The organism is Plantactinospora sp. KLBMP9567 (genome assembly GCF_033446045.1).
In the GTDB taxonomy this organism is placed as follows: Bacteria; Actinomycetota; Actinomycetes; order Mycobacteriales; family Micromonosporaceae; genus Plantactinospora.
In genome coordinates this window covers 56,420-171,762 of the sequence record NZ_JAWQRR010000040.1, presented here as the reverse complement: position 1 = coordinate 171,762, position 115,343 = coordinate 56,420, and the positions used below count along the sequence as shown (strand labels likewise).

General features: G+C 71.7%; 92 protein-coding genes and 1 pseudogene (2 of these 93 running past the window's edge). 41 read left to right on the top strand and 52 right to left on the bottom strand.

Annotated elements, in window-relative coordinates; all coding sequences use genetic code 11:
- Both R6Y94_RS30140 and R6Y94_RS30135 read right to left on the bottom strand, forming a co-directional pair.
- Nucleotides 1-736: the 5' portion of an aminoglycoside phosphotransferase family protein gene (locus tag R6Y94_RS30140; protein WP_318399235.1), read on the bottom strand. 293 nt of this gene lie to the left of the window's left edge; the window shows 736 of its 1,029 coding nt (coding positions 1-736); its start codon is at nucleotides 734-736; its stop codon lies beyond the left edge, outside the window.
- A 145-nt stretch (nucleotides 737-881) separates the two neighbouring features.
- Entirely contained in the window at nucleotides 882-2,378 is a 1,497-nt protein-coding gene (locus R6Y94_RS30135) for a GH1 family beta-glucosidase (RefSeq protein WP_318399234.1), read from the bottom strand.
- Nucleotides 2,379-3,448: 1,070 nt separating this feature from the next.
- Here R6Y94_RS30135 and R6Y94_RS30130 point away from each other — a divergent pair.
- Entirely contained in the window at nucleotides 3,449-6,358 is a 2,910-nt protein-coding gene (locus R6Y94_RS30130) for a glycoside hydrolase family 48 protein (protein WP_318399233.1), read from the top strand.
- A gap of 430 nt (nucleotides 6,359-6,788) precedes the next feature.
- Nucleotides 6,789-7,703 (top strand): phosphatase PAP2 family protein, encoded by a 915-nt coding sequence (locus R6Y94_RS30125; protein ID WP_412102916.1) that lies wholly within the window; start codon nucleotides 6,789-6,791, stop codon nucleotides 7,701-7,703.
- A gap of 77 nt (nucleotides 7,704-7,780) precedes the next feature.
- Here R6Y94_RS30125 and R6Y94_RS30120 read toward each other — a convergent pair whose 3' ends face one another.
- Nucleotides 7,781-8,020 carry a hypothetical protein gene (locus R6Y94_RS30120; protein WP_318399232.1) on the bottom strand — a complete coding sequence of 80 codons (240 nt, stop codon included), beginning with the start codon at nucleotides 8,018-8,020 and terminating at the stop codon, nucleotides 7,781-7,783.
- A 197-nt stretch (nucleotides 8,021-8,217) separates the two neighbouring features.
- Between R6Y94_RS30120 and R6Y94_RS30115 the strand changes: the two genes are divergently transcribed.
- The gene (locus tag R6Y94_RS30115) at nucleotides 8,218-9,138 is read left to right on the top strand and encodes a serine hydrolase (RefSeq protein ID WP_318399231.1); all 921 of its coding nucleotides are present in this window, start codon (nucleotides 8,218-8,220) and stop codon (nucleotides 9,136-9,138) included.
- Between the two features lie 5 nt (nucleotides 9,139-9,143).
- Entirely contained in the window at nucleotides 9,144-11,333 is a 2,190-nt protein-coding gene (locus tag R6Y94_RS30110; protein ID WP_318399267.1) for a transglycosylase domain-containing protein, read from the top strand.
- Between the two features lie 114 nt (nucleotides 11,334-11,447).
- On the opposite strand, the gene R6Y94_RS30105 is transcribed toward R6Y94_RS30110, so the two are convergent.
- Nucleotides 11,448-12,281 (bottom strand): DUF1028 domain-containing protein, encoded by an 834-nt coding sequence (locus R6Y94_RS30105; protein WP_318399230.1) that lies wholly within the window; start codon nucleotides 12,279-12,281, stop codon nucleotides 11,448-11,450.
- An 84-nt stretch (nucleotides 12,282-12,365) separates the two neighbouring features.
- Here R6Y94_RS30105 and R6Y94_RS30100 point away from each other — a divergent pair, with 84 nt between their 5' ends.
- Nucleotides 12,366-13,346: an LLM class F420-dependent oxidoreductase gene (locus R6Y94_RS30100; RefSeq protein WP_318399266.1), complete on the top strand. Its 981-nt coding sequence runs from the start codon at nucleotides 12,366-12,368 to the stop codon at nucleotides 13,344-13,346.
- 47 nt (nucleotides 13,347-13,393) lie between these two features.
- On the opposite strand, the gene R6Y94_RS30095 is transcribed toward R6Y94_RS30100, so the two are convergent.
- The 9 genes from R6Y94_RS30095 to R6Y94_RS30055 form a co-directional block, all read right to left on the bottom strand.
- Nucleotides 13,394-15,709, bottom strand: coding sequence for a DUF3488 and transglutaminase-like domain-containing protein (locus tag R6Y94_RS30095; RefSeq protein ID WP_318399265.1), 2,316 nt, complete (start codon nucleotides 15,707-15,709; stop codon nucleotides 13,394-13,396).
- Nucleotides 15,710-15,750: 41 nt separating this feature from the next.
- Nucleotides 15,751-16,905 carry a DUF58 domain-containing protein gene (locus R6Y94_RS30090; RefSeq protein WP_318399229.1) on the bottom strand — a complete coding sequence of 385 codons (1,155 nt, stop codon included), beginning with the start codon at nucleotides 16,903-16,905 and terminating at the stop codon, nucleotides 15,751-15,753.
- A 42-nt stretch (nucleotides 16,906-16,947) separates the two neighbouring features.
- Nucleotides 16,948-17,943 carry a MoxR family ATPase gene (locus R6Y94_RS30085; RefSeq protein WP_318399228.1) on the bottom strand — a complete coding sequence of 332 codons (996 nt, stop codon included), beginning with the start codon at nucleotides 17,941-17,943 and terminating at the stop codon, nucleotides 16,948-16,950.
- A 52-nt stretch (nucleotides 17,944-17,995) separates the two neighbouring features.
- A complete protein-coding gene (locus tag R6Y94_RS30080; protein WP_318399264.1) occupies nucleotides 17,996-20,602 on the bottom strand; it encodes a fibronectin type III domain-containing protein in 2,607 nt (868 codons plus the stop codon).
- Nucleotides 20,603-20,878: 276 nt separating this feature from the next.
- A complete protein-coding gene (locus R6Y94_RS30075) occupies nucleotides 20,879-22,150 on the bottom strand; it encodes a fibronectin type III domain-containing protein (RefSeq protein WP_318399227.1) in 1,272 nt (423 codons plus the stop codon).
- A gap of 385 nt (nucleotides 22,151-22,535) precedes the next feature.
- A complete protein-coding gene (locus tag R6Y94_RS30070; RefSeq protein WP_318399226.1) occupies nucleotides 22,536-23,114 on the bottom strand; it encodes a hypothetical protein in 579 nt (192 codons plus the stop codon).
- Between the two features lie 116 nt (nucleotides 23,115-23,230).
- Nucleotides 23,231-25,234 (bottom strand): Crp/Fnr family transcriptional regulator, encoded by a 2,004-nt coding sequence (locus R6Y94_RS30065; RefSeq protein WP_318399225.1) that lies wholly within the window; start codon nucleotides 25,232-25,234, stop codon nucleotides 23,231-23,233.
- Complete coding sequence (locus R6Y94_RS30060; protein ID WP_318399224.1) at nucleotides 25,231-26,100, bottom strand: hypothetical protein; 870 nt, start codon at nucleotides 26,098-26,100, stop codon at nucleotides 25,231-25,233. The genes R6Y94_RS30065 and R6Y94_RS30060 overlap by 4 nt, the downstream gene beginning before the upstream one ends.
- 113 nt (nucleotides 26,101-26,213) lie before the next feature.
- Complete coding sequence (locus R6Y94_RS30055; RefSeq protein ID WP_318399223.1) at nucleotides 26,214-26,420, bottom strand: hypothetical protein; 207 nt, start codon at nucleotides 26,418-26,420, stop codon at nucleotides 26,214-26,216.
- 461 nt (nucleotides 26,421-26,881) lie between these two features.
- On the opposite strand from R6Y94_RS30055, the gene R6Y94_RS30050 reads away from it, so the two are divergent.
- On the top strand, nucleotides 26,882-27,940 hold the full coding sequence (locus R6Y94_RS30050) for a hypothetical protein (RefSeq protein WP_318399222.1): 1,059 nt from the start codon (nucleotides 26,882-26,884) through the stop codon (nucleotides 27,938-27,940).
- Between the two features lie 11 nt (nucleotides 27,941-27,951).
- Nucleotides 27,952-28,584, top strand: a complete 633-nt coding sequence (locus tag R6Y94_RS30045; RefSeq protein ID WP_318399221.1) for a hypothetical protein — start codon at nucleotides 27,952-27,954, stop codon at nucleotides 28,582-28,584.
- 120 nt (nucleotides 28,585-28,704) lie between these two features.
- On the opposite strand, the gene R6Y94_RS30040 is transcribed toward R6Y94_RS30045, so the two are convergent.
- On the bottom strand, nucleotides 28,705-28,848 hold the full coding sequence (locus R6Y94_RS30040; protein WP_318399220.1) for a hypothetical protein: 144 nt from the start codon (nucleotides 28,846-28,848) through the stop codon (nucleotides 28,705-28,707).
- A complete protein-coding gene (locus tag R6Y94_RS30035; RefSeq protein WP_318399219.1) occupies nucleotides 28,848-30,074 on the bottom strand; it encodes an Hsp70 family protein in 1,227 nt (408 codons plus the stop codon). The genes R6Y94_RS30040 and R6Y94_RS30035 overlap by 1 nt, the downstream gene beginning before the upstream one ends.
- A 532-nt stretch (nucleotides 30,075-30,606) precedes the next feature.
- On the opposite strand from R6Y94_RS30035, the gene R6Y94_RS30030 reads away from it, so the two are divergent.
- The 3 genes from R6Y94_RS30030 to R6Y94_RS30020 all read left to right on the top strand — a co-directional run bounded on the left by R6Y94_RS30030 (nucleotide 30,607) and on the right by R6Y94_RS30020 (nucleotide 35,877).
- Complete coding sequence (locus R6Y94_RS30030; RefSeq protein ID WP_318399218.1) at nucleotides 30,607-31,695, top strand: toll/interleukin-1 receptor domain-containing protein; 1,089 nt, start codon at nucleotides 30,607-30,609, stop codon at nucleotides 31,693-31,695.
- Between the two features lie 68 nt (nucleotides 31,696-31,763).
- On the top strand, nucleotides 31,764-32,531 hold the full coding sequence (locus tag R6Y94_RS30025; protein ID WP_318399217.1) for a hypothetical protein: 768 nt from the start codon (nucleotides 31,764-31,766) through the stop codon (nucleotides 32,529-32,531).
- 436 nt (nucleotides 32,532-32,967) lie between these two features.
- A complete protein-coding gene (locus R6Y94_RS30020; RefSeq protein WP_318399216.1) occupies nucleotides 32,968-35,877 on the top strand; it encodes a helix-turn-helix transcriptional regulator in 2,910 nt (969 codons plus the stop codon).
- Nucleotides 35,878-36,788: 911 nt separating this feature from the next.
- On the opposite strand, the gene R6Y94_RS30015 is transcribed toward R6Y94_RS30020, so the two are convergent.
- Nucleotides 36,789-38,282 (bottom strand): alpha/beta hydrolase, encoded by a 1,494-nt coding sequence (locus R6Y94_RS30015; RefSeq protein ID WP_318399215.1) that lies wholly within the window; start codon nucleotides 38,280-38,282, stop codon nucleotides 36,789-36,791.
- Nucleotides 38,283-38,642: 360 nt separating this feature from the next.
- On the opposite strand from R6Y94_RS30015, the gene R6Y94_RS30010 reads away from it, so the two are divergent.
- Together R6Y94_RS30010 and R6Y94_RS30005 are read left to right on the top strand one after the other, a co-directional pair.
- Nucleotides 38,643-39,290, top strand: coding sequence for a response regulator transcription factor (locus R6Y94_RS30010; protein ID WP_318399214.1), 648 nt, complete (start codon nucleotides 38,643-38,645; stop codon nucleotides 39,288-39,290).
- Between the two features lie 772 nt (nucleotides 39,291-40,062).
- Nucleotides 40,063-40,512, top strand: coding sequence for a hypothetical protein (locus tag R6Y94_RS30005; RefSeq protein WP_318399213.1), 450 nt, complete (start codon nucleotides 40,063-40,065; stop codon nucleotides 40,510-40,512).
- A gap of 199 nt (nucleotides 40,513-40,711) precedes the next feature.
- Here the strand turns inward: R6Y94_RS30005 and R6Y94_RS30000 are convergent, their stop codons facing one another.
- Both R6Y94_RS30000 and R6Y94_RS29995 read right to left on the bottom strand, forming a co-directional pair.
- Nucleotides 40,712-41,452 carry a GNAT family N-acetyltransferase gene (locus tag R6Y94_RS30000; RefSeq protein ID WP_318399212.1) on the bottom strand — a complete coding sequence of 247 codons (741 nt, stop codon included), beginning with the start codon at nucleotides 41,450-41,452 and terminating at the stop codon, nucleotides 40,712-40,714.
- Nucleotides 41,453-42,001: 549 nt separating this feature from the next.
- A complete protein-coding gene (locus R6Y94_RS29995; RefSeq protein ID WP_318399211.1) occupies nucleotides 42,002-42,598 on the bottom strand; it encodes a TetR/AcrR family transcriptional regulator in 597 nt (198 codons plus the stop codon).
- 69 nt (nucleotides 42,599-42,667) lie between these two features.
- Between R6Y94_RS29995 and R6Y94_RS29990 the strand changes: the two genes are divergently transcribed.
- Nucleotides 42,668-43,042, top strand: coding sequence for a nuclear transport factor 2 family protein (locus tag R6Y94_RS29990; protein WP_318399210.1), 375 nt, complete (start codon nucleotides 42,668-42,670; stop codon nucleotides 43,040-43,042).
- A 77-nt stretch (nucleotides 43,043-43,119) separates the two neighbouring features.
- On the opposite strand, the gene R6Y94_RS29985 is transcribed toward R6Y94_RS29990, so the two are convergent.
- Entirely contained in the window at nucleotides 43,120-43,557 is a 438-nt protein-coding gene (locus tag R6Y94_RS29985; protein WP_318399209.1) for a hypothetical protein, read from the bottom strand.
- A gap of 215 nt (nucleotides 43,558-43,772) precedes the next feature.
- Between R6Y94_RS29985 and R6Y94_RS29980 the strand changes: the two genes are divergently transcribed.
- A complete protein-coding gene (locus R6Y94_RS29980; RefSeq protein WP_318399208.1) occupies nucleotides 43,773-44,588 on the top strand; it encodes an AraC family transcriptional regulator in 816 nt (271 codons plus the stop codon).
- 25 nt (nucleotides 44,589-44,613) lie between these two features.
- On the opposite strand, the gene R6Y94_RS29975 is transcribed toward R6Y94_RS29980, so the two are convergent.
- The 5 genes and pseudogenes from R6Y94_RS29975 to R6Y94_RS29955 all read right to left on the bottom strand — a co-directional run bounded on the left by R6Y94_RS29975 (nucleotide 44,614) and on the right by R6Y94_RS29955 (nucleotide 49,034).
- Nucleotides 44,614-45,321 carry a MerR family transcriptional regulator gene (locus R6Y94_RS29975; RefSeq protein ID WP_318399207.1) on the bottom strand — a complete coding sequence of 236 codons (708 nt, stop codon included), beginning with the start codon at nucleotides 45,319-45,321 and terminating at the stop codon, nucleotides 44,614-44,616.
- 70 nt (nucleotides 45,322-45,391) lie between these two features.
- Nucleotides 45,392-45,619 (bottom strand): annotated as a pseudogene (locus tag R6Y94_RS29970) (hypothetical protein); the annotation flags it as partial.
- Nucleotides 45,620-45,785: 166 nt separating this feature from the next.
- The gene (locus R6Y94_RS29965; protein WP_318399206.1) at nucleotides 45,786-46,022 is read right to left on the bottom strand and encodes a hypothetical protein; all 237 of its coding nucleotides are present in this window, start codon (nucleotides 46,020-46,022) and stop codon (nucleotides 45,786-45,788) included.
- A 151-nt stretch (nucleotides 46,023-46,173) separates the two neighbouring features.
- Nucleotides 46,174-48,552 (bottom strand): ATP-binding protein, encoded by a 2,379-nt coding sequence (locus R6Y94_RS29960; RefSeq protein ID WP_318399205.1) that lies wholly within the window; start codon nucleotides 48,550-48,552, stop codon nucleotides 46,174-46,176.
- 359 nt (nucleotides 48,553-48,911) lie between these two features.
- The gene (locus R6Y94_RS29955) at nucleotides 48,912-49,034 is read right to left on the bottom strand and encodes a 50S ribosomal protein L36 (RefSeq protein WP_030490864.1); all 123 of its coding nucleotides are present in this window, start codon (nucleotides 49,032-49,034) and stop codon (nucleotides 48,912-48,914) included.
- Nucleotides 49,035-49,282: 248 nt separating this feature from the next.
- On the opposite strand from R6Y94_RS29955, the gene nhaA reads away from it, so the two are divergent.
- Together nhaA and R6Y94_RS29945 are read left to right on the top strand one after the other, a co-directional pair.
- Complete coding sequence (gene nhaA, locus R6Y94_RS29950) at nucleotides 49,283-51,172, top strand: Na+/H+ antiporter NhaA (RefSeq protein WP_318399204.1); 1,890 nt, start codon at nucleotides 49,283-49,285, stop codon at nucleotides 51,170-51,172.
- A gap of 134 nt (nucleotides 51,173-51,306) precedes the next feature.
- Nucleotides 51,307-53,262: a discoidin domain-containing protein gene (locus R6Y94_RS29945; protein WP_318399203.1), complete on the top strand. Its 1,956-nt coding sequence runs from the start codon at nucleotides 51,307-51,309 to the stop codon at nucleotides 53,260-53,262.
- A gap of 10 nt (nucleotides 53,263-53,272) precedes the next feature.
- Here R6Y94_RS29945 and R6Y94_RS29940 read toward each other — a convergent pair whose 3' ends face one another.
- The gene (locus R6Y94_RS29940) at nucleotides 53,273-53,848 is read right to left on the bottom strand and encodes a DNA starvation/stationary phase protection protein (RefSeq protein ID WP_318399202.1); all 576 of its coding nucleotides are present in this window, start codon (nucleotides 53,846-53,848) and stop codon (nucleotides 53,273-53,275) included.
- 162 nt (nucleotides 53,849-54,010) lie between these two features.
- On the opposite strand from R6Y94_RS29940, the gene R6Y94_RS29935 reads away from it, so the two are divergent.
- The 9 genes from R6Y94_RS29935 to R6Y94_RS29895 all read left to right on the top strand — a co-directional run bounded on the left by R6Y94_RS29935 (nucleotide 54,011) and on the right by R6Y94_RS29895 (nucleotide 62,731).
- Entirely contained in the window at nucleotides 54,011-54,166 is a 156-nt protein-coding gene (locus R6Y94_RS29935) for a hypothetical protein (protein ID WP_318399201.1), read from the top strand.
- Nucleotides 54,163-55,122 carry a sensor histidine kinase gene (locus tag R6Y94_RS29930; RefSeq protein WP_318399200.1) on the top strand — a complete coding sequence of 320 codons (960 nt, stop codon included), beginning with the start codon at nucleotides 54,163-54,165 and terminating at the stop codon, nucleotides 55,120-55,122. The genes R6Y94_RS29935 and R6Y94_RS29930 overlap by 4 nt, the downstream gene beginning before the upstream one ends.
- A 49-nt stretch (nucleotides 55,123-55,171) precedes the next feature.
- A complete protein-coding gene (locus R6Y94_RS29925) occupies nucleotides 55,172-55,513 on the top strand; it encodes a metalloregulator ArsR/SmtB family transcription factor (protein WP_318399199.1) in 342 nt (113 codons plus the stop codon).
- Entirely contained in the window at nucleotides 55,507-55,998 is a 492-nt protein-coding gene (locus tag R6Y94_RS29920) for a GNAT family N-acetyltransferase (RefSeq protein ID WP_318399198.1), read from the top strand. Before R6Y94_RS29925 ends, R6Y94_RS29920 begins: the two co-directional genes overlap by 7 nt.
- Before the next feature lie 9 nt (nucleotides 55,999-56,007).
- Entirely contained in the window at nucleotides 56,008-57,363 is a 1,356-nt protein-coding gene (locus R6Y94_RS29915) for an MFS transporter (RefSeq protein WP_318399197.1), read from the top strand.
- Nucleotides 57,364-57,561: 198 nt separating this feature from the next.
- Nucleotides 57,562-58,038 (top strand): formate dehydrogenase subunit gamma, encoded by a 477-nt coding sequence (locus R6Y94_RS29910; protein ID WP_318399196.1) that lies wholly within the window; start codon nucleotides 57,562-57,564, stop codon nucleotides 58,036-58,038.
- The gene (locus tag R6Y94_RS29905) at nucleotides 58,035-59,618 is read left to right on the top strand and encodes an NADH-quinone oxidoreductase subunit NuoF (RefSeq protein WP_318399195.1); all 1,584 of its coding nucleotides are present in this window, start codon (nucleotides 58,035-58,037) and stop codon (nucleotides 59,616-59,618) included. Before R6Y94_RS29910 ends, R6Y94_RS29905 begins: the two co-directional genes overlap by 4 nt.
- 76 nt (nucleotides 59,619-59,694) lie before the next feature.
- The gene (fdhF, locus tag R6Y94_RS29900; protein ID WP_318399194.1) at nucleotides 59,695-62,508 is read left to right on the top strand and encodes a formate dehydrogenase subunit alpha; all 2,814 of its coding nucleotides are present in this window, start codon (nucleotides 59,695-59,697) and stop codon (nucleotides 62,506-62,508) included.
- 1 nt (nucleotide 62,509) lies between these two features.
- On the top strand, nucleotides 62,510-62,731 hold the full coding sequence (locus tag R6Y94_RS29895) for a formate dehydrogenase subunit delta (RefSeq protein ID WP_318399193.1): 222 nt from the start codon (nucleotides 62,510-62,512) through the stop codon (nucleotides 62,729-62,731).
- Nucleotides 62,732-62,796: 65 nt separating this feature from the next.
- Here the strand turns inward: R6Y94_RS29895 and R6Y94_RS29890 are convergent, their stop codons facing one another.
- On the bottom strand, nucleotides 62,797-63,129 hold the full coding sequence (locus R6Y94_RS29890) for a response regulator transcription factor (RefSeq protein WP_318399192.1): 333 nt from the start codon (nucleotides 63,127-63,129) through the stop codon (nucleotides 62,797-62,799).
- Nucleotides 63,130-63,188: 59 nt separating this feature from the next.
- Here R6Y94_RS29890 and R6Y94_RS29885 point away from each other — a divergent pair, with 59 nt between their 5' ends.
- From R6Y94_RS29885 to R6Y94_RS29875, 3 genes are read left to right on the top strand one after another with little or no spacing between them, the layout of a single operon-like run.
- Nucleotides 63,189-64,040: a hydroxypyruvate isomerase family protein gene (locus R6Y94_RS29885; RefSeq protein WP_318399191.1), complete on the top strand. Its 852-nt coding sequence runs from the start codon at nucleotides 63,189-63,191 to the stop codon at nucleotides 64,038-64,040.
- A 1-nt stretch (nucleotide 64,041) separates the two neighbouring features.
- Nucleotides 64,042-64,926 (top strand): 2-hydroxy-3-oxopropionate reductase, encoded by an 885-nt coding sequence (locus R6Y94_RS29880; RefSeq protein WP_318399190.1) that lies wholly within the window; start codon nucleotides 64,042-64,044, stop codon nucleotides 64,924-64,926.
- A gap of 21 nt (nucleotides 64,927-64,947) precedes the next feature.
- Complete coding sequence (locus R6Y94_RS29875) at nucleotides 64,948-66,144, top strand: glycerate kinase (RefSeq protein ID WP_318399189.1); 1,197 nt, start codon at nucleotides 64,948-64,950, stop codon at nucleotides 66,142-66,144.
- A gap of 121 nt (nucleotides 66,145-66,265) precedes the next feature.
- Here R6Y94_RS29875 and R6Y94_RS29870 read toward each other — a convergent pair whose 3' ends face one another.
- The 3 genes from R6Y94_RS29870 to R6Y94_RS29860 all read right to left on the bottom strand — a co-directional run bounded on the left by R6Y94_RS29870 (nucleotide 66,266) and on the right by R6Y94_RS29860 (nucleotide 69,096).
- Nucleotides 66,266-67,498, bottom strand: a complete 1,233-nt coding sequence (locus R6Y94_RS29870; RefSeq protein WP_318399188.1) for a sialidase family protein — start codon at nucleotides 67,496-67,498, stop codon at nucleotides 66,266-66,268.
- A gap of 93 nt (nucleotides 67,499-67,591) precedes the next feature.
- Entirely contained in the window at nucleotides 67,592-68,854 is a 1,263-nt protein-coding gene (locus tag R6Y94_RS29865; protein ID WP_318399187.1) for a molybdopterin molybdotransferase MoeA, read from the bottom strand.
- Nucleotides 68,851-69,096 carry a DUF6457 domain-containing protein gene (locus R6Y94_RS29860; RefSeq protein WP_318399186.1) on the bottom strand — a complete coding sequence of 82 codons (246 nt, stop codon included), beginning with the start codon at nucleotides 69,094-69,096 and terminating at the stop codon, nucleotides 68,851-68,853. The genes R6Y94_RS29865 and R6Y94_RS29860 overlap by 4 nt, the downstream gene beginning before the upstream one ends.
- A gap of 151 nt (nucleotides 69,097-69,247) precedes the next feature.
- Here R6Y94_RS29860 and R6Y94_RS29855 point away from each other — a divergent pair, with 151 nt between their 5' ends.
- Together R6Y94_RS29855 and fdhD are read left to right on the top strand one after the other, a co-directional pair.
- Nucleotides 69,248-70,621, top strand: coding sequence for an OFA family MFS transporter (locus R6Y94_RS29855; RefSeq protein WP_318399185.1), 1,374 nt, complete (start codon nucleotides 69,248-69,250; stop codon nucleotides 70,619-70,621).
- An 82-nt stretch (nucleotides 70,622-70,703) separates the two neighbouring features.
- Nucleotides 70,704-71,552 (top strand): formate dehydrogenase accessory sulfurtransferase FdhD, encoded by an 849-nt coding sequence (fdhD, locus tag R6Y94_RS29850; protein ID WP_318399184.1) that lies wholly within the window; start codon nucleotides 70,704-70,706, stop codon nucleotides 71,550-71,552.
- Nucleotides 71,553-71,868: 316 nt separating this feature from the next.
- Here fdhD and sucD read toward each other — a convergent pair whose 3' ends face one another.
- Nucleotides 71,869-72,744, bottom strand: coding sequence for a succinate--CoA ligase subunit alpha (gene sucD / locus R6Y94_RS29845; protein ID WP_318399263.1), 876 nt, complete (start codon nucleotides 72,742-72,744; stop codon nucleotides 71,869-71,871).
- A gap of 5 nt (nucleotides 72,745-72,749) precedes the next feature.
- On the bottom strand, nucleotides 72,750-73,928 hold the full coding sequence (gene sucC / locus R6Y94_RS29840; RefSeq protein WP_318399183.1) for an ADP-forming succinate--CoA ligase subunit beta: 1,179 nt from the start codon (nucleotides 73,926-73,928) through the stop codon (nucleotides 72,750-72,752).
- Nucleotides 73,929-74,315: 387 nt separating this feature from the next.
- Between sucC and frc the strand changes: the two genes are divergently transcribed.
- The 5 genes from frc to R6Y94_RS29815 all read left to right on the top strand — a co-directional run bounded on the left by frc (nucleotide 74,316) and on the right by R6Y94_RS29815 (nucleotide 81,189).
- Nucleotides 74,316-75,545 (top strand): formyl-CoA transferase, encoded by a 1,230-nt coding sequence (gene frc, locus R6Y94_RS29835; RefSeq protein ID WP_318399182.1) that lies wholly within the window; start codon nucleotides 74,316-74,318, stop codon nucleotides 75,543-75,545.
- A 126-nt stretch (nucleotides 75,546-75,671) separates the two neighbouring features.
- Nucleotides 75,672-77,837, top strand: a complete 2,166-nt coding sequence (locus R6Y94_RS29830; RefSeq protein WP_318399181.1) for an acetate--CoA ligase family protein — start codon at nucleotides 75,672-75,674, stop codon at nucleotides 77,835-77,837.
- 152 nt (nucleotides 77,838-77,989) lie between these two features.
- On the top strand, nucleotides 77,990-79,543 hold the full coding sequence (locus tag R6Y94_RS29825; protein ID WP_318399180.1) for an Nramp family divalent metal transporter: 1,554 nt from the start codon (nucleotides 77,990-77,992) through the stop codon (nucleotides 79,541-79,543).
- A gap of 45 nt (nucleotides 79,544-79,588) precedes the next feature.
- Nucleotides 79,589-80,167 (top strand): hypothetical protein, encoded by a 579-nt coding sequence (locus R6Y94_RS29820; RefSeq protein ID WP_318399179.1) that lies wholly within the window; start codon nucleotides 79,589-79,591, stop codon nucleotides 80,165-80,167.
- Nucleotides 80,164-81,189, top strand: a complete 1,026-nt coding sequence (locus R6Y94_RS29815; RefSeq protein ID WP_318399178.1) for a TerC family protein — start codon at nucleotides 80,164-80,166, stop codon at nucleotides 81,187-81,189. The genes R6Y94_RS29820 and R6Y94_RS29815 overlap by 4 nt, the downstream gene beginning before the upstream one ends.
- 6 nt (nucleotides 81,190-81,195) lie before the next feature.
- On the opposite strand, the gene R6Y94_RS29810 is transcribed toward R6Y94_RS29815, so the two are convergent.
- Complete coding sequence (locus tag R6Y94_RS29810; protein ID WP_318399177.1) at nucleotides 81,196-81,408, bottom strand: hypothetical protein; 213 nt, start codon at nucleotides 81,406-81,408, stop codon at nucleotides 81,196-81,198.
- Between the two features lie 714 nt (nucleotides 81,409-82,122).
- Here R6Y94_RS29810 and oxc point away from each other — a divergent pair.
- Nucleotides 82,123-83,856, top strand: coding sequence for an oxalyl-CoA decarboxylase (gene oxc, locus R6Y94_RS29805; protein ID WP_318399176.1), 1,734 nt, complete (start codon nucleotides 82,123-82,125; stop codon nucleotides 83,854-83,856).
- Between the two features lie 398 nt (nucleotides 83,857-84,254).
- Nucleotides 84,255-85,616, top strand: coding sequence for an NAD-dependent succinate-semialdehyde dehydrogenase (locus R6Y94_RS29800; RefSeq protein ID WP_318399175.1), 1,362 nt, complete (start codon nucleotides 84,255-84,257; stop codon nucleotides 85,614-85,616).
- A 169-nt stretch (nucleotides 85,617-85,785) separates the two neighbouring features.
- On the opposite strand, the gene R6Y94_RS29795 is transcribed toward R6Y94_RS29800, so the two are convergent.
- The 10 genes from R6Y94_RS29795 to R6Y94_RS29750 form a co-directional block, all read right to left on the bottom strand.
- Nucleotides 85,786-87,018 (bottom strand): hypothetical protein, encoded by a 1,233-nt coding sequence (locus tag R6Y94_RS29795; RefSeq protein ID WP_318399174.1) that lies wholly within the window; start codon nucleotides 87,016-87,018, stop codon nucleotides 85,786-85,788.
- Between the two features lie 317 nt (nucleotides 87,019-87,335).
- Nucleotides 87,336-88,097, bottom strand: coding sequence for a GntR family transcriptional regulator (locus tag R6Y94_RS29790; protein WP_318399173.1), 762 nt, complete (start codon nucleotides 88,095-88,097; stop codon nucleotides 87,336-87,338).
- 204 nt (nucleotides 88,098-88,301) lie between these two features.
- Nucleotides 88,302-90,026, bottom strand: a complete 1,725-nt coding sequence (gene gcl, locus R6Y94_RS29785; RefSeq protein WP_318399172.1) for a glyoxylate carboligase — start codon at nucleotides 90,024-90,026, stop codon at nucleotides 88,302-88,304.
- 4 nt (nucleotides 90,027-90,030) lie between these two features.
- Nucleotides 90,031-91,572, bottom strand: a complete 1,542-nt coding sequence (locus tag R6Y94_RS29780; protein ID WP_318399171.1) for an aldehyde dehydrogenase family protein — start codon at nucleotides 91,570-91,572, stop codon at nucleotides 90,031-90,033.
- Nucleotides 91,573-91,791: 219 nt separating this feature from the next.
- A complete protein-coding gene (locus R6Y94_RS29775) occupies nucleotides 91,792-92,793 on the bottom strand; it encodes a 2-dehydropantoate 2-reductase (protein ID WP_318399170.1) in 1,002 nt (333 codons plus the stop codon).
- A 345-nt stretch (nucleotides 92,794-93,138) separates the two neighbouring features.
- Nucleotides 93,139-94,380, bottom strand: a complete 1,242-nt coding sequence (locus R6Y94_RS29770; RefSeq protein WP_318399169.1) for a hypothetical protein — start codon at nucleotides 94,378-94,380, stop codon at nucleotides 93,139-93,141.
- The gene (locus tag R6Y94_RS29765) at nucleotides 94,377-95,348 is read right to left on the bottom strand and encodes a carbohydrate ABC transporter permease (RefSeq protein ID WP_318399168.1); all 972 of its coding nucleotides are present in this window, start codon (nucleotides 95,346-95,348) and stop codon (nucleotides 94,377-94,379) included. Before R6Y94_RS29765 ends, R6Y94_RS29770 begins: the two co-directional genes overlap by 4 nt.
- Nucleotides 95,349-95,371: 23 nt before the next feature.
- Nucleotides 95,372-96,265 (bottom strand): sugar ABC transporter permease, encoded by an 894-nt coding sequence (locus R6Y94_RS29760; protein WP_318399167.1) that lies wholly within the window; start codon nucleotides 96,263-96,265, stop codon nucleotides 95,372-95,374.
- Nucleotides 96,262-97,578, bottom strand: a complete 1,317-nt coding sequence (locus tag R6Y94_RS29755) for an ABC transporter substrate-binding protein (protein WP_318399166.1) — start codon at nucleotides 97,576-97,578, stop codon at nucleotides 96,262-96,264. Before R6Y94_RS29755 ends, R6Y94_RS29760 begins: the two co-directional genes overlap by 4 nt.
- A gap of 168 nt (nucleotides 97,579-97,746) precedes the next feature.
- Nucleotides 97,747-98,652, bottom strand: coding sequence for an AraC family transcriptional regulator (locus tag R6Y94_RS29750; protein ID WP_318399165.1), 906 nt, complete (start codon nucleotides 98,650-98,652; stop codon nucleotides 97,747-97,749).
- 87 nt (nucleotides 98,653-98,739) lie between these two features.
- Between R6Y94_RS29750 and R6Y94_RS29745 the strand changes: the two genes are divergently transcribed.
- Entirely contained in the window at nucleotides 98,740-99,777 is a 1,038-nt protein-coding gene (locus R6Y94_RS29745; protein WP_318399164.1) for a LacI family DNA-binding transcriptional regulator, read from the top strand.
- Nucleotides 99,778-99,796: 19 nt separating this feature from the next.
- Here the strand turns inward: R6Y94_RS29745 and R6Y94_RS29740 are convergent, their stop codons facing one another.
- The 5 genes from R6Y94_RS29740 to R6Y94_RS29720 form a co-directional block, all read right to left on the bottom strand.
- Complete coding sequence (locus tag R6Y94_RS29740; protein ID WP_318399163.1) at nucleotides 99,797-100,744, bottom strand: zinc-binding dehydrogenase; 948 nt, start codon at nucleotides 100,742-100,744, stop codon at nucleotides 99,797-99,799.
- Nucleotides 100,745-100,760: 16 nt separating this feature from the next.
- Nucleotides 100,761-102,878: a hypothetical protein gene (locus R6Y94_RS29735; protein WP_318399162.1), complete on the bottom strand. Its 2,118-nt coding sequence runs from the start codon at nucleotides 102,876-102,878 to the stop codon at nucleotides 100,761-100,763.
- A gap of 58 nt (nucleotides 102,879-102,936) precedes the next feature.
- Complete coding sequence (locus R6Y94_RS29730; protein WP_318399161.1) at nucleotides 102,937-103,857, bottom strand: sugar phosphate isomerase/epimerase; 921 nt, start codon at nucleotides 103,855-103,857, stop codon at nucleotides 102,937-102,939.
- Entirely contained in the window at nucleotides 103,854-104,591 is a 738-nt protein-coding gene (locus tag R6Y94_RS29725) for a phytanoyl-CoA dioxygenase family protein (protein ID WP_318399160.1), read from the bottom strand. The genes R6Y94_RS29730 and R6Y94_RS29725 overlap by 4 nt, the downstream gene beginning before the upstream one ends.
- A 156-nt stretch (nucleotides 104,592-104,747) precedes the next feature.
- Nucleotides 104,748-105,836, bottom strand: a complete 1,089-nt coding sequence (locus R6Y94_RS29720; RefSeq protein ID WP_318399159.1) for a Gfo/Idh/MocA family oxidoreductase — start codon at nucleotides 105,834-105,836, stop codon at nucleotides 104,748-104,750.
- 192 nt (nucleotides 105,837-106,028) lie between these two features.
- Between R6Y94_RS29720 and R6Y94_RS29715 the strand changes: the two genes are divergently transcribed.
- Complete coding sequence (locus tag R6Y94_RS29715) at nucleotides 106,029-107,207, top strand: endo-1,4-beta-xylanase (RefSeq protein ID WP_318399158.1); 1,179 nt, start codon at nucleotides 106,029-106,031, stop codon at nucleotides 107,205-107,207.
- 144 nt (nucleotides 107,208-107,351) lie between these two features.
- On the opposite strand, the gene R6Y94_RS29710 is transcribed toward R6Y94_RS29715, so the two are convergent.
- The 5 genes from R6Y94_RS29710 to R6Y94_RS29690 all read right to left on the bottom strand — a co-directional run bounded on the left by R6Y94_RS29710 (nucleotide 107,352) and on the right by R6Y94_RS29690 (nucleotide 112,880).
- The gene (locus R6Y94_RS29710) at nucleotides 107,352-108,254 is read right to left on the bottom strand and encodes a nucleoside hydrolase (RefSeq protein ID WP_318399157.1); all 903 of its coding nucleotides are present in this window, start codon (nucleotides 108,252-108,254) and stop codon (nucleotides 107,352-107,354) included.
- A 7-nt stretch (nucleotides 108,255-108,261) separates the two neighbouring features.
- Entirely contained in the window at nucleotides 108,262-109,074 is an 813-nt protein-coding gene (locus R6Y94_RS29705; RefSeq protein WP_318399156.1) for an SAM-dependent methyltransferase, read from the bottom strand.
- A 168-nt stretch (nucleotides 109,075-109,242) separates the two neighbouring features.
- A complete protein-coding gene (locus tag R6Y94_RS29700) occupies nucleotides 109,243-110,250 on the bottom strand; it encodes an ROK family protein (protein WP_318399262.1) in 1,008 nt (335 codons plus the stop codon).
- Entirely contained in the window at nucleotides 110,250-111,719 is a 1,470-nt protein-coding gene (locus tag R6Y94_RS29695) for a M81 family metallopeptidase (protein ID WP_318399155.1), read from the bottom strand. The genes R6Y94_RS29700 and R6Y94_RS29695 overlap by 1 nt, the downstream gene beginning before the upstream one ends.
- Nucleotides 111,720-111,731: 12 nt before the next feature.
- Nucleotides 111,732-112,880, bottom strand: coding sequence for an ROK family transcriptional regulator (locus tag R6Y94_RS29690; RefSeq protein WP_318399154.1), 1,149 nt, complete (start codon nucleotides 112,878-112,880; stop codon nucleotides 111,732-111,734).
- 271 nt (nucleotides 112,881-113,151) lie between these two features.
- On the opposite strand from R6Y94_RS29690, the gene R6Y94_RS29685 reads away from it, so the two are divergent.
- Together R6Y94_RS29685 and R6Y94_RS29680 are read left to right on the top strand one after the other, a co-directional pair.
- Nucleotides 113,152-114,957 carry a peptide ABC transporter substrate-binding protein gene (locus tag R6Y94_RS29685; RefSeq protein WP_318399153.1) on the top strand — a complete coding sequence of 602 codons (1,806 nt, stop codon included), beginning with the start codon at nucleotides 113,152-113,154 and terminating at the stop codon, nucleotides 114,955-114,957.
- An 81-nt stretch (nucleotides 114,958-115,038) separates the two neighbouring features.
- Nucleotides 115,039-115,343: the start of an ABC transporter permease gene (locus R6Y94_RS29680; protein WP_318399152.1), read on the top strand. It continues 655 nt past the right edge of the window; the window shows 305 of its 960 coding nt (coding positions 1-305); its start codon is at nucleotides 115,039-115,041; the stop codon falls past the right edge of the window.

Genomic DNA, 115,343 nt, shown 5'->3' with positions numbered 1-115,343 from the left:
GTTCACCGTCGATCAGGCCGGTCACCCGGACTGTGCCGGCAGGATCGGCGGCGACGAAGACGTTGCCGTCCCAGAGGTCGAAGTGCACCAGGGCAGGGCGGCGTACCTCGTCGAGGACGTCGGCGTGCCGGCGCAGCAGGTCGCCGATCCGGTCCGGCGGGGCGGGTAGCGCACTGCCCAGCCGGAGAGCGTCGGCGAGGATGTCGTCGACCATCGCACCGAAGGCGGCCCGCCAGGACGGTTGCCAGCTACGGCTGCCGCGCAGCGGATAGCCGTACGCCGGACCGGTGACGGTGTGCAGCCGGGCCGCGTGCGCGGCGATCTCACCGCGTACGGTGGCGAGCTGCGCCGGGGTCAGCTGGTCCCGGGTCTGGTGCAGGTCCGTTCCGGCCACCCGGCTGAGGAAGACGAAGTCGGTGCCGATCAGGTCCCGGTTGAAGTCGGCGTAGACGACCTCGGGCACCACGGTCACCACCGGGGCGGCCCGGCGGTAGAAGTCGACCTCGGTACGCATCAGGTCGACCTCGTGACTGAGCAGCTTCAGCTCGGGTGGCGGGGCGACCTTGAGTACCAGTTCGGTGCTCTCGCCGAGGGTGACGGCGTAGGCCGCGTTGTAGGTGCCGCCGGTCAGTTCCCGCCAGTCGGTGATCCCGGTCCGGTCGCCGAAGCCGCGCCGGACCAGCGACCCGAGTTCGGTCTCGGTGACGTGCCTCCTGGTCGAGCTCCGGTTCTCCATGCGACCCTCTCGGCGGTACGGTCGGGCGGCGGTGCCTACCCGGGTGAACCTCGTGGACCTGGACCGCGCGGCGCCCCGCACCCGCGGCTCCGCCGGACAGCGAGGGTCGCCGAGAGTTCGGTGCTGGCCGGTCGGTCGGCTCGGGTCAGACGGTGTTGTCGGCGATCACCCGTCGGTACCAGTGCGCGCTGCGCTTGGGGATCCGGCGTTGGGTGGGAAAGTCAATATAGATCAATCCCCATCGCTGTTCATAGCCTTCGTTCCACTCGAAGTTGTCCATCAGCGACCAGACGTGGTAGCTCTCCAACGGCACGCCGTCGGCGATGGCCCGGTGCGCGGCCGCCAGGTGGTCGCGGAGGAAGGCGATCCGGCCGATGTCGTCCACCGTGCCGTCCCCGGCGAGCAGATCCGGGGTGGGCAGGCCGTTCTCGGTGACGGTGAGCGGCACGTCGCCGTAGTCCCGGGTCACCCGGGTCAGGATGTCGTACATCCCGTCGGGGAAGATCTGCTGCCAGCTCGCCTCGGAGGTCGACCACTTGCGGACCATGCCGCCGTCGGCGGTGACGTAGATCGGCGTGTAGTACTGCACGGCGAGCAGGTCCACCGGCGACGAGATGATCGCCAGGTCGCCGTCCCGGATCCCCCGGACCATCCGACTGGCCGGGCCCAGGTCGGCCAGCACGTCGGCCGGATAGGCGCCCTTGAAGATGGAGTCCAGGTAGAGCCGGTTCTCGTAACCGTCGTAGAGCCGGGTCGCCTCGGCGACCCCGGGGGCGTCGTCGGCGGGGTAGCAGGGGTGCAGGTTCAGCGCGGGGCCGATCCGGCTGTCGCTGCCGGTGGCGCGCAGCGCGCGTACCGCCAGGCCGTGCGCGAGTTGCAGGTGGTGCGCGACCAGGTAGGCCGCGTCCGGCTCGCGCAGCCCGGGGGCGTGGTGACCCTGGAGGTAGCCGTTCTGTACCACCGTCTTGGGCTCGTTGATGGTCAGCCAGACCGGCACGCTGGGGCCGAGCGCCTCGAAGATCGCCTCGGCGTAGTCGGCGAAGCGGTAGGGGACGTCCCGGGACTCCCAGCCGCCGATGTCCTGCAGCGACTGCGGCAGGTCCCAGTGGAAGAGCGTGGCCATCGGGGCGATGCCCCGGTCGTGCAGGCCGTCGACCAGCCGCCGGTAGAAGTCGAGCCCGCGTTGGTTGGGCGCGCCGGTGCCGTCGGCCTGGATGCGTGGCCAGGAGATGGAGAACCGGTACGTCCGCAGCCCGAGATCCTTCATCAGGTCCAGGTCCTCGACGTACCGGTGGTAGTGGTCGGCGGCGACGTCGCCGGTGTCCCCACCCCGGACCCGTCCCGGGGTGTGGCTGAAGGTGTCCCAGACGGACTCGCCCCGCCCGTCGTCCTTGGCCGCCCCCTCGATCTGGTACGCCGAGGTGGCCGCGCCCCACCCGAAGCCGTCCGGAAAGCGGAGTCCGAGCTGCGCGTCCGGCGCCGTACGTCGCTCGTCGTCGGCCTCGGGATCGGCGTCGCAACCGGTCAGCGTCGCGCCGGCGACGGCTGCTGCCGCCGTGCTCGTCGACAGGCGGCCGGCCGGCACGGCACTGGCGGACAACGCGGCGCGGCGCAGCAGATGCCGCCGAGTCAGTACGGACATGCTGTCTCCTCGTGAGTGGGGCCCTCCGCACCACGCCCGGGAGCGCTCCCATACAAGAGCGTAGCGATCTACCGGGCGATTGCGTATGGGATGTTCGGATGGCAATGGCGGGTCTGGGCCTCGTCCATTGCCCGTCCCCACGTGCACCATGACCACGGCGACCGTTCGTCGCGTCGCGACGAGGCCGGTCGCCGTCCGAGGTGCCGATGACGCAGCCGGTCGACCGGTTCGGCGTCGAGACGCTGTACCGATGACCGATTTTCCCGTCGTTGGCGGGGGGTTAGTGTGGGGACGGGGAGGGCAACCCCCGTCCCCAGCGTGAGTTACAAACACGCACGAACGGAATTGGCGTCCAGGTCGTGCGTGCCGCGCGGGAGCCGGGCCACGCGAGTGGCTCTGGTTCCACCTCCTTCCGACGGTGGTGAGCTGGCTGACGGCGGAGTCCGGGCTGGCCCGCCCTCAGCCCTGTGGCTGAGCGGTCGGCGGCTACGTAACATTGCCGTAGCTCGCCCAACGGGGAGCGATCGACCCGGCGGACCGGATCCTCGCAGCCTCCGTGGTGGTGCGATCCAAGCTACTTACATCCTCATCAATGGAAGCGCTCCCATCGACATTGGTTGGACTGTAGCCCGCGTCACGGGTTTGTGAAAGACCCAAAATAAGATCGAAACATCAGGCCAACGTCGATGAAACCCCGTTGTGCTGCCTCGATCGAATCTATGCCCAGGTCAGCGGGCCTAGCCGGCTGTCCGTAGTGGAGCTGCGCCGGACTCCACTTGCTGCGGGAGCGCTCCCATGCAACACTGTCGAACTATCGCGGCAGGGAGCCACAAGCCGACGCGATCATGGGCCGCCAGGGCATCCGAGTCTCTCGGTAACGGCGCCCCTGCACAGCTCGGAGCCGCCACGTCCGGCGTCTCCTCCGGCGTCCGCCGACCCCGGTCCGGGACGGGTTGACCACCACCATTCCGGCGCCTACCCACCCCCACGCGCATCGCCCCCGCACCACGCGCAGGAGGCGCCCCAGCCGCGGCAGCACCGCGGCCCGGTCCGCGAGGAGAAGTCACGACATGAAGTTGAGGTTAGGAAGACGCCGACTGGCGATGGCCGCCGCCGGCATATTGGTGGTCGGAGGTGTTGCCGTCGTCCCCGGCACCGCCTACGCGGCCCCCGGCTGCGACGTCACCTACACCGCCAACAGCTGGGGCTCCGGATTCAGTGCCTCCGTCACGATCCGGAACGTCGGCGACCCGATGACCAGCTGGAGCCTCGGGTTCACCTTCCCGGGCAACCAGCGGATCACCCAGGGCTGGTCGGCCAACTGGACCCAGTCCGGCGCGAACGTGACCGCGACGAACGTGGCTTGGAACGGCAACCTGGGTACCGGTGCCTCGACCAGCATCGGGTTCAACGGCTCCTACTCGGGGACCAACGCCAACCCGACCGCCTTCACCATCAACGGCAACCCCTGCAACGGCGCCCAGAACACCGCGCCGACCGTTGACATCACCAGCCCGGCCAACGGCGCGACCTTCACCGCACCGGCCGACGTCACCGTCTCGGCCGGCGCGAGCGACGCCGAGGGGCCGGTCGAGCGGGTCGAGTTCTACCGCAACGGCCTGCTGGTCGGCACCGACACCAGCGCGCCGTACAGCTACACCAACAGCGCGCTGCCGGCCGGGTCGTACACCGCACAGGCCCGGGCGTACGACAGCGCCGGGCTGAGCGGCATCGACGAGGTGGCCTTCACCGTCGGCGGCACGACCCAGCCGAGCGTGGTGGTCCCGGCGACGCTGTCGGTGCCCGAGGGCGGCAACGCCGCGCTGAACGTCAAGCTCAGCGCCGCGCCGACCAGCAACGTCACCGTCAACCTGGCCAAGACCGGCGACGCGGACGTGACGCTCGGCGCCAGCACCGCGACGATCACCCCGTCGAACTGGAACACCGGCGTCAACGTCCCGGTCAACGCCGCACAGGACGCCGACGACAGCAACGACACGGCGACCGTCACCGCCAGCGCCAGCGGGCGTACCCCCGGCACCACCCAGGTGACCGTCACCGATGACGAGGGCGGGGGACCGGCCGGCGAGTACGGCGAGGAGTTCCTGGAGCTCTACAACAAGATCAAGGCGCCGGCGAGCGGCTACTTCAGCCCCGAGGGCGTGCCGTACCACTCCGTGGAGACGCTGCTGGTCGAGGCCCCGGACCACGGTCACGAGACCACCTCCGAGGCGTTCAGCTACTGGCTCTTCCTGGAGGCCATGTACGGCCGGACCACCGGTGAGTGGGGACCGTTCAACGACGCCTGGGAGGTCATGGACCGGTACATCATCCCGTCCGAGACCCAGTCGAACTACAACGCCAGCGACCCGGCGGACTACGCCCCCGAGGCGAACCGGCCGGACCTCTACCCGCAGCAGGGCGGCAAGCTCGACTCCAGCGTCCAGGTCGGTCAGGACCCGCTCGCCGCCGAGCTCCAGTCCACCTACAACAGTGGCCGGATGTACGGCATGCACTGGCTGCTCGACGTGGACAACGTCTACGGCTACGGCCGCTGCGGCGACGGCACCACCAAGCCGGCGTACATCAACACCTACCAGCGCGGCCCGCAGGAGTCGGTCTTCGAGACCGTTCCGCACCCCTCCTGCGAGACGTTCGAGCACGGCGGCCCGAACGGCTACCTGCCGATCTTCATCGGTGACTCGTCCTACGCCCAGCAGTGGCGCTACACCAACGCTCCGGACGCCGACGCGCGGGCCGTCCAGGCCGCGTACTGGGCGCTGAAGTGGGCCAAGGAGCAGGGTGCCGAGGGTCAGATCTCGGCCACCATCGCCAACGCCGCCAAGATGGGTGACTACCTGCGCTACGCGATGTACGACAAGTACTTCAAGCAGCCCGGGTGCGCCTCGCCGTCCTGCGCGGCCGGCACCGGCAAGAACAGCGCGTCGTACCTGCTCTCCTGGTACTACGCCTGGGGCGGCTCGCAGGGTGGCAGCAGCAGTTGGTCGTGGCGGATCGGTTCCAGCCACAACCACGGCGGCTACCAGAACCCGTTCGCCGCGTACGCCCTCTCCACGGTGTCCGAGCTGAACCCGCGGTCGCCGACCGCCCGGACCGACTGGGCCACCAGCCTCACCCGGCAGATCGACTTCTACACCTGGCTCCAGTCGGCCGACGGTGCCATCGCCGGTGGCGCGACCAACAGCTGGAACGGCGACTACAGCGCCCGCCCGGCCGGCGTGCCGACCTTCTACGGCATGGTGTACGACGTCAAGCCGGTCTACCACGACCCGCCGTCGAACCAGTGGTTCGGCTTCCAGGCGTGGAGCATGGAGCGGGTCGCGGAGTACTACCACGAGAGTGGTGACGCCCGGGCCAAGGCGCTGCTCGACAAGTGGGTCAACTGGGCGCTGGACAACACCACGGTGAACGGTGCGGACTACCAGATCCCGTCGACGCTGAGCTGGAGCGGCCAGCCGGGTGGCAACTGGACCGCCGGCACCACCTCGGTGAACAACAGCAACCTGCGGGTTTCGGTGGTCGACCACACCCAGGACGTCGGCGTCGCGGGTGCCTACGCCCGTACGCTGATCTACTACGGTGCGAAGGCCAACCACACCGAGGCCAAGGAGACGGCGAAGGCCCTGCTCGACGCCGTCCTGCAGCACAAGGACGACAAGGGCGTCGCGGTGCCGGAGACGAAGGCGGACTACAACCGCTTCGACGACACCTACAACTCCAGCACCGGCCAGGGTCTCTACATCCCGTCCGGCTTCACCGGCACCATGCCGAACGGTGACCCGATCAACTCCAACTCCACGTTCCTGAGCATCCGCTCGTTCCTCCAGGACGACCCGGACTGGGACAAGGTGGAGTCGTACCTGAACGGCGGCCCGGTGCCGACATTCACGTACCACCGCTTCTGGGCGCAGATCGACGTGGCGATGGCGCTGCACGACTACGACCGGCTGATCGGCTGATCCCGGTCACCAGACGGGCCTGATTCCCACGGTCAGGCCAACCGTGGCGGGCCCGGCCGGATTGGCCAACGCAGCGATCCGGCCGGCCCGCCACTCCCGTTTCACTTCGGACGGCAACGAGGGCGACCACCACCGCCCTCCGGGCGGGGGGGCCCCACCCGGGCCCCCCCCCCCGGCACCGTGTCCGGCGCCGGGCCGCTCTCCTCCGTCCGTTGCCATGGCGAAGACTTTCGCGCCGGGCCTTGACCAGGGCACTGAGTTTCCAGTCAGTCCGGGGTGTTCGTTACGGCAAGACGGAGTATCCTGACCTGAGTGGGAGGGGCCGCTTCCCCCGTGGCGGCCCCTCCCGCTTCTTGCTCTCCGCCCCCTTGCCACTCGCGGATCGAGTGCGGTGTCGGCTATGCCGGGAGCGTCCGATACGGTGTCCGGCGTGCGTGGCCGAAGCGGCATCCTGACAGCGTCCTGGCTGGTCCTGTTGACCGCACTCCAGATCCTCGCGTTCGTCGTGGTCTGGCGGTTCGCCGTCGGCACCGAACACGGCCAGGTACTGGACACGATCGCACTGACCGGCAACTCGATCGGGCAACACCGGATCGAGGGCATCGTCGGCGGCGTGCTGAACGCGGTCTCCCTGCTGTCGCTGCTGGTCGCCACCGCGGTCATCGGCTTCATCGCGCTGATCCGGGTCCGGATCACCCTGGCGGTGGTGACCGTGCTGCTGATCGTGGGCGCCAACCTCACCACCCAGGCGCTGAAGTTCCTCATCGAGCGGCCCGACTTCGACGTCGACGAGGCCCGGGAGGCGGCCGGCAACAGCCTGCCCAGTGGACACACCGCGGTCGCCGCCTCGGTGGCGATCGCGCTGGTCATGGTGCTGCCGCCCCGGGTCCGGGGCTTGGGTGCGCTGGTCGGGGCCGGCTACGCCGCCGCGGCCGGTGTCGCCACCCTGTCGGCCGGCTGGCACCGGCCCAGCGACGCCGTGGCGGCGCTGCTGGTGGTCGGCGCCTGGGCGTCGGCGGCCGGCCTGGTACTGCTGCTGACCCAGCGCGAGACCGCGCAGGTCGCCGCTGCGGACGGTAACCGGCAGGCCGCCGCCGTGTTGGCCGTGGTCGGCCTGGCCCTGCTGCTGGTCGCCGCGGTCGCCCTCGGCTGGACCGACGGCGTGCGGTCGACGCCGATCTCCGAGTTCGGCCGACGCCAGCTCCTGATCGCGTACGGCGGCAGCGCGGCCGGGATCGCCGGCACCGCCGCCCTGGTGACGGCCCTGGTACTGGTCACCCTGCACCGGGTGGTGCCCCGAGATACCGGCCGAGGCGTCACCGGACCGACCGATGAGAGTTCCTGACAGAACCAGCCATCCACGAAGCGTCCCTCACCCTTGCCGGCGCCATCGTCCGCTGGCGCCGACTCCAGCACCCAGAGTCAGGAGTCCTCCGCACACTCGCTGAGCCGGGACGTGGAGTGCGCGGGTAGCTCCCCGATGACCTCGATCGCGCGGGAACGCCACAGCGCGTACCCCTCGTCGTCGTGCAGCCCGTGGACGAGGGCGACGGCGGCCATCGGCGGCGACAACGTGCCGGTGCGCGGACGGCCGGCCCGCTGCCAACCGTCCCACGCGGTGCCTGCCATGCGCAGCGCCTCGTCGAAGCGCCCGCTGAGCACCAGCGGCCAGCCTCGCGGCCCGGAAAATCTGGCAAGGGACGGCAAATTGCTCGACTCCTCCGGGCAAGGTATTGGATCTGACTGTCGTCCTTATAGGCGTCGGAGCGCCGCTTGGGAGGATGATCATGATTTGTTCGCAGTCGTCCCGCGTTGCGGACCCGCCGGTCGCCCCGGCTGCGGTAGTCGGGGAGTGCTGATTGGACGCCGCGACGAGCGACGGCCGGACGGCCGACGTACCCGATTCCCCGGCACCGGCCCGGCGGCGTAGGCGACGGCGACGGCGGGTGTTACGCCTCGGACTGGTCGCTGTGCTCGTGGCGCTGCTGGGCGCGGCGTCAGTGCTCGGGGTGCATCGGTGGCGGGCCGTGACCGCCGCACCGCCGGTCGAACCCGACCGGGTCGCCTGGGCGCTGCTCGACCTGGGCGCCAGGACGCTGCGAACCTCGGCCGAGGCGACGCAGACCTACACCGCCGAATCGATGATCAAGGTGTGGATAGTCGCCGACGACCTGCGTCGGCTCGCCGAGCGCGACATCCGGCCGCACCCTGACGAGATCACGGCGCTCTCCGCGATGATCCGGGACAGTGACGACCACGCCGCCGAGGTGATCTACCAGCGGAACGGCGAGGACGCCGTCATCGAACGCCTGATCACGATCTGCGGGCTCACCGAGACGACGGTACGGTCCGGCTGGTGGTCGCTCACCCGGATGACGGCCCGGGACGCCGCCCGGATGGGCGGCTGCGTGGCCGACGGCCGCGCCGCTGGTCAGAGGTGGACCAGCTGGGTACTCGACCAGATGCGGCGGGTGCGGGGTGAGGGCTACTTCGGAATCGTCTCGGCCCTGCCACACGCGGAGCGGGCCGGACTGGCCATCAAGAACGGCTGGACGCTGCACGTGAACGAGGGGCAGTGGGCGGTCAACTGTCTGGCCATCTCGGCCGGCTGGGTGCTGGTGGTGCAGACCGGCTATTCGACCGCCCGGGGCGGTCTCGACCACGGCGGCCGGACCTGCACCGAGGTGGCGCGCCAGGTGCTCGCATCGGCCACCGGTCCGATCGGGACGCCGGCCGGGGTGAGCGCCGACGCGCTCGGCCGGCCCGGGAACGCCCGGTGAGGGTGATGGCCGCCCTGGGGCGCGGCCTGCGCGTACTGCTGACCCGGATCGTCGTGCGGCACCGCCGGCGATGGCTGCGCTGGGGGAGCCTCCTCCTCGTCCTGCTGCTGCTCGGCGCCGGCGGACTGGGCTGGTACGTCCGGTCGATCCCGCTGCCGGACGACCCCAGGCCGGTGCAGGCGTCGATCCTCTACTACCGGGACGGGCGGACCATCCTGGCCCGGGTGGGCGTCGCCGACCGTACCGACGTGCCGCTGGCCCAGGTGCCGACGCCGGTCCGCCGGGCCGTGCTGGCTGCCGAGGACCGGGACTTCTACCAGCATTCCGGCGTTTCCCCCCGGGGCGTTGCGCGGGCGATCTGGGCCGGCCTCACCGACGGTGGGACCCAGGGCGCCTCCACCATCACCCAGCAGTACGCCCGCAACGCGTACCTCAGCCAGGAGGTGACCGCCGACCGGAAGGCGAAGGAGGCGGTGCTCGCCGCCAAGCTGGAACGCCGGTACGCCAAGGACGCCATCCTGGAGCGGTACCTGAACACGATCTACTTCGGACGTGGCGCGTACGGGATCCAGGCCGCGGCCGGGGCCTACTTCGGGGTCACCGTCGACCGGCTCAGCCCGCAGCAGGGCGCGGTGCTGGCGGCGCTGATCAAGGATCCGTGGCGGTTCGACCCGGCGGTGGACGCGGCCGCGGCACGGGACCGATGGCTCTGGATCATGCGGGCGATGGAGTCGCTCGGCTGGGCGGAGCCGGGTGCCGCCGCCGTGCCGTATCCGGCGGTGGCCGATCGGTCGCCGACCCGGGACGCCCTGAGCGGCCCGCTGGGGCTGGTCGTCGACGCGGTGGAGAGCGAACTCGCCGAGCGGGGTGTCGGACGCCAGGTGCTGCACACCGGCGGGTTGCGGGTGGTCACCACCCTGGACGCCACCGCGCAGACCGCGGCCGTGCAGAAGGTCACCCGGGCCCTGGCCGAGCAGCCGTTCGGACTCCGGGCGGCGTTGGTGGCGATCGACCCCCGGACCGGCGGGATTGCCGCCTACTACGGTGGCGACCGGGGCAGCGGCTACTTCGACGACGCTTCGGCGCCCCGGCCACCCGCCTCGACGTTCAAGCCACTGGTGCTGGCCGAGGCGCTCAACCAGGGCATCTCCTACCGGTCGCGGTGGGACGGGAGCAGCCCCCGCAAGTTCGCCGACCGGTACGGCGTCCCGCTGGTCAACCGTCGCGACCTGCAATGCGCCGACTGTCCGCTCGACCGGGCAATGGAGCTGTCGCTGAACACGCCGTACTACGCCCTCGCCGAGCGGGTCGGGCCGGACCGGGTACGCCGGCTGGCCCAGGCGATGGGCGTGCCGGCCCGGTACGGTGACCGGCCCACCCTGGTGGACGCCGCCAACGAGCCGGCGCCGGGGCGCACCCGGTCGGACATCGCGCTCGGCCGCTACCCGGTCGCCCCGGCCGATGTCGCGACCGTGTTCGCGTCGCTGGCCAGCCAGGGTGAACGGCGCGAGCGGCACTTCGTCGCGTCCGTCGACGACATCCGCGGCCAACGCCGCTACACCGCGAAGCCGGCGGGGGTCCGGGTGCTCGCTCCGGCGGTCGCCGCCGACGTCGGGGCCGTGCTGCGCGGTGTGCTCGATCACCACGGCGGCGTACCCGGTCGGCCTGCCGCAGGCAAGACCGGCACCCAGCAGTACGGCGACACCGTGGACGTGCAGGATGCCTGGATGGCCGGCTACACGCCGCGGCTCGCCGCCGTGGTCTGGTTGGGACGGAGTACCCCCGGACCGGTTCGGGACGTACGTGAGCGACCGATCAACGGTGAGGACCTACCGCTGGAGCTGTGGCGGGAATTCCTCGTCGCGGCCCTCGCCGGCACGCCCGCCGTACCGTTGCCGGCGCCGGCCCGACTCGGCCGCACGGACGTCGGCGACGTGGCGAAACCCCAGGCGCAGGCACCGGTGCGTACTCCGGAACCGGCGGAACGGGCGTCGAAACCGCCGGCCACGCCCACGCCCACCCCGGACGAAAGCGGCAGGCCCTCCGGCCGGCCGCCCTCGTCGCCGGCCACCGGCGGGCCGCCGAACGGCAAATCCGGCACCACCGACGCCTCGCCCGGCCGCGGGGCCGACGGCAGCCCCCGGCCGCCGGCCCCGGGACGTGGGCCGGACGCCCACTCGGGACTGGGCCGGTAGGTGGGCGACGTGGACCGGACGCTGGCTCAGGACCGGGCGCGCAGGTGGGCGACGTGGACCGGACGCCGGCTCAGGACCGGGCGCGCAGGTGGGCGACGTGGACCGGACGCCGGCTCAGGACCGGGCGCGCAGGTGGGCCAGCACGACGGGGTCGATCCTGGCCGGCACCAGCCGTTCCTCCAGGTTCTCCATGCCGGCCCAGGCGGCGAGCCGCGCCTCCACCGCCGCACCGTCGCCCGGATGACCGACCCCGGCGAGCAGCCGCGACACCTCGTCGGCGAGGTCACCGGTCAGGTCGAGCAGCGTCTCCGGGTCGGGGCGCTCGAAGAGCATCCGGTGCACGTCCAGCAGCCGGGCCAGCTCGGTCACCGGGTCGGGGTGGTCGTCCACCCGCAGGTCCACCACGACGTCGCTGCCGCCGCCGTACCCGCCGCCGCGACCGACGACCAGCAGGGCGGCGCTCTGCCGGCCACGCCGGTCACCGCCGGCCAGGTCGCCGGCCCGCAGTGCCCCGAGCAGCCGGTCCGGGAAGCGCTGGCCGGCACCGCCCAGCCAGGCGTCCCGCATCTCGTCGACGACCTGCGGTCCTACCAGGATGTTGCCCTGGGCCGCCCAGCCGGTGCCGGCCTGCCCTCCCGCCCAGTCGTGGCAGTCGGCGCCGGTGTAGGTGGCGGCCGTACCGCCCGCGTCGACGATCCCGAGCTGCCGGTGGGTACGGGCGGAGTCGGCGGCGACCAGCCCGGCCAGCACGTCGGCCGCGGCCAGTCCGGTACGCAGGAACGCCAGCCCCTGCGGCCGGTAGGCCAGGTTGGCGTGTGCCTGGGTGGCCAGGGCACCCACCTCGGCCTCGGCGGCCGGCACCAGGGCACCGACACCGAGGAACTTGCTCGCGACCGCGACCCCGTGCAGCCGGCCGTCGTCGGATCGCACCACGATCGAGAAGGTCACCGGCAGAGGCTACAAGAACGGGCGCGTTCGGTTGCCTGGGCCTGAGCGAGCGGGCACCATCGACCGGTGACCACACGCTGGGGGATGACCGTGCCGCTGGGCGGCGTACCGCTCGACGGGCACGACGCGATCTACGCCGCGCTCGCCGAGGCGGGTTTCACCGACCTGTGGTCCGCCGAGGTGGCCGGCAGCGACGCGTTCACCCCGCTGGCACTCGCCGCCGCCTGGCAGCCGGCGCTGCGGTTGGGCACCGCGGTCGCGCCGGTCTTCACCCGAGGTCCCGGGCTGCTGGCGATGAGCGCGGCGGCGCTGGCCGAGGCCGCCCCCGGCCGGTTCTCGCTCGGGATCGGCGCCTCGTCACCGGTGCTGGTACAGGACTGGAACGCGACGCGGTTCACCGACCCGTTCCGGCGCAGCCGGGACATGCTGCGTTTCCTGCGGGCGGCGCTGCGGGGCGAGGCGGTCGACGAGGTCTACGACACCTTCACCGTGCGGCGGTTCCGGTTGGAGCGGCCGCCGGCCGTACCGCCGCCGATCCTGTTGGCCGCGCTGCGACCCCGGATGCTGCGGCTGGCCGCTGCCGAAGCGGACGGGACGATCCTCAACTGGCTGGCCGACGACGACGTGCCGAAGGTGCTCGCCGAGCTGGGGGAGCGCCGGCCCGGCTTCGAGGTGGCCGCCCGGATCTTCGTCTGTCCGACCGAGGACGCCGGGTACGCCCGGACCGTCGCCCGCCGCCTGATCGCCACCTACCTGACCGTCCCGGCGTACGCGGAGTTCCACCGCTGGCTCGGAAGGGAACCGGTGATCGCGCCGATGTGGCGGGCCTGGGCGGCAGGTGACCGCCGGGGTGCCGCCGAGCTGATCCCGGACGAACTGGTCGACGCCCTGGTCGTGCACGGCAGCCTCGAGACCTGCCGGGCCCACGTCGAGCGGTACGCGGCGGCCGGCGTCGACGTTCCGGTGCTGGCCCTGCTGCCCACCCCGGAGGTGACGGCCGGTGGCGCCGCCGCGCTTACCACGCTGATCGCGCAGCTCGGCCCGGCGACCCCGCCCTCGGCCTGACCCCGACTCGGACAGCCGGGCGGTGCCGGCCCGCCCCGGAGGGCTGGTCAGCGCCGCCAACGGAGCGGGCCGGGGTGCAGCGACCAGAGCACCCGACGCCACCACGGCCGGTCGGCGCGGAGTTCCGCCGCGTACGCCACGGCCAGCTCGCCGGCCCGCCGGGCCTGGTCGTCGGTGGCGTTGCCGGGCGCGAACGCGGCCAGGTTGACCAGCGCGGCCAGGTCGTCGACCGGCGGCATCGCCGTGCGGAGTGCGCCGGGGTGGCCCGGCTGTTCCGGTCCACCGCCGCCGTCCGGCCCCCGCTCCGCCGCACCGTGCAGTGTGGACCGGGCGTGCTCGGCGACCTCGGTGGCGGCCAGGTGATCCGGCACCGGTCGCCCGGCCAGGCGTAACGCGTCGGTCACCTCCCGCCAGGCTCCAGCGATCCGCTGCGCCGGTGGCCCCTCGGCGAGCCGGCGGCGACGCTGGGACCGGCGCAGCCCGACGACCAGGGTGGCCAGCCCGGCGAGCAGGAGCAGCAGCCCGCCGGTACCGCCGCCGACCAGGACGGGGGTGCCGAGGCCGCCACCCCGGCCCGGGGCCGCCTGCGGATCCGGAGTACCGCTCGGCGTGGCCGCCGGGCTCTGCGTCGCCTCGTCCGGCGGCGGGGTGGGGTCCTCCGGCTCGGGCTTGAAGTCCTGCTCGACCGGCTTGGGGCGGGTGTTCGGCTTCGGCAGCGGGTCGAACGCCACCCAGCCGAGGCCGTCGAAGAGCACCTCCGGCCAGGCGAGGGCGTCCGCGCCGCGTACCGGTCCGGTGCCGGTCGGCGACTGGAAGCCGACCACAACCCTGGTGGGCAACCCGGTCATCCGGCCGAGTACGGCGAACGCGGCGGCGAACTGCTCCGACGTGCCCCGCTGCCCGCCACCGTTGACCGGGCCGAAGAGGAAGAAGTTGAGGTTGGGATAGGCGTGCCCGCTGGGCGCGTCGGCGACCACCCGGTAGTGCTCGGCGAGGAACGTCTCGATCGCGTCGGCCCGGGCGTACGGCGCGCCGTTCTCCTCGGCGAGTTGGGCGGCGAGCTGCTGCATCTGCTCCGGCGCGCCCGGCTCGACCCTGAGGAACCGGGCCACCTCGTCGCCGGCCGGCACGTTCGCCGAGGGCAGCAGGCCGTAGTCGGGACTCTCCTGTCGGGAGGTGACCGAGTAGGTCAGTCCGGTCGTCAGCCCCTCCGGCCGGATCAGCGTCCCGCTGTCCTGGTCGTACGCCACCCGGGCGCCGGTCACCTCGCTCGGAGTGGGTACCGCCGGCAGCAGCCGACCGGTCAGGCTGTCGATGGTGATCTGCTGCACCACCTGCTTCACCCGGACGTCCGGCAGCGGCTCCGGCTGGGGCAGCACCCGGCCCGCGTTCCGGTACGTCGCGCCGACCCGCCAGGTCACCCCGTCGTAGTCGCCGAGTACGGCGAGCCGGATCCGCTGGCCGGGCAGCGGGCCGTCCTCCTCGACGGCCGGCTCCTCGCCGTCACCGCTCGGGCTCGGCGCGGCGGTGCCGGGCGGCGGTGCCCCATCCGCCCCGATGGTCGCCACGTCGAGCAGCTTCTGGTCCGGGTTCAGCGCCCAGCCGGAGATCCGGATCAGCGGATTCTCGTCGAGGCTGTCCACCTGGGGCGGTTGGACGTAGCGGCGCGGGTCGACCGGGGTGGTGCCGACCTGCCGGGCCACCACGGGCGCCACCAGGGCGGCGATCCCGAGCACCACGACCAGGCCCAACGCGGTGCTGGCGAGGGTGCGGGCCCGCAGCGCGGCCCGGACTCCGGGAGCCAGATCGCCGGCCGGGTCGGGACCGCCGCCACGCTCCGGGCGGGCCGGCCGTCCACCGGCGGCCAGCGCCAGCGCACCGGCGGCGGCGAACGCGACCGTCAGCCAGGGCGTCGAATCGGCGTTCGGGCCGACCACGTAGAGCGCGCCGGCGTACAGGGCGGCGGGGGCGGTCAGGCCGAGCAGCACCCGGTCGGCCCGGACGCCGACCTCGGCACCGGCCAGCCCGGCCAGCCAGGCCGCGACCAGCGGCACGATCACGGTGTCCGGCATCGGCTCGACCGGGATCAGCGCGGTGAGCAGCCGGGGAATGCCGTTGCGGGCGGCGTCCGCCGTGATGTCGCCGAGCGACCCGGGCAAGTCGGCCCGGCGCGCGGTGAACCAGAGCGCGGCGGCGGTGTAGCCGAGCAGGGCCAGCACCGAGAGCGGGGCGACCAGCCAGGACGGCAGTCGCCGGGCGGCCAGGCTCACCCCGACCGAGCCGACCGCCGCGCCGAGGACGAGCTGGCCGAGCAGCGGGTCGGCGTACACCCCGCCGAGCACGGCGCCGGCCAGACCGATCATCGCCACCAGAGCCAGCGGCACCGGCAGCGTGCGGAGGAATCTCACCACCGGCGGACCCCGTCCCACTCGGCCGCGAACTCCGCACCGTCGGCCGCGTCGATCACGACCAGTCCGGACGCGCCGGACGGGGTCTGCCCGTTAGCTCCGAACACCCCGGCCACCACTGACGGGTACCCGGGGCGGAGCGCGCCGACGTAACCGAGGTCGGCGGCGGCGCCCGGGCCGGTGAGGAAGACCAGGGTGTCGCCGAGCCGTTCCTGCCGCAGTCGCAGCGTCGTCGTGCGCAGCGGGTCTCCGTCGGTGCCCTGCGGCCCGGGCACCAGGCCGGCGGCGGCGAGCCGGTCCAGGAATTCCCCGGACCCGTCGGAGTCGGCGACCAGCAGCAGCGTCACCGGCAGGTCCTCCCGGCGGGCGGCGACCACCACTGAGGCGGCCGCCTCGCAGGCCGACTCGAACGTCTCGGCGATCCCGTCGACCCGCCCCGGATGGGCACCGGCCCGATTGTCCAGCAGTACGACGATCCGGGGCAGGCTGGTGTCCAACTGCTCCTTGACCATCAGCTCGCCGACCTTGGCGCTGCTCCGCCAGTGCACCCGGCGCAGTTCGTCGCCGACGACGTATTCCCGGAGCGAGTCGAAGGTGATCGACCCCTGCGGTACCTTGTCGATCCGCCCGTCCATGCTCCGGGCGACCCCGGCCGGCACCGCGGCCAGCGGATGGATCCGGGGATGTACCCAGACCTGCGCGGTCTCGCCGTGCGAGCGGGCCACGGTGATCAGCCCCAGCGCGTCCCGTCCGGTGACCCGCAGCGGGCCGACGTCGATCACGCCGCGCCGGGTGGTGGGGACCGGATAGCTGACCGTGGTGTCCCGGCCGGGGCGCAGCCGGAGCAGCGGCACCGGCACCGGGCGGGTGCCGCAGCGGTCCTCGGCGATCAGGTTGGCCGAGCGGAGCCGGGCGCTGTTGCGCACCGTCAGGGTCATGGTGGCCGGCTCGCCCCGGCCCACCCGGTCGGGGTCGGCGACCCGGGTGACGTCGAGCCGGGGCCGCCAGGCGGCGTTGCCGGCGGCGCAGGCCACCGCGACGGCGGCGGTGGTGCCGAGCAGGGCGAGTTCGGGGTAGCCGAACCGGAAACCGGCGACGAGGAGGACGGCGGCACCGACGAGCAGACCGATGCCGCGAGAGGTGATCGTCATGACGCCGGGGTCGTCCGGGACGGGCGGGTCAGGCGACGCACGTCAGGTGCCCGCCGAGGCCAACTGCCCCGAGGGCAGTGGCACCGGCACCGACGCGACCGCCTCGTAGAGCACCTCGGTCGCGGTGACCCCCCGGACCTGGGCGTCGGGGGAGAGCAGGATCCGGTGTGCGAAGACCGGCTCGGCGAGCGTCTTGAGGTCTTCGGGGAGGATCCAGCCGCGCCCGTCGATCAGGGCGTACGCGCAGGCCGCCCGGGTCAGCGCGATCACGCCCCGGGGGCTGACCCCGACCCGGACCTGCGGGTGGTTGCGGGTCGCCGCGGCCAGCCTCACCGCGTACGCGTAGAGCGGGTCGGCGATGTGCACCCGCTGGGCCATCCGGACCATCTCGCCGACGGTGTTGGTGTCGGTGACTGGCTCCAGCGCCTCCGGCGAGCGCATCGGGGCGCCGCGGAGCACCTCGATCTCGACCGCCTCGTCGGGATAGCCGACGGAGAGCTTCACCAGGAACCGGTCGAGTTGCGCCTCGGGCAGCCGGTAGGTGCCGTCCATCTCGACCGGGTTCTGGGTGGCGACCACCAGGAACGGCCGGGGTACCGGATGCCGGACCCCGTCCACCGTGACGTTGCGCTCCTCCATCACCTCCAGCAGCGCCGACTGGGTCTTCGGGGAGGCTCGGTTGATCTCGTCCGCGATGACGATGTTGGCGAAGACCGGGCCGGGGTGGAACTCGAAACCCCGGCTGGCCTGGTTGAAGATAGTCACCCCGGAGACATCGGCGGGGAGCAGGTCCGGGGTGAACTGGATGCGTCGCCACTGGCCGTGCACGGTCGCCGCGATCGCCCGGGCCAGGGTGGTCTTGCCCACCCCGGGTACGTCCTCCAGCAGGACGTGCCCCTGGGCGAAGAGCGCGGTGAGCGCCAGCCGGACCACGTGCGGCTTACCCAGCACCACCGAGTTGATGTTGTCGGCGACCCGGGCGGCCAGGTTGGCGAAGCCCTGCACATGGTGCGGGGTAAGCGGCTCGTGGTTGTTCACGGTCGTGGTGCTCCTTGTTACCGGAGATGCTGCCTGTTACCGGGCGATGCGGTCAGCAGGTCGGCAGGACGTTGATAGTGTCGCCCCCCTCGAGGTTGAACCAGGCGAACGGGATGTAGTTCTTGCCCTCGTACTCCACCCGGACCCACCAGGTGCTGCGCTTGTCGTCGTTGTAGACGAAGGCGTAGACCTCTTCGCCGGACTTCTTGCAGAGCGCCTTCAACCGGCTGCCCGGCTTCGCCCAGCCGACCTGGCGGTCGTCGTCCTGTTGGGTCACCGAGAAGATCTCGTTGCCGTTGCGACCCGGCCGGTCGGAGTTGCAGTACGTCCGCTGCTCGCCGGAGGAACCGTTGTTGCAGGTGGCGATGCCGTAGACGGAAGGGGTGGCCTTGTTGACCTTGTCGCTGCCGTCGCCTGCCGCGTTGCTCGCGGTCACGGTGAAGCTGTAGTTGGTGCCCGGGGTCAGCCCGGTGACCCGGATGTTGGAGCAGTTGCCGTTGACCTTGGCCCGGCCGTTCGGGGTCACCGAACAGGAAGCCTTGCCGCCGCCGTCGCCCACCGTGAAGTTGACCGTGACCGAGGTGGCGTCGGCGGTGGTGCCGGTGATGGTGACCCGGGGCTTCGCGACCGTTTGGGCGGTGTCGGTGGCGGTGGCGCCGGGACCGGCCTCGTTGACCGCCTGCACCCGGACGGTGACGTTCGCTCCGTCGCCCAGTCCTCCCACGGTGGCCTGGGTGTCGGTCACCTCGCTCTTCTTACCGCCCGCCTCGACCACGTATTTCGTGATCGGCCGGCCGTTGTCGGCGGGCGGGTTCCAGGTCATCGAGAGGGTGCCGCGCGAGCCGGCGACCGTCTTCGCCCGCAGGTTGACCGGTTTCGCCGGGGTGGTGAACGGGACCACGCTGTTGCTGGCCGGCGAGGCGGCCGAACCGGCGCCCTTCTCGTTGATCGAGACGACGGTGAAGGCGTACTGGTTGCCGTAGTCGAGCTCGCCGGCCGGAATCACCAGCTCGGTCTTGGTCGACTCGCCGACCGGGGCGTTGGCGCCGGCCGAGATGGCGGTCACCGCGTACTTGTTGATTTTGTAGCCCTGGCCGTTGGCGGCCGGCCACTTGACCAGCACGGTACCGTCCGGCCGCTCCTGCGCGGTGACGCTGGCCGGCGGATCCGGTACCTCGGAGGTGGGCACGACCGGGTTGCTCTTCTTCGCCGGACCGGCGCCCTTGGCATTCACCGCGTGCACCGAGAACTGGTAGGTCTCGCCGTTGGTCAGGCCGGTCACCTCCAGCGAGCGCTGGTTGGCGCCCACCTGGAAGGTCCGGCCGGCGCCCTGCACCACGTAACGGGTGATGGCCGCACCGTTGGCCGCGGCGGCTCGCCAGCTCACCCTGGCCTGGGCGTTCCCGGCGGCGGCGGTCACCGACTTCGGCGCGCTCGGCTTGCTGATCACCGGCTTCGGCGGCGGCGGAGGCGGCGGCGGGTTCGGCGGCGGGTCACCACCGAGAACGTCGTTGGCGTACTTGTTGACCTCCTTGACCTGGTGCTTGTCGTCGATGACCCGGGCGACGGCGGAGTTCGGGGCATTGATGAAGAGGTGGTTCTCCCGAACCTCCAGCTCCAGCGGGCCGTTGGCGCCCGGAATCTCGATCTTCTCCAGCAGCTTTCCGCTGGGGTCGAACGAGTAGACGGCGCCGGTGTCCTCGTCGGCGCAGTAGAACCGGTCCGCCCAGGCGACGGCGGGGCTGAGCTGGGTGCCGGCGCCGGGCACCTTGAACTGCTGCCCGACGGCGCCGTTGTCGGCCACCACGATGTTGCGGTCGTCCAGCACGGTCACCGGCACCCGGAGGCCGGTGGTCCGGGGCGGCATCGCACCCGGGCCGGTGAGCGGCAGCTTGACCGGCCGCTTCTCCTTGCCGCGCAGCGTGGTCAGCGTGCTGGTGGTCCGGTCCAGCACCGCGACGCCGTCGTCCAGGGTGGAGAGGATGAGTTCGTGGCTCGGGTCGGCGACCGCGTCGTTGAAGACCTGCTCCGGGCTGACGCTGCCGCCCGCGCCGCCGCTGTCGGACTCCGGGAGCCTGGCGGCGGTGATCGCGGAGACGGTCCCCTCGCTGGGTACGGCGATCCAGAGCCGCCCGGTGCCGTCGAACTCGCCGCCCGTGATGCCCGGCGGATAGTGGATCTGCTCGCCGACCGGGGTCAGCGACCGGGGGTCGAGCTGGCGCACGATCCCCTGCACCGCGTCGACGACGAACGCCGCGTCCTCGTGCAGGGCCACGTTGACCCCGAGCCCGGCGGTGGTCTTGGTGGTCGCGATGATCTGTAGCGTGGCCAGGTCCAGCGAGCTGACCTGGCCGGTGTTCAGGTCGCGCAGGATCAGCAGCCGGTCGGTCTGCGCGACCTGCATCTGGTGGTTGCGACCCTGCGGGACCTGCACACGGGTGTCGACCCGGCCGGTGACCCCGTTGACCCGGGCCACCTCGCTCTTGGTCATGCTCCAGAGCCAGGAACTGGCATCGTAGCTGGCCACGGCGTTGTCCGCGGCGCCCAGGCCGAGCACGGTCAGCCCCATCGCGACGACCAGCGCCGCCACGGTGGCGATGGTGACCACTCCGCCCCGGAGCCGGGAGCGGCGGCGGGCCGGGGGCGCGCCCGGCGCCACCTCGGCGGGGTCGGGCCCGCCGGTGCCGTCACTGCCTGTCAAGCCGTTGCCTGTGGTGACCACAGCCGGCCGCCTCCCCACCCGTGGGCGGTCGTGTCCGACCGCCGTCGTCAGCGAATCTTTCCCGAAACCGCGTGCCATCATAGGGCCCGGGCTTTGCTCGCGGGTACCCGGAACGTGTCGTTGTGGACGGACGCGGCCCGAATTGTGGATAAGCCCGCTCGTCCGCCGTCGTCTCCGCAGGTCAGCGTGGTGGGAACGGTTGTCGAATTGTGATCAGCGTGGCGTCGCCCCGGCACCGTCCCGCTTCGTGCAGGCGAGATCCGACGGAGCGAATTCGTTGGTCGAATAGACGGCGAGCACCGAGAAGCAGTAATCGAGCTTGGGGTTCAGCGCGTTCACCTTGTAAGTGGTCTCGCCGGCACTGAGCGTAGTCATCGGCTTGGTCTGCTGGCCGGCACGGGCACCCGCCACGACGAACGGCACGGTCCCGCCGCTCGGGTCGGTCCAACTGACGGTGATCGCGGTGCCCTCGTCGATCAGCTTCACGTCGGTCGGCGGCTCACCGGCGACCACCGGCTCACCGCGCTCGTCGGTCGGTACCTGCTCCGCCGAGCCGCTCTTGTCCAGCACCACCGCGACCACCACCACGATCGCGGCGACCACCGCCGCGGCGGCGGCGACCGCGGCGGCCACCGTGGAGCCGCGACCACGGTTCGGCTCGGGGGCCGGAGCCGGCGGGGTGGGGGTGGGGGCCGGTGTGACCACCGGGTACGACTCGAGTTGCCTGACTGACTGCGCCGAGTACGGCGGGTACGCCGACGGCGCCTGCTCGGCGGCGCTCGGCGCGTACGACGAGGGCTGCGGTTCGGCCGGCCGGCCCGACACCGGTTCGGTGCCCGGCAGGTACGCCGGCGAGGTGGCGACCGACTGGAACAGCCCGCCGCCGGCCGGTCGGGTCGGTGGTGCGGACAGTGGCGGCGTGGCGGGTGGTGCCGAGACCAGTGGCGGCGGCACGGGTGGCGCCGACAGCGGTGCGGGCGGCGCGGAGCGCGGTGCGGGCGGTGCCGAGAGCGGCGCTGCGGGTGCCGGCGCGACCGGTTCCGGGGCGGCGCCGCCCGGCGCCTCGCCGAGGTAGTCCCGGGCCGCCCGGACCTGCCAGTGGTCGTCGCCGAGCACACCCGGCCCGAGCGAGGCGACCCGGCCGAAGTTGCGGCGCGCCTCGTGCCGGTTGCCCAACTCCTCGGCGACGGCGCCCAGTTCGTAGCTGAGCGACAGCATCAGCGGGTCGGCTTCGCCCCACCGGCGCTGCCCGTCGATCAGCGCCTCTTCGAGCAGCCGCCGGGCCGCCGCCGGATCGTCGGCCTCGCGGTGCCACTGTGCCAGCACCCCGACGGTGGCGAGCACCTCCGGATGGTCCTTGCCGTACGCGGGCCGAGCCGCGTCGAGTGCTTGCGCGAGCAGGCGTCGGGCACCCGGATCGTCACCGCCGTCGCGGAGCGCCCGGGCCCGGCCCTGTACGGCGGCAAGTTGTGGAGGCTGAGACACGCCCGCCATGCTGCCCCCTGGACGGGGTGCCGCGCCAGCCGGGGCGCTGTTCCGCCTTGCCGCTCCGCCGTGCCGTCAGACTCCGCGCCGCCACCGGTAGGCTGCTGACCAGGGCCGACCGGGTCGCCGGCCGGTCCTCGGCGACGTTTCGCGCCATCCGGTTCCCACCTCCGGTGTCGGTGCGACTGCTCCCCGGTGTCCACGCGCACCCGATGCGGGCCGGGTTCGTCCCCGCCCCGGGCACGCCGACGATGGACACCACCGGCAGTCCGGCGCGGCACACGCTGCTCAGGGGCGTACCGGATCAGGCCGTTGCCCGGACCGGGTGGGGCCGATGCGTCCGCGCCGGCCCCACCGGCAGTCCGCTCCGGTCGCCTCGCCGGGATCAGCGGCTCTGCAGGGCGTCCAGGCCGACGGCCATCGCGATGACCAGCCGGCGGTCGAGTTGCGGCAGGTGGACGTCGATTACGTACCGGTCGCGCAGGCCCCACTTCTTCACCACCGAGAACGCGGGCTGGCCGCCGATGGTGAAGTCGAAGTGGTACGGCAGCCAGGAGAGCGAGTCGATGAACCGGCGCAGCAGTGCGACCGGCAGGCTGCGCTCCTGGCCGGTGGCCTGCCCGAGGCCCGGCTGCTCGACGTGCCAGGTGGAGCGGAGCAGCGACGCCTTGAAGTCCTTGCGGAACAGCCCGATGGGGGTACCGGCGGCGTCGGTCACGTCGTACGTCGCGCCGAGGTCCATCACCTGGCGGGCCTTGAAGCCGAGCACCGGCTGCTGCTTGGTGTCGTCCGCGTAGAGCGTCACCTGCTCCTTGAAGGCGAGCCGCTTCTGCTGCGCGAAGGCCAGCAGTTCGCCCTCGGAACCGTCCGGGTTGACCGCGTGTACCTCATACTGGTTGACCATGAACCGGACCCGCTGCCGGACGTGGAACTGGCGCTGGGACTGGAGCACATCGAGCTGCATGGGCAGATTCCTTTTTCTGTGGGGGTGTCCGGCATGGTGCGGCCGGCGTGATCGCCACCTGCTGTGCAGGCGCAGCCTCGGAGTGTGGCACAGCGGGGCGACACTGCGCCGCCCGGTCAGGAGGTGACCGCGCTGCCCTCGCCGACCAGTCGGAGCAGGTCGAGGTCGAGCACGAGCAGCCGCCGGTAGCCGGTCCGGACCAGGTTTCGCCGGCGCAGCGCGCGGAGGGCCTTCTGCAGGGTCACGTCCGCGACCCCGACCATCGAGGCCAGCTCCGGCTGGCTGAGCGCGACACCGACCAGGATGCCCCGGTCGACCGGTTGCCCGCAGGTGGTGGCGATCTCGGCGAGCATCCGGGCCACCCGCATGTCGGCCGGGTACGCGGTGAAGTCGGCGCGGCGCTGGTTGGCCCAGCGCAGCCGCTCGCCCATGATCGCCCCCATCTGCAGGGCCGCACCGGGATGCCGCCCGAGGAAGCGCTCGAACGCGGCCCGGGAGACGACGCTCGACACCACCCGCCCGCAGGTGGTGACCGTGGCGGTACGCGGCCGGCGGGTCAGCGCCGCGGTCTCGCCGAGGATGTCGCCGGGCATCCGGATCGCGAGCAGGGTCTCGAAACCCTGCACCACCGTGGTCACCTTGACGAAGCCCCGGCGGAGCAGCTCGACATGCGTGTCGTCGGCACCCTCGCGGATCAGCCGCCGGCCGGCCGGGAACTCCCGGGACACCCCGAGGGCCAGCAGTTCGTCGCGGTCGGCGGGGGAGAGTCGGTGCAGGAAACTGCCGGGTGCCAGGGTCCGGGCTCGTGGCTGCGCGACACCGGACATGTGCGCCCCAACGCATCGATCGACGCGACGAGCAGGACCGCCGGATAATACCCGACGGGTGCAGCACGTCACCCCGCGTGCGCGCCGCCGGCCGGCCGGCCGAGCGAATCCGTCTTTACACCTGTGCCGAGGACGTACCGCGTGCGGAGGCGGAAAAGTACTCAGTGCCTGTACCTGCCGTTCCGCCTCCACCACCCGGTGCGCCGCCGGCAGGTAGCGCAGCCGCCGTTCCCGCAGCGCCGCCCGGGCCGTCCGCAGCGCGCCCGCCGGATCCCGGTACGCCTGTGCCCGGGCCAGCACCAGCAGCGGGCGGCCGAGGTCGAGGTCCGGGTAGCGGCGGGCCAGCACGGCGGCGAGCCGCGCCTCCCGTTCTGCCGGTCGGGTCCGGCCGAGCGCGGTGAGCACCTCGGCCCGGACGAGTTGGGCCCGCAGTGCCGCGCGGCCGTGCCGGCCGTGCCGCCACCAGTCGTACCGGCGGATCGCGTCCGCCTCGTCCAGCGCCGGCCGGGCGCGGGCGGGGTCGGGATCACCGGCCGCCAGCCGCAGCCGGGCGCACAGCACCTCGGCGAGGACCAACCGGGCCTGCCAGGTCACCTCGTGCCCGGCGCCGTAGCCGGAGCCGCGCCGCTCGATCTCGGCCCCGATCAGCCGGTGCGCCTCGGCCAGGTCCGCCGCCGGTTCGTGCCGCTTCAGGTGCGGGTCGAAGGCGCCGTACCGGGCCCGGTCGAGCAGCGCCACGGCGTGGTCGGCGACCGCGACGCCGAGCCGGTGCGCGTTGACCGGCCGTCGGCGGCGCAGCTCGACCTCGTCCCGCCGGAGCTGCACCACCAGGTCGAGGTCGCCGGGTTCGCCCCGCCGGCGCAGCGTGTGCACGTACTCCCGGCGGATCGCGAGCAGCGTCGGATGGTGTTCCGGCAGCGCTGCTCCGGCACGTTCCCGCAGGTCCAGCCAGGCGGCGAGGGAGTCCAGAACCGGTCGGCCGGGACTCGACGCCCGTTCCAGGGCGCACTCGGCCCGCAGCGTCAGCTCGACCGACTCGCCGAGCTGTTCGGTCGCGGCCCGGTGCAGCACGGCGAGTCGGGTCGGGGCGGCGCCGTGCAGCAACACGGTGTGCAGCCGTGCCTCGAACCGGGCCACCAGTTCGGCGCCGGTCGCCCTGGCGACCAGTTCGGCGTCGGTCGCCCTGGCGACCAGTTCGGCGTCGGCCGCCCTGGCGACCAGTTCGGCGTCGGCCGGCACCGCCGCCCCGGCCACCGGGTCCCCGTCCGGCACGCGGCCGGTGTCGCCGGTCACCGCAGCCGCCGCGGGTCCCGGGCGGACCGGTCCGCCTCCTCGACCAGCAGTTCCACCGCGTCCCGGACCAGCGCCGTGGCCAGCTCGCGCACCGGCGCCGACTGCTCCGGACGCAGGGTACGCAGTTCCTCGCGCAACCCATAGATCTGCTCGGCCAGCCCGACCAGCAGTCGGTCCGGGCTCGCGGCACGCCCGGACACGGTGCCGAGACCGTCGCGCACCACGGCCAGTACTCCGCCGCCGACCTCGGCGAGCGGGCCGGCGGCGGCGCGCAGTGCGCTGGTCAACACGGCGAAGGCCCTGTTCGGGCTGATCCGGCCCCGCTGGATCGACACCAGGTCCTCGACCGCGCAGAGCGGTGGCGCGTACCCGAGCGCGCCGGCCAGCCCCGGGTGGTGCCGGGCCCACTCGACCAGTACGGCGACCAGCGACTCGGCGGCGGCCCGTCCGGCACCAGGTTGGAGCTGGTCGAGCCACCCCTCCCGGTACGGCCAGTACGACCACACCTTGGTCTCGTCGACGAGCTGGTCCACGGCGGTGTCCCGCAGGTAGCAGAGGGCGAGCTGGTGGGCCGGGGAAGTGTCCACCCGCAGCACCTCCCCGACCAGGGTGTGCCGGGCCTTGCGGCCGGTCACCTCGTAGAACGTGCTCCGGCTGCCCTTCGGCCGGACAGCGGCGACGATCTCCCGCCAGGTCGGCGCGGTGGACCGGGGCACCGCCAGCAGTTCGGCGACGGCTCGGTAGTAGACGGTCCGGGTGCGCCAGTGGGCGCGTCCGGTGCTGTCCGTACCGGCCAGCCGCCGGCGCCAGCGCCCGCTCACCGTGTCGGCCAGCCCGTACGGCACCGGGGTCGACGACAGATGCATCCGACTCTCCTCTCGGCTGGGCCGAGCGTGGCAGGGCACGGACGGGCAGATCACGTACCAGTAAGGGGTCTGCCCGTCGGGTGCCGGACGGCAGGGTCTACCGGGACCGGTCGCTACCAGCCCCGATAGCGGAATCCGGCCCGGGCGGCGGGGCCGACCTCGCCGACCGGGCCGGGCAACACCGGCGTCGCCCGCCCGTAACGATCGGCGTACGCCCGGCCCAACTCGAGCAGCGGTCCGATCCGGGCGGTGCCGGAGACGCCCGACAGTGCGGCCCGGCGTCGGCCGATCCGTTCGTCGGTGCCCGAGGTATTGATCATCGGTTTCCTCGGGGGAATTCGTCACCGGCGATCGGAACCGGATCGGGCACGGCCGGAAAGGGACGGCGTCGCGCCGGCCGAATTCGGTATACCGCACCGGACACCGCGATCACAATGTACCGATGGGCCAACAGATTACGGCCGGTGCGTTCCATCCGACGGCTGAACTCCCCGGAATGGCGCCGATCTCTGGAGTGACTGGTCCGGCCCGCTTGTCGCAGTACCCGTTCGATTGTTGAATCGCCGGTACCGGCGGTGCCACGCTCGTCCGTGCCGAGGCCGGTCCCATTCCCGGATCTGGGCACCGCACGACCTCCGCGCTCCACCCGGGACGAGATCCCGGATGGTCGCACGAACCGGGTCTGTCCACCCGAGCCAGAAAGTGATGCCATGGCCCACACCTCGGAGCGACGGATCTTGACCGGGCCCCGATCCGTCCGGCGGACCTGCTCGCCTCGGTCATGCTCTATCCGACCGACGGCCGGGGCAGCCCGGACCCGGCGGCCGAGCCGACCACCACGGTCCGTTGTGGACGCCCGCTCAGCTATCCGGTGCCGGCCGGGGACCTGCCGGTGGTGCTGCGGCGGCGGATCGTCGCGACCGGGGAGCGGTGCTTCGGAGTGCTGTTCGCGTTCGACCTCGCCGCGCTGCCGCCCGGCCACCGGTACAGCAGCGCCCGGCTCCAGGTACGGCTGGCCGACCCCCGGGTCATCGCCGTCCGGATCGACCGGGACGCCGACACCCTCGGCCTCGGGTACGGGCCGGACGGGATGTTCCCGGCCTCCGGGCCCGCCGCCCGGGCACTGCTCGCCGGCCGGGACCGCCCCGGCTGGCTGGGCCGGCTGCTGCCCTGCTCGGGTGAGGCCAGGCCCTGGCCCACCGGTACCCAGAGTCACCGCTTCGGCTGGGTCTACCACGACCCGGAAGGCGACCACCCGGTGCCGCACCACCTCGTGCTGCACGCCCTGGTCGCGGCGCCGGCCGGCACGGCGGAGCTGACCGGCACGCTCGCGGTGCAGGTCGAGGTGGTGCGCTCGCTGCGCGGGCGGCGGCATCCGCTCCCTGGCGACCTGCGCGAGGCGGTGCCGTTCACCGAGCCGCTGCCGATCGTCGCCAGCGGACCGACCGGTGCGGCGGTACGGCTCTGCGTCGCCGCCGACGTCGAGGGGTACAGCCGGCGCGGCAACGCCTCGGCGGCCCGGATCCAGCAGCACCTGGTCCGGCTGCTGGCCAGTGCCCGGCGCCGGGCCGGAGTCGACGAGTCCACGGTGGACCTCCAGCCGCAGGGCGACGGCCAGTTCGCCGTACTGCCGGCCGGGATCGATGAGTCCGTGGTGGTGCCGGGATTCCTGGCCGGGATGCCGTCGGCGCTGGCCGAGGCGAACCGGCAACTCGGTGACGACGCCATCCGGCTGCGGGTGGCGCTACACCGCGGGCGGCCCGGGCGCTGGAGCACATCGCCCGCTGGCGGCAGGTCCGTGCGCTGGCCAACCCGCTGTCCGGGCTGGCCGGCGGGGTGACCCTGGAACTCGTGCCCACCCGTCCCGGGGACGGGGTGGTGCCGCCGCACCGGCCGGGACTACCGGCCGGCGGGGACGGCGCGGTCCGGCTCCGCTACCGGTACGTCGACGGCCGCTGGTGGCCGCCGACCGCCTTCGTCCGGATCCACAACGGCACCGACCGGCGGCTCTACTGCGCGCTGCTCGACCTGACCGAGGGGTACCGGATCCATCCCGACCTCTTCCCTGGAAGCTTCGTCGCCCCCGGTGGCACCGCCGCCGCACTCGACGGCCGACCGATCCGGTTCAGCCTGCCGGCCGGACGACCAACGGCACCCGGCGAGCACACCCGGGACTGGCTGAAGCTGCTGGTCGCCGAGGAGGCGTTCGCCGCCCGGCCGTTCCAGATGCCACCGCTGCACGGGCCGTGGCCGGCCGACTCCCGCGCCCCGACGGCCCTGCTCGGCGCCCTCGACCGGCTGGGCCGGGAAGTGGTGCACCGGGACGCCGTGCCGGACACGCCCGCCGCGTACGACTGGACGGCGAGCACCCTGCCGGTGCTGACCGAGGTACCGGCGGCCGAGGATCCGCCGCGTCCCCGGGGCCGGCCGGACGACCGGACCCGGCCCGGTCCGTTGCCCGCTCCGGTGGACGGTCGCCGCTGAGCTTCCCCGCCCGTTGCCCGCTCCGGTGGACGGTCGCCGCTGAGCTTCCCCGCCCGGGAATCGGCTGCGGGTGCCCGACTCCACCTGCCCGAACGCCGCCGCGAGGCGAGGCGGGGAGGTTCACCGACCGAAGTGGTTGAAGCCGGCCCAGCCGGCCAGCTTCGCGCGCAGGTCGGCGAGTCCCCGGGTCAGCTCGGCCAGCTCCGACCCGGGGTCGGGATCCGGCGCGTCCCGGCCGGGCTCGTCGGTGCTCGTCGCGGCCATCATGGCCTCCCGATCGGGTCCCGGGCGGGACCTCCACCGGCCGGACTCGGCCCGGCCGCCCGCACCGGCCCCGCCGCCCGGACAGGCCCGGTCCCGCTGCCGCGCCTGGCGTCGCCCCCGGCCATGCCGTGCCCGCCGCTGTCCGCGTCGGTGACCTGCTCGGCGTCGAGTCGGGTCATCCGGTGTGCGTGCAACGCCGCGCCCTTGACCACGCCGAGGTCGGGCGCGAACAACCGGGGACGCCAGCCGAACTCGGCGGAGAGCGCGGCGGCGATCATCGGCATCCGGCTCGCCCCGCCGACCAGGAGACAGCGGTCGACGTCCGACACGCCGGCCCGGGCGGCCGCGGCGAGCAGCCCGCGCAGCAGGACCACCGAACGGTCCACCAGATCCCGGGTGGCCGCCTCGAAGTCGTCCCGGCTCACCGTGACGGTGACGCTGTGCCCGGCGTACCGGATCGGGACCCGGTGGACCGGGAAGCCGGACAGCGCCCGCTTGACCCGTTCGGCGGTCAGCGCCAGCCCGGCCATGAAGACCTCGTCGGCGGCCGGATCGTCGTCCGGCGCTGCCCGGGCGACGAGCTGCTCCAGCAGCAACGCCATCAGCCGGCGGTCCCAGTCCACGCCGCCCAGTCCGGGGTCGCCGTCGGTGGCCAGCACCTGGATGCGCCGTCCCAGCCGCAGCACGGTGCCGTCGAAGACGCCGCCGCCGAGGTCGTACACGAGGGCGGTGCCGCCGCACACACCCTCGGCGTTGCCGTAGTGCAGGGCGGCGGCGACCGCCTCGCTGACCAGCGCGAGCGGGCGTACCCCGGCCAGCAGGCAGGACCGCCGCGTCACCTCGCGTTGCCGGGGGCCGAAGCAGGCCGGCACCGTCACCACCGCCGGCACGCTCCGCCCCGACCACGGCCCCGGCATCGCACCCCGGACCAGGGTACGGAGGATCAGCGCGCAGACCGCCTCCGGCGGGTACTCGACGTCGTCGAAGCAGTGTGACCGGTTGCCGCCCAGATCCCGTTTGACCAGTGCGACCATCCGGTCCGGCGTCGACTGGCCGGCGACGTGCGCGGCGGCACCGACCAGCACCGAGCGACGCGACTCGAAGCACACCACCGACGGGGTGGTCTCCTCGCCGAGCGGGTTCGGCAGGATCACCGGCCGTCCGCCGCTGTCCACCATGGCCACCGCGGATCGGGTGCTGCCCAGGTCGATACCGAGCGGAGTCATCTCGTACGCACGCCTTCCGTCACCGCCGGCCCGACCGGAGCGGCGGTCCTTCGACGACCTCTGGTCCGGATGAGTCACCGGCTTCCGCTGGGCCGTTGTTCGACACGGGTAACCAGCGAACCTATTCGACCTGACGGTGACGATACGAACCGTAAATGGCGGCGCCGGAGCCGGTCCAGATCGATTCCGCTCTCCTGACTGATCTACCCGGCGCTAATGCCCGAATGGAGCGTCGCACCGGTCGGGGGCATCGACGGGTACGCCAAACGGATCGTGCCGTCGGTAATTCCGCACGTATTCCTTGGAACGGTACGGCGCTGGCGGAACAGGTTCGGTCCGGCAGGGGGATCCGGCTCCCCCTGCGGTCCGCCGGACGACAGGAGTCGGACGCGGTGTGTGAGCGCCGCGGGTCCAGGTCGAAAAAGGGTTCATCGGGCCAGTGGTTCGCATCGACGGACACCGGGCGGGCTGCTTGGATGGGGCGTCGGTGCGATCCCGATCGGCGATGGGGCCGTGGAGAGGGAGCAGGAGAATGACCCGAGAGGACCGTTGGGACTTCTTCATCGCGTACGCGACCGCGGACCGGGCCGCCGCGGAGGAACTGTACGACCTGCTCAGTCCGCCCTTCCGGGTCTTCCTCGACCAGCGGAGCCTGCTGCCCGGCGACGACTGGGACAGCCGGCTGCCGGCCGCGCAGCGAAGCGCGGCCATCACCCTGGTGCTGATTTCCGGCGGCACGGACCGCGCCTACTACCAGCGGGAGGAGATAGCCCAGGCCGTCGAGCTGTCCCGCCGGGAGGACGGCCTGCACCGGGTCGTGCCGATCCTGCTGGACGAGTCCGCCGGAGCCGCCCACCTTCCCTACGGTCTGCGGCTCAAGCAGGCTGTCCCGGTCACCGGCGCGGGTGGTCTGCGGCAGGCCGCCGAGCGGCTCCGGGATACCCTCCGGACGCGCCTGGCGCTGCCCCCGGACGAGCTGCTGCGCCGCTACGAGGAGCGGACGGCGGTCGAGCGCGCCGTCCGGCTGGTACCCCGGGACGGCTTCGACCCCACCGGCCAGCTCGGCCTGAGCACCCGCAAGTACGTCTTCGTCGGCGACTACCAGGAGCAGCGGCACCGCACCCTGCGGCAGATCCTCTCCAACCTCTGGATCGGGGACGCCTTCGAACAGGTCGACAACTCCAACGGGCCCTGGCTGGCCCTCACCTTCGACCTGGGCGAGCTGAACCGCCGCAAGATGGACCTGCTGCCGGCGACCTGGAAGGCGGCGTTCCGGATCCTCTCCGACCCGACCCGGGCGGGGTGCTTCGAGCCGACCGACGAGGAGCGCACGCTGCTCGGCCGCCCGCCCCGGAACTACTACTCCGACGACCAGCAGGCGTGGTATTCGAGCTGCACCATCCGGGAGCGCAGGTACACCCCGCGGGGCCCGGACTACTTCATCCGGGAGGTGCTCGGGATCAGTTGGCTGTGCTTCACCGGTACCGGGATCACCCAGGGGACCCGGCGGTCGACGGGGCTGCCGTCGCGGGTCTTCTTCGTCCGGAACCTGCCGCTGCACAGCATCGACTACCAGGTCCAGGACCTGGGCGTACCCGACGACGACACCGTCCTGGAATAGTCCTCGTAGCGGGATTGGAAACCTGCCGCGCGGGTACCCGGCGGATCTCCTACGACGGAGGTTGGCAGATGTCGGAGCGGCATACGGTACTGCGCTCGATGCACGATCTCGGCCTGGCTGCCTGGTTCGGCGGCGCCTTGATGGGGGCGATCGGGGTCAACGGCGCGGCGGCGAAGGTGAGCGACTCGAGACAGCGGCTGGGGGTCGCCTCGGCCGGCTGGGCCAGGTGGACCCCGGTGAACGCGGCGGCGATCGGCACCCATGTCGCCGGTGCCGCCGGTGAGCTGATCACCGAGAGTCCACGGATGCTCGTCCAGTCCGGGGTGGGCCGGATGAGCGCCGTCAAGACCGGGCTGACGGTGGCGGCGCTGGCGGCGACCGGCTACAGCCGGATGCTCGGGATGCAGTTGGAGAAGACCACCGAGGCGCCGGTGGTGGCGACGACGGCCCCGGAGAACGGCACACCGCCGGGTGTCGCGGCGCGGCAGCGGCAGTTGCGGGTGTTGCAGTGGGTGATTCCGGCCCTGACCGGCGGACTGATCGTGGTCACCGCGCTCGCCGGTGAGCAGCAGAAACCCGGCCAGGTGGTGCAGGGCGTGCTGAACCGGATGAACGGGATCACGTACCGGACCAGGAGCATGCGCGGGATGGCCGGCAAGCAGCTGCGTGGCATGGCCGGCAAGGGCCTGGGCGGGATGGCGGTGGCCAGGGGCATGCGCGGGATGGCCGACAAGGGCATGGCCGTCAGGAACCTGCGCGGGATGGCGACCAGGGTGATGCCGGGGATGGTGGGGATGCGGATCGCCCGGCAGGCGGTCGCGAGACTACGGCACTGACGGCCGGGCACGGCGGCGTCCGCCGGCCCGGAACGGACTCCGGGGAAGAGCGTCCGGAGCCATCTCCGGTACGGCGTGTCGCCGATTGCCGAGGGTCCTACCCGCGGGACCGAAGTGTCCCGCACTGCGGGAAGTCCACGCCCGACACCGGGCCCGGGAGCGGGCACCATCCGCGACTGCACCCGGCTCCGCTGCCGCCGTCCGCGGTCCCCGTGACCACGGCGGCCGGGCCCGACGGGCGGCCCGTCCGGCCGGTTTGAACTGCGGAAACGTCCCCGGAAGCCGGGGCGTCCCGGAGCGGTCGGCCATAGGTTCTCGGTGCTGTGGTGTCAATGGACTGATGACTGCTGATAGTTCGGCCCGATCGTCTCTGGCATGGACGACGGTCAACGCGGTTACCTCGGATCAGGATCAACCATGTCCTGGAGGTACGCAGGTGCCGGTCACATCGCCGTCGGAGCCGACGGCCGTACCGCGTGCGGCGGCGGCACAGACCGTCGCCGCCCTGGTCGGTCGCGGTACCGAGCTGGCCCGGATGGTCGCGCTGCTCGACGAGGACAGGTCACGACCCCGGTTCCTGGTGCTGCACGGCGAACCGGGCATCGGCAAGAGCCGACTCGTCGCCGAGCTGGCGCGGGTGGCCGGCAGCCGGAGGCGTACCGTGCTGCTCGGTCGGGCGACCGAGTTCGAGCGCTCCCTCCCGTACGGCGTGCTGCTGGACGCGCTGGCCGGCGTACCCGATCACCGGGCCGACCTGCACGCCTCGCTCGACACCCTCGCGGTGCGCGACCCCGACGGCGCCGGGCCGGCCACCGCCGCGGTCGAGCGGCACCAGCGGCACCGGCGGCTGCGTGCGCTGGTCGCCGCCGCCGCCCGTCCCGCCGGAGCGCTGCTGGTCTTCGACGACGTGCAGTGGGCCGACGACGCCTCCGTCGAGTTCCTCGGCTATCTGCTGCGGCATCCGCCGGACGCCCGGATCACGGTGGTGCTGGCGTTCCGGTCCGAGCAGTGCCCGCCGAGACTGGCCGAGGAACTCGCCCACCTGGCGCCGCTGCCCGACCGGCTCAGGCTGGCCCCGCTGACCGGTGCCGACGTCGACCACCTGCTGCCGGCCGAGCCGGCGTCCCGGCGCCGGCTGCTGCACCAGGTCAGCGGTGGCAACCCGCTCTACCTGGAACTGCTCGCCGGCACCTCGACGCAGGTCCTCGGCGCGCTGCGTCGCGGTGACTTTCCCGACGAGCCGGTGACCAGCGCGCTGCACGGTGCGATGGCGATCGAGATCCGTGGGCTGGGCCCGACCGAACGGCTGGTGCTCGAGGCCACCGCCGTGGTCGGACCCGGCCTCGACATCGGCACGGTCGCCGCCGCGGCCGGGATCGACCCGCACCGCACCACCACCGCGCTCGACGCGCTGGTCGCCCGGAACCTGCTCCGTCCGGTCGGCGCCGAGTTGGACTTCCGGCACTCACTGGTACGGGCGGTGGCGTACTGGCTGGCCGGTCCGGCCTGGCGGTTGGCCGCGCACCGCCGGGCCGCGGCCCACCTCGAACGCTGTGGCGCCCCGCTGACCCTCCGGGCCCACCACCTGGCCAAGGCGATCCAGCCGGGTGACGAGGCCGGCGCCGAGGTGCTGGTCACGGCCGCGATGACCACCATGGGTACGGCACCGAGCACCAGCGCCGGCTGGCTGCGCGTCGCGCTGTCGGTGCTGCCGGACAACCCCGGTCGGGCCGATCGCCGGGCCGAGCTGCGGCTGTTGTTCGCCAAGGCGCTCGGGGTGACCGGCCAGTTCGACGAGGCGCGGACCGTGCTGCACGATCTCGTCGCGGTCGCCGGCCCGTACCGGCACGCCGCGGTCGAGCAGCTCGCCGTGCTGGAGCGGCTGGCCGGTCGGCTCGACGTGGCCAGCGCGCTGCTCAGCACCGAACTGGAACGGCTCGGCGCCACCGGCACGCCACAGGCGATGCTGCGGCTGGAACTCGCGGTGACGGAGATGCTGGCCGGCCGCTGGCGGGCCGGCGCCAGGCACGCCGGCAAGACCATGGACCGGGCGCGGCAGGGCGGGCACCGGGGGATCGAGGCTGCCGCGAGCAGCGTACTGGCCGCCTGCGCGGTCGCCCGGGAGCCGCTGGCCACCGCGCGGCTGCGGGTCTCGTACGCCGCCCGGATGATCGACGCGCTCGGCGACGTCGCGCTCCGGGACGAGCTCGGCGCGATCGCCCTGCTCGCCTGGATCGAGGCGATGCTGGACCGGGTCGACGACGGGCTGGCGCACGCGGAGCGGGGCATCGAGGTGGGGCTGCGGTACGGGCGGATCCACGTCCATCCGCTGCTCTACGCGGCCCGGTCCGTGCTCTACGGCACGGTGGGCCGGGTCGACGACGCGCTGCGGGACGCCGAGGAGGCGGAGGAGATCGCCCGGTGGCAGGGAGGTGCCGAGGCGGCGACGCTGGCGGCGGCGGTACGACTGCGGCCGCTGCTCTGGCTCGCCGGCCCGGACGCCGTACGCCCGGCCCTGGACCGGCTGCGCGGCCGCGCCGCCCCCCGGTCCACGCTGTACCGGGCGGTGGTGCGGACGCACCTGGCCGAGGCGAGTGCGGCGGTCGGCGACGACGCCGGCTGCCAGGAGTTGCTGGCCGACGCGGAGACGTACCGCTGCCTCGGACCGGCCGAGGCGGCCGTCCTCGTCGTACGGGCGCTTACCACAGCCGGAGCCGGTCGGGCCGGCTCGGCGGGTGACGGACCGGGTGGGATACCACCGCAGGCCCGGCGTTGGCTGACCCGGGCCGCCGCTGTCGCCGGTGACCTCCCGGGGCGGCTCGGGCTGGTCGGGCTGGCCGGCGCGACGCTGGCCCTGGCGCACGGCGCCCCGGGCGACGCCGTGGCGGAGGTGGCGCCGGCGATCGGGCAGCTCGGCGCGGCCGGCATGCCGGTGGCGGAGGGGCAGGCCCGGATGGTGCTTGCCGAGGGGCGGGTGGCGACCGGGGATCCGCGGTCGGCCCGCGAGCAGCTCGGCCGGGCAAAGCAGCTCTTCACGGCCAGCGACGCGCGCTGGCTGGCCGGGCGGGCGGACCGCGCCCAGCGCCGGCTGGCCGCCCGGCTGTCCCGGCGTGTCGTGCCGGACGACCAGCCGGGGGCGGCGCCGGACGAGACGCATCCGTTGGCGCTGCTGACCGCCCGGGAACGGGAGGTGGCCGAGCTGACCGTGACCGGCGCCACGTCCCGGGTGATCGCCCGGCAACTGCAGATCAGCCCGCGTACGGTTGACGCGCACCTGATGCGGATCTACCGGAAGCTCGGGGTGACCTCCCGTACCGCCCTGGTCAGCCTGCTGGCTCGGGGGTGACGGGGTCGGCGGCCCCGTCGAGGGTTTCGGCGACTCGGGTCAGCGGCCCACCCGCCGTACCGGTGTTGATCGTCCCGGTCGGTTCGACCAGCAGGATCGCGGTCTTAACGGGAGCCTCACCTCACCCGGCTACCGGCCCCTCCACGCCGCTGACCTGCACCATCAGGTTGGAAATGACTCACTGTGGGCGCCCGGGTGATCGATGGGTGATCTGTAGCCCCCGGTGGCGCCTGGCGGACGCCGACAGCGCCAGGTACCCGGCGGCATCGCCCGGCAGCGGGATCTCATGGAGTCCGCCCGCCGCGGGAGAAGAGGTGCGGCGAGCCTGGATCTGGCCAAGCGCTCGGTTGCGAAGTATCCGTGAATACATCCAGGACCGGCTGTGGGACGAGTGCCAGTCGCAGGACTCGCCCGGCTGGCCACTCCCACCGCGGCCTGGGTCCACGTGGCGCCGGTCACCTCATTTTTCAACACGGTCGGCCTGCTGGTCGCGTATGGAGTGATCGACGAGATCGTCCCGGCGAGCTATATGGGCGGGTCAGTCCTGCGGACTTGACCCAAGCTCGCGCCGCACATCCGCCGGGAACGCGAAACGCCGCCAGAATCCGGACTATCTCGGCTTCTTCGAGCACCTGGCGGCTACCCCGCGCCCAGCTTCGAGCACCGCGCCCGGCATATGACCGAACTGCTCGCTCTTTCGACGACATCGCCCCCGAGCAGACCACCTTCCGCAACCGCATGATGCACACCTGGACTTTTGGAAGAACCTCCGCTACCGCGTATTTCGTTGGTGCCTGTGTGGGTTCCTGATTCACCGCCCTTCTCGGACGTGGATGGCCGCAACCCTGCGGGTCGAGGTGGCGATCCGGGCCGCCCGGAACGAAGTCCCGGACGGCCCGAACCGCGTCCAATCAGGTGCCCGACGGTGCGATCGCGGGGCACCTCGTGCCCGGAGCCGGCGGCTGTCCTGAGATCAGGTACTCGTGGAGGGCGGAGTCGATACAAGGGGACCGGCCGTGCGTGATGTGTCCCCAACCCTCGTAGGTCAGCAGGACGGCCCGGTTACCGTACTGCGCTGCCATGCCCTGCGCCCACTGGTACCCGGTCGACGGGTCGTGCAGGCTGTTGACCAGCAGCACCTTGGCGGTGTTTCGGGCGACCAGCTTGTGCGGTGGATTGGTCGGCGCGGTCGGCCAGCCGAGGCAGACGGAGTGCGCCGGAGGCCGGACCAGGTCGGGTGCCGCGGCCCGGATCGCGGCCATGAGGCTGGTCCACTCCGCGTACGTCGACGCGGGACGGGTCCAGTCCTGGCACCACACGGGCAGTTGGACAAATGGGAAGGTGACGTCTGGCTGTCCCGGCACGCCGGGCGCAAAGCCGACCGAGCGCCCTGACGGGCGGCCCTCGTCCAGGCTCACCAACTCGGCCGCGATCTCTGGCCACACCCCCGGATCGTGGTACAGCTCACCGACCACATAGCCGATCAGGTTGGTGGGCTTGATCTGCGCGGCCGGATCGTCGGCATCCAGCAGCTCACCACGGGCGGCGCGGTCGAGCAGCCGGGTCCAGAACTGGCGGATGTCCCGGCCGTACAGAGGGCAGTTCGGGTTGCTGCCGCAGCCGGCGACGAACTCGTTGAAGGCGTCCTGCTCGGCTGCCGCCGTGGTAACGGCGTAGTTGCGGCCGTCCAGGCTGTGGTCCAGGTTGCTGTCGGCAACGATCGCCCGCACCTTGTCCGGGAAGATCTCGGCGTACTGGTGGGCCATCATCGTGCCGTACGACCCGCCGTAGAACGTCAGCTGCGGATCGCCGACCGTGGCCCGGAGCGCGTCGATGTCGTAAACCGTCTGCCGGGTGTCCATATGGTCGAAGACGGGACCGCTCCGCGCGCGGCAGTCATCGGCGAGGGCGCGGGTCTGCGCCACCACGTTGTCGAAGTCGGCCTGGCTGCTCATCGCCTCGAGTAGCGGGCCGAGCTGGTTGGCTCGGTCCAGCGAGCAAGCGATCGGGCTGCTTTGTCCCCAGCCGCGCGGGTCGAAGCTGAGGATGTCGAAGCGTCGCCGCACATCCTCGGTGAAATCGCTACCTCCGTTGATCGCGAGAGTACGACCCGGGCCACCTGGGCCGCCCGGGCCGAAGATGAGCGTCCCGATCCGCGCGGACGGGTCAGTGGCAACCCGGCGGGCGACCACCAGATCGATCGTCGGCCCCTCCGGGTGCGCCCAATCCACCGGCACCCGAAAGGTGCCGCACTGCGCGCTCGCGTCCTCCGCGCACGGCGCCCAGCTGATGGATTGCGGCGCCGGCGCGCCCGAGGCCTGTACCGGGGCCGCCGCGACGATCAGCGAGGCGAGCATCGCCACCGCGCCGCCCGCAGGGAGTATTCGGCATTGTTTCCATTGCATGACACTTCTCCCAAGCTCTTGTTACTTGTGGGAAAGCCGCCAACATCCATAGCAGACGGTCATTGTCGGGCATGGAGTCGACCGATGAACACAACGCTAGGTGCGCGTCGCGCACACCAGCAGATCCCAGATGGAGGACGCCGTCCCCCAGGACGATCGCCGCGCCGCTCGCCGTCCCCTTTCGGGGACTTGTCGCGGTCGGCACCGTGGCTTTGTCGGGTGCCGACGGAGGTGGTGGCGATGACACACGGCGACCGGTTCCAGCGACGTACGATTTGACGCATGGCTCTACGTCGCTCCTCGGACATATGCCCTGCGATTGCACGCCCAGAGCACGAGCACAACGGTCGACCGATCGACGTGGCGGTCGTCGCCGCCGCACCGCTGACCCGGGCAGGCGTGTGTCAGTTGCTCGCCGACCAGCCCTCGGTGCACGTGGTCGACACGACTGCGTCCCTCGGCCACCTGGACCCGCGCCTCACCCTTGACGTCGTTGTGTTGGTCGACCCCGAGGACCGTTTGCGGGCCGAGCCGCTGCCTGCGCACCGCCGTCCGCTGCTGCTGGTGGTACCCAAGGACTCCCGGATCAACCTGCGGGAGGTGCTCAAGGGGCGGGTGCGCGGCATCGTGAGCACCAGCATCGGGGCAGCCGACCTGCGCTGGGTCCTGCGCGTGATCGCGATGGGCGGTATCCACATCGGACACGAGTACGTGGCGGATCTGCGCGACCAACTGGACGATGGCGGGTACGGTCCAGACGTGGTGCTCACCCCACGGGAGACGCAGACCCTGCATGCGGTCGCTCAGGGCCTGACCCACGCCCAGGCCGCGCGCCGGCTCGGGGTGACCGAAGCGACCGTCAACACGTACGTCAAACGGCTGCGGGCCAAGCTCAACGCGGGCAACAAGGCCGAGTTGACCCGGATAGCCATCGAGCGCGGCCACATGCGCACACGTTCGCCACATCCGCCCTCGCCGGTCACCAGCGTCGTCCCGGCCACCGCCTGACGGCGGCCCGGAGCCGGAGCCACCTGAGTGTCCGTCGTGGACGCCCCGGCGGGTAGGAAAATTTGGGGCGGTTGCCCGCCGACGTCGTCGCGGCTTGGTTCGATGAGACCGTCAAGTAGTCTGACGCTGGGAGCCGGTTCCAGGGCCCTGCATTGTTGCTTCGAGCACGCGAGTCCGCCTCTTGTTGTTCCTCGGCTAGGAGTCACACGGGTGGCGATGAGGCCACCACTGCCGCGTAGCCGGTGGAGGCCGCCCACCCGCCGAGCATGGCGAGGAACGGGTGGGCCAGGGGGAACGGCACGGGCAAGCCCGGGGTCGTCGCGCGGACGGTGTCGAGGGTGGTTCCCAGGGGCGCCCGAATACCCGGACCAGCCCTCCGAAGAACGTGGTCGTACGGTCGACGTCCCACCGCGGTTCCCATAAAGACAGTGCGACGGCGCCGTCCCGTCCCATGACGATGACGACCCAGGCGGGCACGCCGGCCGGGCCGTCGAAGGAGAGGACGTGGGCCGCCCTGACCCCTGCAACGTCTAACCCCGATAGGCATTTCGGCCTGCCCGCCCTCGGCCGGCCGCTGACCAACCGGAAACCGGTATCCGCCGACCGGGCGCGTCGGACGCTGCGGGCACCCGATATGGCGTAGCCCGGATCGGCCGCACCGGCGGCAGGTCCAGGCGAGGTGGGGACAACCGATTTGTCGAACACCGAGGCGATGACCACCCTGGTCGGCGGCAAGCCCCATCACGGCAACGGTGGCAGGTAGGGTCCCGACATGATCGACCCACAGAGGGTGCGGGAAGCGGTCGCCAACGCCGGCTTCGCTGTCGAGGGCTTCGTGGAACTGCCGGGGTTGCCGACGCCGGTGGCAGTGTGGAAACCGTTCATCCTGTTCTCGGCCACGCCGATCGTCCGCGTACCGCACGCCGACGCGGACGCGGACGCTCGGCTCGACAACGAGTGGGCGCGACTGAGCGCGCGCAACGGCACGATCGGAGCGGACGGCAAGGTGCTGCTTTCCATCGAGGGCGCCGGACGGCTGCCCTGGTTGAAAGTGAGGGTGGGCAGCTTACCGCCGCGGCCCAGTGCGGTGGTGATATCAGGACAGGCAAGGGACTTTGTCGCCTTGTCTCCCGATGGCCGGGCCAGTACCTGCGTAAGCAGCGAGGAATGGGAGACCTGGATCCTCGCTAACCCGGAACCACCAGAGGACGCGCAGGTCTGAGATCGGCAGGCCCGGTCAGCGCGACCCAACGAGCGACCGCAGTACCGAATGACCACGCGCATCCGGATCTGCCGCAGAGCGGGTGCCGTGACAGGTTGTCTACAAGCCACAGCGGGTGACGATTCCGGCTGGCGTCCGGCCTACGGTCGTGCCGAATTGAGTGCGGTCAGTGTGTGCGGGTTTCCCAGGTTGGCGCCGGCTATGACGGTTCGCCGTGGCCGTCGACGGGCGTGAGGCGAATGCTCAGTTGGGAGCCCAGTTCGTGGAAGCCGAGCGCTCGGGCCACCCGGCGGGACGCTTCGGGTCGGGCCCGCCACTGCGGAAGCAGGTCGGATTGCAGTGCGTTGGTGATGGCTGCGGTAGCGACGACACGCGCGAGTCCTCGTCCGCGCTCCGCAGGCGCGGCCAGCACGCTGATCTGGGCGGTGTTGCCGGGCCAGAGCCGGTAGCCTGCTGCCGCGGTGACTTCCGTTGCGGTGCGCACCACGAACGCCGGCGATGTGATCTCGGCCAGGCCGGACTCGTCGGCGTCGTCGGCCGGCACACGCGCGAGCAGAGTTTCCAGGTCGGCGTGGTCTGCGGGGATCATCTCGACCGTGGTGGAGTCGGCTGGGCGGAAACTGGCCGCGTCGCAGTAGGCCAAGGTCGCCGGCCCCAATGTCTTGTCGACCGGCAACATGCCCCGCACCCTGACCGGGTCAGTCATGGCAGCCGTGGGGAGATCGTTCAGGGCGCGTCGCACGGTCTCGGCGACGTCGCGGTCGGGGGCAGTGGCGATCACAGCATCCTCCAGAGCGACGATGCCTACCCAGCCTGGCGGACACAGCAACGCGTGCGGGGAGACGACTACCTCGACGGCTGCGTCCCTGAAGACGACCGGTGTCCCGGCCAGCCCGACCCAAAGTCGTTGGACGCGTTGCAGTAGGGAGTCGCCGATCATGGCGGCATGATGGCAACTGGCTGGCATGCACGCCACCGAGAAACCCGTAGCGGGGGCTGTTGTCTTGGCCGCGGCTCGGGCTACGGGCAGCCCGCGCGTGTCGAGCTGCTACAGGACAGCAACGGGATCGTCGGAGCGCGGATCCGCGACTACCAGTCGTGAAGGTGGGCCAGCAGGGTCGTCAGTCCGGCCAGTGCGAGCGTGAGGGCCGACAGAGTCGTCAGTTCCAGGGCGCATTGGCGGGGTAGCTCATCCACGCCGCACGACGCGGAGCCGTCCCGCCAGCTGCCCCGGGCCAGGTACGGCCTACCGGAATTGTTGTGATCCACGGCCACGACGCCGGTCACCACGATCGGGGCTCTGCGAAGTTAACGGGGTCAGCCAGTTCTGCAGCTATCTGTTGCGGGCTTCGGTAACCGTCGCGGCCGGGCCTCGGCGTGAGCGGCGGTCCGTGGCCCCTCGACCGTGGCATTGAGGTTCGTGTGCTGGCGGGTTGGGTGCACCCGTGAAGATCGAGTGGACCCGGGAGTGGCGGGAGACCGTCGCTGATCAGGGCTCGCGGGCGTCGTAGAGGCGCAGGATGCTGTGGCGTAGCGCTGCCGCGGTCTGCGCGGTGGTCATGCGGCCGGCGGCGACTTCGCCGCCGGCCGCATGACCGAGCGCGATGGTCGCGGAGACCAACCAGGCCGGGCTGAGGGCGCCGTCGAACTCGCCGGTGGCCTGGCCGCGCCTGATCAGCCGCTCCAGGCGCTCGTTGACCGCGACATGCTGACGTTCGGAGTCCGCCTGGTTAACGGCGGTCGCCGACGGGTGCAGGAGCAGCGGGTACCGGTCGAACAGCCGCCAGGTGACGTCCAGCCAGCGCAGCAGCGCCTCGGTGACGGTGTCGCTGTCCACGTTGGCGGCGTCGAGGGCGGCGACGGCTTCGGCCGTGATGCGGTCGATGACCGCGGCCACCAGCAGCGGCCGGGACGGGTAGTGGGCGTAGACGGTTTGGCGGGTGACGCCAGCTGCGGCGGCGACCTGTTCCACCTTCGCGTCCGGATGCCTACCGAGCACCTGGACGGCGGCGTCGAGTACAACGGCGGCGCTGCGCTCGGCGTCCGAACGCCGCCGCCGGCGCCGACCACCCGTTATCTCTGACATGTTGTCTAATCTACCGCTGAGCATTATCGTAGACACGCTGTCAAAGATAAGTCGTTTCAGGGAGATCAAATGACGCCCCGTACTGATCTGACCAGCTATCTAATCCACTATCCGCAGGAAGCGGGGCTGGGCGACGAGGATCCGGCGACCGTGCTTGACCGCTACCACACGCCGGACTATGAGCTGGTCAACGACGGCGTGCTGCTGGACCGGAAGCGGCTGCTGGATCACATCCGTCCAGCCCGCAAACGGGCAGCTGGTCTCCGTGTCGAGGTGGAGCAGGCGCTGGTGGACGGCGACCATGTCGCCGCCCGATACCGGCTCATCGCGGAGCTGCGTAAGGGCGGCACCATCACCACGGAGATCTACATGTTCGGGGAGTTGGCTGCTGACGGTCGGCTGCGCCGGGCCATCCAAGCCACCCGGACGGTCCCATCCGAATAGTTCCACAGGTACGTCAAGCGGCGCCTCGACGCTGATGACCTCAGTGAGGTTCATGCCCGCCCAATTAGGGCTCTGGCTTACCGGGCGTTGAGGTGTCCGCGGGCGTTCCGGGTGGTGGCGCAGCGGGTGCGTAGGCGCTGGTTGTTGGGGTTGCGGAAGCCGTAGGCGTCGCGGGCGACGGTTTTGATCACTCGGTTGGGCAGATCTGTTCGCGGTCGGGGTGGGTGCGAGCGGTGGCGAGCAGGTCGAGGAGGTCTTCCTTTGGCGTTCCGTGCGGTCAGGATCCGGGTGCTGATCGGCGTCGGTAAGCCGGACAGGTCATCGACCAGGGCATCGACGTGCTCGCCCCGCATCCGTTCGGCGGAGCGGGTGAGCCGGTTGCGCAGTTCCCATTCCCGGTTGCCTTTGCGGCCGCGTCGGCCACGTTGCTGCACGGTGACGCGGCGGCGGACCTCGGTGACGGCCTGGTTGGCCAGTTGAACGAGGGGGAAGTGGTCGACGACCAGTTCGCGCAATGCAAGCGCCTGGGCTCATCGGAGTGATCTCAGGGGCCGCGCGGAGGCGCCGCGCAAGGCGCCCTCGACGGAGACGGGTGCGCGGAATCAAGGCCATCGTGCACTTCCTCGGGCACGCGTACGTCCTCCGGAAGTTCGGTCGGTCCGGGGCGCGGCCACCGGCCCCCCACGCAGCGCCCCGCGCCCCGCTCCCGCCGGTCTTGTACGTTTCTGACATGGCAGGTGAGCGGCCCGGTACGACGATCAGCGCCTGGCGACCGAAGGTGCCTGGGATCGCCGAGGTCTTCCACGCGCACTTCACCGCGCACGCCTATCCGGCGCACACCCACGACACCTGGGACCTGATGATCCTCGACGGGGGATCGGTCGACTTCGCCCTCGACCGGCACCGGCACGGGATGACCGCCGGAAGCACGGTGCTGCTGCTCCCGCCCGGCGTCACCCACGACGGCCGGACGGTCACCCCGGCCGGCTTCCGCAAGCGGGTGCTCTACCTCGACACGACCGTACTGCCGGAGCACCTGGTCGGCAGCGCGGTGGACGGCCCGGTCCTGGACGACGAACTGCTGCGGCACCGGATCCACCAGTTGCACACCTCGCTCGGCCACCCCGGCGACGCGTTCGAGGCCGAGTCCCGGCTCGCCCTGATCCGGGATCGGCTGCACGAGCACCTCGACACGCTCGCGCCCGTTCCACCGAGCGGCCGGTCGGACCGGCTGGCCGGCCGGCTGCGCGAGCTGCTGGACTCCAGGGTCGCGGTCGGGATGTCCCTGCGGGCGGCGGCGACGATCCTGGACGCCCATCCCAGTCACCTGATCCGGTGCTTCACCCGCAGCTACGGCCTGCCGCCGCACGCGTACCTGACCGGTCGGCGGGTCGACCGGGCCCGCCGGCTGCTGCTGGCCGGGGAGCGACCGGCCAGCGTCGCCGTGGCGGTCGGCTTCCACGACCAGGCACACCTGCACCGGCACTTCGTCCGACACCTCGGCACCACCCCGGCCCGGTACGCCCGGCGACGCGGCGGGACTTGACGGTCGCGGTGGGGTTCGACAGGGATCAGCGGTCGGGGCCGATTCCGCTGGTGGACGCCGTGCAGGCGTTCTCCGCGACGACCCGGAACGCCTCGCTGAGCAGCCGGGCCAGGCTCTGCGCCAGTACCGCCGTCTCGTGCTCGGGCTGCTGCCCCGAGGCGGCCGGGAGACCGGTCCGGCGTAGCTGCGCCAACCGGGTGCCGGCGGCCGGCACCAGTTCGTCGGTGACCGGGCGGAGCCGGTCCAGCACCTCGCCGAGCAGCCGCAGCGCGGCCAGCACCGGTACGCCGGCCTGGTGCAGGTCGAGTGCGGGTTGCACGGCCCGGGGGCGGGCTGCGCTGACCGAGCCGTCCTCGGCGCGTACCAGCACGCCGTGCCGGGCGAGGTTGTGCAGCAGGGCGGGGTGCTCGGCGGCCAGCCGGTTCAGCGCGGTCGCCAGCGGTTCGGCGGGCGGGGGCGCCGGGTGGCGTACCCCGAGCATCGCCTCGATGGCGACCAGGTTGAAGCCCTGCCGTTGCAGCGACTTGATGCTCTCCAGCCGGCGTACGTGGCCGGCACTGTAGTAGGCGGTCCGGCCGTACCGGGCGGGTGGCGCGAGCAGGCCGCGGGCCTGGTGCGCCCGGATGTTGCGCGGGGACATCCCGACCAGGCGGGCGAGGGCGTCGATGGTGTACCGCGGGGTCGCCGGTGCCGGGCCGGCGCGGTCGCCGAGCTGGGGCACAGTAACCGTCACGGCCTCTCCTCACGTCCTGGGGCGATTCGAACCTACCGATGCGACCCGGCGCGGGGTATTGGTGAAATTACTACCGTCGTTCCGTGGCTGCGACCGGTGGCGGTGAGCGGGGTGAGGAGTTGTCGGGGTCACCGGCCGGTCGGCTCAGCGTCACCGCCGTCTCCAGCAGCAGCGCGTGTACGAACGCCTGCGGCAGATCGCCCCGGAGTAGCCGCTGCGGCACGTCGTACACCTCGCTTCGCGGGCCGGGGGAGCTGCAGCCGGCGCGGTTGCGTTCGAACCAGTGTGCTGCGCCGACCAGGCCCCGGCCTGGTGCAGGCTGAGGGGCGCCGGACCGCACCTGCGCCCCTCACCCCCCAGGCATCGCCGCCGTGCCCCGGCTGGGCGGCCTGTCACGGGTCAGCCGGGACGGGGGAGTACCCATCGCACGGCGCTCGACACCGTCCATTCCGGGACGGTCGGACTCACGGCACCGGCCCGAGTACGACCGACGCCACCCAGAGCACGGTCAGGGCGGCCAGGGCGAGTCCCGCGTGGTTGCCGAACCGGGCGAGCAGGTAGCCGGCCGGGCGGAGCGGATCCGGATGGGAAAGGCTGCCCGCGCGCCCGGCCGGCGGCGGTGACCGCCCCGGGTGCCGCCCGGACGGCGAGGGGGTGTCCGGGCGGGCCCGGGTCGGCGTGGCCCCGCGTCGACCCGGCACCCGCACCAGGGACGCCGCGCGGACATCCCGGCGGACGGCGCCACCCGGCCGACCCGCCGACGCGCGGGGCCGCGCCGGAGCTGCGGGCCGTGCACGGGGCGTGCGGGGCCGGGCGGAGTCCGATCGAGGGGGCGATTCCGAATGCCGGGGGTCAGCGGCTCGGTGCCCGGCCGACCCGGTCGAGGCGGGCCTTCACCTGCTCCGCGTCCGGGTGGTCGAGGTCGTCCAGGATGTCGAGCGCCCGGTGCCAGGTGTCCGAGGCGGCGTCGAGGTCACCGATCGCCGACTGGGTGTCGCCGAGCCGGGCCAGCAGGTCCGCCTCCTGATAGCGGTGGCCCAACTCCCGCCAGAGGGCGTACGACTGCTGGTACGACTCGGCCGCCTCCCGGTACCGGCCGAGCTCGTGCTGGGCGTGCCCGAGGCTGTCCCAGCCGTCGGCGGCGCCGAACCGGTCGTCGAGTTCCAGCAGTGTGTCGAGGGCCCGTCGGCAGTAGTCGACGGCCTCCTCGTGCCGCCCGAGCCAGCTCAGGCACCAGCCGATGTTGTTGAGCGCCCGACCCTGTCCGGAGCGGCTTCCCGCCTCGGTGAACAGCGCGAGCGCCTCCCTGCTGTGCCGCAGCGCGTCGGGATAGCGGTTCTGCCGGACCGCGATCCAGCTCAGGTCGAACTGGATCCGGCCCTGTCCGAGCCGGTCGGCGGCCAGCCGGTAGAGCCGGAGTGCGGTCTCGAAATGGTCGGTGGCCTGGTCGGTCCGTCCGAGGTGGACCTGGGACCGGCCGAGACTCCGTCGGGCGTGTGCCTCCTCGGCCGGGTCGTTCAGCCGCTGGGCCGCCGCCACGGCGAGTTCCCGCACCGCGGCCCACCGGTGCCAGTGTCCCCGGCGTTCCAGGGCGTGCGCCATGGTCCGGGTCAGCCGGCACAGGGGCCGGTCGAGCCGGGCGGTGGCGGCCTCCTCCGCGGTCGCCAGCAGCGCCGGCAGTTCGGCGTCGAACCAGGCGAGTGCGGCGCCGTGGTCGGCGATCTGCCCCGGTGTGACGCCGGGCGAGGCGGTCAGCAGCGGGATCGGGTCGCGGTGCGGATCCAACCGGCGATCCGCGGCGTGCGCCGTGTGCAGGTAGTGGTCGAGTACCCGGCGGCTCGCGGCCCGCCGCTCCTGCTCCGGGTCGACCCCGGCGGTCAGCTCGGCCGCGTACGCGACCAGCAGGTCGTGGCAGGCGTACCGGCGGGGGCCCTGTTCGGCGACCAGGTTGGCGTCGGTCAGTTCGGCGAGCAGCGGCCGTACCCGGTGCGGCGGCAGGCCGGCGAGGCTGGCTGCCGCCGGTGCGCCGACACTGGGTCCGGGGTGCAGGGAGAGCAGCCGGAACAGCTGGGCGGCGGCGGAACTGAGCGCCCGGTACGACCAGGAGAAGACCGCGCGTACGTCGGAGGCCGGATCGGTGCCGGCGAACGCCGCCAATCCGCCCCGTGCGTCGCGGAGTTCCCCGGCCAGCGCGCCGAGCGGAAACTCGGGGTGCAGCGCGGCCCGGGCGGCCACGATCGCCAGCCCCAACGGTAGCCGGGTGCAGGCGGTGACGATGTCGTCGACCGCCTCTGGTTCGGCCACCACCCGGGCGGCACCGATCCGGGCGGCCAGCAGTTGCCGGGCCTCGGCGGGAGTGAGCAGGTCCAGGGTGATCGGTCGGGCGCCTCCGGTGCTGACCAGCCCGGCGAGCGGGTTGCGGCTGGTCACCAGGATCCGGCAGGCGGGGCCACCGGGCAGCAGCGGGCGTACCTGGTCGGCGTCCCGGGCGTTGTCGAGCACCACCAGCACGCGCCGTTCGGCGAGCAGCCCCCGGTAGAGGGCCGCCTGCGCGTCCAGGCTCGCGGGGATCCGCTGCGGGGGCACCCCGAGGGCGTCGAGCAGCGTACGGACCGCCTCGGCCGGGGCGACCGGCGCTCCGGTCGGGTCGAAGCCGCGCAGGTTGAGATAGAGCTGCCCGTCGGCGAACCGGTCGGCGACCCGGTGTGCCCAGTGCAGGGCCAGCGCGGTCTTGCCGACCCCGGCCGTGCCGGAGACGGCGGTGATCAGTGCTACCGGCGTGGCAGGGTCGGCCTCCAGCAGCCGGTCGAGTTCGGCGAGTTGCCTGGCCCGGCCCGCGAAACCGGGCACGGCCGGCGGGAGCTGGCGCGGGGACGGGACGGCCGGGGCGACCCGACCGTCCGATCCGCCGGACCGGCGCCGTTCCTCGACCCGATCCCGGGCGGTGGCCAGGGCGCCCTGCTCACCAGGGGTGGCGCCGAGCAGCCGGATCAGGATGTCGAACCGATCGGTGGGCGGCAGCACCCGACCGGCGAAGTACTCGCCGAGGATGCCCCGCGACCAGCCGGTCTTGGCCGCCAGATCGCGGTAGGTGAGCGGGCTCGCCCCCTCCAGCCGGGCCTCCCGGCGCCGGAGTTGACGCAGCAGCGCGGCCAGTTCGGCGACGGTCTCCACCCGGGCCAGCTCCCGGTGCGACAGCCCCGGCGATCGTTCGCCCGACCAGTCGGTCACGCGTCCTCCATGCGGACATCGAACTGCGCAGTGAACCTTTTTCAACCTCCCCTTGCGGTCCGTCGGAGCGCGAGGCCGGACGCGGTGTGTGAGCGCCGCGCGTTCAGGTTGAAAAGGTTCAGCGAACCTATTCGACCTCCCGTGCGGTCCGGGGGACCGCAAGGTCGGACGCGGTGCGGGAGTGCCGTGCGGTTCAGGTTGAGAGGTTCAGTGCGGTGGAACCGTCACAATATATCTACCCACGTCACTGACCCGTCGCGTCCGCCCTGCCGGGCACCGGACCGCAGCACCGACTGACGGCTGCGGACGGGCCGCCGGACGACGCCGGTGAACTCCGCCGGCGCCCGACGGGCCGGGTGTCAGCCCTGACGGCTCTTCCACTGCGGATTGGCGCGGTTGACCACGACCACCCGGCCGCGCCGGCGTACGACCACCGAGCCCGGCTTCTGCTTCAACGCCCGGAGCGAGCTGCGGACCTTCATGACTGCTCCTCCTCCGTCTCCTACCGGCGGCTTCGCCGCGGTTTCCGTCGGGCACAACACCCGCTCCGGGGTGCGGATTCCCGGACGCGGTTCGGCGGAGCGGCCCAGCCGACCGGCCGGAGCGTGGTAAATCTCGGAGGTCGAGACCCGGAGGGGCGCGGACGAGGCGCGGCCGGGTTTCCGTCCGGAAGGCCCGTGTGTCGGGTTCGTGTCCCGGGCGGAACTGGCTGACCGGACGGGGGATACCGGTGACCGATCCGCCTTCGTCCCGGTTTTCCGGCCGGACGGCCTGGGCCCAGGACATCGCCGCGCCGCTGCACCGGTTCGCGCGTACCGAGTCGGGCAGCGCCGGGGTGCTGGTGGCGGCCATCGCCGCGGCGCTGGTCTGGGCGAACATCGACACCTCGTCGTACGAGGCGGTGTGGGGCACCGAGCTGTCCATCCGGATCGACGGCGTCGGCGTGGCGCACGACCTCCGTACCTGGGTGAACAGCGGGCTGATGACGCTGTTCTTCCTGGTGGTGGGCCTGGAAGCGCGGCGGGAGTTCGACCTCGGCGACCTGCGGGACCGGCGGCGGTTCGCGCTTCCGCTCGCGGCGGGCGTACTCGGGATGGCGGTCCCGGTCGGGATCTACCTACTGGTCAACCAGGGCGGTCCCGGGGCGCACGGCTGGGGCGTGGCGATGTCCACCGACACCGCGCTCGCGCTCGGCCTGATCTCGCTGCTCGGCCGCGGCGTACCCGACCAGGTGCGGATCTTCCTGCTGACCGTCTTCGTGGTCGACGACCTGGTGGCGCTGGTCGTGATCGCGGTGGTCTACACCGAGCACGTCGACGTGCTGCCGCTGGGTGTGGCGATCGGGCTCTTCGCGGCACTGCTCGGGCTGCGGGCGCTGGGGGTGCGACGCGGTCTGGTCTACCTTCCGTTCTGCGTCGCGCTCTGGGCCGCTCTGCTGGCCAGCGGGGTGGAGCCGGTGGTGGCCGGGCTCGCCATCGGCCTCACCGCGACCGCGTACTCGCCGGCCCGGGGTGCCCTGGAGTACGCCAGCGGCCTGTTCAAGCTGTTCCGGGAGCAGCCCACCGCCGAACTGGCCCGCAGCGCCACGATCGGCCTGACCCGCTCCCTGTCGCCCAACGACCGGCTCCAGCGCATGTACCACCCGTGGTCGAGCTATCTGATCGTCCCGCTCTTCGGTCTGGCCAATGCCGGTATCGTGCTCGACGCCGAGTTCCTCTCCCGGGCCGTCACCGCCCCGGTGACCCTCGGCGTCTTCCTCGGGTACGTCGTCGGCAAGCCGGTCGCGGTCGCCGGGGTCTCCTGGCTGGTGCAGCGGATCACCCGGGGCCGGGTCCGGCCGTCGGTCGGCTGGGCCGGCGTGCTCGCCAGCGGCACCATCTCCGGCATCGGCTTCACCCTGTCGCTGCTGATCGCCACGCTCGCCTTCCGCGGCGACCAGCTCGCCGAGGCGAAGATCGGGGTGCTGGCCGCGTCGGTGGTCGCCTCCCTGCTCACCTGGGTCGTCTTCCGGATCACCGCGGCGCTGCCGAAGCCGCGGCGGACCCGTGCGCTGCTCGGCGACGCGGAGCAGCTCCTCGACCTCGTCCCACCGGTCGACCCCCGCCGGGACCATGTCCGGGGTCCGGCGGACGCCTCCGTCACGGTGGTCGAGTACGGCGACTTCCAGTGCCCGTACTGCGGCCAGGCCGAACCCGCGGTACGCGAGCTGCTGGCCGACGTCGACCTGCGCTACGTCTGGCGGCACCTGCCGCTGACCGACGTGCACCCGCAGGCACAGCTCGCGGCGGAGGCGGCGGAGGCGGCCGCCGCCCAGGGCGCCTTCTGGGAGATGCACGACCTGCTGCTCGACCACCAGGACCGGCTGCGCGTCGACGATCTGGTCGGGTACGCCGGTGAACTCGGCCTCGACCAGGAGCAGTTCCAGGCGGACCTGATGACGAACGAGCACGCGGCCCGGGTCGCCAAGGACGTGGACTCGGCCGACGTCAGCGGGGTCTCCGGCACCCCGACCTTCTTCATCAACGACCGCCGGCACTACGGGGCGTACGACATCGAGACCCTGACCCGGGCGGTCAAGATCGCCCGGGCGCGGGCCCGGATCCAGCCGCGCCGGGACTGAGCCCGCGTCGAGTTCTCTTCTTCCGCATCAGGCTCAGAATTTTTCAGCTTGGCGTCGAAGTATTGCGAGAATGTGTCGGGTCCTGGCAGGCTGGGGCATCGATCCGCATCCCTTCCCCCCGAGGAGCGGCAGCCATGGCGGTACCACGCCGACGATTTCTGATGTCCGCAGCGGCCGGTTCAGCCCTGGCCGCCGTCTCCACCACCGAGTTGCTCGCGGCGATGACCGGGCCGGCCGGCGCGGCGAGTCCGCCCGGCGACGTGGTCGGCAAGATCTCGGTCGGCTACCAGGGCTGGTTCGCCTGCCCCGGCGACGGTGCGCCGATCGGCGGCTGGTGGCACTGGAGCCGCGACCGGTTCCAGCCGCCCTCGCCGAGCAACACCACCATCGTCTCCTGGCCGGACATGCGCGAGCTGAGCCGGGGCTACCCGACGGCGTACCCGAACCTCGGCAACGGGGCGCCGGCCGAGCTGTTCTCCTCGTACGACCAGCAGACCGTCGACACGCACTTCCGGTGGATGCGGGACCACAACTGCGACACCGCCGCGCTGCAACGGTTCAACCCGATGGGCGACGAGGGGCCGACCCGGGACGCGATGGCGGCCAAGGTCCGGGACGCGGCCGAGCGGTTCGGTCGGAAGTACTACATCATGTACGACGTCACGAGCTGGACGAACTTCCAGACGGAGATCAAGACCGACTGGTCGACGAAGATGTCGGCGCACACCGCCTCAGCGGCGTACGCCCGGCAGAACGGCAGGCCGGTCGTCTGCATCTGGGGCTTCGGCTTCAACGACCCCGGTCGCCCGTTTCCGCCGGTACCCTGCCTGGACGTGGTCAACTGGTTCAAGGCACAGGGCTGCTACGTGATCGGCGGGGTGCCGACGTACTGGCGGGAGGGGATCAACGACTCCCGGTCCGGGTTCCTCGACGTCTACCACGCGTTCAACATGATCTCGCCGTGGATGGTCGGCCGCACCGGCACCCTCGACGGGCTGGACTGGTTCTACACCAACGTCAACCAGCCCGACCAGGCCGACTGCAACGCCCGGGGGATCGACTACCAGCCGTGCGTGATGCCGGGCGACCTGTCCTCCGGGCACCGCCGGCACGGCGACTTCTACTGGCGGCACCTCTACAACATGATCCGGCTCGGTGCCCAGGGCCTCTACGTCTCGATGTTCGACGAGTTCAACGAGGGCAACCAGATCGCCAAGACCAGCGAGACCCAGGCGACCACCCCGGCCGGAGCCGGCATCCGGGCGCTGGACGAGGACGGCACGTTCTGCTCGTCCGACTACTACCTGCGGATCACCGCCGACGGTGGCCGGATGCTCAAGGGCCAGCTCGCGCTGACCCCGGTCCGGCCGACCCCGCCGGTGGCCGGCGGCACCGGCACCCCGCCCACCGCACCGGGCAACCTGACCGCCACCGGGAAGACGGCCAACAGCGTCTCGCTGGCCTGGACCGCGTCGACCGACGACGGCGGGGTGACCGGCTACCAGGTCCGGCAGGGCTCGACCGTGCTCGGCTCGCCGGCCGGCACGTCGTACCAGGTGACCGGGCTCACCCCCGCGACCAGCTACACCTTCACGGTGGTCGCCCTGGACGGCGCCGGCAACGTTTCCGCGCCGTCGAATCCGGTGACCGTGACCACCGACCCGGCCCCGGCCACCAACCTGGCGCGCGGCCGGCCGACCGCGGAGAGCGGGCACACCCAGGTCTACGGCTCGGCCAACATCGTCGACGGCAACCCGGACAGCTACTGGGAAAGTCCCAACCACGTCTTCCCACAGTGGGTGCAGGTCGACCTCGGGGCCGGTACGCCGGTCGGGCGGGTGGTGCTGAAGCTGCCGCCCTCGCCCGCCTGGGGCACCCGCACCCAGACCCTGGCGGTACGCGGCAGCACCGACGCCAGCTCCTTCACCACCCTGTCGGCGTCGGCCGGGCGGCAGTTCAACCCGGCCAGCGGCAACACGGTCACCGTCACCTTCCCGGCCACCCCGACCCGGTACGTCCGGCTGGAGTTCACCGGCAACACCGGCTGGCCCGCCGGCCAGCTCTCCGAGCTGGAGGTCTATCCGAGCTAGCGCGCCGGGGTCAGGCCCGGGCCAGCGGCACCTCGACCAGGTGTTCGGCGAGGAACCACGCCTGAAGCTCGCCGGTCCGCAGCACGTTCGACACCAGCAGGTCGTTGCTGCCGTCGTCGCCCAGTTCCGCCACCCGCCGGGCGGCGTCGCGTACCTCGATCAGGATGATCTCGTGTGCCTCCAGCAGCCGGGACAGCATCACCGGCACCTGCTCGGCCCCGTCCGGCGGCCGGGGGATCCGGGTGATCTCGGCGACGTGCCGGGGGTCGCCGACCGCCACCCCGCCGAGCGTCTGCACCCGTTCGGCGAGCATGTCGACGAGCGCCAGTTGCTCGCCGGCGTGCTTGTCGAGCAGCAGGTGGAGCTGGTAGAAGGTGGGCCCGCGCATCAACCAGTGATGCTTCTTGTAGAGCGCGTACAGGATCTGGGTGTCGGCCAGGACCCGGTTGAGCCGCTGACAGGAGTACATCCGGGCGTCCGAGGAGAGCCCGAGCGGAAACTGCCGTACGGTGCCGAACTCCTGGATCCGCCCGTCGTGCTGGTGCAGCCACGGTTGACTTCCGACGGTTTGCCCCGGACCGCTCATCGCACGCCCCTTCCGACCGGCGACGGTGACAGGAGACAGGCGCCTACCCGGGTGTCGCCCCGGCAAACCCCCGGACCGGCCCAGGCCACGGCCGGACCGGACGGCGACGGGCCGGTTACCCGTCGGGTGACCGGCGAGCTGGCGCGGCCTAGACTCTCGGATGTGGGCGTCAGCATCATCGACCGGAGGGTCGCCGAGCTGGCCTGCCTGCTCCCGGTGAGCAACGTCCCGGATGTCCTGTTCCAGTGGTGGAGCGGCGCCGCCCGCCTCGTCGAACTGCTCGGGCTGCCCGGGGTGCGGGTCGAGGCGGCTCGATGAGGACAGGCGCCGCCGCCGGCCACGAGGGCTACTACCACGAGGCCGTGACCTACCGCTCCGACGACGAGCTGCTCGCCGTCGTGCTGCCGTTCCTGCTCGGCGGCGTCTCGGCCGCAGAGCCGACGGTGGTCTCCCTCGGCGAGCGGACCGGAGCGCTGGTCCGGGCCGCGCTGCCGGCCGGCTCGGGCGTCACCTTCCTGCCCGGAGGCGACCTCTACGCCCGCCCCGCCGCCGCGATCCGGGCCTACCAGCGGATGCTGGCCGGGTACGTCGCCGAGGGCGCCCAGCAGATCCGGATCATCGGGGAGGTGCCGACGGCCGCGCTCGGTGCGACCTGGGACTGGTGGGCCCGCTACGAATCGGCGATCAACTACGCGTACGACGGCTTCCCGCTCTGGAGCATGTGCGCGTACGACACCCGGATCACTCCGGCGCCGGTGCTCGCGGACGTGCTGCGTACGCACCCCCGGGTGGTCACCGCGGCCGGCCGCCGGCCGAGTGAGACGTACACCGAGCCGAAGGCGTACCTGACCGAGGAGCGGTCACCGCTGCCCGATCCGCTCCAGCGGACGCCGCCGCTCGTCGAACTCGTCGATCCGTCCCCGAACCGGGCCCGGCAGGCGGTCTACGAGGCCGATTCCGGGCTGCTCCGCACCGACGAGGTCGAGGACCTGGTCGTCGCCGTCAGTGAGACGGTGACCAACGCGCTCCGGCACGGCCGTCCGCCGGTACGGTTCCGGCTCTGGACCGGCGTGGACCGCATCGTCGTCGCGGTCAGCGACGGGGGTGGCGGCCCGGAGGATCCCTTCGCCGGGCTGCTGCCGGCGGCCGACGGCGGCGCGGGCGGGCTCGGTCTGTGGATCACCTACCAGTCCTGCAACCACGTGGTGCTCAACCGGAGCCAGGGCGCCTTCACCCTCCGGCTCACCGCCGGAAATCCGCACTTCACCGACTGACGCCCGGCTCGGGCTCGGATAGAGTGGCACCGTCAATCGCCGACCGACGATGAAGGTGAGGCTGGTGGCCGAGTTGCTGGACCGGTCGGTCGCGGTCGAGTACGCGTCCTGGTTCCGGGCGCTGGCCGACCCGAGCCGGGTGCAGATCGTGGCGTACCTGGCCCGGCAGGACCGGCCGATGAGCGTCGGCGAACTCGTCGCCGCGGTGGGACTGGCGCAGTCCACGGTGTCCCAGCACCTGAAGATCCTCGCCGAGGTGCGGTTCGTGCTGGTCGAACAGGTCGGCACCGCCCGGCACTACCGGATAAACCAGACCTGCGTCGGCTGCTTCCCGTCCGCCGCCGACGTGGTGATGGGCAGGCCCGCCCCGACGGCGATCGGAGGATGCTGATGCGGATCCGGGCGATGGAGCCGGGCGACGCCACCGCGGTGCTGGCGATCTACCAGGCCGGGCTGGACACCGGGCAGGCCAGCTTCGAGACCGTGGCGCCGAGCTGGCCGGCCTTCGATGCCGGCCGGATCGCCGCGCACCGGCTGGTCGCGGTCGACGACGGTACGGTGCTCGGCTGGGTGGCGGTCAGCGCGGTCTCCGCCCGGGCCGTCTACGCCGGAGTGGTCGAACATTCCGTCTACGTCCATCCCGCCGCCCAGGGCAGGGGCGTGGCGCGGGGCCTGCTGGATGCGCTGATCACCTCGACCGAGGCCGCCGGGATCTGGACGATCCAGTCCGGGGTGTTCCCGGAGAACGCGGCCAGCCTCACCCTGCACGAGCGGGCCGGCTTCCGGGTGGTCGGCGTACGGGAGCGGGTCGGGCGGCACCACGGCAAGTGGCGTGACGTGGTGCTGCTGGAGCGGCGCAGTCCCGCGATCGGCTGATTCCGCGAGGTGGCCGGCGCCGACCTGCCGCGCACCGGTCGCCCGAGCGGGTTCCGTGCCGGTCGCCGGAGCAGGTTCCCCGGCTGGTGGATCGTCGCGGCGCTGGCTGTCACCCAGACCGTCGGCTACGGCAGCCTCTACTACGCCTTCGCCGTGCTGCTGCATCCGATGGCCGCGTCGTTGGACGCCTCCGCCACGGTGTTGACCGGCGCCTTCACCAGCGCCCTGCTCGGCTGGGCGGTGCTGGCGGTGCCGGTGGGCCGGTGGCTGGACCGGTACGGCGGGCGGGGCCTGATGACCGTCGGATCGCTGCTGGCCACCGGCCTGCTCGTCGCCTGGTCCCAGGTACGCACCGTCGCCCAGCTCTACCTGGTGCTGATCGGCCTCGGCCTGACCATGGCCATGGTGCTCTACGAGGCGGCCACCGCCGTCATCATCTCCTGGTTCGACCCGGCTCGACGATCCCGGGCACTGCTCGGGATGATTCTGGTGGCCGGCTTCGCCAGCACCATCTTCCTGCCGCTGACCGGCCAGTTGGTCGCCCGGTACGACTGGCGGACCGCGCTGCTCGTGCTCGCCGGCGGCTACGGTCTGGTCGCCGTACCGCTGCACGCGCTCGTGTTGCGCCGGCCGCCCCGGTCGGCGGCGACCTGTGCGGAGTCCGGCGCCTCGGCGCTGGCCGTTTCCGCCCGGGACCCCGCCCCGCGCGATGATCCGGCGGTGCGGGCGGCGGTGGTCCGGGCGGCGCTGCGGGACGGCCGGTTCTGGTGTCTCGCGGTCGCGTTCGTCGCGCACAGTGGGGCGATGAGCACCATGACGGTGCACCTGGTGGGCTTCCTCGTCGAACGCGGCCATCCCGCCACCTTCGCGGCTACCGTGGCCGGACTGCTCGGCGTCATGTCGGTGACCGGGCGGCTGCTGCTGGCCGCCGCCCAACGTGGAGTCCGGCTGACCACGCTGGTGGCGGCGGTCTTCGGCATCCAGGCCGCCGCCGCGTTCTGCCTGCCGCTGGCGGCCGCGACCCGGGTCGGCGCCGCCCTCGCGGTCACCGCGTTCGGGCTCGGGTTCGGCGTGGCCAGCCTCGCCGCCCCGGCGCTGCTCGCCGACCGGTACGGCACCGTCGCGTACGGCAGCGTCGCCGGCCTGCTCGCCACCCCGGTCACCCTGGTCAGGGCGGTGGCGCCGCTCGGCGCGGCGGGACTGCTCCAGGTCGTCGGGGGCTACCCGCCGGTGCTCGCCACGGTCGGCGCCGTCTGCTGTGTCGCCGCCGCCGGAATTCTGGCCCGGGCCGGTACGCCGGCACCGCTGTCCCGAGTGGAACACCCCCTGTCGGAACGCCTTTCCGCAGGCGATACTAGAAATTGATCAACTGGTGAAGCTCTTCAACCGCCCCTTACGGTGCGACGGCCCGCAGGGTCGGACGCGGTTGCGTGAGCGCCGCCCGGTTCAGGTTGAGGAGGTTCAGCGCCCAGGTCGCCGGAGGCAGTCTTGGCGATATTGCATACGGTATCCAAGGCGACGTATGGTGGAGGTCCAGTCGGCACGAGTGGAGGTGGGATCGCCGTGGCCAGTCCGGACCCCTCGGTGACGGATCGGGTGCGCGCGCTGGTCGCCGCGCATCGCGGTGACCGCGGTGCGCTGTTGCCGATCCTGCACCGGATCCAGGCCGAGTTCGGCTACGTCGACTCCGACGTCGTGCCGGTGCTGGCCAGCGAGTTGAACATCTCCCGCGCCGACGTGCACGGCGTGGTCACCTTCTACACCGACTTCCGGGCCGAGCCGGCCGGGCGGACGGTGGTCAAGCTCTGCCGGGCCGAGGCCTGCCAGTCGGTCGGCGCCGAACAGCTCGTGGCGTACGCGGAGCGGACCCTGGGCGTCAAGGTCGGGCAGACCACATCGGATGGTTCGGTCACCCTGGAGCAGGTGTTCTGCCTGGGCAACTGCGCGCTCGGCCCGGCCGGTCAGATCGACGAACGGGTGCACGGGCGGCTCACCCCCGCCCGACTGGACGCCCTGGTGACGAAGGCGGTGGACGCATGACGGCCCCGGTTACGGTCTACGTACCCCGCGACTCGGCCGCGCTCTCGGTCGGCGCCGACCTGGTCGCCGCCGAGATCGAGCGGGTCGCGGCCCTGGCGGGCCGGTCGGTCCGGGTGGTCCGGAACGGCTCGCACGGCATGCTCTGGCTGGAACCGCTGGTCGAGGTGGTCACCGAGCGCGGCCGGATCGGGTACGGCCCGGTCGAGCCGGAGGCGGTCGCCGACCTGGTCGCGGCCGGGCTGCTCGACGGCGCCGACCACGAACTGTGCCAGGGGGTCGTCGCCGAACTGCCCTGGCTGCGCGACCAGACCCGGCTCTGCTTCGCCCGGGTCGGAGTCACCGACCCGCTCTCCCCGTCCGACTACCTCGCGCACGGCGGCCTGGCCGGGCTGCGCCGCGCCCTGGAACTGACCCCGGCCGAGGTGGTCGCCCAGGTCACCGAGTCCGGGCTGCGCGGCCGGGGCGGTGCCGGCTTCCCGGCCGGGATCAAGTGGAAGACCGTGCTGGACACTCCCGGCGAGCTGAAGTTCGTCTGCTGCAACGCCGACGAGGGCGACAGCGGCACCTTCGCCGACCGGATGCTGATGGAGGGCGACCCGTTCACCCTGATCGAGGGAATGACCATCGCCGCGCACGCGGTCGGCGCCACCGAGGGCTACGTCTACATCCGCTCGGAATATCCGGACGCGGTACGGACGATGCGCCAGGCCATCGCGGTGGCCCGGGAGCAGGGCTGGCTCGGTGGCGACATCCTCGGCTCCGGGCTCCGCTTCGACCTGCACGTGCGGGTGGGCGCGGGTGCGTACATCTGCGGCGAGGAGACCGCGATGCTGGAGAGCCTGGAGGGCAAGCGCGGCATGGTCCGGGCCAAGCCGCCGATCCCGGCGATCACCGGCCTGTTCGGCAAGCCGACCGTGGTGAACAACGTGCTGACCCTGGCCTCGGTACCGACCATCCTGGCCGAGGGGGCGGCGGCCTACCAGGCGCTCGGGGTGGAGCGGTCCCGGGGTACCCAGGTCTTCCAGTTGGCCGGCAACGTGGCCCGGGGCGGCATCTTCGAGACCGCGTTCGGGATGACACTGGGCGAACTGATCCACACCTACGGCGGCGGCACCCGTACCGGCCGTCCCGTCCGCGCCGTCCAGGTCGGCGGGCCGCTCGGGGCGTACCTGCCGGCGACCGGCCTGGACCTGCCGATGGAGTACGAGGCCTTCGCCTCGGCTGGCGCGATGCTCGGCCACGGTGGCATCGTGGTCTTCGACGACACCGTCGACATGGCGGCGATGGCGAGATTCGCGATGGAGTTCTGCGCCGAGGAGTCCTGCGGCAAGTGCACCCCCTGCCGGGTGGGCGCGGTCCGGGGCGTCGAGGTGATCGACAAGATCACCGCCGGCCAGGACCCGGACGGCAACCTGGCCCTGCTGGGTGATCTCTGCGAGCTGATGACCGAGGGGTCGCTGTGCGCGATGGGCGGCCTGACACCGATGCCGGTACGCAGCGCACTGCTGCATTTCCCGGACGACTTCACCGCGAGGGGTGAGAAGTCCGCCGGCCGATACGAGGAGGCCAAATCGTCATGAGCGAGCGTAGCGAGCGAATCAGCCGGCTCAGGGCCGATGTGCCTCGTGGCACCACGGAGCGGAGCGGAGTGGCGTCATGAGCCTGTTGAAGGAACCCGATCTCGGCACTCCGGCCAGGCCCGGCCCGGTGACCGTCACCGTCGAGGTGGACGGCCACCCCGTCGCCGTACCCGAGGGCACCTCGGTGATGCGCGCGGCGGCGCTGAGCGGCATCGACATCCCGAAGCTCTGCGCCACCGACAGCCTGGAGGCGTTCGGCTCCTGCCGGCTCTGCCTCGTGGAGATCGACGGCCGGCGCGGTACCCCGGCGTCCTGCACCACCCCGGTCGCCGAGGGCATGAAGGTGACCACCCAGTCGCCGAAGCTGGAGAAGCTGCGCCAGGGCGTGATGGAGCTGTACATCTCCGACCACCCGCTGGACTGCCTCACCTGCTCGGCCAACGGCGACTGCGAGTTGCAGGACATGTCCGGTGTGGTTGGCCTGCGCCAGGTCCGGTACGGCTACGACGGCGCCAACCACCTCGACGAGAAGACCGACTCCAGCAACCCGTACTTCGACTTCGAGGCGTCCAAGTGCATCGCCTGCTCCCGCTGTGTCCGGGCCTGCGGCGAGGTGCAGGGGACGTTCGCGCTGACCATCGAGGGGCGCGGCTTCGGCTCCAAGGTGTCGGCCGGCGGCACCGACTTCATGAGTTCCGAGTGTGTCTCCTGCGGCGCCTGCGTGCAGGCCTGCCCGACGGCGACGCTCCAGGAGAAGTCGGTGGTGCAGCTCGGCATGCCGACCCGCAGCGTGGTCACCACCTGCGCGTACTGCGGCGTGGGCTGCTCGTTCAAGGCCGAGTTGCGCGGCGCCGAGCTGGTCCGGATGGTGCCCTACAAGGACGGCGGGGCGAACGAGGGGCACTCCTGCGTCAAGGGCCGGTTCGCGTTCGGCTACGCCACCCACCCGGACCGGGTGCTCACCCCGATGCTCCGGGAGAACATCACCGACGAGTGGCGGCCGGTCGACTGGGAGACCGCGATCTCCTACACAGCGGCCAAGCTCAGGGACATCCAGGCCCGGCACGGTGTCGGGGCGATCGGCGGCATCACCTCCTCGCGTACCACCAACGAGGAGGTCTACGTGGTACAGAAGATGATCCGGGCGGCGTTCGGCAACAACAACGTGGACACCTGCGCCCGGGTCTGCCACTCGCCGACCGGGTACGGCCTGAAGCAGACCTTCGGCACCTCCGCCGGTACCCAGGACTTCCGCTCGGTGGCCAAGTCCGACGTGATCATGGTGATCGGGGCGAACCCGACCGACGGACACCCGGTCTTCGCCTCCCGGATGAAGCGCCGGCTGCGCGAGGGCGCCAAACTGATCGTGATCGACCCGCGCCGGATCGACCTGGTCCGGTCCCCGCACATCGAGGCGGCGCACCACCTCCAGCTCGCCCCCGGCACCAACGTCGCCGTGGTGAACGCGATGGCGCACGTGGTGCTGACCGAGGGGCTGGTCGACCGCAGCTTCGTCGACGAGCGCTGCGAGGACTTCGACGGCTGGGCCGAGTTCATCGCCCGGCCGGAGAACAGCCCGGAGGCGGTCGAGGAACTGACCGGGGTACCGGCCGAGGAGCTGCGCGCCGCGGCCCGGCTCTACGCCACCGGCGGCAACGGGGCGATCTACTACGGCCTCGGCGTCACCGAGCACAGCCAGGGCTCGACCATGGTGATGGGGATGGCCAACCTGGCGATGGCGACCGGCAACATCGGCCGGGAGGGCGTCGGGGTCAACCCGCTGCGCGGGCAGAACAACGTGCAGGGCTCCTGCGACATGGGGTCCTTCCCGCACGAGCTGCCCGGCTACCGGCACATCTCCGACGACGTGGTCCGCGGCGTTTTCGAGAACATGTGGGGGAGTGCCCTGCTGCCCGAACCGGGGCTGCGCATCCCGAACATGTTCGACGCGGCGATCGAGGGCAGCTTCCGGGCGCTCTTCGTGCAGGGCGAGGACATCGCGCAGTCCGACCCGAACACCAAGCACGTCACCGCCGCGCTGGAGGCGCTGGAGCTGCTCGTGGTGCAGGATCTGTTCCTCAACGAGACGGCGAAGTTCGCGCACGTCTTCCTGCCCGGCACCTCGTTCCTGGAGAAGGACGGCACGTTCACCAACGCCGAGCGCCGGATCAACCGGGTACGCCCGGTGATGGCGCCGAAGACCGGCAAGCACGAGTGGGAGATTGTCGCCGAGATCGCCCAGGCGATGGGCTACCCGATGCGGTACGACCACCCGAGTCAGATCATGGACGAGATCGCGGCGCTCACCCCGACCTTCGCCGGGGTCTCCTTCGACAAGCTCGACAAGCTGGGCAGCGTGCAGTGGCCCTGCAACGACAACGCTCCCGAGGGCACGCCGATCATGCACATGGACGGCTTCGTCCGGGGCAAGGGCCGGTTCGTGCAGACGCCGTTCGTGCCGACCCGGGAACGGAGCACCCGCAAGTTCCCGCTGATCCTGACCACCGGGCGGATCCTCAGCCAGTACAACGTGGGGGCGCAGACCCGGCGGACCGGGAACGTGGCGTGGCACCCGGAGGACGTACTCGAAATCCATCCGCACGACGCGGAGGTCCGGGGCATCAACGACGGTGACGAGGTCACCCTGGCCAGCCGGGTCGGTGCCACCTCGCTGCGGGCGGTCTTCTCCGACCGGATGCCGGTCGGGGTGGTCTACACGACCTTCCACCACCCGGTCACCGGGGCGAACGTGGTCACCACGGAAAACTCCGACTGGGCGACCAACTGCCCGGAATACAAGGTGACGGCGGTGCAGGTGGGATTGAAGAATCCGCCGGCTCCGGTGGACGTCTCCTCCTCGGAGACCCGGCTGCCGGCGATGGCGGACTGAGATGACGACGCACACCGGAATGTCGCCGCAGGTCCGACTCGCCAACGAGATCGCCGTGCACTTCCACCACCAGCCGCCGGAGCAGGCCGCGGCGGCGATCGCCGAGCACATCCGGGCGTTCTGGGATCCGCGGATGCGGGCCGAGTTGCGGCTCCGGGCCGAGGCCGAGCCCGAGGCGCTCGACCCGCTCGCCCTGGCCGCCGCCCGGCTGCTGACCGGCTGACGGCCCCGTCCGTCGCGCGACGCGTCGTGGCCCGTGCGCTGCGGGCCACGATGCCGCGTCCCGCTTCAGGTGCAGCCGTTCTCGTGCGCCCAGATGGCGATCTCGACCCGGTTGCGGACCTGGAGCTCGCGGTGGATGTTGGCGAGATGGCCCTTGACGGTACCGGTCGACAGGTGCAGCTCGACGGCGATCTCCGCGTTCGTCCTGCCCTTCGCGGCGGCCCTGCCACTGCTGTACGCCGGAGCGCCTGGCTGGGCAACCTCGGCTGGCTGCCCTGGGGGATCGCGCTCGCCCTGGCGACGAACGCCTACCGGCTTCGGCGCAGGCCGGACCGGTCGGCGGCGCCGCCGGTACCCGGGTGAGGTGGTCCGGAGAGCACCGCCTTGACTCTCCTCCATACTGCATACAGAATTCTGTAGGTAAATCGCGGGAGTCGCCGAGCCGCCAGGGAGGGCCTGTGCCCGGACACCAGCTCCGCTACGACGTGAACTGCTCGATCCTCTTCACCGAGCTGCCGCTGCTGCAGCGGCCGGCGGCGGCGAAGGCGGCCGGATTCGACGCCGTCGAGTTCTGGTGGCCGTTCGTCGAGGCGGTGCCCCCGGCCTCCCAGGTGGAGGCGTTCCTCGCCGCCCTGCACGACGCCGACGTCCAACTGGTGGGACTGAACTTCTTCGCCGGGGACATGCCCGGCGGCGACCGGGGAGTCGTCTCCTGGCCGGCCCGGTCCGCCGAGTTCCGGGAGAACGTCGAACTGGTCGCGATGATCGGTGCCGCCACCGGCTGCCGGTCGTTCAACGCCCTCTACGGCAACCGGATCACCGACGTACACCCCGGCATCCAGGAGGAGACCGCGGTGGCCAACCTGGCCTTCGCCGCCGCCGCGGTGGCCCGGATCGGCGGAACCGTCCTGGTCGAGGCGGTCAGCGGCCCCCAGCCGTACCCGCTGCGCACCGGTGCCGACGTGGTCGCCGTACTCGACCAACTGCTGGTCGAGCGCGACGCCCGCAACCTGGCCTTCCTCGCCGACCTCTACCACCTCACCGTCAACGGCGACGACCTGCCGAAGGTGCTCGCCGAGCACGCCGACCGGATCGGGCACGTGCAGATCGCCGACGCGCCCGGGCGGCACGAGCCGGGCACCGGCGAGATCGACCTCGACGGCCACCTCGACCAGCTCGAACGGGCCGGCTACCGCGGCTGGGTCGGCCTGGAATACCTGCCCAGCGGGCCGAGCGCGGAGAGCTTCGAGTGGCTGCCCCGGCACCGCCGGGGTTGCGGTGCCGACCAGACCAACGAAGGGGATCGCTGAGATGACCAGCATCGGTTTCATCGGCCTCGGCATCATGGGCGGCCCGATGGCCGTCAACCTGATCAAGGCGGGCCACGACGTCGTCGGCTACGACGTCAGCCCGACCCGTAACGCCGCTCTGGAGCAGGCCGGTGGCAAGGTCGCCGCCGGCGTCGGCGAGCTGGTGCAGCAGGTCGACGTGGTGGTCACGATGGTCCGCGACTCGGCCGACGTCGAGGCGGTCGCCCTCGGCGACTCCGGCATCCTGGCCAACGCCCGCCCCGGCCAGCTCTACGTCGACATGAGCAGCATCTCGCCGGGCACCTCCCGGCAGGTCGCCGAGGCCGCCCGGACCCTCTCGGTGCGGGTGCTGGACGCTCCGGTCAGCGGCGGCGAGGCGGGTGCGATCGAGGGCACCCTCTCCATCATGGTCGGTGGCGAGCCGGAGGACTTCGCGGCGGCCCGGCCGATCCTGGAGGTGCTGGGCGGCACCGTCGTGCACGTCGGCCCGGCCGGCGCCGGCCAGACCGTGAAGGCGGCGAACCAGCTCATCGTGGCCGGCACCATCGAGCTGGTTGCCGAGGCGATCGTCTTCCTCGAGGCGTACGGGGTGGACACCGAGGCGGCGGTCAAGGTGCTGGCCGGCGGCCTGGCCGGCAACCGGATCCTCGATCGCAAGGCGGCCGGGATGCTGGCCCGGCAGTTCCAGCCCGGCTTCCGGATCGACCTGCACCACAAGGACATGGGCATCGTCACCTCGGCGGCCCGGGAGGCCGGGGTGGTGATCCCGCTCGGCGCGGCGGTCGCCCAGCTCATCGCCGCGGTCAAGGCTCAGGGCGACGGCGGCCTCGACCACAGCGCCCTGCTCAAACTGGTCGAGCAGCTCTCCGGCCGGTCGGTCGGCTGACCCGGCCGGGCCGTCGCGCCGATGGGGCACGTACTGCTGGCACCGGACAAGTTCAAAGGCTCGCTGACCGCCGCCGAGGTCGTCCGGCACCTGACCGCCGGGCTGCACCGGGCCGCCCCCGGCATCGAGGTACGCGGCTTCCCGGTCGCCGACGGCGGCGACGGCACCCTCGACGCGGCGGTCTCGGCCGGCTTCCACCGGATCCCGGTCTCCGTCGCCGGTCCGACCGGGACCCCGGTACACAGCGCGTTCGGGTACGCCGACGGCGTGGCGGTGGTCGAACTGGCCGACGCCTGCGGGCTGCGCCGGCTGCCGGCCGGGGTACCCGATCCGCTGCGGGCGAGCAGTCGGGGCGCCGGTGAGGTGATCCGGGCGGCGCTGGAGTACGGCTGCCCGGAGGTGGTGCTCGGGCTGGGCGGCAGCGCCAGTACCGACGGCGGGGCAGGGCTGGTCGGCGCGCTCGGCGTACGCCTGCTCGACGAGCGGGGCGTCGAGTTGCCGCCCGGTGGTGCGGCGCTGCGCCGGCTGCACCGGGTGGACCTGACCGGGCTGCATCCGGCGGTCCGGCGTACCCGCTTCGTGGTGGCCGGCGACGTGGACAACCCGCTGCTCGGCCCGACCGGCGCCGCCGCCGTCTACGGACCGCAGAAGGGCGCGACCGCCGACGACGTGGCGGTGCTGGAGGCGGGCCTGACCCGCTGGGCCGGGCTGGCCGAGGCGGCCGTACGGGACGTGGAGCTGATCGGGGCGGCGGGGTCGGCTGGAGCTGGCCGCCCGGGGCAGCCGGTCAGCGCCTGGCCGGGCGCTGGCGCGGCCGGCGGGGTGGGCTTCGCCGCGCTCGGCTTCCTCGGGGCGCGGTTCCGGCCCGGCATCGAGCTGCTGCTCGAGCTGCTGGGCTTTCCGGAGGCGGTGGCCGGGGCAGACCTGGTGGTCACCGGCGAGGGATCGCTGGATCTCCAGAGCCTGCACGGCAAGGCGCCGGTCGGGGTGGCCAGGGCGGCCGGTCGGGCCGGCGTACCGACGGTGGCGGTCGCCGGTCGGGTAAGCGTCGGGCCGGACGAGTTGCGGGACGCCGGGATCCGGGCGGCGTATCCGCTCACCGACCTCGAACCGGACCAGGCGGCCTGCCTCGACCGGGCCGCCGAGCTGGTCGGGAAGGTCGCGGCGACGCTGGCCGCCGACTGGCTGGACCCGGCCGGTCCGCCCCGCCGTCGCTGAGGCGGACCGTCCGGGTGTCGCCGTCTTCCGGAGGCTTCGCCGAGCCGGGCACCCGCGGGCGCCCCGGGTGGCTCGTCCGACCGCCGGGAGTCCGGGCGTTCGCGCCGGCTGGTGCCGTCCCTCAGAGTTCGCGGATCGCTATCCGCCGGAAGGTGATCGTCTCGTACGGGCCGAAGTTGCCCGTCTCGTAGAGCACGCCAACGGTCCTGGCATCCAGCTGGACCAGGTCCGAGTAGCCGGCCGGGAGACCGGACAGGGCGAGCGCCGGCCGCCAGGTGGCGCCGTGGTCGGTGCTCACCCGCAGCGTCAGCGCGGCCCTGCCGGTCGGTTCGGCGGGGCCGGAGAACAGCAGCGGCGCGTGCGACCCGGACAACTGGAGTACGCTCGCCTGCACCACCGGTCCGACGAGGGTTGCCTGTGGACGGTACGGCAGCTCCAGGCTCTGGCCGCCGTCGCGGCTGTAGGCGTCGGCCCGGTTGCCGGGCGCGGTGCCGTTGTGCTCGCGGGTGTTGAGATAGAGCCGGCCGTCGGGGAGCTCGGCGGCAGTGCTCTCGTTGACGTTGAGATAGCCGTCGGTGTTGTCGTCGACGAATCCGATCCGCCAGCTCTCACCACCGTCGTCGCTGTAGAGCGCGTGTCCGCCGTAGTACTTGGCCTCGGTGCCGAGGTCGGGTGAGCCGGCCGGCGGCGCGACGGAGTGGTTGGCGGGCACGACCAGCCGGTCCCGGTGCGGTCCACGGGTCAACCGGACGGCATGGCCCGGTCCCGTGGCGTACCAGCGCCAGTTTCCGGCCTTGGTCTGCCCGGTGATCTCGCGCGGCGCGGACCAGCGGGCGCCCTCGTCGTCGCTGTACTGGACGAAGACCCGCCGGCTCTGCTCGGCCGGGACCTCGCCGCGCATGATCTCGGCCTCCGACGCCTCTCCGCCGTTGTAGGTCGTCAGCAGAACCACGCGTCCGGTCGCGGTGAGCACGGGGGCCGGGTTGCCCGCGGTGTTGGGGCCGCTGTCGTTCACCACCTGGAGAGGTCCCCAGGTGCAGCCGCCGTCGGTCGACCGCTTCAGCACGAGATCGATGTTGCCGGCGTCGCCGAGCGAGCTGAGTCGCCCCTCGGCGAAGGCGAGTAGCGCGCCGGACCGTGTGGTCATGATCGCCGGGATCCGGAAGCCGTTGTATCCCTCGGTGCCGGACGTGAAGGGTGTGGAGACTTCACAGCGGGCGGTGTCACCGGCCGGGGTTCGGTCGGCGGCTACCGACGGCGCGCTCGCGCCGGTCAGCGTCGCCACCAGTACCGCGCAACTGGTGGCGATCGCGGGTTGACTGAGCCGGCTCCTGCGGTGCGTCCGTGCTGACATATGCGCCCCTCTCGGGAGAATCAGACATGGGATGTCTGCTGTCTGCCGCGACGCTAACGATCTTTCTGCCGACTCGTCAAGGATCGATGGCTACTACGGTGCCGCCGACACGCTGGCGATCTCGCCGGATCGCTGAGCCGGTCCGGTCGGCGCGGCGGCAACGTCCGGTCGCCAGGGGGCCGCTGCCGGCAGCGGGAGCGCGGTCTCGGCGGCGGGCAGCGGGAGCAGTTCGACCTCGGCGCCGGCCCAGCCCGGCGGCACGACCGCGAGCGCGTCCGCCCCGGCGGCGCCCCAGAGCGAACCGGGGCGGTCGTGCCCGACCGGCAGCGCCGCCGAGCCGACCCGGGCCACCGGCACCAACCGGGTGTCCCGGTCGTGCGGTGTCACCGGCCCGGCCAGCGTCGCGGTCAGGGTCGCCGGTTCGGTACGCCCGGCCAGCCGGCCGAGCAACGGGGAGAGCAGGGTCAGCGCGGCGACCAGGGCCGCGTAGGGATTGCCGGGCAGGCCGACCACGAACCGGCCGTCCGGCAGGCTGGCCAGCAGTTGTGGGTGTCCCGGCCGGCAGGCGACGCCGCGTACCGGCACCTCGGCGGCGAGCGTGTCCAGGGCCCGGCGCAGGTGGTCGGCGGCGCCGGCCGAAGTGGCTCCGCAGACCACCAGCACGTCGGCGTCGGAGCGCAGCAACGCGGCGACCAGCGCGGACGCGTCGTCGGCGATCCGGGTGGACCAGGCCAGCTCGGCTCCGGCGGCCCGGACCAGCCCCGGCAGCATCGGCCCGATGGCGTCCCGGACCTGTCCTGCCGTCGGGATGCCGGCGGTACGCAGCTCGGCTCCGGTGACCACCATGCCGACCCGGGGTCGCCGGTGCACGGTCAGCGTGTCGTGCCCGAGGCTCGCGGCCAGCCCGAGTACGACCGGGTTGACGACGGTACCGGCGGGCAGCACCTCCTGGCCGACCGGACAGTCCTCGCCCCGGCGACGTACGTGCCGGCCGGGCTCGATCTCGCCGTGCACCGTCCGGCCCGTGCGGGTGGCCCGTTCGTACGGCAGCACCGCGTCGGCGCCGGTCGGCACCACGGCCCCGGTGCCGATCTCGACGGCGTCTCCGTCGGTCAGCGGAGCCGGGACGCCGGGGTCGCCGGCCAGTACCCGCCCGGTGAGCTGCCACGGGCCGGGGCCGGCGACCGCGTACCCGTCCATCGCGGCGGAGTGGTACGCCGGCAGCGGGGCGAGGGCGACCAATGGGACCGCCAGGGCGGAGCCGACGGTGTCGGGCAGGGGTCGCGGGACGGGGCCGAGCGGTCGGGCGGTGCCCCGGGCGCACCGCCGGGCCTCGGGCCAGGCGACGGCGCTCATCGTCCGGAGTCCCGCCGGGACCACCGTTCGGCGAGCCGGGTCAGGCGGTCCGCCGCCTCGGGCAGGGTTGCGCCCCGGCCCACCATCACACCGAGCAGAAAGGTGCCGAGCGGTGCGGCCGGCCGGGTCACGCCGTGCGCCACGTCCCGGGCGACGTCCAGCACCAGCCGCTGGTCCAGCACGTCCGGGTCGAGACCGAGTTCCTCGATGGCCTGTCGGGTCCACTCGTCCAGCACGCTCATGCCCATCTCCTCGCTGCGCCGTCGACGTCATGACCTCGGAAACCCGGCCAGTCGATCCGCTCGCCCGTGGATCGACCTGGACAGTCGCCCGTCGGTGGTAGAGAATAGTGCACTCAACATACAGTATACAGTGGCCAGTTGGAGGCACCAGATGACGGACTCCAGCAACGACACGGCGGTGCGCGAGATCAGCGACCTCTACGGCCGCCGCTACCGGGTCGGCGAGACCGACCGAGCCCTGCTGGGCCGGTCCCGGGCGTGGATGCTGCTGCTGCCCTGGGCCGCGATGCTGGCGATCAGCCTGTTCCAGTACGGCTACGGCGCCGCCCTGCCCACCCTGCTTGACGCGAACGGCTGGAGCCTGTGGCAGGCGTTCGGCGTCCTCGCCCTCTGGGTGGTCTGCCAGGCGGCCAGCTCGCCGCTGGCCGGGTGGTGGTACCAACGGCTGGGCGGTCGGCTGGCCGTACCGATGCTCGTCGGCGCCGCCTGCTGCCTCGCCGCCCTGCTCACCCTGGCGCACCGCGCCGACCTCGGCACCGTGCTGCTCGGCTACTCGGTGCTCGGCGGCGTCGGCGCCGGACTCGTCTACATGACCTGCATCGCCTGTGTCACCGAGTGGTTCCCGGAGCGGATCGCCGGCCGGGTGGCGGTGGTGAGCGCCGCGTTCGGCTACGGGTCGATCCCGTTCGTCGTCCTCGCCGGCTACGTCCTGGACGCCGGCAACCGGTCGGCCGTGCTGACCGGGACCGCGGTTGCCGTCTTCGCCGTGGTGGCCGGCTGCGGCGTGCTGATGCGCAAGCCGCCGCGCAACTGGTGGCCGGCACACATCGACCCGCAGCGCTGGGCGGTCGACCGGCGGCTCAACCGCAGCATCCCGCACAACCGCCCGGCGGCCCGGCCCTACCCACCCCGCGCGGCGGTACGCAGCGGGATGCTGCCGTTGATGTTCGTGGTGGTGGTACTCACCGCGACGATGGCGCTGTTCGACATCGCGTACCTGGCCGGTGCCGCGTACACCCAGGGGTTGCCGGCGCTGACCCTGGTGGCCGGGATCGGCGCGCTGGCCGCGTCGAACGGCGTCGGGCGGGCGGTGACCAGTTCGCTCTCCGACCGGATCGGCCGGCGCGGCACTCTCGGGCTCTCCCTGCTGGTCGGCGGGATCGCCCAGTTCGGCCTGCTCGCGGCGGCGGCCAACGACAACCACCCGGCCGCGGTGGTGGGTTTCGCCGCGCTCGCCGGTGCGGGCACCGGAGCCGGCTACTCGCTGCTGGTCAGCCTGGTGCGGGACTGGTTCGGTGACGCCGCCACGGTGCCGAACTACGGCATCGTCTACACCGGCAAGGCCGTCGGCGGGCTGCTCGGCATCGTGCTCGCCGGGCTGGTGGTGACCACTCCGGACTCGGTGGTCCCGTTCCTGGTGGCCGGTTCGCTGGGGCTGTTCGGCGCGGCGCTGACCCGCTGGATGCGCCAGCCCGGGCTGGCGGTGGTCCGGCTGCCGTCGCCGCTTCGCGCCGACCGGCTCTAGTGCGGACGAGGCCCGGTCGGCCCTACCGTGGAACGGGGCCGACCGGACGGGTGAGACCGAGCGAGGATCGGGGTGGGGCGGAATGGGACGGGTGACGAGTCGACGTCGGCTGGTCCGGATCGTCGACGGTGTGGTCAGCGAGCCGGTGGACACGCTGGCGGCCGAGGAGCCGCTGGAGATCAGGGTGAACGGGCGGTCCCTGGTGGTGACGATGCGGACCCCGGGCGACGACTTCGACCTGGCGGCCGGCTTCCTGGTCAGCGAGGGCGTGGTACGCGCCGCCGGTGAGATCGCCGGGATCCGCTACTGCGCGGGCGCCACCGCCGACGGGGTCAACACCTACAACGTGGTCGACGTGGTACTGGCGGCCGGGGTGGCGCCACCGGACCCGTCGCTGGAGCGCAACTTCTACACCACCTCGTCCTGCGGGCTCTGCGGCAAGGCCAGCCTGGACGCGGTGCGTACGATCGCGGCCTGGTCGGTGGCCGACGATCCGATGCGGCTCGACCCCGAGGTGGTCAGCACGCTGCCGGACACCCTGCGGGCCGCGCAGCGGGTCTTCGACCGCACCGGCGGGCTGCACGCGGCGGCGCTCTTCTCCGCCGATGGGCGGCTGCACTGCCTGCGTGAGGACGTCGGCCGGCACAACGCGGTGGACAAGGTCGTCGGCTGGGCGCTGCGCAACGGCCGGGTGCCGCTGCGCGGTACCGTGCTGATGGTCAGCGGGCGGGCCTCGTTCGAGCTGGTGCAGAAGGCGGTGATGGCCGGCATCCCGGCGCTGGCGGCGGTCTCCGCGCCGTCCTCGCTCGCCGCCGACCTGGCCTCGGACGCCGGGCTCACCCTGGTCGGCTTCCTCCGCGGCAGTTCGATGAACGTCTACGCCGCAGCGCACCGGCTGACCCAGCGGGCTCCGACCATCCTGTCGGCCTGACCCCGATCAGCCCGCCGCAGCCGTCCGGCCGCGGCGGCTTCGTCGTGCCCGGGGCCGCCAGCCGGGCCGGTGCCGCCGACTCGGCAACCGAGCGCGGGCGAACACCCGAGCCCGCCGCCGGTAGCGGAAACCAGGGCCGGGACGTGCGAGAGGTCCGGGCGGAGGTGTCGGCCTCCGCCCGGACCGGCGCCGACCTTCGGGTACGGCGGTCGCCGGGTGCCGGTCGCGTCCGCCCGACCCGGCACCCGGCCTCTCCGCCGACGGTCGGCGCATCGGTAACGCCTTGCGGATCAGCGCATCGGTAACGTCTCGCGGATCAGCGCTCCAGTAACGTCTCGCGCATCAGTGCGGCGGTCTCGGACGGCGTCCGGCCGACCCTGACCCCGACCGCCTCCAGCGCCTCCTGCTTGGCCAGTGCCGTGCCGGACGAGCCGGAGACGATCGCTCCGGCGTGCCCCATCGTCTTGCCCTCCGGGGCGGTGAAACCGGCGACGTAGCCCACCACCGGCTTGCTGACGTGCTCGGCGATGTACGTCGCCGCACGCTCCTCCGCGTCCCCGCCGATCTCGCCGATCATCACGATCGCCTCGGTCTCGGGGTCGTTCTCGAACGCCTGGAGGCAGTCGATGTGCGTGGTGCCGACGATCGGGTCGCCGCCGATGCCGACGCAGGTGGAGAAGCCGAAGTCGCGCAGCTCGTACATCATCTGGTAGGTCAGGGTGCCGGACTTGCTGACCAGGCCGATCCGGCCCCGCTTGGTGATGTCGGCCGGGATGATGCCGGCGTTGGACTGACCGGGACTGATCAGACCGGGGCAGTTCGGTCCGATGATCCGGGTCCGGTTGCCGGTGGCCCGGGCGTACGCCCAGAACTCGGCGGTGTCGTGCACCGGAATGCCCTCGGTGAGCACCACGGCCAGGCCGAGGCGAGCGTCGACCGCCTCCACCACGGCCGCCTTGGCGAACCGGGGCGGCACGAAGACCACCGTGACGTCCGCACCGGTCGCCTCGACCGCCTCGGCGCAGGTGTCGAAGACCGGGATGCCGTCGACGTCCCGGCCGCCCTTGCCCGGGGTGACCCCGGCGACGATGTTGGTGCCGGCGGCGACCATCCGGCGGGTGTGTTTGGTGCCCTCGGTACCGGTGATGCCCTGGACCAGCACCCTGCTCTTCTCGGTGAGGAAGATTGCCATGGCTGTCACGCCCCCTTGCCGGCGAGTTCGGCGGCGAGCCGCGCCGCACCGTCCATCGTGTCCACCAGCCGTACGCCCGGAAGCGCCGCCTCGGTGAGGATCCGCCGCCCCTGCGCGGCGTTGTTGCCGTCGAGCCGGACGACCAGCGGTTTGGTGATCGTCTCGCCCCGGGCGGTGAGCAGCCCGACCGCCGCGACGATGCCGTCGGCGACCGCGTCGCAGGCGGTGATCCCGCCGAAGACGTTGACGAAGACGCTGCGTACGTCGGGGTCGCCGAGGATGATCTCCAGGCCGTTCGCCATCACCTCGGCGGAGGCGCCGCCGCCGATGTCGAGGAAGTTGGCCGGCTTGACCCCGCCGTACTGCTCGCCGGCGTAGGCGACCACGTCGAGGGTACTCATCACCAGACCGGCGCCGTTTCCGATCACTCCGACCGAGCCGTCCAGCTTGACGTAGTTGAGGTCCTTCTCGGCCGCCCTGACCTCCAGCGGGTCGGTGGCGCTGACGTCGACGTACTGCGGGTGCCCCGGCTGGCGGAACCGGGCATTGTCGTCCAGCGTCACCTTGCCGTCCAGGGCCCGTACGCTGCCGTCGTCGAGTCGGGCCAGCGGGTTGATCTCGACCAGGGTGGCGTCCTCGGACCGGAACACGTTCCAGAGTCGGACGAGCACCCGGGCGACGTCCTCGCGTACCTCGTCGGGCAGGCCGGCGGCGGCGGCCAGTCGGCGCGCGCCGTCCAGGTCGAAGCCGTCGGCCGGGTCCACCCAGGTCCGGGCCAGCGCCTCCGGGTTCTCGGCCGCCACCTGTTCGATCTCGACACCGCCCTGCGCGGAGACGAGGGCCAGGAACGACCGGTTGGACCGGTCGAGCAGGAAAGACACGTAGTACTCGTCGACGATGTCGCTCGCCTCGGTGACCAGCACCTTGTGCACGGTGTGGCCCTTGATGTCCATCCCGAGGATCCTGGTGGCGACGTCCTGGGCGGCGTCCGGTCCGTCGGCCAGTTTCACTCCGCCGGCCTTGCCCCGGCCGCCGGTCTTGACCTGGGCCTTGACCACCACACGTCCGCCGATCTCGGCGGCGGCGGAGTGTGCCTCGTCGGGGGTGCTGGCGACGCGGTTCCGGCTGACCGGTACGCCGTGCTTGGCGAAGAGTTCCTGTGCCTGGTGCTCCAACAGGTCCACCGGGCCTCCCTTCTTCTCGACCTTCGGTGGGTTGCACTCCACCCGCCCGTGGGCGGTCCCGGACGGGCGGGTGGAGAGACGGGGGATCGGACCGGGCGTGGAGATCGGACCGTGGATGGGGTGCTGGGCAGCGGAACCGGGCTCTGGCCCGGGTCGATGGGTGGGTGCGGCACCGCCTGGGCCTCGCTGGCTCCGGCGGAAAACGTCCCGCTACCCCCTAGACACTCCGCTGTTACATGCGCCACGATATTGCCTACCCCATACGGTATGCAATCCCGATCAGGGGGCGGACCGGGCTACCGGTCCACGGCAACCGCGAACGGCAGGGCAACCGAGGTTCAGCTCCACGGCATGCAGTGCACGGCGGGGCGCGCACAGGAGGTTGGCATGGGTAAGGCACTGGAGGGCGTACGGGTCCTCGACATGACGCACGTACAGTCCGGCCCCTCGTCCACGCAGATCCTGGCGTGGCTGGGCGCGGACGTGATCAAGTTGGAGGCACCGGGCCAGGGCGACATCACCCGCACCCAGTTGCGTGACATCCCGGACGTGGACAGCCTCTACTTCACCATGCTGAACGGCAACAAGCGCAGCATCACCCTGAACATGAAGCACCAGCAGGGCAAGGAGGTCTTCACCAAGCTGGTGTCCGGAGTGGACATCCTGGTGGAGAACTTCGGCCCCGGCGTGGTGGAGCGGTTCGGCTTCCCCTGGGAGCGGCTACAGGAGATCAACCCCGGCCTGGTCTACGCCTCGATCAAGGGCTTCGGGCCGGGCCGCTACGCCAACTTCAAGGCGTACGAGGTGATCGCCCAGGCGATGGGTGGGGCGATGAGCACCACCGGATTCGAGGACGGGCCGCCGACCGCCACCGGGGCGCAGATCGGCGACTCCGGCACCGGTATCCACCTGGTCGCCGGCATCCTCGCCGCGCTCTACCAGCGCACCCGCACCGGGCGGGGCCAGCGGGTGCAGGTCGCCATGCAGGACGCGGTGCTCAACCTCTGCCGGGTCAAGCTGCGCGACCAGCAGCGGCTGGCGCACGGCCCGCTGGGGGAGTACCCGAACGAGACCTTCGGCGACGAGGTGCCGCGCTCCGGCAACGCCTCCGGCGGCGGCCAGCCCGGCTGGGCGGTACGGTGTGCGCCCGGTGGGCCCAACGACTACATCTACGTGATCATCCAGCCGGTGGGCTGGAAGCCGATCTGCGAGCTGATCGGCAAGCCCGAACTGGCCGACGACCCCGCCTGGAGCACGCCGCAGGTGCGCCTCAACAAACTCGACAAGGCGTTCGCGCTGATCGAGGAGTGGACCGAGCGGCACACCAAGCAGGAGGTCATGGAAAAGCTCAACGCGTACAACATCCCGTGTGGGCCGATCATGTCTACCAGGGAGCTGATCGAGGACGAGACCCTCGCCCAGCTCGGCTCGGTGGTCGAGGTCGCGCACCCCGACCGGGGGGCGTACAAGACCGTCGGCAACCCGATCAAGCTCTCCGACTCGCACGTCGAGGTGGAGCGCTCGCCGCTGCTCGGCGAGCACACCCTCCAGGTGCTCGGCGAGCTGGGCTACACCGAGGAGCAGGTCGGCGAGCTGCGTGCCGCCGGCGCCGTCTGAGCGGCCGGGCGCCGCGCCGGCGGCGTCCGGCACCGCACCGCCACCACCGGTCCCGTCCGACCAGAACCCGCACGTTCCCCGGCCGCCGGCCCCGCCGGCACCGGCGTTCCTGAAGGAGACGACGTAATGCCATCCAACGACAGCAGCTACGACCGCGAGGCCGTGCGGCGGGTGCTGGACCAGGCCGCTGCGGAGGGCCGGAGTTCGCTGACCGCTCCGGAGGGGCGGCTGGTGGTCGAGGCGTACGGGATCGCCACCCCGGGTGAGGGTCTGGCCGGCAGCGCCGACGAGGCGGTGGCGCTGGCCGAGCGGATCGGCCTGCCGGTGGTACTCAAGATCGTTTCGCCGGACATCCTGCACAAGACCGAGGCCGGCGGCGTGCTGGTCGGGCTGCGCACCGCCGAGGAGGTGGCTTCCGGGTACGACACGATCCTCGGCAACGCGCGGGCGTACAAGGCGGATGCCAAGATCGTCGGGGTGCAGGTGCAGCAGCAGCTCGACTCCGGCCACGAGGTCATCGTCGGTACGGTCACCGACCCGACCTTCGGAAAGGTGGTCGCGTTCGGGCTCGGCGGCGTACTGGTCGAGGTGCTCAAGGACGTCCAGTTCCGGCTCGCCCCGACCGACACCGAGACCGCGCTGTCGATGATCGACGGGATCGCCGCGGCCGAGATCCTGCGCGGCGTACGCGGCGCCGAGCCGGCCAACCGCGAGGTGCTGGCCGACCTGGTCGTCCGGCTGTCGAACCTGGTCACCGACTTCCCGGAGCTGGCCGAGGTGGACCTCAACCCGGTGCTGGCCACCGTCTCCGGCGCTACCGCTGTCGACGTGCGGATCCTGGTCGACCCGGCCGCCGCCGCCCAGCCGGAGCGCTTCACCGACGAGGAGATCCTGGCCAGCATGAACCGGATCATGCGGCCGGCCTCGGTCGCGGTGATCGGCGCCTCCGCCGAGGCCGGCAAGATCGGCAACTCGGTGATGAAGAACCTGGTCAACGGCGGCTACCAGGGCGAGATCTACCCGATCAACCCGAAGGCCAGCGAGATCCTGGACCGCAAGGCGTTCAAGAGCATCTCCGACGTGCCCGGCCCGGTCGACGTGGCGGTCTTCGCCATCCCGGCCAAGTTCGTGCCGCAGGCACTGGCCGAGGTCGGCGCCAAGGGCGTCGCCGGGGCGATCCTGATCCCGTCCGGGTTTGGCGAGACCGGCAACCACGAGTTGCAGGCCGAGGTCGTCAGGATCGCCCGCGAGCACGGGGTACGGATCCTCGGGCCGAACATCTACGGCTACTACTACACCCCGGAGAACCTCTCGGCCACGTTCTGCACCCCGTACGACGTCAAGGGTGGGGTGGCGCTCTCCTCGCAGAGCGGCGGCATCGGGATGGCGATCCTCGGCTTCAGCCGGGCCGCCCGGATGGGCGTCTCCGCGATCGTCGGGGTGGGCAACAAGGCCGACATCGACGAGGACGACCTGCTGACCTTCTTCGAGAGCGACCCGAACACCCAGCTCATCGCCATGCACCTGGAGGACCTCAAGGACGGCCGCTCGTTCGCCGACACCGCCCGCCGGGTCTCCAAGACCAAGCCGGTGGTGGTGCTCAAGGCGGGCCGCACCGACCAGGGCGCCAAGGCGGCCAGCTCGCACACCGGGGCGCTGGCCGGCAACGACAAGGTCTACGACGACATCCTGCGCTCCAACGGCGTGATCCGGGCCCCCGGCCTCAACGACCTGCTGGAGTACGCCCGCGGCATCCCGCTGCTGCCCACTCCGCAGGGCGAGAACGTCGTCATCATCACCGGCGCCGGCGGCTCGGGGGTGCTGCTCTCGGACGCCTGCGTGGACAACAAGCTCACCCTGATGGAGATCCCGCCGGACCTGGACGAGGCGTTCCGCAAGTTCATCCCGCCGTTCGGCGCGGCCGGCAACCCGGTGGACATCACCGGCGGCGAGCCGCCGTCCACCTACCGCAACACCATCGCGCTCGGTCTGTCCGACCCCCGCATCCACTCGCTGATCCTCGGCTACTGGCACACCATCGTCACCCCGCCGATGGTCTTCGCCGAGCTGGTCGTCGACGTGGTCGAGGAGTTCCGGGCCAAGGGCATCCACAAGCCGGTGGTCGCCTCCCTCGCCGGGGACGTCGAGGTCGAGGAGGCCAGCGAGCACCTGTACCGGCACGGGATCGTCGCCTATCCGTACACCACGGAGAAGCCGGTCGCGGTGCTCGGCGCCAAGTACCGGTGGGCACGTTCCGCCGGTCTGCTGGGCGGCCAACCGGACGGCCGCTGAGCAATGCACGACAGTTCCACCCGACCAGGCAGTTGGAGGGGCCACTAAGCGACACGGCGACCCGCTCCGCGGCCAAGGGTCAACGGACACCAGCGTCGGAACCGGCCCGTCCTCCGGCTCCGTACGACGTCACAGTCCCCAGGAGGTCCAGCGTGGACGCTTCGAACAGCCCTTACCCAACTCAGCCGACAAGCACCACCCCGGCGGCCGGCACCGCCGCGTTGCCCGAGCAGCGCGGCGGTACCCCGCCGGCCCCGCCCACCGAGGAACGGGTGTGGCGGGCCGGAAATCTCGAACCGATGCCGATCCGGGAGCTGCCCAAGGCTCCGCCCTCGATCCACCTGCTCGGCCCGACCGTGTTCCTCGTCGCGCTCGGTGTGGGCATGGGCGAGTCGTACATGTGGCCCCGGCTGGTCCTGATCTTCGGGCCGGAGATCCGGTGGCTCTTCCTGATCGGTGTCACCCTGCAGGCCTTCGTGATGCTGGAGATGGCCCGGTACGCGATGGCCACCGGTGAAAGCATCTTCTTCGGGGCCGCCCGGGTCTTCAAACCACTGATGTGGTTCTTCTTCAGCGTGGCGATCCTGGTCTACATCTGGCCCGGACACCTCTCCACCGGCGCCGCCGCCTTCGAGGAGGTGACCGGGATACCCTGGACCGTCAGCGCCTGTGTCGGGCTGATCCTGGTCGGCGTGGTGTTCAGCCTGGCAAAGGTGATCTATCCGCTGCTGGAGGGCCTGCTCGGCATCCTGATCGGCGTACTGGTGATCGGCACCTCGGTGGTCGCCTCGATCGTCGGGCAGTGGAGCGACGTCACCTCGACCCTCGCCGGGATGTTCCACTTCGGCTACCTGCCCAGCGAGGCGATGTCGGCGGCCTGGTTCCCGGTGATCGTCGGCGCGATCGCGTTCGCCGGCCCGTCCGGGATGCAGCAGATGTGGTACACGCTGCACCTGCGGGACTCCGGTGCCGGCATGGGCGCGCACATCCCGAAGATCCGTGGCCTGCGGCACGCGGGTGAGCAGGAGGAGATGCCGTCCCGCGGCTTCATGTTCGACACCGACAGCCCGGAGGAGATGAAGAAGTGGAAGGGCTGGCGGCGTTGGGTCACCTTCGACGCCCTGCTGCTCTTCTGGGGCGTCACGATGCTGGTCACCATCTCGTTCACGGTGCTGGCCCAGACCGCCGTCCGGGAGAACCCGGGCGTCGGGGACGTGATCCGCGACGGTGAGCGGGAGGCGGCGCTGACCGCGATGGCCGACGCGTTCGCCTCGGCCGGCGCGCCGGTGCTGCACGGAGTCTTCCTCGGCTTCATCGCACTGATCGGTCTCAACGCCACGCTCGGCCTCTTCGACTCGTTCTCCCGGGGCCAGGCGGACATGACCTACCACTTCGTACCCGGGGCCAAGCGGTTCAGCATGTCGAAGCTGTACGCCGGGTTCCTCTGGGGTGTCATCACGTTCGGCATCCTGATCCTGAACTTCGGTCCGGCGGACGGCCCCGGCGCGATCCTCGACGTACTGGCCTTCCTCTCCACCTTCGCGATGGGCGCGTACTGCGTCGTGCTGCTGCTGGTCAACAACCGGATGCTGCCCAAGCCGATCCGGCCGGGCATCGTGCAGAACGTGGTGATCGGGTTCGGCGCGGTGTTCTACCTCGGCATGCTGATCTACAGCCTGGTCCGCTTCGGCGTGGTCATCGACTGAGGCGACGGGAGGAGTTGTCATGATCAAGCGGAGTGAGGGAACGTCGTGACCGGCCATAAAGTACGCCACCTCGGTGAGCTCGCCCTGCCGGGAGCCGGCATCGGGGCGACCGCCGGGGTGGCGGCCGTCGGGCTCGCCCTGCTCGCCGGCCAACCGATCGACTGGGCCCTGGCCCACGGGGTGGGGCTCGGTCTGCCGCTGGTACTGCTCGGCGGCGGCTTCGGGCTGCTGCTGGGCGCCGGCGTCGCCTCGCCGGGCGTCTTCGCCCCGGCGGCGCTCTACTGGTTCATCGGGTTCCCGGTCGCCCGGGTCGCCCACGAGATGCTGGTCGGCCTGATGGTCGTCGGCCGGCCGGCACTGCCGCCCGACCTGCTCGGCTTCCTCGCCTACCAGGCGATCGTCAGTCTCGGGTTCGCGATCGGATTCAGTTGGCTGCACGAGCGGATCGCGCCGGGCTGGCTGCGCCGGGTCCGGCACCGCAACCCGGCGGCCGACCGGCTGTACGCCTTCTATCTCCAGCACGCCGAGGCGCAGTGGAAGGCCCGGGAGAGCCGTCGGCGGGCCCGGGCCGCCGGTCGGGCTGCCGGCCGACCGACCCTGTTCCGACCCAAGGGAGAGCTATGAACTTGCCGGTCTGGGTATGGGCCGTGACGATCGTCGGCTTTCTGGCGATGATCGCCTTCGACTTCTACCTGGTCGCCCGCAATCCGCGCGAGCCGGCCTTCCGGGAGTGCGTGGCCTGGGTGAGCTTCTACGTGCTGGCCGCGGTCGCCTTCGGGTTCGTCCTGATGGCGACGGCCGGGGTCAGCTACGGCGGCCAGTTCTTCGCCGGCTGGCTCACCGAGTACTCGCTCAGCGTCGACAACCTGTTCGTCTTCATCATCATCATGAGCCGATTCGCCGTGCCGCTGAAGTACCGGCAGAAGGTGCTGCTCATCGGCATCGTGCTGGCGCTGCTGATGCGGGGCATCTTCATCGCGGCCGGGGCGCAGGCGATCACCCGGTTCGACTGGCTCTTCTACCTCTTCGGTGCCTTCCTGATCTACACCGCGATCAAGCTGGTGGGGCCGCAGCAGGAGGACGAGTTCTCCGAGAACATCGCGCTGCGTACGGCGAAGCGGATCCTGCCGACCACCGAGTCGTACCGGGGCGCCTCGGTGCTGACCCGGGTGGACGGTCGGCTGATGGTGACCCCGATGTTGATCGTCATGGTCGCCATCGGCACCACCGACCTGCTGTTCGCGCTGGACTCCATTCCGGCGATCTTCGGGCTGACCCAGGAGCCGTACCTGGTCTTCACCGCGAACACGTTCGCGTTGATGGGGCTGCGGCAGCTCTACTTCCTGATCGGTGGCCTGCTGGACCGGCTGGTGTACCTCAGCAAGGGCCTGGCGTTCATCCTGGCCTTCATCGGCGTCAAGCTGGTCATGGAGGCGCTGCACCACGACGGCGTCGGCTGGGCTCCGGAGGTGCCGATCGCGGTCTCGCTCGGGGTCATTATCGGTACCTTGGCTGTCACCACCGTGGCCAGCCTGCTGAAGTCCCGGCGGGACCGGCTCCGGCGGCCGACCGCCGCCACGGAGGGGATGGAGACCGACGCCGTCGGTGCTCCGACCTCCGTGACGGCGGATCGGGACACGGTCTGAAGGTGGTCAGACCTTCGCCAGGTCTCCGTCGGTGGCGGAGGAGCCCCGGAGGAGCTGCTCGATCTCCTCGTCGCTCGGCCGGGCGGCCCGACGCTGGTTCTCCAGCGCGGCCGCCAGGCCGAGCCCGAGGGAGCGGCCGTCAGCCGGGAACCCGGTCGGCAAGGCCAGCCGGTCGGAGAGTCGGGTCAGGGAACGTGAGAACGTTCGCCAGGTGGTCATGACAGCATCACTCCTGCTTGTCGGTCTTCCCGGGAAACGACGCTTCCCGGGACCGTGCGCACCGGACCGGACGACATGAGACCGTCCGGGACGGTGGTCCGGCAGGACATCCGGGTGTGCCTGGTGGGGCCGGGCACACCCGGGTCGCCGGATCTTCCGCCGTCACGCCTCGTCGCGTGGCGGCCGGATCTATGTCCGTCGCCGGATCGATGACCGGCGGGGGTCGCCCGCGGCGGCCGGTGCGGGGCCGCGGGCTCGCGGCCCGGGCCATGGTGTGAACGGTACGCCGGCCTCTCCTGTGTGGAGCTACCCGGTGCCGTGTCACCACAAACCCTCGTGCTCGTCCTGTCCGGCGACAGGTCCTTGTTCGATGGCTCCAGGATACCGCCTTCGGTATACAAAAAACCGTTCTAGTGACCAAAGCCACCGCGTCGCCGACGGGTCCACGGCCAGCAGTTCGGCACCGGTGCGGGCCAGCCTGCCCGGAAAACGTCCCTGCTACCCCCTAGACACCCCGCTGTCACATGGTCCACGATTATTGCCTACCCCATACGGTATGCACTTCTGGAGACAGCGAGGGGAAGGACGTCGCTTCCCGTGCGCGCTCGCGCAGTGCCCGTCGTCGCCGTCGCCGGCCGAGCCAAACCCGACGATCGGTAGCAAAAATACATATTGTACGCAGAAGTCGCACGACGATGATGGAGGACTCTGATCATGACCATCGCTTCCCTCCGGGAGTCAGACGCTGGCGACCTCGTAGGTGCGCAGAAACTCACCGACGGGATCCATCTAGTCGTCGATGCGCTCAAGCTCAACGAGGTCGACGCCATCTACGGCGTCGTCGGTATCCCGATCACCGACCTGGCCCGCCTGGCGCAGGCGTCCGGCATCCGCTTCATCGGCTTCCGGCACGAGAGCGCCGCCGGGCACGCGGCGGCGGCGGCCGGGTTCCTGACGAAGAAGCCGGGAATCTGCCTCACCGTGTCCGCCCCGGGATTCCTCAACGGGCTGGTAGCCCTGGCCAACGCCACCGTGAACTGCTTCCCGATGGTGCAGATCTCCGGGTCCAGCGAGCGGCACCTCGTCGATCTGCAGCGGGGCGACTACGAGGAGATGGACCAGCTGGCGGCGGCTCGACAGTTTGCCAAAGCGGCATACCGCGTACACCGGGCGGAAGACATCGGCCGCGGCGTGGCCCGCGCGATCCGCACTGCCGTGTCCGGACGACCGGGAGGGGTCTACCTCGACATCCCGGCCGCGGTCCTCGGCGAGGTCATCGACGCGGACCTGGGCGCGGCGTCACTGTGGCGGGTCGTCGACCCGGCACCGCGTCAGGTACCCGAACCTGCGGCCCTGGACCGCGCGATCGAGCTGCTCGCCAGCGCCCAGCGGCCGCTCGTCGTGCTCGGCAAGGGCGCCGCGTACGCGCAGGCGGACGATCAGATCCGCCAATTCATCGAGCTCACCGGTGTGCCCTACCTGCCCATGTCGATGGCGAAGGGCCTGCTGCCCGACGACCACCCGCAGTCGGTGGCCAGCACCCGGTCCCTGGCCCTACGCCGGGCCGACGTCGTGATGCTCGTCGGTGCGCGCCTGAACTGGCTGCTCGGACACGGCGACGCACCGCAGTGGAACTCCGACGCCAAGTTCATCCAGGTGGACATCGCCAGCACCGAGTTGGACAGCAACCAACCCATCGCGGCGCCGCTCGTCGGTGACGTCGGCTCGGTGATGCAGGCCCTGATCGACCGGACCACACCCGGCCAGATCGCGGTCCCGACCCAGTGGCGGGACGAGCTCTCGGCCCGCTCCGCAGAGAACGTCGGCAAGATGGCCAAGCGCCTCAAGGCCGCCGAAACCGCACACCCGATGAAGTTCCTGGGCGCGTTGCAGGCCATCCGCGACGTCCTGCGGGAGAACCCGCAGACGTATGTCGTCAACGAGGGTGCGAACGCGCTCGACCTGGCGCGCAACACGATCGGTATGCGGGTGCCGCGACACCGCTTGGACAGCGGCACCTGGGGCGTGATGGGCATCGGCATGGGGTACGCGATCGCCGCCGCGGTCGAGAGCGGAGACCCGGTCGTCGCCATCGAGGGCGACAGCGCGTTCGGGTTCAGCGGCATGGAGCTGGAGACGATCTGCCGCTACGGCCTGCCCGTCGTCACGGTCGTGCTGAACAACAGCGGCGTCTACCGCGGCGACGATGCGTCACCGTCCGGGGACCCGGCACCGACCGCCCTCCGGGCCCGGCATGACCTCATGATCGCCGCATTCGGGGGCAAGGGCTATCGGGCGACGACGCCGGCGGAGGTCACTGCCGCGCTGCGCGAGGCCCTGGCACAACGCCAGCCCGCGCTCATCGACTGCGTCATCGACCCCACCGACGGAACCGAGAGCGGCAACATCGCCCACCTCAACCCCAAGGGCATCACGGTGCAGCGCTGAGGACGAGCGCTACTCCCGCACCCCACGGTGCGCGTCGATGACCGGACCGCACCGCCCCGTCGGCGAGGAGGGCGTAGAACATCCCGCTCGGGTGCCTGGGCCAGCCCACGCATCCTGAGCAACCAGCCGCCGCTTTCGACGAACCCGCGGTGCGGGTGGGCGGTCCGTCGATGCGCGACCGCTCGCCGTGGTACGCAAAGCGTCCCCCGCATCGTGGCCGGGCCGCCCGAGGTGCCGACTGACCGTGCGGATCCGCCGGCTCGGCTGAGTGTCGGGGTGCCTGGTCGGCGAGCGCCTAGGCGGCCCGACCTCGCATCCGGCAGGTCTGTAGACAGCATGCAGACCAATGACAGAGTGTCCCGGCGCAGCGTTGGTAGAAAACGGAGGCGTGGATCCCTATGTACACAGTTACCGACCCAGCTACAGGTGAACTGGTCGAGGAGATCGAGAACGCGACCGACGGAGAGGTCCGTGCGGCGATCGATCGCGTCCACCACGGGTACTTGTCGTGGCGGCGTCGGTCGGTCGCCGAGCGGGCCGAGATCGTGTCACGCGCGGCGGACCTGTTCGCCGAGCGCGCCGACGAACTGGCGGCGACGATGACCTTGGAGATGGGCAAGCGGATCAACGAGGGCCGCGGTGAGGTCGGCGTTGTCGTCGACATCTTCAGGTACTACGCCGACAACGGTCCTTCGCTGCTGGCCGACGAGCCGCTGGAGATCAGGGGTGGCAAGGCCGTCATCACCAAGAACCCCATTGGGCCGCTGCTCGGCATCATGCCGTGGAACTTCCCGTGCTACCAGATCGCCAGGTTCGCGGCGCCGAACCTGGTCCTCGGCAACACGATCCTGCTGAAGCATGCCTCGATCTGCCCCCGGTCGGCAGCCGCGATCGAGCGGATCCTGCACGACGCCGGGGTGCCTGAGGACGCGTATGTGAACATCTTCGCGTCCAGCGCGCAGATCCCCCAGATGCTCGCGGACCCCCGCATCCAGGGAGTTTCCCTGACCGGCAGCGAGCGGGCGGGCATCTCGGTCGCCGCCGAGGCCGGGAAGAATCTGAAGAGGGTCGTCCTGGAGTTGGGCGGTTCCGACCCGCTGATCCTGCTGGACACCGATGACATGGACCAGACGGTGAAGGCCACCGCGACTGCCCGGATGCGCAACTGCGGCCAGTCGTGCAACTCGCCGAAGCGGATGATCGTGCTCGCCGACATCTACGAGGAGTTCGTCGACCGCCTGACCAAGCATGTGGCCGAGACCTTCGTGCCAGGCGACCCCGGCGATCCCGCGACGAAGTTGCCGCCGCTGGCGTCGGTCGCGGCGGCCGACGAGGTGGCCGGTCAGATCGAGAAGGCGGTCCGGCAGGGTGCGACGCTACGCACCGGTGGGCGTCGTATCGACCGGCCCGGCGCCTATCTCGAGGCCACCGTGCTGACGGACGTGACCCCCGAGATGGACGCCTACTACGAGGAGATCTTCGGCCCTGTCGTGCTGGTCTTTCGCGCGGAGACCGAGGAGGAAGCGGTCGCGGTCGCGAACGACTCGCCGTTCGGGCTCGGCGCCAGCGTATGGGGCACGGATCCCCACCGGTTGCGCCGGGTTGCCGGGCAGATCGAGTCCGGCATGGTGTATCTGAACAGCGCCGGTGGGTCGCAGGCCGACCTGCCGTTCGGCGGGATCAAGCGCTCCGGGATGGGCCGGGAACTCGGCCCGGCCGGCATCGAGGAGTTCATGAACAAGAAATCCATCCGCCTGTGAAGGGGTGTCGACCGAGCCTTGGACACCGGCCCGCCGCAAACGCCGCACGTCCCGCCGGGATTCGACGGGACGTGCGGCGTGGCCGTCTGCGGGAGCGGGTCGGTGACCCCGACCGTTGACACCGGTCGGGGCCGCCGGCCCACCCTGCTCGGTGGTCGGACCTGACCCGTCAGCGGGGCCAGGCGCAGTGGATGTGCCGGTCGTGGCCGGCGTCGCCGGGGCCCAACACCTCGGTCGCGCCGTAGGCCCGGCAGGCGTTCTTGAACGCCTCGTTGAACGGGTTGCCCGGGACCCCGGCACCGTTGATGGTGTCGACGTCGAACGCCTTGCCGACGTAGTGCCGGGAGTTCTCGCCGTGCACGCCGCCTGCGATCGTGGTGACCCGGAAGTTGAAGCCGTCCAGCAGGTGCAGGCTGAGCATGCCGCGCAGCATGTCACCGTCGAGGGTCACGTTGGTCCTGCCGACATGGCTGTTGTCGCTGGTCTTGGCGGGCAGTCCGCTCGCGGTGTCCACGATGTTCTGCCGAGCCGTCGACGCCGGATCAGGATGGCCGCTCACATGGACGGTGAGCAGGTCTATCGCCGGGATGTCCCGGATCCAGGCCGCCGGGTTGTACGCCGGCAGGCCCGTGCTGAACACCCCCGACCCGATCGACACCGACAGGGTGGGGGTACCCAGGCCGTAGCACGGGGACAGGTAACGCTGCCCGACGGGCAGTTCGAAGCAGCCGCCCCAGGGCGCACCGTTCAACGTCTGCAGCGCCAGGTCGAACCCGATCTCCAGCTGGCGACCGCCGTCGTAGAGGCGCCCGTCGATCAGTACCGCGCCGATGCTGTACCCGTAGTAGTCGGAGGCGAAGGAGAAGGGAGTGGCAGCGGCGAGGACGGCACCGTTGTACCGGGCGCCGCTTGTCCGCTCGATCAGGTATGCCTGGCCGAAGCCGGCGAGGTAGAAGTTGCACACGACCTCCGCCAGGTAGTCGACCCGGGTCAGCGCGGTGCCGTTGGGTGTCACCAGCCGGCTGATGTACGGCGTGCAGATCGCAGGTTCCTCCTGCGCGCCGTCGACCATGCGTGGTGCCGGGCCGGTCTTCGGCCTGCCCAGGGTGATCCCGGTGCCGGCCGCTACCGAGGCGGTGGGACGCCGCCCGGAAGGCCGCATGCCGGCGTCCGGCGTCAGCTCCGACACACCGGGCCTGGCCGTGGCCGACCGGCCGGGCAACCTCGGCGCGTCGCTGTTCCCCACCACATCGGCGTGCGCCGGAACGGCGCTGCCGAACATTCCGACCAGGGCCAGCAGCACCACCAGCGCCCCGCCCCGGCGCAGCCTACGGCGTGCGGCGCCAGATCGCTGGCCGTCGCGTCCGATCACCGGTGCCGCGTCCGTGCGCTGTTCGGCCATCGAAGCCGGCCACGGTGGTGTGGTCGCCACCGCGCCAGCAGACACTTCCGGTGGCGGTTCGGGTGATCCGTCAGTCCGTGTCATGTTTCCTCCATCAGCAAGCTGCCTGTTGCCTGAGGCTGGCAGCCGGGACTGAAGGGTGACTGGACGCTGGCTGAACGCACTTGGCGCAGGGCTCGGAGCAGTTCCCGTGCAGCTACGGTCGGGTGGCGGTTAACCCCGGGTGAGGCTCCGTGCCCCGCGGAGACCCGGGTGAGGCTCCGTGCCCTGCGGAGATGGGTCGCCGGGCACGGAGGGGCTCTCCCTGCTGTTGCCGGTCAGCCCAGGGCTTCCCGCTCGGCGGCCTCCTTGCGGCGCTGGTGGTAGCTCTCCCGGGTCCGCTCGGTGTGCCGGCGCATCAGTTCACCGGCCCGCCGGCCGTTGCGGCTGGCGATCACCTCGATCAGCTCCGCGTGCTCGTCCCACGCCTCCCGCCCCCGGGACCGGGCGATCGGTGCGTAATACCACCGCACCCGCCGGTCGACCATCGCGATCAGTTCGGCGAGGACCTTGTTGCCGGACATCTCGACGACGTACGCGTGCAGGGCTGCGTTCGCGTCGACCAGCTCCACCTGGTCGTCGTCGCGCAGCGCCTTCTCGCCGGCGTTCTGCAGCTCGCGCAGCCGCTCCACCTGCTCCGCGGTGGCCTGCCGGGCGGCCAGCCGGGCCGACTCGGACTCCAGCAGGGTACGGGTGGCGAGGAGCTGGTCCGCCTCCTCCTCGGTCGGCACGTGCACGAAGGCGCCGAGTGCCGGGCGCAGATCGACCCAGCCCTCGCTCTGCAACCGTTGCAGCGCCTCCCGCACCGGCTGCCGGCTGACGCCGAGCTGGGCCGCGAGCTCGTTCTCGACCAGGTGCTCACCGGGACGCAGCTCGCGGTTGATGATCATCTCGGCGATGACGTCGTAGACCGCCTGGCGTAGCGGTGCGGGCCGTTCCAGGGGCTGTCGCGCGGCCCGTGGCTCGCGGCGGGCCGCGGTGAGTCGTCGTCGACCACCATTGGCGCCGGCAGGCGAGGCCGAGCCCCCCCATTCGGTCATGGACTACCTCCGGCTGCGATATCGATCGGGAGTGGCGATTCCTGGCTATAGCATACAGTCGCCCAGATGCAATCGTCGGCCCCGGGCCCGGCGGCAGCAATATCGCCGAGCGACCGGAGAAGCCGGCCGGCGCCGCGGTCGCGTCGGCGGGGTGGACGGCCCCACGGCCACCCACCCCGCCGTTCGCTCCGGCACCCGGCCGGATCAGCCGGAGACCGCGTCGCGGTACTCGATCTCCGGTACCGGCTCGAATTCGTTGACCTTCGCGATGGAGAGCCCGTGCGCGGTATTCGCCTCCCGCTCGATCATCACCTCGACCAGCACCGGCCGGCTGGTCCGCCGGGCCTCCTTACTGGCCCAGGCGAGCGCGTCGGCGATCTCGTCGGGGCGCAGCACCCGGCGGCCGGCGCAGCCGTACGCCTCCATCACCTTCACATTGTCGGTGCCGTACTCGTCGTAGTGGATGTCCACCTCGTAGTTCATCTCGTAGCCGATCTCCGCCTGCCGGATCAGCCCGAGATACTCGTTGTTCAACATGATCAGTACGAACGGGATGTTGTACTGCGCGGCGACCGCGAGTTCCTCGACCAGGAACTGGAACGAGTAGTCGCCGACCACCCCGACCACCTCGGCCTCGGGTTTGGCGGATTTCACCCCGATCGCCGCCGGGATCTCCCAGCCCAGCGGACCGGCCTGACCGCAGACCTGGTAGTGCCGGGGCTTGAAGACCTTCTGGAACTGTCCGGACCAGATCTGGTAGAGACCGATCGCGGTGACGAAGTAGGTGTCCGGGCCGAAGAACTCGTTGATCTCCTTGAAGACCCGGGGCGCCTTGATCGGTACGGCGTCGAAGTCGTCCCGGCGGCGCAGCGTCTCGCGCAGCTTGCGGACCAGCGAGACCCATTCGCCGCGGTCCCGGTGCACGCCCCGGCGCCGTACGGCGTCCAGCAGCGCGGCGAGGAACGCACCGGTGTCCGAGACGATCCCGAGGTCGGGGCCGAACACCTTGCCGAGCTGGGTCGGTTCGATGTCGACGTGGATGAACTTCCGGTCGCCCCGGTAGGTCGGAAGGTCGCCGGTGTGCCGGTCGCCGAACCGGGCGCCGAGCGCGAGCACCAGGTCGGATTCCAGGAAGGACGCGTTGCCGAAGCGCTGGGTGGTCTGGATGCCGGTCATCCCGGCGAAGAGGTCGTGGTCCTCCGGGATGGCGCCCTTGCCCATCAGGGTGACCTGGACCGGGATGTTCAGCGCCTCGGCGACCTCCCGGAGCAGATCGGTGGCCTCGCCGATGATCACCCCGCCGCCGGCCAGGATCAGCGGCCGCTCGGCGGCCAGCAGCATGTCCAGGGCCCGCTCGACCCGGGGCAGGTGCGGCTCGACCCGGGGCACCGGCAGCGGGGCGTCGATCGAGGCGTCCCACTCGATCTCCTGCCGCTGCACGTCGATCGGCAGGTCGATCAGGACCGGCCCGGGCCGCCCGGAGCGGGCGATCCGGAACGCCTCCCGGAAGATCCAGGGCGCCTGCGCGGCCTCCTTGACCTGCACCGCCCACTTCGTCACCGGCTTGGCGATCTCGACGATGTCGACCGCCTGGAACGCCTCCTGGTGCAGCTTGCTGGTCGGCGCCTGGCCGGTGATGCAGACCATCGGGATGGAGTCCGCCTGTGCGGTGTAGAGGCCCGTGATCATGTTGGTACCGGCCGGGCCGGAGGTGCCGATCGCGACGCCGACCCGGCCGTTGGTCCGGGCCCAGCCGTCGGCCATGTGGGTGGCACCCTCCTCGTGCCGGACGATCAGGTGCCGGATGTCGCTGCGCCGCAGCGCCGCGTAGAGCGGCAGGATCGCGGCGCCGGGGCAGCCGAACGCGATGTCCACGCCTTCCGAGGCGAGCACCGAGACGACCGCGTCCATGCAGGGGATTTTGGCCATGGGTTCAGACCTCCGGGTAGTGGGCGTGGGTCGGGAAGTTGCCGTACCGGCGCTCGCCGGGCGGGCCCTCGGTGACCGCGTGCACCAGCAGCGCGCCGCCGACGAAGTCGCCCCGCCAGGAGGCGCCCCGGCCGCCGAAGACCTCCTGCCGGTCACCCCGGGACCGGGGCCGGTTGATGCCGACCTTGAAGGCCCGCAACTCGCCGCCGAGCCGCTGCGCGGTCGCCTCGTCGTCGCAGGCCAGCGAGGCGACCAGGGCGCCGTTGCTGGCGTTCATCCCGGCCAGCAGTTCGGCCTCGGTGTCGACCAGCACTATGGTGTCGACCGGTCCGAACGGCTCGGCGTGGAACAGCGGGGAGGAGGGCGGCGGGGCCAGGATCGCCACCGGCGCCAGGTACGCCGACCGGTCCTGGTCGGGCAGGAACCGTCCGTCGTCGAGCGAGCCGCGGTGCAGCGGTATGCCGCCCTTGGCGATCGCCGCATCGATCGCGTCGGTCAGCTCCTTGGCCTTGGTGTCCTTGATCAGCGGACCGAAGTCGAGGTCGGGAAAGCCGTCCTGTCCCGGCTCGACGGCGAGTGGATGCCCGAACCGGACGCCCCGGACCGCCGGCAGGTACGCGGCCAGGAACTGGTCGAACAGCGACCGCTGTACGACGTACCGGGGGTAGGCGGTGCAGCGCTGCTTGGCGTACTCGAAGGACCTGCGGACGTTGGCCGCGAGTCCGTCCCAGTCGCTGAACTCCCAGACGCCCCAGCAGTTCAGCCCCTCCTGCTCCAGCACGTGCCGCTTGCTGGAGTTGAGCAGGCCGGCGGCGACCTGGCTGCCGGCGGAGCGGCCGCCGACGAAGAAGACGCAGGCGATCTCGGGGGAGTCCACCAGCACCGGGGAGAGTTCGGCACCGCCGCCGCTGACCAGGGTGATCGGCAGGTCGTGCCGGGCCGCGAGGGCGACGGCCAGGGTCAGGCAGCTCACCCCGCCGTCGGTCGGTGCCTTGGCCACCACCGCGTTTCCGGCGAGCACCTGCACCAGCACCGAGTGCATGATGACGCTCATCGGGTAGTTCCAGCTTGAGATGTTGCTGATCGGGCCGGGCAGCGGGGAGCGGCTGGCGAGCATGGAGTCGATCTCCTCGACGTACCAGCGGACGCCCTCGATGCAGCGGTCGACATCGGTGGTGGCCAGCCGCCACGGCTTGCCGATCTCCCAGACCAGCAGCAGCGCCAGCAGGTCGCGGTGGGCCGCGAGAGCGTCGAGTGTCGCGGTGACCCGGGCCCTGCGCTCGGGCAGCGGCACGGTCGACCAGCGGCGGTGGGCGTCGGCGGTGGCCCGGACCGCCCCGGTGGCGGTGGCCGCGGTCAGTCGGGGCGGGCCGGCGATCGAGGTGCCGTCGACCGGCGAGGTGGCCGGGACCGGGTCGCCGTCGGCGCGCCACCGCCCGCCCCAGTAGTTGCGGACACGGTCGTCGGCGAAGGCCTCCGGCGCGGTCTCGCGGCAGCGGGCGAAGACGTCGCCCCAGGCGGTACCTGGTTTTCGGATCAGGGTCACGGGAGCCTCCAGGGCGTCGGGTGTCCTGTGTGGTGTGGCGAGATCGCCGGGCCGGGGACGGGGGTCGGTAACGTCTGCGTCCCGTCGATGGCTGACCGGCACCGGATCCCGGTGCCCGGAGGGACCAGCTAGGAGGTCTGCATACAGTATTCTGTCGGCAGATCGAGTGCAATACCTGCGCCGACGCCTCGCCGGTACGCCGGTGGTGGTGGCGACCGGTCAGGCCGCCGTCATGCTGGGGGTCGGCGCCGGCCGGGCCATGGTCTTGGCCAGCAACTCGGTCGCGGCGTAGATGGTGCGCAGCGTGGGTGCCGGCGCACCGGTGATGTCGGCGATCTCCACCACGGCGGCGACGACGGCGTCGAGTTCCATCTCCTTGCCCGCCTCGAGGTCCTGCAACATCGAGGTCTTGTGGTGGCCGACCCGCCGGGCGCCCTCGACCCGCTTGCTGATCGAGATCTCCGGCGTGCTGCCGACCCGGCTGGCGATGTCGAGCGTCTCCGCCATCATCTGCTCGACCACCCGGCGGGTCCCCGGGCTCTCGCAGATCTCCGCCATGGTGGCCCTGGTCAGGGCGCTGATCGGGTTCAGCGACACGTTACCCATCAACTTGATCCAGATGTCGTCCCGCAGCCCCGGCTCGACCGGACACTTCAGCCCGCCGGCCACCATCGCGTCGCTGAACCGCTGGCAGCGCTGCGAGACCGTGCCGTCCGGTTCCCCGATGGAGAACCGGGTCCCCTCCAGGTGCCGGATCACCCCGGGTGACTCGATCACCGTGGCCGGGTACACCACGCAGCCGATCGCCCGCTCCGGGGCCATCACCGCCGAGGTCGCCCCGCCCGGGTCGACGGCCTCGATCCGCTGACCCTCGTACGGCCCCGGGAGCTTGTGGAAGTACCACCACGGGATGCCGTTCTGCCCGGCGATGAGGGCCGTCTCCGGGCCGAGCAGCGGTTCGAGCAGCGGCCCTGCCGAGGCGTAGGAATGCGCCTTGAGGCCGAGGAACACGTAGTCCACCGGCCCGACCTCGCCGGGGTCGTCGGTGGCGTGCGGGTGCGCGGCGAAGTCGCCCCGGGGACTGAGTACCCGCACTCCGTGTGCCCGCAGCGCGGCCAGGTGTGCACCACGGGCGATCAACTGGACATCCACCCCGGCCCGGCACAGGGACGCACCGACGTACGCGCCGATGGCGCCGGCTCCGAGCACTGCAACTCGCACGGGCTGCTCCCTTCTCGTACGACGTCCGCGCGGCGCCGAGGCGACGCAGCAGCGGCGTGCCTTCCCGTATGCGTTATGCTGACTACAGTATGCAATCCCGTATGAGGCTGACAAGCCTCGACTGTTTTCGGAGTCGGTTCGGTGCAGCCTTACCAACGGGGCTACCAGCGGATACGGGTCTTCAGCACGACCGGTAGCCGGGGTTCCGGGCATGCGAACCGAAACGATGGCCGGCGGTGTGACGGTTGCCGCCGCCAGCGATGGGGGACAGCCGCACCAGCACGGTGCCGCCGCCCGGACGAGCGCCTCCGGCCGGAAGCCGGTGCCGCTCGCGGCTCCTCGGTGTCAGGTCGCCGTGGTCCGGGGGATCACCGGAGCGTCGTTGACGTCCGGACCGAAGAACCTGAACACCACGAGGTCCTGCTCGCCGGTGTTCTGCACCGGGTGCGGCGCGGTCGCCACCTCGTGCGAGACGAGCAGTTCGTCGCGGTCGGCGTCGCCGCCGCGTACCTCGTGGCCGCAGTAGCGTCCGGTGCCGGACCAGACGAGGATCGAGTACACCCCGCGCTCCGTGCAGTGGTAGGTCCGGCCGGGCGGCACCACGAGCTTCTTTCCGCTGAACTTCGGGGTGTTGTAGAAGATCCACCACTCCCGGCCGCCGTCGCCCGCACCCTCCGGCTCGACCGGACGCGGCGGCAGGTGGTTGTTCTCGTAGAAGTACGGATCACCGTTGAGTTCCCACTCCACGAACCCGAGCGGGAACCGCTCGCCGTGCGCCTGCCGGTCCTGTGGCCGGACGTCCTTGAAGAGCAGATCCTTGGAGATGATCCGGCCGGCGTTGAGCGCCTGGAACATGGCGAAGACGTCGGAGTCCTCCTGGAGTTCCACGGTCAGCGCGGTGCCGGGACCGTGCAGCACCCCGGACAGTACCTGGAAACCGTCGTCGGGCACCTGGAGGTAGGCCCGGGAGTGCCGGAGGATCAGGTCGCTGTCCCAGTCGACCAGGTACGGCAGCAGCACGTCGTAGGCCCGCTCCCGGACGATCAACGGATGCACCCCGAAGAACGTCTCCGGATGCGGGCCGGTCTCCACCCCGGCGGGGAAGTAGTAGGCCTCGTCCTTCGACCGTCGTCCGACCAACTCGGCGAAGCGCTGCGGCGGGTGGATGTGGTACGGGATCCGGGCGCCGTAGTCGAGCAGCTTGGCGAGCCGGCCGAGCCCCTGCGGGTGACTTGCCGCGTACGCCGAGCCCATGATGGCGGCCGGGTCGGCGCGTACCGCGTCGCGCAGCGTCAGCCGGGGCCGCCCGTCCCGGTCGACGACGTGCCCGAGCCCCTCGTCCGGCGGACCGATCCGGTTGTCGGCCCGGGTGGTCGAGCCGAGCCAGCGCTCGCAGACGAAGCCCCGCTCGCCGAGGTCGTAGGCATCGTCGGCCAGGCCGAGCCGGCGGCCGGGCGGTACCAGGTCACGGGCGACGAAGGCGGGCCCGAGCCGGAGCACCCCGCCGCCGTCGTTCAGGAGTTCCTCGACCAGCGCCCTGGTCGCGCCGCTCTCCGCCCCGGTCGGGCCGCTGACGTTCTCGGTCATCCTTTGAGTCCGCTCATCGATATGCCCTGGATGAACCGGCGTTGGAACACCAGGAAGGTGACGATCATGGGAAGGGTGGCGACGACCGAGCCGGCCATCAGCAGGTTCCAGGATGTCCGATTCTTCACCACGAACAGGGCCAAACCGAGTGGCACCGTGTATTTGTCCGAGCTGGAGATGACGATCAGGGGCCAGAGGAAGTCCTCCCAGGCATAGGTGAAGGTGAAGATCGCCGTCGCGGCCAGGGCGGGACCGCAGAGCGGCAGCACCACCCGCCAGAAGACCCGGAACTCGCCGGCGCCGTCGATCCGGGCCGCGTCCAGCAACTCGTCGGGGATGGCCAGCATGTACTGGCGGAGCAGGAAGATGCCGAACGCGCTGACCGCGCCGGGCAGGATCAGCCCCCAGTACGAGTCGAGCCAGCCGTGCCCGCCCGCGCCGAGCGCGTCGTTGCCGCCGAAGAACGGGACGTGCTTGAGCACCAGGTAGTTCGGGATCAGGGTCACCTGCGGCGGCACCATCATGGTGGCCAGGAAGAGCAGGAAGATCGCGTCCCGGCCGGGAAATTTCCGCTTCGCGAAGGTGTACGCGGCCAGCGAGTTGAAGAACAGTTGCAGCACGGTGACCGAGGTGGCCACGAAGGCGCTGTTCAGGAACCAGCGCCAGGCGCCCTCGCTGCCCTGCGCCACCTCGCCGGCCTTGCCGATGCCGAAGAATCCCCGGTAGCCGTCGAGGGTCGGGTTCTCCGGGATCCACTGCGGTGGCCAGGAGAAGATGTCGCCGACGTGCTGGAACGAGGCGCTGACCAGCCAGGCGAACGGCGCGACGAAGAGGATCGCGCCGGGCACCAGGATGAGATAGCAGACGGCCAGCCAGAGCCGGCGCCCCAGCACGGTCCGGCGGGCCGGTCCGGAGGCGCGGGCCGGTGCGGTCGGCGCTACCGGGGGATCCTGCACGGTGGCGTCCACGACGGCTCCTCGGTTCGCGTTACTCACAGGTCCGCCTTCCGGTAGAGCCGGAGCTGGATCGCCGTGAAGACCAGCAGGAGCACGAACAGCCCGTACGCGAGCGTGCTGGCGTACCCCATTTCGTAGAACTTGAAGGCGGCCTCGTAGATGTAATAGACCATCGTGGTGGTCCGGTTGACCGGACCGCCGCCGGTCATGATGTAGATCTGGGTGAACACCTGGAACGAGCCGATGATCCCCATCACCATCAGGAACAGCGTCGAGGGGGCCAGCATCGGCAGCGTCACGTAGCGGAACCTGGCCCACGGACCGGCGCCGTCGATCCGGGCCGACTCGTAGAGCTGGGTCGGGACGGCCTGCAACGCCGCCAGGTAGACCACCATCGAGAAGCCGACGCTGGCCCAGACGCTCATCAGCACCACTGCCGGCATCGCCAGGTTCTTGTCCGACAGCCAGACCAGCGGCTCGCTGATCAGGTGGGTCTTCAGCAGGTAGAAGTTGATCGGGCCGAAGTCACCGTTGTAGAGCCACTTCCAGACGATGGCCGCCACCACGAACGGGGTGATGTTGGGCAGGAAGTAGAGGGTACGCAGCAGGCCACGACCCCGGATCGGCTGGTTGAGCAGCAGGGCGACGCCCAGCCCGACGGCCATGCCGAGCGGCACCGAGGCCCCGGTGAAGTAGGCGGTGTTGATGATCGACCGGCGGAAGTCCTCGTCCTGCACCATGTCGCGGTAGTTCTGCAGCCCGACGAAGGGCTTCTCCGGCTCCAGGATGTTCCACTCCCGGAACGTCAGGTAGAACGCGAAGCCGAGCGCGAAGACGGTGAAGACGGAGAAGAGGATCAGTCCGGGGGCCAGGAAGGCGTACGCCGACCGCTCCCGCCAGGCCCGCCGGAGCTTGCCGCGCACACTCATCTGATGATCTTCTCGGCCTCCGCCGCGGCCGCGTCCAGTGCCTGGGCGGCCGTCTGCTCGCCGTAGATGGCCTTGGCGAGCTGCTCGTTCAGGGCTTCCTCGATCTTCGGCCAGTCGGGGTTGGCGAACACGTTGCTGACCCCGCACTTCATGGCGGCGGCGAAGCCCTCCAGCACCGGCTTGGTCTTCACCAGGTCGGGGGAGTCCAGCAGGCTGGTGATCGGCGGGAGGGTGGTGCCGTCCTCGGACTTGTAGGTCCACTGGGCGACGTTGTCGGGCTTGGAGAGGAACTCGATGAACTTCCAGGCGGCGTCGGTCTGCTTGCTCTGGCTGAAGATGACCAGCGCGTCACCGGCGATCGTGGTGCCGCAGCCGGCCGAGCCCTGTGGCAGCGGCGCGGTGGCCCACTTGCCGTCGATCGCCGGGAACTCGTCGGCGAGGGTGCCGGCGAACCACGAGCCCGCGACGTACATCCCGACCTGGCCGTTGGCGAACGCCTGGCGGCCGTCGTACGAGTTGGAGTTGAGGTAGTCCTTGGGCGCGTACTTGGCCAGGTTGACGTAGTACTCGGCGGCCCGCTTGCCCTCGTCCTTGTTGAACAGCACCTCCTTGCCGTCGTCGGAGAGCAGCTTGCCGCCGTTCTGCCACAGCCAGGGGTACCAGTAGTACGCCGCCTCGGGCGAACTGGCGAACATCGCGTGGCCGTAGGTCCGCTTCGCCGGGTCGGTGAGCGCCTTCGCTGCCGCCTCGTACTGCTCCCAGGTGGTCGGCGGGCCGGTCAGGCCGGCGGCGGCGAACAGGTCGGTCCGGTAGAACAGCGCGGTCGACTCGCCGTCGAAGGGCAGCCCGTACATGCTGTCTTCGTAGGTGGTGAAGGTCTTGAACGCCGGTACGTAGGCGTCGGCCTTCACGATCTCGCTGCGTCGCAGGTAGTTGTCGAGGTTGACCAGGGCCTTGCGCGAGGCGAAGTTGGCCGTGGTGCTGGCGTCGATGAAGGCCACGTCCGGCGGGTTGCCCCCGGCGACCTGCGCGGTGAGCTTCTCGTTCGCCTCCTCGGCGGGTACGTTCTGTAGTTCGATCTTGATGTTGGGATGCTCGGTCTGGAACTGCTGGACCAGCTTCTTCATCTCCGGCTGCTCGCCGACCCAGGAGGCGAACGAGATGGTGACCGGCGCGGTCGGCTCGGGTACCGGTCCCTCGCCGGCACCGTGCTCGGTGGCGGACGAACCGCCGGTGGAACAGCCGACCAGGGCCGAGGCGGCGGTGGCCGCCGCGACCACCGCGAGGAATCTGCGGGGCGAGCGATGCTTCATCGGATCAGCTCCCTATGTCGTTGCCGCCAATGTGGTGGGGTCACGGCTGTACCTAGGTGCAAAACGTTTGGCATGCTGCGGCTAGGGTCATCCGCCCGGCCAGCGATGTCAAGAGATCTCGGGTAACAAACGCAACAGTCTGGTAATCAGCGGTTCACCTGGCCGCGGTCAGCCGGGATCGGACGCCGCCGGCTCGTCCGGCGGCGACGGAGTCGGGGTACGACCGGCGGACGGTGCCGCGCCGAACCGCCGCCGGTACGCGCGCCCGAAGTGCGAGGGGCTGTTGAAGCCCGCCGCATGGCAGATCTCGGTCACCCCGAGGCTGGTCGAGGCGAGCAGCGACCGGGCGAAGCGCAGCCGCCGGGCCTGGAGATAGCTCTGGAACGACGTGCCGACCACCTGGCCGAACCGCTCGCTGAAGTAGTTCGGCGACAGGTGCACGTACGCCGCCACCTCGGCCAGGGTCAGCGGCTCGCGGAACCGCCGCTCGATGTACTGCACCGCCCGCCGGATGTCGCCGCCGGCCGGATCGGCACCGCCCCGTGGCCCGGCTGGCGCCTCTGCCCCCGCCGTGACCGGATCCGGGCAGCGCCGGGCGAGTTCGATCAGGATGCAGCCGAGCACGGCGTCGGCCAACGCCGCCGCACCGGGGCGCCGGCCGGAGGACTCCCGCCAGAGCCGGTCGAAGTCGGGGCCGAACGACGGGTCGTCGGTGAGCCACGGCGGGCCGGCGACGCCGGGCGGGGCCGGCAGGGCGCGATCCAGCCACCGCTCTGCCACGTCCGGTTCGACGACGACGTTGTAGCAGGTCAGCGGCGTGGTCGAGGCGACGTGCAGTTCGTGGAAGTCGGTCGGGGTGAGCAGGAAGACGCCGCCCGGCCGGAGCGGCCGGGATACCCCGTTGACCACGTGCCGGGCGGTGCCGTCCAGGACGTAGCCGAGTTCGTAGTAGTCGTGCCAGTGCGCCGGTACGTCCCGCAGTTCCGGGCGCATCACCTGTACCCCGGAACCGCCCGCCACCAGCCCGTCGGCGACCAGCCCGTCGATCATGTACCGGTCGAGGAGTCGGGTCATCGGTTCCTCCGCCCCTCCCGCAGGAAAACGTTTTGCTACCGTACGGACCGACACCGCAGCGGTCAACGACGCGAGAGGGCGAGGTCGATGTCCCAGACACGCCCGCCGGCACCCGGGCCCGACGAGGCCCGGGTGACCCTGGTGCAGGTGGCGAAGCTGGCCGGGGTGAGCCCGACCACCGTCTCCCACGTGCTCTCCGGGAAGCGCTGGGTCGCCGAGGCCACCCAGGAGACCGTCCGCGAGGTGATCCGGCAGCTCGGCTACCGTCCCAACAACGTGGCGCGGAGCCTGCGTACCCGGCGGTCCCGGATGGTCGCGGTGGTCGTACCGGACATCACCAACCCGTTCTACGCGGTACTCACCCGGGGACTCGCCGACGCGGTCGACGGCGCCGGCTACGGCAGCTACGTCTGCAACACCGACGGCGTACCGGAACGGGAGGACGCCTTCCTGGCCGACGTGCGCGACCGGGGGGTGGACGGGGTGGTGATGGCGGCCGGCGACGTCACCGCCGAGCTGCGTACCGGTCCGGCCGGCCTCGGCATCCCCGCCGTCTGCGTCGGCGGCGCCCTCGACGACGACCCGCACGTCGACCTGGTCACCCCGGACGACGGGGTCGGTTCGCACGCCGCCGTCAGCCACCTGATCCGGCGGGGCGCCCGCCGGATCGGCATGATCGAGGGGCCGGAGGCGACCGGCTCGGCGCGCGACGAGGGGTACCGGCGGGCCCTGCGCGAGCACGGGCTCGCGGTCGAGCCGGAGCTGATGGTGCGCGGCGACTGGACCCGGCCGGGTGGCCGGGCCGCGATGCACCGGCTGCTGGCGCTGCCGGCCGAGCGCCGTCCGGACGCGGTGTTCTGCGCCAACGACCTGACCGCGATCGGCGCCATCGACGCCGCACACGAACGGGACCTGACGGTGCCGGACGACGTCGCCGTCGTCGGGTTCGACGACGTGGACGCGGCCACCATCGTCAACCCGCCGCTCACCACGGTGCGCAACCCGGCGTACCAGACCGGGCAGAGCGCCGGGGAACTGCTGCTCAGCCGGATGACCGGCGAGTACACCGGGGAGGGCCGCACCATCGTGCTGCCCTGCCCGCTGGTGGTCCGGCGCTCCGCCTGACGGACGCTGCTATGGTGCGTCAGTCGAAGGTCACCGTCGCCTTCGCGAAGCCCGGCGGCCTGTCCCGGGCGGCGCGGAACGCGGCGTCCACCTCCTCCAGCCCGAACCGGTGCGTGACCAGGGTGCGCAGCGAGACGGCCCCGGAGACGAGCAGCCGCATGCCGACGGTCATCCCGCGCATGATGGTGCCGACGTCCCGGTAGTGCGCGTTGACGATGCCGAAGGCCATCCAGTTCCAGTGCGCCAGGTTGATCTGGCGCGGCCGGCCCTGGTGGAAGCCGACCAGCACGATCCGGCCGCTCATCCGGGTCACCTCGCCGACCGCGTCCAGCGCCGCCTGCCCGCCGGTGCACTCGAACGTCAGGTCCGCGCCCCGCCCGCCGGTCAGTTCGCCGACCACCTCGGCCAGGGACTCGTGCCGGACGTCCACCACCCGGGTCGCGCCGAGCGCCCTGGCCCGGTCCAGCGCGTCCGGCCGGGTGTCGGCCACCACGAGCTGCCGGACCCCGCGCAGCCGGACCAGCGACTGCACCAGGTTGCCCATGAAGCCGGCACCGATCAGCACGACGTCGTCGCCGAGCCGCACGTCGGCCTCCTCCACCGCGTTGACCGCGCAGGCCAGCGGCTCGGCCAGCACCTCGTCCAGCGGTACGTCGCCGGCCGGCCGGCAGTGCGCGGCCTTGGCGGCCACGTACTCGGCGAACCCGTGCGAGGTGACCCAGACCCCGACCGGGTCACCCACGGCGAACGAGTCGACCTCGGCGCCGACCGCGGCGACGGTGCCGCTCACCTCGTGGCCGAGGTGCCGGGGGTAGTCGACCGGCGGGTCACCGCCCCAGGCGGCGAGTTCCGAGGCGCAGACCCCGCTGGCCCGGACCCGCACCAGCACCTCGTCCGGGCCGATCTCCGGCGGCGGTACCTCGGCGATCTCGAACCGCTCCGGACCGGTCAGCACCGCTATCCGCATCCCTGCACTCCTCTCCTCAACCCGCTGCCGGGCCGGCCGTGAAGACCACGATGGCGTACGGGCCGAGCGCGTCGAGCCGCACCGTGTGGAAGCCGCCGTCGACCCGTACGTCGAGCGGGGTGACCTTGCCGTCGCACCCGTACCCGGTGGCCGCCGGCAGCCGCTCCGGCAGCCGTACCCGCAGGTCGAGGTCGGTGACCGGGCATACCCGGTCGTCGGCGGCCCGGTAGTCGTAGTTCACCAGGTGCACGGCGGCCGACCCGTCCGCCAGCCCGGCGATGTTCGCCGCGACCGTGGCGGTGCCGCCGGGCGCGCGAAGTTCGACCTGCCGGCCGTGCGGCAGCAGCGTCGCCAGGTCCTCCGGCCCGGATCCGGTCAGCCCCGGGTGACCGAGCAGCGCCGACCGGTCGCCGTCGCCGAGGTTCTCGCCGAGCCCGCCGATCCGGACCAGCCGTCCGCCGCCGTCCAGATAGCCGCGCAGCGCCGCCACCTGGGCCGGGGTCAGGTGGGTGCAGGCCGGCAGCAGCACCGTCGGGTAGCGCCGCAGGTCGTCGGCGGTGATCCGGTCCGGCGCCGTGCGGTCGTCGGGGAAGAACAGCACGTCGAAGGGTACGGCGGCGCCGGCCAGCGCCGAGGTCACCTCCCGGTACGGCACCCGCACGCTCTCGTCCCGGGCGTTGCGCAGGTTGTCGCCGATGTCCGCCCGGGCGACCAGGTCCCGGTTGCTCTCCACGCTGTAGACCACCGCCACCTCGTTGCGGCTGCGCCGGGCGAAGAGCCGCTCGTGGTCGGCGAGGAACCCCTGGATCTCGGCCGCCACCTCGTGCGGGGCGTAGAACGAGTCTTCGATGGTGGCACCCATCCAGGAGCCGTACGGCACCGCCATGTTCACCCCGAACGCGGCCGCCTCGTAGCAGGACAGCCGCAGCAGGTCGTGCCCCCGGCCGTTCCTGAGCAGCTCGACCAGCTCCGGCACCACCCCGCCGTACGGGTTCTCCACCACGATGACGTCCTTGTCCCCGGCGAAGCCGGCGACGTAGCGGTACCACTGCGGCTGCCGGTGGGTGGTGTTGCGCATCTCGGTGACGATCACGTCGACGTCGTCGGCGAGTCCGAGGTACTGCGGGTCCATGTTGAAGAAGTTGCCGGAGACCAGCACCTTCCGCCCCTTGCCCGCCGCGTACTGCCGGGCGTGCGCGGCCAGCTCGGCGAAGTGCCGGCGGATCGCGTCGCACTGGTACCGGTAGTACGCCCCGAACAGCGGTGTCGCGTCGTGCCGGTCGGTGAAGTCGTAGCCGCGCTCCAGCAGCCAGTCGCCGTAGTGGAACGTCTCCAGGTCGACCCCGTCCAACAGCGGATCGCGTTCGGCCGGCGGCAGCCCGGACAGGTACGCCCGGAAGCCCTTCATACAGTCCTTGCAGAAGCAGCCGCCGTACTGGAGCGAGCCGAGCGGCAGCTCCGTCTCGTCGAGCTGTACGCCGTCCACGCCCGCGTCGATCTGGATCCGGATGACCGCCTTGAGGTACTCCCGCCAGACCGGGTTGTTCCGGTCCATGTAGAAGCACTGGTGCTCGCGGTCCGGGCACTCGACCCAGCGGGCGTGCAGGGCGGTCTGCCGGATGTCCCGGGCGCAGCACTCCTCGATCAGGTCGGTGACCGGCTCGCCGTCGCTGTTGACCAGGCCGCCCGGAAAGTAGTGCTCGACCGGCTTCCAGAGCAACGGATAGCGGTTCTGGCCGAACTCCCGCAGCCCGAGCCAGTCCCGGTGCCCGACCCCGCGCAGTTCGTTGAGGGCGAGGACCTCGTCCTCGTCGGCGGTCAGCTCGACCGGGAACTCCCAGCCCTGCGCCTCGAAGACGATTCCGAAGACCTTGATGCCCCGGGCCTGGGCGGCGGCGATGAACTCGCTGTCGTTGACGAAGCCGTAGAACCGGGCCCGGGCGTCGACCGGGCCGAACGCCTCCTGTTCGAGGTAGGGCAGTGAGATCGAGCCGCCGCCGAGAGCGGCCCAGACCAGCGTGGTGGCCCGGTAGTCGACCAGGTCGTCGATCATGCGGAGCCGCCGGGGCGGCAGGCTCGGGTGGTAGCAGTGCTGTCGGGGGAACCAGGCGTCGAAGTACACGCCACGTTGCATGCCTCGGGCTCCTTGCGCGGTGGGGGCGGTGGGTGGGTGGATGGATACGGTCGGCGGGTCAGGCGACGAGCAGCGGGCCGAGGGTGCGCTCGGCGATCACCAGGCCCTGCCGGACCCGCTCCGGCGAGCCGGACCAGACCGGATCCTCGTGCTCCACCGAGACGAATCCTCGGTATCCGCCCTCGTAGAGGACGTCGACCAGCCGGCGCCAGTCCACCTCGCCGAGGCCGGGGACCCGGTAGCGCCACCAGCCGCTGGTCCACGGCGACGGCTTTCCGACGAGCTGGCCGAAGACCCCGAACCGGTTCCGGGCGGCGGCGTCGACCTGCACGTCCTTGGCCTGCACATGCCGGACCAGGTCGAGGTGCCCGGTCAACGCCGCGATCGGGTCGATGCCCAGCCAGACCAGGTGGGACGGGTCGAAGTTGAGGAAGAGGCCGAGCCCGCCCAGCCAGTCCCACAGCTCCGGCGAGTACGCCAGGTTCGCCGGGTAGCCGTCGGGGTGCCAGCCCTCCATCGGGCAGTTCTCCACGACGAGCCGTACGCCCCGGTCCGCCGCGTACGCCACCAGGGGCGGCAGGACCTCCTCGCCGAGCCGCAGGTTCTCGGTCACCGTACGGGTGACGTCCCGGCCGACGAAGGTGCCGACGTGCTCGCAGCCGAGCAGCGCGGCGGCGTCCACGCAGCGGCGCAGGTGCCGGTGGATCCGTTCCCGGGTGGCCGGATCGGCGTGCAGGTTGTTCTCGTAGTAGGCCACCGCCGAGACGCTGAGCCCGTGGCCGTCCAGCAGGGCGCGGACCCGGTCCGCCTCGGCCGCGTCGAAGCGGTCGACGTCGAGGTGGCTCGCCTGCCACGGCCGGTCCGGTTCGCGCGGCCAGGCGGCCACCTCCAGCCCTCGGTAACCGTGCCCGGCCGCCCACCCGGCGATCGCGTCGAGCGGTTCGCCGGGCAGGCAGGCGGTGAGCAGCCCGAGCCTCACCGCGGGTCCGGCTGGTAGGTGTTGCCGGCGCTGTCCCGGCCCCGGGCCAGCCAGATCTGCCAGCCCTCGTTCTCCGGCACCGGCAGCACCTTCACCGAGGCCGGGAAGTACCGCATGGTGTAGCCGGTCCGGCGGACGTCGCTGGTGTTCGGCCGGGCGCCGTGGATGATCCGCCCGTCGTGCAGCGAGCACTGCCCGCGTTCCAGCTCGAAGTAGACCGCCCGGTTCTCGTCCACCCCGGGGATCTCGGCGTGGAAGGTCTGCACGGTCTTGTCGGTCGGCACGTACTCGGAGAAGCCGCCGCCGTCGTGACTGCCCGGGATGACCCGCATGCAGCCGTTCTCCCGGTTGCTCGGGCCGAGCGCGAGCCAGACGGTGACGATCCGGTCGTACTCGCTGAGCCGGCCGTTCCAGTAGGCGCTGTCCTCGTGCCAGGGGGTGGCCCGGCCGACCAGCGGGTCCTTGGAGATGAAGTGGCTGGTCCAGAGCGCGATGTCCGGCCCGACCAGCGGTTCGACCAGGTCGAGCACCTCGTCTGCGAGCAGGAAGTCCAGCAGTCGGGGGTCCCGGAAGTGCGGGGTGTCGAGTTCGTCGGAGAGCTTGTCGCCCTTGTCGGCGAGGTGCTCGGTGAAGATCTGTTCCAGCGCGTCCAGCTTCTCGGCGGAGAAGAGCTGGGCGCGGTTGAGGTAGTAGCCGTTCGTCCGGTAGAAGTCGACATCCTGCGGGGTCAGCACCGCACACCTCCTGATAACCGTGGCCGCCGTCGACGGTGGCGACCGGTGGTGGCCGCCGCCGTCGGCGGTGACCTCGTCGGACTCGACGCTAGGCGAGTCGCCGGGGCCGGCGCGGCGACTATCTCCGGCGGGACTCGACCTATCTTCGGTTCTGCCTCACGCCCGGCTGCCCGGCTGGGCCGCCATCACCCGGATCAGCTCGGCGAACAGCTCCAGATCCTCGACGAAGTCCTCCGGTCCGGTCTTCGGGTCACCGCCCTTGGTGACGACCTCGTGGAAGTACTCCAGCTCGTGCGTGTAGGGGTCCTTCAGGTGCGGGCGGGACACCGACCGGTGCAGTCCGGCGCCCCGGGTCTGCTCGGTGACCAGGGTGGTGGGGAAGTGCCGCAGGTACGGGGTGTCGTACTGCACCCGCAGCGTCGCGTGCTCGCCGTACACCTCGATGTGCGCGTCGAACCGGAGCTGCTCGTCGACGCCGGTCTCGTAGGTGACCAGGAAGTCGTCGTACTCCAGCAGGGCGGCCAGGAACCGGCCGTCCCGCCACTGCCGGGCGGCGGCCACCCCGCGCGGCCGGCCGAGAAGTTCGCGCATCGCCGACAGGTCGTGGCTGCCCAGCCCGCAGAGCAGCCGGTACGCCCCGGCGAGCACGTCGGGCACCTCGCCCAGCGCGTCCGCGACCAGCGCCCGTCCTCTGGCCCAGCGCGCCTCGACGGCCGACCGGGGCACGTCGGTGGGTCGGTCCACGAGCACCGTCTGGTCGATGATCAGTTGGTTGCGGCCGATGATGTCGTGCACCCGGGCGTAGTTGATCGGGCCCAGCTCGCCGATCCGCCGGGTCGCCTCGACGAACGCGGGGGCGAACCGCCGCATGTAGCCCACCATCACGCATGCGCCGGAGCGGTCCCGGGCCGCGATGATCTGCTCCGCCTCGCGCGGGCTGAGGCACATCGGCTTCTCCACCAGCACGTGCACGCCCCGGTCGAGCGCCGCGACCACCGCCTCGGCGTGGTACTCGTCGCTGTTGAGTACGAGGACGCAGTCCAGCTCGTTGCGGTCGAGCATCTCGGCGACCTCGGTGTGCCGGTGCGGTACGCCGTAGCCGCCGCCGACCCGGTCGAGCAGGCCGGGGGAGATGTCGCAGACGGCGGTGACGTCGTAGAGCTCGGGGAGCGAGCGCAGGACCGGGAGGTGGACGACCTGGGCCACCTCACCCAGCCCGATGACCCCCAGGGAAAGCCGACTCACGCGGGACCCCTTCCGTCATGCAAAACGTTTGGCTACGGGTCGCGGGCAGCGTAACCGGTCCGAATCGAGCCGGGCAACAGATCCGGCGCCGGTCTCTTGCCGCCGGTGCGGGCCGGTCGTAGGCTCCCTGCCACAGGTCGAACAAATCGTTTTGCAACTCCCGTGGCACCGTCCCTGCGAGGAGGCAATCCCATGAACGACACGCGCCTGTCCCGCCGATCCCTGATCCTCGGTGCGGCCGGAGCCGCCGGCCTGGCCAGTGGCGCCATCGGGGTGGCCGGCCCGGCCACCGCCGGCCGGAACCGCGCACCCCGCCCGCCGCTGTGGAAGCTCGCCAAGCCCAACGGCCTCGCCTTCGGCACCTCGCTGGCGACCTGGCACATGCCCGACACCCCCTACCTCGACCTGGTCGGCCGGGAGGCGACCCTGCTCTTCACCGAGGACGACCTGCTCTGGTACCGGCTCAAGCCCACCCCGGACGCCGAACTCGACTTCAGCTACGCCGACCAGATCATCGGGTACGCCGAGAGCCAGCGGATGCGGGTCTTCGGCGCACACCTGGTCTGGGACGAGGGGTTCGGCGAGGGCTGGACCGAGGACGACCTGTGGGGCATGGCCGAGCAGCAGGCCCGCGAACTGCTCTTCGGCACCGCCGAGGCGGTGGTCCGGCGCTACCGTGGCCGGGTCGACGCCTGGAGCGTGGCCAACGAGGTGACCAGTCCGGAGGGGCAGCGCGGATTCCGCACCGACGTGCCGTGGTGGGAGACGATCGGGCCGTCGTACGTCGCCGAGGCGTTCCAGGTCGCGCACGACGCCGACCCGTCGGCGGTACTGGTGCTCAACGAGTTCGGCTTCGAGACCGTCAACGAGTACGGCGACGAGCCCGGTCCCCGGCGCCGGGCCACCCTCCAGGTCATCGACAGGCTGCTCGCCGACGGTGTGCCGGTGCACGCGCTCGGGGTGCAGGCGCACCTGCTGGCCGACCGGTTCGCCGACCGGTTCGCGGCGAACGCCTACCGGAACTGGTTCTCCGAGGTCGCCGACCGGGGGCTGGACATCCTGATCACCGAACTCGACGTACTCGACGACGGGCTGCCCGCCGACGTCGCCGTCCGGGACGCGGCCGTCGCCGACGTCTACCGGCGCTACCTCGACGTGGCACTCTCGCACCAGGCGGTGAAGGCGGTGATGGCCTTCGGGCTCACCGACCGGTACACCTGGCTGGAGGAGGACTATCCGCGCGAGGACGGCGCGCCGCGCCGGCCGCTCGCCTACGACGACGAACTAGCGGTTAAGCCGGCGTACCGGGTCATCGCGAACAGGCTCGAAGCCGCGCCCCGGCGCAGTCCACTCTGGACAGTGCCGGCCTGACCCGCTGCCGCGTCGGGGAGCCGTGGGCCGGCAGACGTGAATTCCGTCCGGAGCGTGATGCCACGGAGTCATCATGATGGCACCGTGGCATCACCTCGTCGGGCATGCCGGCCAGCGACCCGACCGGCCCCACTCTCGCTCTGCTCACCGGCCCCGGTCGACGACCTCGAAGTAGTGTGCGAGAGCGTCGTCCGGGCGAACGTCGACGGCCACCTCGTGCGCGCCGGGCCCGGGTTCCGCCTCGCCGCCGTCGACCGGTCGGAAAGTGGTGGTCCCGGCCGCCGGACCGGCATCGACCGCGACGGTCACCTCACCCGGTACGAAGGTGCACAGCGCCGGCGCGAAGAGCGTCGCCGCGGCGAGCGGGTCGTGGAAGGTGACCGCCGGCCGCTCCGCGAACCAGGACGCCGCCATGTCGGCCACCGGCCGCAGCAGCGGGTTGGCGCAGCGCTCCAGGAAGGCCCCGGCGTCCATCCGTACCCGGGTGGTGACGTCGAGGCCGACCGAGCGGTGCACCGGCACGGGCGTGGCGTAGACCCGGGCGGCGGCGTACGGGTCGCAGTGGATGTTCCACTCCGGGCCCGGCACGGTGCCGAACGCGCCGCCCATCAGCACCAGCGAGCGCAGCAGCGCGGGGATCTGCGGATCCACCGCGAACAGCAGGGCCACGTTCGTCAACGGGCCGATCGCCAGCAGGGTCACCTCGCCCGGATGCGCGCGGATCGTCTGCCGGAGGAACTCCACCGCCGCTCCGGCCGGAAACGAGGTCTCGTGCTCCCACCGGGCCAGCGCGGCGGCCTGCGGCGGCGGGCCCTGCACCGGAGGGCTGGCCAGCGGCTCGGCGGCTCCGGGGAGGATCGGCACGGTGCGGCCGGCCACCCGGCAGAGCACGCTGGCCAGCGCCGCCCGGGCCTCCGGCTCGGCGCTGACCGTGGTGATGCCGAGCAGATCGCAGCGGGGCTGCGCCAGCAGGTACGCGAGGCAGACGGCATCGTCGATGTCGTTGCCGATGTCGGTGTCCAGCAGGACGAGGCTTCGGGCGGCCATGATCCGCTCAGGGGATCCGGGCGACGGCGCCGTACATGCAGATGTCGATCGGCTCGGGTGGGGTGCTGCCGGATTCCGGTCGCCAGTGCCCGATCGGCACGACCCCCGGCTCGACCAGGTCGAGGCCGGTGAAGAACCGGGTGAACTCGCCCAGGCTGCGGGGCCGGCTCAGCCCGCCGGAGGCGGCGTTCGTCTCCTCCAGCTTCGCGACGGTCTCCGCCGGCAGGCCGTCGTAGGTGCCGTGCGACATGGTGATGTAGCTCCCGGAGGGCAGCGCGGCGACGAGCCGGCCGACGACGCCGTACGGGTCCTCGAAGTCGCGGACGAAGTGCAGGATCGCGACCAGCGTCAACCCGACCGGCTGGCGCAGATCGAGGGTGGCGTGCAGTTCCGGGGCGTTCAGGATCGACTCCGGCTCCCGCAGGTCCCGCTCGATGTATGCGCTGCGGCCCTCCGGCGAGGAGGTCAGCAGGGCACGGGCGTGTGACATCACCAGCGGGTCGTTGTCCACGTAGACGATCCGGGACTCGGGTGCGATCCGCTGGGCGACCTCGTGGGTGTTGTCGGCGGTCGGCAGCCCGGTGCCGATGTCGAGGAACTGCCGGATGCCGACCTCGCCGGCCAGGAACCCGACCGCGCGTCGCAGGAAGCGGCGGTTCTCCTGTGCGGCCCGCTTGACCGTCGGGAAGACGGTGGCGACCTGGTCGCCGGAGATCCGGTCGGCGGCGAAGTTGTCCTTGCCGCCCAGCCAGTAGTTGTACCGGCGGGCGGGGTGCGCCACGGTCGTGTCCAGCTTCGCGGCCGGACTGGTGTCGCTCACGGTACCTCCGAGGAGTCGGTTCACCGGTCGGGTCGGTCGAGTGGCCGAGGCGCCGACCCGGAGCCGGACGTGGTGCCGGCGTACGGCACCGCACACCGATTATGGGCCACGGCGCCTGTTCCGTCGATCTTGTGCTCCGGTGGTGTCCCCGGGACGACCGGCTGCGGTTCAGGAGCCGACGGGTGCGGAGACCGGTGCCGCCCAACCGTCCGGAACGGGCAGCCCGGCCGCACGCCGGGCCAGGATCGCGGCACCCACCTGGGCGGCCTGGACCCCGAAGGCCGAGGGCACCACCTCGGGCGCGGTCCGCCAGGCCAGCGCCGCGCGCAGCGCCTCGCGTACCGGGTCGAAGAGTTGGGCGCCGGCCTCGGCCAGACCGCCGCCGAGCACGATCCGGGCCGGGTCCAGCGTCAGGGTCAGGGTGGCCAGCGCGATGCCCAGCGCGTGGGTCGCGGTGTTCCACACCGAGCCGGCCAGCGGATCGGTCGAGGCGGCTGCGGCGATGGCCCGGCTGTCCAGCCCCGGGGTGCCGCCGAGCCGGGCGTAGCGCCGGGCCAGGCCGCCGGCCGAGGCGTACACCTCCAGGCAGCCGCGCTGGCCGCAGCTACACGGCTCCCCACCGGGGTGTACCGGCATGTGCCCGACCTCCCCGGCCGACCAGGCGGTGCCGGGTACCGGCTCGCCGTGCAGCACCACCGTGGCGGCGATGCCGGTGCCGAGCGGCAGCAGCACGAAATTGGCCAGCCCGCGGCCGGCCCCGGCCACCGCCTCGGCGACGCCGGCCGCCCGGGCGTCGTGCCCGATCGCCACCGGCAGCCCCAGGTCGTCGTGCACCAGCGCGCGCAGCGGTACGTCCCGGAACCGGATGTTCGAGGCGTACCGCACCAGGCCGGCGGCCTCGTCGACGATGCCCGGGGTGACCACTCCGATCCCGGCCGGCACGACGCCGTCGTCGAGGGCGGTGTCGCGTAGCCGCCGGCAGAGGTCCCGGAGCGCGCCGACCGGGTCGCCGTCGGCCCGGGACGGCACCACGACCGAGTGCCGGAGCTGGCCGTCGGAGTCGAAGACGCCGCCCTTCATGGTCGTCCCGCCGACGTCGACCGCGAGGACGCAGCGACCGGCGGACGGGTCACCGGGAGGCGAGGTGTCGGACCGGGCGCTGACGACCGGCGGAATCACCGGGTCGCCACGGTCAGGTCCGCGGCGAAGTCGCGGTCCAGCGGAAACACCGGCCGGAGCAGGCGCTGGTACGGCAGCCGCTCGATGTCCTGGTCGACCCCGCCCGGGGTCAGCGCCAGCAGCCAGTCCCCGGCTATCTCGAACAACTCCGGTTCGAGGTAGCCGATCTTCACCACCACCAGGTCGACGTCGCCCACCGTCACGCCCAGCCGGGCGTACGAGGCCAGTTGGCGGTACTGCATCCGCCGCGAGGTGACGAAGACGCTGAGGCCACCCATCCGTACGCTGACGCACCGCCCGCCGTCCGGGTCCTCGGCGACCGCCTCCAGTACGCCGTCGAGGCGTACCGGACCAGGGTCGCGGGTGTCGATCCGGCCGCCGACCGGGACGCTGACCGGGGTGCCGAGCGGCTGGTCGGCGAGCTGCGCCACGGCGTCCGGGTCGACCAGTGAGGCGTACACCGCGCGGATCCTGCCGTCCCGGATCTGCGGGCGGGCCAGCATCCGGGCCAGCGCGTAGGTGACGTCGTCGGCGCCGCCGGCCCCGGGGTTGTCACCGGAGTCACTGACGAAGAAGGGGCGCCGGGCCGGGTCCCCGATCGCGACCAGTGCCGTGTCGAGGCACTCGTCCAGGCTGCCGGTCGGTGCGACGAAGGCGAACTCGTCGCGGGCCGCCCAGAAGTGTTCGCCGAGTTCCCGGGCCGCCCGGGTCGTCGCCTCGGCGTCGGTGCCGGTGACCACCACCGCGCCCCGGCAGCGGGGCTGGTCGGCCCAGGCGAAGCCGATCCAGATCGCGGCGTCGACGATGCCGTCCCGGGCCTCGATCTCGGGGATCCGGGCGTAGAGTCCGCGGGCCGGTTCGACCCGCGTGCTGGTCATCTCGCCGGGCAGCAGGATCGGCACGTGCACCAGGGCCTTGTGCGGGCGCTCCCCCCGGCGCAGCGCCTCGACCAGGTTGCGGGCCGCCCGCTCGCGGGTCCCCCAGACGTCGACGTGCGGCGCGGTGCGGTAGCAGGTGAGCAGGTCGCAACCGGCGAAGAGCACCGGCGAGACGTTGCCGTGCAGGTCCATCGCGGCCGAGACGTACGGCTGCGGCCCGATCACCGACCGGATGGCGGTCACCAGGTCGCCCTCGGCGTCCTCCCGGCCGACCACGCTCATCGCGCCGTGGATGTCGAGCAGTACCCCGTCGACCGGGCCGAGCCGGGTGAGCCCGTCGACGATCTCGGCGGCCCAGCCGTCGTAGCTGGCCGCGTCGACCGCCCCGCCGGGCAGCGCCCGGGCGTGCACCAGCGGCAGCCATTCGACGTCGGCGGCCCACGGCTGGACCGGGGAGAGCCAGGCGTAGCGGGCCAGCAGCGCGTCGCCCCGGGTGACCTCGAAGTCGTCGGCGGTGCTCAGGTGCGGCGAGAAGGTGCTGGACTCGATGTGGATGCCGCCGATGGCGATCCGCAGGGGACGGTGCACGGGTGGAACTCCTCAGGCGGGTCGGGCGTCGGTCACGGTGCGGACCAGATGCCCGAGGCCGACCAGGCCGGCATCCGGGCCGGCGACGCTGGCCTCGATGGACAGGGACTGGGTCATCGACGGCAGGCACCGCTCGTAGAGCATCCCCCGGGCCGCCGCGACGTAGACGTCCAGGCTGGACAGGGCTCCGCCGATGACCACGGCGTCGGGATTGAGGAAGTTGACCAGGCCGGAGAGGGCTACCCCGAGCAGCCCGCCGGCCCGCCGGACCAGCGTCACCGCGGCCGGTTCGGCGTCGACGACCGCGGCGATGACGTCCCGGGTGGTGGTGATCGGCTGGCCCTGCTCGGCCAGTTGGGCGGCCAGGGCGGCGCCGCTGGCGACGGTCTCCAGGCAGCCTCGGCTGCCGCAGGAGCACTGCCGCTCGCCGCTGTCGGCCACCCGTACGTGGGTGACGTCGCCGCTGAGCCCCCGGCCGCCCCGGTAGACCTGACCGCCGCTGACCAGGCAGCCGCCGATGCCGGTACCCGCCTTGACGTAGATCATGTCGCCGCTGTCCCGGCCCCGGGTGACGTACTCGCCGATCGCCGCCGCCTTGGCGTCGTTGTCGACCACCACCGGTACGTCGAACCGCGCCCCGAGTTCGGCCTGGGCGTCGACGCCGCTCCAGCCCGGCATCCGGGCGGGGCCGACCAGCCGGCCCCGGGGGAACTCGACCGGGCCGGGCATGGCGGCGCCGATCCCGAGCAGGGCCTGTCCGGGGGCGGTCGCGGCGCGGATCCGGGTGAAGGCGTCCCCGACCACCTCGAAGACCTCGCCGGGGCCGGCGGCGATGTCGATGCCGATCTCCTCGGCCGCGAGCAGCCGGCCGTCCGGGGTGCAGAGGCCGACCCGCGCGTGCCGGGCACCGAGCTCGGCGACGGCGAAGACGCCCTCGGGCCCCCGCAGCCGCAGGATCCGGGGCCGCCGCCCGCCGGTGGAGCGGCCGACGCCCTCCTCCAGGATGGCGCCCTCGTCGAGCAGCCGGCGCACCACTCCGGTGACGGTCGAGGGCGCCACCCGCAGCGCCTCGACGAGGTCGGCCCGGGAGGTGGCCTCGCCGCTGGCCAGCAGGCTGAGCGTCTGGTCGCGCAGGGTCGCGGAGATCGACGGGTCCGACATACCTCTCCTTCTTCCAGCCGGATCGTCCGGGTTCCCTTGCGGCTACCGGAGGTACGGGACGGGGATCACCGCGAAGGGTAGCGGACGAGCTTCGGCGGCTTTGATCCTAACCTGACGGAAGTCTGCGAAGGAAGTAGGTTAATTTCGTTGACGAGAAACTTAATCGCCTATACATTCTCCGCATTGATCGCTCGGGAAGCACCAGGTGGCTGGACGCGACGCCCCTCGCGCCCGGCGACGCGGGGCACGCGCACATCGATCGAGGAGACTCATGAGGAGCAGATTCCACCGGGGCGCACTCCGCGGCACCGTGGCCGTGGCCAGTGCGCTCGCCCTCGGGTTGGGCCTCGCCGCCTGTAGCGGCGACAGCAGTTCGTCGGGGAAGGGCGGAAGTCAGGGCAAGGACACCGCCACCGTCGCCTTCCGGACCCCGAACTGGATCCTGCCCATCTCGGCCCCCGGCTTCACCCAGGGCGAGAACGCCATCTTCGGCAACGCCCAGTACCGGCCGCTCTACCAGTACAAGCTCGACGGCACGGCGAAGTACAACATCGACACCGAGCGGTCGCTGGCCAACCCGCCGGAGGTGAGCGACGGCGGCAAGACCCTGACGATCACGCTGAAGGACAACACCTGGTCCGACGGGAAGCCGATCACCACCCGGGACATCGACTTCTGGTGGAACGTCGTCACGGCGAACAAGGACAAGTGGGCGTCGTACCGCAAGGGCGGCTTCCCGGACAACATCGCCGCCTGGACGATCAAGGACGAGAAGACCTTCTCGGTCACGACCACCCAGGTCTACAACACCGCCTGGTTCGTCGGGAACCAGCTCAACCGGATCACCCCGATGCCGCAGCACGCCTGGGACAAGGACTCCGCCGCCGCGAGCGTGAGCGACCTGGACAAGACCCCGGCAGGGGCGAAGAAGGTCTTCGACTTCCTGACGGCGGCGTCGAAGGACCCCAAGACGTACGCCAGCAACGACCTCTGGAAGGTCAACAGCGGTCCGTGGAAGCTGGAGAAGTACGTCCCGAACGGCGAGGTCGTGCTCGCCGCGCAGCCGAGCTACTCCGGTACCGACAAGCCGAAGCTGTCGAAGATCGTGCTGCGGCCCTTCACCAGCGACGACGCCGAGTTCAACGTGCTCCGGGCCGGTGAGATCGACTACGGCTACGTGCCGGCGGCCAACCTGTCCCAGAAGTCCTACCTGGAGTCCAGGGACTACACGATCGCTCCCTGGTACGGCTGGTCCATCACCTACCTCCAGCTCAACTTCAACAACCCGAAGACGGGCGTGCTGTTCAAGCAGGACTACCTGCGCCAGGCGATGCAGATGCTGATCGACCAGCCGACCATCAACAAGGTCATCTGGTCCGGCATGGCCGAACCGACCTGCGGGCCGGTGCCGCCCAAGCCGGGCACCGCCGGCTCGGCCGAGAACGGCTGCGTCTACTCCTTCGACCCGAACAAAGCGAAGGAACTACTGGAGGCGCACGGTTGGAAGGTGGCACCGGACGGCCAGACCACCTGCCAGAGCGCGGGCGCCGGGGCGAACCAGTGCGGCGAGGGGATCGCCGCCGGCACCCCGCTGGCCTTCACCGTCACCAGCCAGAGCGGGTTCGCCGCCACCACCAAGATGTTCGCCGAGATCAAGTCGCAGATGGCCAAGCTCGGCATCGAGCTGACCATCAAGGAGGTGCCGGACTCGGTCGCGGTCACCCCGGCTTGCAAGCCGACCGAGGCGACCTGCTCGTGGGACATGTCCTTCTTCGGCTCGCAGGGCAGTTGGTACTACCCGGCCTTCGCCAGCGGCGAGCGGCTCTTCGCCACCGACGCGCCGGTGAACCTGGGCAGCTACAGCAACCCCCAGGCCGACCAGCTCATCGAGGCGACCCAGTTCTCCGGCGACGACACCGCGCTGAAGGCGTACAACGACTTCCTCGCCAAGGACCTGCCGGTGCTCTGGATGCCGAACCCGGTGTTCCAGATCTCGGCGTACAAGTCCGGGTTGCAGGGCGTCGAACCGCAGGACCCGATGAACAACATGTACTTCCAGGACTGGTCCTGGAAGTAGTCGGCAGAAACTGACCGTCCCGGCTCCGGCGGCGCCCCTCGCGAGCGTCGCCGGAGCCCCCGAGGAGGGGAGGATCCGCCCGTGGTCCGGTACCTCGTCACGCGCCTGGGCCAGGCTCTCATCGTCGTCGTACTCGTCACCGTGATCGCGTTCGTCCTGCTGCACCTGCTCCCCGGCGGTGCCGCCCGGGCGACGCTGGGCAAGGAGGCGACGCTGGAGCAGTTGGCGGCCTTCAACCACGAGATGGGCTACGACCGGCCCTGGATCCAGCAGTACGGCATGTACGTGCAGCGCCTGCTGCACGGCGACCTCGGCTACTCGTTCCAGCTCAACCAGTCGGTCACCGAGGCGATCAGCCAGCGGCTGCCCAAGACCATGGTGCTGTC

Excerpts from the sequence above, each read along its gene's own strand:
- R6Y94_RS29990 (WP_318399210.1), top strand. The coding sequence starts at position 42,668 with ATGACGCCCCGTACTGATCTGACCAGCTATCTAATCCACTATCCGCAG.
- R6Y94_RS29685 (WP_318399153.1), top strand. The coding sequence starts at position 113,152 with ATGAGGAGCAGATTCCACCGGGGCGCACTCCGCGGCACCGTGGCCGTG.
- R6Y94_RS29790 (WP_318399173.1), bottom strand. The coding sequence starts at position 88,097 with ATGACCGAATGGGGGGGCTCGGCCTCGCCTGCCGGCGCCAATGGTGGT.
- R6Y94_RS30035 (WP_318399219.1), bottom strand. The coding sequence starts at position 30,074 with ATGACTCCGCTCGGTATCGACCTGGGCAGCACCCGATCCGCGGTGGCC.
- sucD (WP_318399263.1), bottom strand. The coding sequence starts at position 72,744 with ATGGCAATCTTCCTCACCGAGAAGAGCAGGGTGCTGGTCCAGGGCATC.
- R6Y94_RS30070 (WP_318399226.1), bottom strand. The coding sequence starts at position 23,114 with ATGCAGCTCGATGTGCTCCAGTCCCAGCGCCAGTTCCACGTCCGGCAG.
- R6Y94_RS29690 (WP_318399154.1), bottom strand. The coding sequence starts at position 112,880 with ATGTCGGACCCGTCGATCTCCGCGACCCTGCGCGACCAGACGCTCAGC.
- R6Y94_RS29755 (WP_318399166.1), bottom strand. The coding sequence starts at position 97,578 with ATGAAGCATCGCTCGCCCCGCAGATTCCTCGCGGTGGTCGCGGCGGCC.
- R6Y94_RS29745 (WP_318399164.1), top strand. The coding sequence starts at position 98,740 with ATGTCCCAGACACGCCCGCCGGCACCCGGGCCCGACGAGGCCCGGGTG.
- R6Y94_RS29875 (WP_318399189.1), top strand. The coding sequence starts at position 64,948 with ATGGGGCACGTACTGCTGGCACCGGACAAGTTCAAAGGCTCGCTGACC.
- R6Y94_RS29940 (WP_318399202.1), bottom strand. The coding sequence starts at position 53,848 with ATGAGCGGTCCGGGGCAAACCGTCGGAAGTCAACCGTGGCTGCACCAG.
- R6Y94_RS29770 (WP_318399169.1), bottom strand. The coding sequence starts at position 94,380 with ATGACCGAGAACGTCAGCGGCCCGACCGGGGCGGAGAGCGGCGCGACC.
- fdhD (WP_318399184.1), top strand. The coding sequence starts at position 70,704 with ATGGGACGGGTGACGAGTCGACGTCGGCTGGTCCGGATCGTCGACGGT.
- R6Y94_RS30000 (WP_318399212.1), bottom strand. The coding sequence starts at position 41,452 with ATGATCGGCGACTCCCTACTGCAACGCGTCCAACGACTTTGGGTCGGG.
- gcl (WP_318399172.1), bottom strand. The coding sequence starts at position 90,026 with ATGGCCAAAATCCCCTGCATGGACGCGGTCGTCTCGGTGCTCGCCTCG.
- R6Y94_RS29740 (WP_318399163.1), bottom strand. The coding sequence starts at position 100,744 with ATGCGGATAGCGGTGCTGACCGGTCCGGAGCGGTTCGAGATCGCCGAG.
- R6Y94_RS29735 (WP_318399162.1), bottom strand. The coding sequence starts at position 102,878 with ATGCAACGTGGCGTGTACTTCGACGCCTGGTTCCCCCGACAGCACTGC.
- R6Y94_RS29930 (WP_318399200.1), top strand. The coding sequence starts at position 54,163 with ATGAGGACAGGCGCCGCCGCCGGCCACGAGGGCTACTACCACGAGGCC.
- R6Y94_RS30095 (WP_318399265.1), bottom strand. The coding sequence starts at position 15,709 with ATGATCGGTCTGGCCGGCGCCGTGCTCGGCGGGGTGTACGCCGACCCG.
- frc (WP_318399182.1), top strand. The coding sequence starts at position 74,316 with ATGGGTAAGGCACTGGAGGGCGTACGGGTCCTCGACATGACGCACGTA.
- R6Y94_RS29890 (WP_318399192.1), bottom strand. The coding sequence starts at position 63,129 with ATGGAGGAGAGTCAAGGCGGTGCTCTCCGGACCACCTCACCCGGGTAC.
- R6Y94_RS29715 (WP_318399158.1), top strand. The coding sequence starts at position 106,029 with ATGAACGACACGCGCCTGTCCCGCCGATCCCTGATCCTCGGTGCGGCC.
- R6Y94_RS29925 (WP_318399199.1), top strand. The coding sequence starts at position 55,172 with ATGAAGGTGAGGCTGGTGGCCGAGTTGCTGGACCGGTCGGTCGCGGTC.
- R6Y94_RS29870 (WP_318399188.1), bottom strand. The coding sequence starts at position 67,498 with ATGTCAGCACGGACGCACCGCAGGAGCCGGCTCAGTCAACCCGCGATC.
- R6Y94_RS29905 (WP_318399195.1), top strand. The coding sequence starts at position 58,035 with ATGACGGCCCCGGTTACGGTCTACGTACCCCGCGACTCGGCCGCGCTC.
- R6Y94_RS29855 (WP_318399185.1), top strand. The coding sequence starts at position 69,248 with ATGACGGACTCCAGCAACGACACGGCGGTGCGCGAGATCAGCGACCTC.
- R6Y94_RS30030 (WP_318399218.1), top strand. The coding sequence starts at position 30,607 with ATGACCCGAGAGGACCGTTGGGACTTCTTCATCGCGTACGCGACCGCG.
- oxc (WP_318399176.1), top strand. The coding sequence starts at position 82,123 with ATGACCATCGCTTCCCTCCGGGAGTCAGACGCTGGCGACCTCGTAGGT.
- R6Y94_RS29860 (WP_318399186.1), bottom strand. The coding sequence starts at position 69,096 with ATGAGCGTGCTGGACGAGTGGACCCGACAGGCCATCGAGGAACTCGGT.
- R6Y94_RS30015 (WP_318399215.1), bottom strand. The coding sequence starts at position 38,282 with ATGCAATGGAAACAATGCCGAATACTCCCTGCGGGCGGCGCGGTGGCG.
- R6Y94_RS30100 (WP_318399266.1), top strand. The coding sequence starts at position 12,366 with ATGACCGTGCCGCTGGGCGGCGTACCGCTCGACGGGCACGACGCGATC.
- R6Y94_RS29995 (WP_318399211.1), bottom strand. The coding sequence starts at position 42,598 with ATGTCAGAGATAACGGGTGGTCGGCGCCGGCGGCGGCGTTCGGACGCC.
- R6Y94_RS29815 (WP_318399178.1), top strand. The coding sequence starts at position 80,164 with ATGAACTTGCCGGTCTGGGTATGGGCCGTGACGATCGTCGGCTTTCTG.
- R6Y94_RS30055 (WP_318399223.1), bottom strand. The coding sequence starts at position 26,420 with ATGATCAATACCTCGGGCACCGACGAACGGATCGGCCGACGCCGGGCC.
- R6Y94_RS29795 (WP_318399174.1), bottom strand. The coding sequence starts at position 87,018 with ATGGCCGAACAGCGCACGGACGCGGCACCGGTGATCGGACGCGACGGC.
- R6Y94_RS29980 (WP_318399208.1), top strand. The coding sequence starts at position 43,773 with ATGGCAGGTGAGCGGCCCGGTACGACGATCAGCGCCTGGCGACCGAAG.
- R6Y94_RS30090 (WP_318399229.1), bottom strand. The coding sequence starts at position 16,905 with ATGACGATCACCTCTCGCGGCATCGGTCTGCTCGTCGGTGCCGCCGTC.
- R6Y94_RS29810 (WP_318399177.1), bottom strand. The coding sequence starts at position 81,408 with ATGACCACCTGGCGAACGTTCTCACGTTCCCTGACCCGACTCTCCGAC.
- R6Y94_RS30050 (WP_318399222.1), top strand. The coding sequence starts at position 26,882 with ATGCTCTATCCGACCGACGGCCGGGGCAGCCCGGACCCGGCGGCCGAG.
- R6Y94_RS29800 (WP_318399175.1), top strand. The coding sequence starts at position 84,255 with ATGTACACAGTTACCGACCCAGCTACAGGTGAACTGGTCGAGGAGATC.
- R6Y94_RS30040 (WP_318399220.1), bottom strand. The coding sequence starts at position 28,848 with ATGGCCGCGACGAGCACCGACGAGCCCGGCCGGGACGCGCCGGATCCC.
- R6Y94_RS29865 (WP_318399187.1), bottom strand. The coding sequence starts at position 68,854 with ATGAGCGCCGTCGCCTGGCCCGAGGCCCGGCGGTGCGCCCGGGGCACC.
- R6Y94_RS30025 (WP_318399217.1), top strand. The coding sequence starts at position 31,764 with ATGTCGGAGCGGCATACGGTACTGCGCTCGATGCACGATCTCGGCCTG.
- R6Y94_RS29920 (WP_318399198.1), top strand. The coding sequence starts at position 55,507 with ATGCTGATGCGGATCCGGGCGATGGAGCCGGGCGACGCCACCGCGGTG.
- R6Y94_RS29945 (WP_318399203.1), top strand. The coding sequence starts at position 51,307 with ATGGCGGTACCACGCCGACGATTTCTGATGTCCGCAGCGGCCGGTTCA.
- R6Y94_RS30135 (WP_318399234.1), bottom strand. The coding sequence starts at position 2,378 with ATGTCCGTACTGACTCGGCGGCATCTGCTGCGCCGCGCCGCGTTGTCC.
- R6Y94_RS29895 (WP_318399193.1), top strand. The coding sequence starts at position 62,510 with ATGACGACGCACACCGGAATGTCGCCGCAGGTCCGACTCGCCAACGAG.
- fdhF (WP_318399194.1), top strand. The coding sequence starts at position 59,695 with ATGAGCCTGTTGAAGGAACCCGATCTCGGCACTCCGGCCAGGCCCGGC.
- R6Y94_RS30005 (WP_318399213.1), top strand. The coding sequence starts at position 40,063 with ATGATCGACCCACAGAGGGTGCGGGAAGCGGTCGCCAACGCCGGCTTC.
- R6Y94_RS29830 (WP_318399181.1), top strand. The coding sequence starts at position 75,672 with ATGCCATCCAACGACAGCAGCTACGACCGCGAGGCCGTGCGGCGGGTG.
- R6Y94_RS29955 (WP_030490864.1), bottom strand. The coding sequence starts at position 49,034 with ATGAAGGTCCGCAGCTCGCTCCGGGCGTTGAAGCAGAAGCCGGGCTCG.
- R6Y94_RS29750 (WP_318399165.1), bottom strand. The coding sequence starts at position 98,652 with ATGACCCGACTCCTCGACCGGTACATGATCGACGGGCTGGTCGCCGAC.
- R6Y94_RS30060 (WP_318399224.1), bottom strand. The coding sequence starts at position 26,100 with ATGCATCTGTCGTCGACCCCGGTGCCGTACGGGCTGGCCGACACGGTG.
- R6Y94_RS29710 (WP_318399157.1), bottom strand. The coding sequence starts at position 108,254 with ATGGCCGCCCGAAGCCTCGTCCTGCTGGACACCGACATCGGCAACGAC.
- R6Y94_RS29760 (WP_318399167.1), bottom strand. The coding sequence starts at position 96,265 with ATGAGTGTGCGCGGCAAGCTCCGGCGGGCCTGGCGGGAGCGGTCGGCG.
- R6Y94_RS29880 (WP_318399190.1), top strand. The coding sequence starts at position 64,042 with ATGACCAGCATCGGTTTCATCGGCCTCGGCATCATGGGCGGCCCGATG.
- R6Y94_RS30110 (WP_318399267.1), top strand. The coding sequence starts at position 9,144 with ATGGCCGCCCTGGGGCGCGGCCTGCGCGTACTGCTGACCCGGATCGTC.
- R6Y94_RS30130 (WP_318399233.1), top strand. The coding sequence starts at position 3,449 with ATGAAGTTGAGGTTAGGAAGACGCCGACTGGCGATGGCCGCCGCCGGC.